General features: G+C 35.0%; 120 protein-coding genes, 1 other RNA gene and 2 pseudogenes (2 of these 123 running past the window's edge). 70 read left to right on the forward strand and 53 right to left on the reverse strand.

Annotated features, from left to right (window positions below; translation table 11 throughout):
* The 28 genes from A9178_RS00635 to A9178_RS00770 all read left to right on the forward strand — a co-directional run.
* Positions 1 to 105 carry the 3' portion of a capping complex subunit for YIEGIA gene (locus A9178_RS00635; protein WP_068671995.1) on the forward strand. It extends 81 nt beyond the left edge of the window, so the window shows 105 of its 186 coding nt (coding positions 82-186); its start codon lies off the left edge, out of view; it ends in the stop codon at positions 103 to 105.
* A gap of 122 nt (positions 106 to 227) precedes the next feature.
* Complete coding sequence (gene der / locus A9178_RS00640) at positions 228 to 1,538, forward strand: ribosome biogenesis GTPase Der (RefSeq protein ID WP_068671996.1); 1,311 nt, start codon at positions 228 to 230, stop codon at positions 1,536 to 1,538.
* Positions 1,539 to 1,548: 10 nt separating this feature from the next.
* On the forward strand, positions 1,549 to 2,586 hold the full coding sequence (locus tag A9178_RS00645; RefSeq protein ID WP_068671997.1) for an NAD(P)H-dependent glycerol-3-phosphate dehydrogenase: 1,038 nt from the start codon (positions 1,549 to 1,551) through the stop codon (positions 2,584 to 2,586).
* Between the two features lie 59 nt (positions 2,587 to 2,645).
* A complete protein-coding gene (locus A9178_RS00650) occupies positions 2,646 to 2,906 on the forward strand; it encodes a stage VI sporulation protein F (protein WP_068671998.1) in 261 nt (86 codons plus the stop codon).
* 232 nt (positions 2,907 to 3,138) lie between these two features.
* The gene (locus A9178_RS00655; protein WP_068671999.1) at positions 3,139 to 3,336 is read left to right on the forward strand and encodes a DUF2768 domain-containing protein; all 198 of its coding nucleotides are present in this window, start codon (positions 3,139 to 3,141) and stop codon (positions 3,334 to 3,336) included.
* Positions 3,337 to 3,359: 23 nt separating this feature from the next.
* Positions 3,360 to 4,082, forward strand: coding sequence for a hypothetical protein (locus A9178_RS00660; RefSeq protein WP_082918034.1), 723 nt, complete (start codon positions 3,360 to 3,362; stop codon positions 4,080 to 4,082).
* A gap of 306 nt (positions 4,083 to 4,388) precedes the next feature.
* Complete coding sequence (gene spoIVA / locus A9178_RS00665; protein ID WP_068672000.1) at positions 4,389 to 5,867, forward strand: stage IV sporulation protein A; 1,479 nt, start codon at positions 4,389 to 4,391, stop codon at positions 5,865 to 5,867.
* 423 nt (positions 5,868 to 6,290) lie between these two features.
* Positions 6,291 to 6,563, forward strand: coding sequence for an HU family DNA-binding protein (locus A9178_RS00670; RefSeq protein ID WP_047185013.1), 273 nt, complete (start codon positions 6,291 to 6,293; stop codon positions 6,561 to 6,563).
* Positions 6,564 to 6,819: 256 nt separating this feature from the next.
* Complete coding sequence (mtrB, locus tag A9178_RS00675; protein ID WP_068672001.1) at positions 6,820 to 7,047, forward strand: trp RNA-binding attenuation protein MtrB; 228 nt, start codon at positions 6,820 to 6,822, stop codon at positions 7,045 to 7,047.
* Positions 7,048 to 7,155: 108 nt separating this feature from the next.
* A complete protein-coding gene (locus tag A9178_RS00680) occupies positions 7,156 to 7,947 on the forward strand; it encodes a heptaprenyl diphosphate synthase component 1 (protein WP_068672002.1) in 792 nt (263 codons plus the stop codon).
* A 2-nt stretch (positions 7,948 to 7,949) separates the two neighbouring features.
* Positions 7,950 to 8,657 (forward strand): demethylmenaquinone methyltransferase, encoded by a 708-nt coding sequence (locus A9178_RS00685; RefSeq protein ID WP_068672003.1) that lies wholly within the window; start codon positions 7,950 to 7,952, stop codon positions 8,655 to 8,657.
* A 55-nt stretch (positions 8,658 to 8,712) separates the two neighbouring features.
* Positions 8,713 to 9,684: a heptaprenyl diphosphate synthase component II gene (gene hepT / locus A9178_RS00690; RefSeq protein ID WP_068672004.1), complete on the forward strand. Its 972-nt coding sequence runs from the start codon at positions 8,713 to 8,715 to the stop codon at positions 9,682 to 9,684.
* A gap of 78 nt (positions 9,685 to 9,762) precedes the next feature.
* Positions 9,763 to 10,209 (forward strand): nucleoside-diphosphate kinase, encoded by a 447-nt coding sequence (gene ndk, locus A9178_RS00695; RefSeq protein WP_068672005.1) that lies wholly within the window; start codon positions 9,763 to 9,765, stop codon positions 10,207 to 10,209.
* 131 nt (positions 10,210 to 10,340) lie between these two features.
* Positions 10,341 to 11,114: a CheR family methyltransferase gene (locus A9178_RS00700; protein ID WP_068672654.1), complete on the forward strand. Its 774-nt coding sequence runs from the start codon at positions 10,341 to 10,343 to the stop codon at positions 11,112 to 11,114.
* Positions 11,115 to 11,243: 129 nt separating this feature from the next.
* Positions 11,244 to 12,413 carry a chorismate synthase gene (aroC, locus tag A9178_RS00705; protein ID WP_068672006.1) on the forward strand — a complete coding sequence of 390 codons (1,170 nt, stop codon included), beginning with the start codon at positions 11,244 to 11,246 and terminating at the stop codon, positions 12,411 to 12,413.
* Positions 12,413 to 13,483 (forward strand): 3-dehydroquinate synthase, encoded by a 1,071-nt coding sequence (gene aroB, locus A9178_RS00710; RefSeq protein ID WP_068672007.1) that lies wholly within the window; start codon positions 12,413 to 12,415, stop codon positions 13,481 to 13,483. Before aroC ends, aroB begins: the two co-directional genes overlap by 1 nt.
* Positions 13,480 to 13,848 (forward strand): chorismate mutase, encoded by a 369-nt coding sequence (gene aroH, locus A9178_RS00715; protein WP_068672008.1) that lies wholly within the window; start codon positions 13,480 to 13,482, stop codon positions 13,846 to 13,848. Before aroB ends, aroH begins: the two co-directional genes overlap by 4 nt.
* Before the next feature lie 2 nt (positions 13,849 to 13,850).
* Positions 13,851 to 14,951, forward strand: coding sequence for a prephenate dehydrogenase (locus A9178_RS00720; RefSeq protein WP_068672009.1), 1,101 nt, complete (start codon positions 13,851 to 13,853; stop codon positions 14,949 to 14,951).
* 20 nt (positions 14,952 to 14,971) lie between these two features.
* The gene (gene aroA, locus A9178_RS00725) at positions 14,972 to 16,258 is read left to right on the forward strand and encodes a 3-phosphoshikimate 1-carboxyvinyltransferase (protein WP_068672010.1); all 1,287 of its coding nucleotides are present in this window, start codon (positions 14,972 to 14,974) and stop codon (positions 16,256 to 16,258) included.
* A 329-nt stretch (positions 16,259 to 16,587) separates the two neighbouring features.
* On the forward strand, positions 16,588 to 17,850 hold the full coding sequence (locus A9178_RS00730) for a tetratricopeptide repeat protein (protein ID WP_068672011.1): 1,263 nt from the start codon (positions 16,588 to 16,590) through the stop codon (positions 17,848 to 17,850).
* Between the two features lie 27 nt (positions 17,851 to 17,877).
* Positions 17,878 to 18,453 (forward strand): ReoY family proteolytic degradation factor, encoded by a 576-nt coding sequence (locus tag A9178_RS00735; protein ID WP_068672012.1) that lies wholly within the window; start codon positions 17,878 to 17,880, stop codon positions 18,451 to 18,453.
* Positions 18,454 to 18,550: 97 nt separating this feature from the next.
* A complete protein-coding gene (locus A9178_RS00740) occupies positions 18,551 to 19,009 on the forward strand; it encodes a DUF2487 family protein (RefSeq protein WP_068672013.1) in 459 nt (152 codons plus the stop codon).
* Positions 19,010 to 19,192: 183 nt separating this feature from the next.
* The gene (locus A9178_RS00745) at positions 19,193 to 19,705 is read left to right on the forward strand and encodes a QcrA and Rieske domain-containing protein (RefSeq protein WP_068672014.1); all 513 of its coding nucleotides are present in this window, start codon (positions 19,193 to 19,195) and stop codon (positions 19,703 to 19,705) included.
* A gap of 6 nt (positions 19,706 to 19,711) precedes the next feature.
* On the forward strand, positions 19,712 to 20,386 hold the full coding sequence (gene qcrB / locus A9178_RS00750) for a menaquinol-cytochrome c reductase cytochrome b subunit (protein ID WP_068672015.1): 675 nt from the start codon (positions 19,712 to 19,714) through the stop codon (positions 20,384 to 20,386).
* A 16-nt stretch (positions 20,387 to 20,402) separates the two neighbouring features.
* Positions 20,403 to 21,179: a menaquinol-cytochrome c reductase cytochrome b/c subunit gene (locus tag A9178_RS00755; protein ID WP_068672016.1), complete on the forward strand. Its 777-nt coding sequence runs from the start codon at positions 20,403 to 20,405 to the stop codon at positions 21,177 to 21,179.
* 67 nt (positions 21,180 to 21,246) lie between these two features.
* Positions 21,247 to 21,813 (forward strand): lipoprotein heptaprenylglyceryl N-acetyltransferase LhaT, encoded by a 567-nt coding sequence (gene lhaT, locus A9178_RS00760; protein ID WP_068672017.1) that lies wholly within the window; start codon positions 21,247 to 21,249, stop codon positions 21,811 to 21,813.
* Positions 21,814 to 21,979: 166 nt separating this feature from the next.
* Entirely contained in the window at positions 21,980 to 22,237 is a 258-nt protein-coding gene (locus A9178_RS00765) for a sporulation protein YpjB (RefSeq protein WP_068672018.1), read from the forward strand.
* A gap of 66 nt (positions 22,238 to 22,303) precedes the next feature.
* Positions 22,304 to 22,981, forward strand: a complete 678-nt coding sequence (locus tag A9178_RS00770; protein ID WP_369801926.1) for a zinc metallopeptidase — start codon at positions 22,304 to 22,306, stop codon at positions 22,979 to 22,981.
* A gap of 27 nt (positions 22,982 to 23,008) precedes the next feature.
* On the opposite strand, the gene A9178_RS00775 is transcribed toward A9178_RS00770, so the two are convergent.
* Positions 23,009 to 23,884, reverse strand: a complete 876-nt coding sequence (locus A9178_RS00775; protein ID WP_197482129.1) for a YitT family protein — start codon at positions 23,882 to 23,884, stop codon at positions 23,009 to 23,011.
* Positions 23,885 to 24,195: 311 nt separating this feature from the next.
* Between A9178_RS00775 and dapB the strand changes: the two genes are divergently transcribed.
* From dapB to A9178_RS00820, 9 genes are all read left to right on the forward strand, one after another.
* The gene (dapB, locus tag A9178_RS00780) at positions 24,196 to 24,987 is read left to right on the forward strand and encodes a 4-hydroxy-tetrahydrodipicolinate reductase (protein WP_068672020.1); all 792 of its coding nucleotides are present in this window, start codon (positions 24,196 to 24,198) and stop codon (positions 24,985 to 24,987) included.
* 32 nt (positions 24,988 to 25,019) lie between these two features.
* The gene (gene bshA, locus A9178_RS00785) at positions 25,020 to 26,150 is read left to right on the forward strand and encodes an N-acetyl-alpha-D-glucosaminyl L-malate synthase BshA (protein WP_068672021.1); all 1,131 of its coding nucleotides are present in this window, start codon (positions 25,020 to 25,022) and stop codon (positions 26,148 to 26,150) included.
* A 5-nt stretch (positions 26,151 to 26,155) separates the two neighbouring features.
* Positions 26,156 to 27,355 (forward strand): CCA tRNA nucleotidyltransferase, encoded by a 1,200-nt coding sequence (locus A9178_RS00790; RefSeq protein WP_082918036.1) that lies wholly within the window; start codon positions 26,156 to 26,158, stop codon positions 27,353 to 27,355.
* A complete protein-coding gene (locus A9178_RS00795; RefSeq protein WP_068672022.1) occupies positions 27,331 to 28,314 on the forward strand; it encodes a biotin--[acetyl-CoA-carboxylase] ligase in 984 nt (327 codons plus the stop codon). Before A9178_RS00790 ends, A9178_RS00795 begins: the two co-directional genes overlap by 25 nt.
* A gap of 108 nt (positions 28,315 to 28,422) precedes the next feature.
* Positions 28,423 to 31,230: an ATP-dependent DNA helicase DinG gene (dinG, locus tag A9178_RS00800; protein ID WP_068672023.1), complete on the forward strand. Its 2,808-nt coding sequence runs from the start codon at positions 28,423 to 28,425 to the stop codon at positions 31,228 to 31,230.
* Positions 31,231 to 31,457: 227 nt separating this feature from the next.
* Positions 31,458 to 31,631, forward strand: coding sequence for a YpmA family protein (locus tag A9178_RS00805; protein ID WP_068672024.1), 174 nt, complete (start codon positions 31,458 to 31,460; stop codon positions 31,629 to 31,631).
* Positions 31,594 to 32,127, forward strand: coding sequence for a cell wall elongation regulator TseB-like domain-containing protein (locus tag A9178_RS00810; protein WP_082918037.1), 534 nt, complete (start codon positions 31,594 to 31,596; stop codon positions 32,125 to 32,127). Before A9178_RS00805 ends, A9178_RS00810 begins: the two co-directional genes overlap by 38 nt.
* 18 nt (positions 32,128 to 32,145) lie before the next feature.
* On the forward strand, positions 32,146 to 33,327 hold the full coding sequence (locus tag A9178_RS00815) for a pyridoxal phosphate-dependent aminotransferase (RefSeq protein ID WP_068672657.1): 1,182 nt from the start codon (positions 32,146 to 32,148) through the stop codon (positions 33,325 to 33,327).
* Between the two features lie 286 nt (positions 33,328 to 33,613).
* Entirely contained in the window at positions 33,614 to 34,294 is a 681-nt protein-coding gene (locus A9178_RS00820; RefSeq protein WP_068672026.1) for a DnaD domain-containing protein, read from the forward strand.
* Between the two features lie 77 nt (positions 34,295 to 34,371).
* Here A9178_RS00820 and A9178_RS19595 read toward each other — a convergent pair whose 3' ends face one another.
* On the reverse strand, positions 34,372 to 34,629 hold the full coding sequence (locus tag A9178_RS19595; protein WP_369801938.1) for a tyrosine-type recombinase/integrase: 258 nt from the start codon (positions 34,627 to 34,629) through the stop codon (positions 34,372 to 34,374).
* Between the two features lie 294 nt (positions 34,630 to 34,923).
* Here A9178_RS19595 and A9178_RS19600 point away from each other — a divergent pair, with 294 nt between their 5' ends.
* The 4 genes from A9178_RS19600 to nth all read left to right on the forward strand — a co-directional run bounded on the left by A9178_RS19600 (position 34,924) and on the right by nth (position 37,883).
* Positions 34,924 to 35,034 (forward strand): BhlA/UviB family holin-like peptide, encoded by a 111-nt coding sequence (locus A9178_RS19600; RefSeq protein WP_369801939.1) that lies wholly within the window; start codon positions 34,924 to 34,926, stop codon positions 35,032 to 35,034.
* Positions 35,035 to 35,160: 126 nt separating this feature from the next.
* Positions 35,161 to 35,433, forward strand: coding sequence for a holin (locus A9178_RS18790; protein WP_068672028.1), 273 nt, complete (start codon positions 35,161 to 35,163; stop codon positions 35,431 to 35,433).
* A complete protein-coding gene (locus A9178_RS19080) occupies positions 35,415 to 36,635 on the forward strand; it encodes a peptidoglycan recognition protein family protein (RefSeq protein WP_197482130.1) in 1,221 nt (406 codons plus the stop codon). Before A9178_RS18790 ends, A9178_RS19080 begins: the two co-directional genes overlap by 19 nt.
* Positions 36,636 to 37,235: 600 nt before the next feature.
* Positions 37,236 to 37,883: an endonuclease III gene (nth, locus tag A9178_RS00840; protein ID WP_068672030.1), complete on the forward strand. Its 648-nt coding sequence runs from the start codon at positions 37,236 to 37,238 to the stop codon at positions 37,881 to 37,883.
* A gap of 49 nt (positions 37,884 to 37,932) precedes the next feature.
* On the opposite strand, the gene A9178_RS00845 is transcribed toward nth, so the two are convergent.
* The 3 genes from A9178_RS00845 to A9178_RS19085 all read right to left on the reverse strand — a co-directional run bounded on the left by A9178_RS00845 (position 37,933) and on the right by A9178_RS19085 (position 41,783).
* Positions 37,933 to 40,716, reverse strand: coding sequence for a PBP1A family penicillin-binding protein (locus A9178_RS00845; protein WP_068672031.1), 2,784 nt, complete (start codon positions 40,714 to 40,716; stop codon positions 37,933 to 37,935).
* A gap of 47 nt (positions 40,717 to 40,763) precedes the next feature.
* Positions 40,764 to 41,354: a Holliday junction resolvase RecU gene (gene recU / locus A9178_RS00850; protein WP_068672032.1), complete on the reverse strand. Its 591-nt coding sequence runs from the start codon at positions 41,352 to 41,354 to the stop codon at positions 40,764 to 40,766.
* A gap of 321 nt (positions 41,355 to 41,675) precedes the next feature.
* Positions 41,676 to 41,783, reverse strand: coding sequence for a spore protein (locus tag A9178_RS19085; RefSeq protein ID WP_197482131.1), 108 nt, complete (start codon positions 41,781 to 41,783; stop codon positions 41,676 to 41,678).
* Between the two features lie 163 nt (positions 41,784 to 41,946).
* Between A9178_RS19085 and A9178_RS00855 the strand changes: the two genes are divergently transcribed.
* From A9178_RS00855 to A9178_RS00890, 8 genes are all read left to right on the forward strand, one after another.
* A complete protein-coding gene (locus tag A9178_RS00855; protein ID WP_068672033.1) occupies positions 41,947 to 42,153 on the forward strand; it encodes a hypothetical protein in 207 nt (68 codons plus the stop codon).
* Between the two features lie 60 nt (positions 42,154 to 42,213).
* Entirely contained in the window at positions 42,214 to 42,564 is a 351-nt protein-coding gene (locus A9178_RS00860; RefSeq protein WP_068672034.1) for a DUF1798 family protein, read from the forward strand.
* A gap of 12 nt (positions 42,565 to 42,576) precedes the next feature.
* The gene (locus A9178_RS00865) at positions 42,577 to 42,978 is read left to right on the forward strand and encodes a cytidine deaminase (protein WP_068672035.1); all 402 of its coding nucleotides are present in this window, start codon (positions 42,577 to 42,579) and stop codon (positions 42,976 to 42,978) included.
* 192 nt (positions 42,979 to 43,170) lie between these two features.
* Positions 43,171 to 43,488 carry a cell division regulator GpsB gene (gpsB, locus tag A9178_RS00870; protein WP_068672036.1) on the forward strand — a complete coding sequence of 106 codons (318 nt, stop codon included), beginning with the start codon at positions 43,171 to 43,173 and terminating at the stop codon, positions 43,486 to 43,488.
* 70 nt (positions 43,489 to 43,558) lie between these two features.
* Positions 43,559 to 43,940: RNase P RNA component class B (gene rnpB, locus A9178_RS00875), an RNA gene on the forward strand.
* A 123-nt stretch (positions 43,941 to 44,063) separates the two neighbouring features.
* On the forward strand, positions 44,064 to 45,200 hold the full coding sequence (locus A9178_RS00880; protein ID WP_068672037.1) for a THUMP domain-containing class I SAM-dependent RNA methyltransferase: 1,137 nt from the start codon (positions 44,064 to 44,066) through the stop codon (positions 45,198 to 45,200).
* A 106-nt stretch (positions 45,201 to 45,306) separates the two neighbouring features.
* Complete coding sequence (locus A9178_RS00885) at positions 45,307 to 46,395, forward strand: type III polyketide synthase (RefSeq protein WP_068672038.1); 1,089 nt, start codon at positions 45,307 to 45,309, stop codon at positions 46,393 to 46,395.
* Positions 46,395 to 46,916, forward strand: a complete 522-nt coding sequence (locus tag A9178_RS00890) for an isoprenylcysteine carboxyl methyltransferase family protein (RefSeq protein WP_068672039.1) — start codon at positions 46,395 to 46,397, stop codon at positions 46,914 to 46,916. The genes A9178_RS00885 and A9178_RS00890 overlap by 1 nt, the downstream gene beginning before the upstream one ends.
* A gap of 46 nt (positions 46,917 to 46,962) precedes the next feature.
* Here A9178_RS00890 and A9178_RS00895 read toward each other — a convergent pair whose 3' ends face one another.
* From A9178_RS00895 to A9178_RS00915, 5 genes are all read right to left on the reverse strand, one after another.
* The gene (locus A9178_RS00895) at positions 46,963 to 48,654 is read right to left on the reverse strand and encodes a b(o/a)3-type cytochrome-c oxidase subunit 1 (RefSeq protein ID WP_068672040.1); all 1,692 of its coding nucleotides are present in this window, start codon (positions 48,652 to 48,654) and stop codon (positions 46,963 to 46,965) included.
* Positions 48,654 to 49,157 (reverse strand): cytochrome c oxidase subunit II, encoded by a 504-nt coding sequence (locus A9178_RS00900; protein WP_068672041.1) that lies wholly within the window; start codon positions 49,155 to 49,157, stop codon positions 48,654 to 48,656. The genes A9178_RS00895 and A9178_RS00900 overlap by 1 nt, the downstream gene beginning before the upstream one ends.
* Before the next feature lie 26 nt (positions 49,158 to 49,183).
* Positions 49,184 to 49,318 carry a cytochrome c oxidase subunit 2A gene (locus A9178_RS00905; protein WP_068672042.1) on the reverse strand — a complete coding sequence of 45 codons (135 nt, stop codon included), beginning with the start codon at positions 49,316 to 49,318 and terminating at the stop codon, positions 49,184 to 49,186.
* Between the two features lie 341 nt (positions 49,319 to 49,659).
* The gene (locus A9178_RS00910) at positions 49,660 to 50,091 is read right to left on the reverse strand and encodes a GNAT family N-acetyltransferase (protein WP_068672043.1); all 432 of its coding nucleotides are present in this window, start codon (positions 50,089 to 50,091) and stop codon (positions 49,660 to 49,662) included.
* A 250-nt stretch (positions 50,092 to 50,341) separates the two neighbouring features.
* Complete coding sequence (locus tag A9178_RS00915; protein ID WP_047185055.1) at positions 50,342 to 50,542, reverse strand: cold-shock protein; 201 nt, start codon at positions 50,540 to 50,542, stop codon at positions 50,342 to 50,344.
* 626 nt (positions 50,543 to 51,168) lie between these two features.
* Here A9178_RS00915 and A9178_RS00920 point away from each other — a divergent pair.
* The 10 genes from A9178_RS00920 to A9178_RS00965 all read left to right on the forward strand — a co-directional run bounded on the left by A9178_RS00920 (position 51,169) and on the right by A9178_RS00965 (position 57,159).
* Positions 51,169 to 51,759 carry an HD domain-containing protein gene (locus tag A9178_RS00920; RefSeq protein ID WP_082918038.1) on the forward strand — a complete coding sequence of 197 codons (591 nt, stop codon included), beginning with the start codon at positions 51,169 to 51,171 and terminating at the stop codon, positions 51,757 to 51,759.
* 57 nt (positions 51,760 to 51,816) lie between these two features.
* Positions 51,817 to 52,773, forward strand: coding sequence for a thymidylate synthase (locus tag A9178_RS00925; RefSeq protein ID WP_068672045.1), 957 nt, complete (start codon positions 51,817 to 51,819; stop codon positions 52,771 to 52,773).
* A gap of 26 nt (positions 52,774 to 52,799) precedes the next feature.
* A complete protein-coding gene (locus A9178_RS00930; protein WP_082918039.1) occupies positions 52,800 to 53,288 on the forward strand; it encodes a dihydrofolate reductase in 489 nt (162 codons plus the stop codon).
* Between the two features lie 94 nt (positions 53,289 to 53,382).
* Positions 53,383 to 53,589, forward strand: a complete 207-nt coding sequence (gene tatA, locus A9178_RS00935) for a twin-arginine translocase TatA/TatE family subunit (protein WP_068672046.1) — start codon at positions 53,383 to 53,385, stop codon at positions 53,587 to 53,589.
* A gap of 140 nt (positions 53,590 to 53,729) precedes the next feature.
* The gene (locus tag A9178_RS00940) at positions 53,730 to 53,885 is read left to right on the forward strand and encodes a twin-arginine translocase TatA/TatE family subunit (RefSeq protein ID WP_068672047.1); all 156 of its coding nucleotides are present in this window, start codon (positions 53,730 to 53,732) and stop codon (positions 53,883 to 53,885) included.
* A gap of 70 nt (positions 53,886 to 53,955) precedes the next feature.
* Entirely contained in the window at positions 53,956 to 54,720 is a 765-nt protein-coding gene (gene tatC, locus A9178_RS00945; protein WP_068672048.1) for a twin-arginine translocase subunit TatC, read from the forward strand.
* Positions 54,721 to 54,734: 14 nt separating this feature from the next.
* A complete protein-coding gene (locus A9178_RS00950; protein ID WP_068672049.1) occupies positions 54,735 to 54,947 on the forward strand; it encodes a YozE family protein in 213 nt (70 codons plus the stop codon).
* 387 nt (positions 54,948 to 55,334) lie between these two features.
* Positions 55,335 to 55,868: a VrrA/YqfQ family protein gene (gene vrrA, locus A9178_RS00955; RefSeq protein ID WP_068672050.1), complete on the forward strand. Its 534-nt coding sequence runs from the start codon at positions 55,335 to 55,337 to the stop codon at positions 55,866 to 55,868.
* 71 nt (positions 55,869 to 55,939) lie between these two features.
* Complete coding sequence (gene msrB, locus A9178_RS00960; protein WP_068672051.1) at positions 55,940 to 56,899, forward strand: peptide-methionine (R)-S-oxide reductase MsrB; 960 nt, start codon at positions 55,940 to 55,942, stop codon at positions 56,897 to 56,899.
* Between the two features lie 53 nt (positions 56,900 to 56,952).
* A complete protein-coding gene (locus A9178_RS00965; RefSeq protein ID WP_068672052.1) occupies positions 56,953 to 57,159 on the forward strand; it encodes a DUF6501 family protein in 207 nt (68 codons plus the stop codon).
* Positions 57,160 to 57,215: 56 nt separating this feature from the next.
* On the opposite strand, the pseudogene A9178_RS19250 reads toward A9178_RS00965, so the two are convergent.
* Positions 57,216 to 57,413 (reverse strand): annotated as a pseudogene (locus A9178_RS19250) (peptidase M14); the annotation flags it as partial.
* 182 nt (positions 57,414 to 57,595) lie between these two features.
* Here A9178_RS19250 and A9178_RS00970 point away from each other — a divergent pair.
* On the forward strand, positions 57,596 to 57,835 hold the full coding sequence (locus tag A9178_RS00970) for a ferredoxin family protein (protein ID WP_068672053.1): 240 nt from the start codon (positions 57,596 to 57,598) through the stop codon (positions 57,833 to 57,835).
* A gap of 341 nt (positions 57,836 to 58,176) precedes the next feature.
* On the opposite strand, the pseudogene A9178_RS18480 reads toward A9178_RS00970, so the two are convergent.
* A pseudogene (locus A9178_RS18480) lies at positions 58,177 to 58,763 on the reverse strand (hypothetical protein).
* 194 nt (positions 58,764 to 58,957) lie between these two features.
* The gene (locus A9178_RS00985) at positions 58,958 to 59,902 is read right to left on the reverse strand and encodes a helix-turn-helix domain-containing protein (RefSeq protein ID WP_068672056.1); all 945 of its coding nucleotides are present in this window, start codon (positions 59,900 to 59,902) and stop codon (positions 58,958 to 58,960) included.
* Between the two features lie 426 nt (positions 59,903 to 60,328).
* Between A9178_RS00985 and A9178_RS00990 the strand changes: the two genes are divergently transcribed.
* Positions 60,329 to 61,570: a tyrosine-type recombinase/integrase gene (locus A9178_RS00990; RefSeq protein ID WP_068672057.1), complete on the forward strand. Its 1,242-nt coding sequence runs from the start codon at positions 60,329 to 60,331 to the stop codon at positions 61,568 to 61,570.
* Between the two features lie 140 nt (positions 61,571 to 61,710).
* On the opposite strand, the gene A9178_RS00995 is transcribed toward A9178_RS00990, so the two are convergent.
* From A9178_RS00995 to A9178_RS01010, 4 genes are all read right to left on the reverse strand, one after another.
* Entirely contained in the window at positions 61,711 to 62,343 is a 633-nt protein-coding gene (locus tag A9178_RS00995) for a histidine phosphatase family protein (RefSeq protein ID WP_068672058.1), read from the reverse strand.
* A 54-nt stretch (positions 62,344 to 62,397) separates the two neighbouring features.
* Positions 62,398 to 63,195, reverse strand: a complete 798-nt coding sequence (gene fdhD / locus A9178_RS01000) for a formate dehydrogenase accessory sulfurtransferase FdhD (RefSeq protein WP_068672059.1) — start codon at positions 63,193 to 63,195, stop codon at positions 62,398 to 62,400.
* A 12-nt stretch (positions 63,196 to 63,207) separates the two neighbouring features.
* Positions 63,208 to 65,559 carry an FdhF/YdeP family oxidoreductase gene (locus A9178_RS01005; RefSeq protein ID WP_068672060.1) on the reverse strand — a complete coding sequence of 784 codons (2,352 nt, stop codon included), beginning with the start codon at positions 65,557 to 65,559 and terminating at the stop codon, positions 63,208 to 63,210.
* A 182-nt stretch (positions 65,560 to 65,741) separates the two neighbouring features.
* On the reverse strand, positions 65,742 to 67,676 hold the full coding sequence (locus A9178_RS01010; RefSeq protein WP_068672061.1) for a fructose-bisphosphatase class III: 1,935 nt from the start codon (positions 67,674 to 67,676) through the stop codon (positions 65,742 to 65,744).
* A 546-nt stretch (positions 67,677 to 68,222) separates the two neighbouring features.
* Between A9178_RS01010 and A9178_RS01015 the strand changes: the two genes are divergently transcribed.
* Positions 68,223 to 69,347, forward strand: coding sequence for a tetratricopeptide repeat protein (locus A9178_RS01015; RefSeq protein ID WP_197482132.1), 1,125 nt, complete (start codon positions 68,223 to 68,225; stop codon positions 69,345 to 69,347).
* 150 nt (positions 69,348 to 69,497) lie between these two features.
* Here the strand turns inward: A9178_RS01015 and cypC are convergent, their stop codons facing one another.
* The 3 genes from cypC to A9178_RS01030 form a co-directional block, all read right to left on the reverse strand.
* Entirely contained in the window at positions 69,498 to 70,772 is a 1,275-nt protein-coding gene (gene cypC / locus A9178_RS01020; protein ID WP_068672063.1) for a CYP152 family fatty-acid peroxygenase CypC, read from the reverse strand.
* Positions 70,773 to 70,917: 145 nt separating this feature from the next.
* On the reverse strand, positions 70,918 to 71,673 hold the full coding sequence (locus tag A9178_RS01025) for a FixH family protein (protein ID WP_068672064.1): 756 nt from the start codon (positions 71,671 to 71,673) through the stop codon (positions 70,918 to 70,920).
* A 270-nt stretch (positions 71,674 to 71,943) separates the two neighbouring features.
* Positions 71,944 to 74,058, reverse strand: a complete 2,115-nt coding sequence (locus A9178_RS01030) for a glycoside hydrolase family 3 protein (protein ID WP_231889768.1) — start codon at positions 74,056 to 74,058, stop codon at positions 71,944 to 71,946.
* A 252-nt stretch (positions 74,059 to 74,310) separates the two neighbouring features.
* On the opposite strand from A9178_RS01030, the gene A9178_RS01035 reads away from it, so the two are divergent.
* Entirely contained in the window at positions 74,311 to 75,222 is a 912-nt protein-coding gene (locus A9178_RS01035) for a helix-turn-helix domain-containing protein (protein ID WP_231889769.1), read from the forward strand.
* Between the two features lie 82 nt (positions 75,223 to 75,304).
* On the forward strand, positions 75,305 to 75,469 hold the full coding sequence (locus A9178_RS18795) for a hypothetical protein (RefSeq protein WP_156520667.1): 165 nt from the start codon (positions 75,305 to 75,307) through the stop codon (positions 75,467 to 75,469).
* Positions 75,470 to 75,622: 153 nt separating this feature from the next.
* On the opposite strand, the gene A9178_RS01040 is transcribed toward A9178_RS18795, so the two are convergent.
* Positions 75,623 to 76,837, reverse strand: coding sequence for an MFS transporter (locus A9178_RS01040; RefSeq protein ID WP_068672660.1), 1,215 nt, complete (start codon positions 76,835 to 76,837; stop codon positions 75,623 to 75,625).
* A 706-nt stretch (positions 76,838 to 77,543) separates the two neighbouring features.
* Positions 77,544 to 78,113, reverse strand: coding sequence for a DUF4256 domain-containing protein (locus A9178_RS01045; protein ID WP_068672066.1), 570 nt, complete (start codon positions 78,111 to 78,113; stop codon positions 77,544 to 77,546).
* A 272-nt stretch (positions 78,114 to 78,385) separates the two neighbouring features.
* Here A9178_RS01045 and A9178_RS19605 point away from each other — a divergent pair, with 272 nt between their 5' ends.
* Positions 78,386 to 78,517 (forward strand): putative holin-like toxin, encoded by a 132-nt coding sequence (locus tag A9178_RS19605; protein WP_369801927.1) that lies wholly within the window; start codon positions 78,386 to 78,388, stop codon positions 78,515 to 78,517.
* Positions 78,518 to 78,899: 382 nt separating this feature from the next.
* Here the strand turns inward: A9178_RS19605 and A9178_RS01050 are convergent, their stop codons facing one another.
* The 4 genes from A9178_RS01050 to A9178_RS01065 form a co-directional block, all read right to left on the reverse strand.
* Positions 78,900 to 79,853 (reverse strand): glycine betaine ABC transporter substrate-binding protein, encoded by a 954-nt coding sequence (locus tag A9178_RS01050; RefSeq protein WP_068672067.1) that lies wholly within the window; start codon positions 79,851 to 79,853, stop codon positions 78,900 to 78,902.
* 323 nt (positions 79,854 to 80,176) lie between these two features.
* Entirely contained in the window at positions 80,177 to 81,439 is a 1,263-nt protein-coding gene (locus A9178_RS01055; RefSeq protein WP_068672068.1) for a glycosyl hydrolase family 18 protein, read from the reverse strand.
* A gap of 174 nt (positions 81,440 to 81,613) precedes the next feature.
* Positions 81,614 to 82,339 (reverse strand): 3-ketoacyl-ACP reductase, encoded by a 726-nt coding sequence (locus A9178_RS01060; RefSeq protein WP_068672069.1) that lies wholly within the window; start codon positions 82,337 to 82,339, stop codon positions 81,614 to 81,616.
* A gap of 120 nt (positions 82,340 to 82,459) precedes the next feature.
* Positions 82,460 to 83,077 carry a TetR/AcrR family transcriptional regulator gene (locus tag A9178_RS01065; RefSeq protein WP_231889770.1) on the reverse strand — a complete coding sequence of 206 codons (618 nt, stop codon included), beginning with the start codon at positions 83,075 to 83,077 and terminating at the stop codon, positions 82,460 to 82,462.
* Between the two features lie 166 nt (positions 83,078 to 83,243).
* Here A9178_RS01065 and kynU point away from each other — a divergent pair, with 166 nt between their 5' ends.
* From kynU to kynB, 4 genes are read left to right on the forward strand one after another with little or no spacing between them, the layout of a single operon-like run.
* A complete protein-coding gene (gene kynU / locus A9178_RS01070) occupies positions 83,244 to 84,530 on the forward strand; it encodes a kynureninase (RefSeq protein ID WP_068672070.1) in 1,287 nt (428 codons plus the stop codon).
* Between the two features lie 57 nt (positions 84,531 to 84,587).
* On the forward strand, positions 84,588 to 85,421 hold the full coding sequence (gene kynA / locus A9178_RS01075; protein ID WP_068672071.1) for a tryptophan 2,3-dioxygenase: 834 nt from the start codon (positions 84,588 to 84,590) through the stop codon (positions 85,419 to 85,421).
* 33 nt (positions 85,422 to 85,454) lie between these two features.
* Positions 85,455 to 86,792 carry a sodium-dependent transporter gene (locus tag A9178_RS01080; protein WP_068672072.1) on the forward strand — a complete coding sequence of 446 codons (1,338 nt, stop codon included), beginning with the start codon at positions 85,455 to 85,457 and terminating at the stop codon, positions 86,790 to 86,792.
* A gap of 27 nt (positions 86,793 to 86,819) precedes the next feature.
* Complete coding sequence (kynB, locus tag A9178_RS01085) at positions 86,820 to 87,446, forward strand: arylformamidase (protein WP_068672073.1); 627 nt, start codon at positions 86,820 to 86,822, stop codon at positions 87,444 to 87,446.
* A 120-nt stretch (positions 87,447 to 87,566) separates the two neighbouring features.
* Here the strand turns inward: kynB and A9178_RS01090 are convergent, their stop codons facing one another.
* The 26 genes from A9178_RS01090 to A9178_RS01225 all read right to left on the reverse strand — a co-directional run bounded on the left by A9178_RS01090 (position 87,567) and on the right by A9178_RS01225 (position 113,819).
* Entirely contained in the window at positions 87,567 to 88,988 is a 1,422-nt protein-coding gene (locus A9178_RS01090; RefSeq protein WP_068672074.1) for an amino acid permease, read from the reverse strand.
* 129 nt (positions 88,989 to 89,117) lie between these two features.
* Positions 89,118 to 90,038: a VOC family protein gene (locus tag A9178_RS01095; RefSeq protein ID WP_068672075.1), complete on the reverse strand. Its 921-nt coding sequence runs from the start codon at positions 90,036 to 90,038 to the stop codon at positions 89,118 to 89,120.
* Between the two features lie 126 nt (positions 90,039 to 90,164).
* On the reverse strand, positions 90,165 to 90,953 hold the full coding sequence (locus A9178_RS01100; protein WP_068672076.1) for a 2-keto-4-pentenoate hydratase: 789 nt from the start codon (positions 90,951 to 90,953) through the stop codon (positions 90,165 to 90,167).
* A gap of 38 nt (positions 90,954 to 90,991) precedes the next feature.
* On the reverse strand, positions 90,992 to 91,771 hold the full coding sequence (locus A9178_RS01105) for a 2-keto-4-pentenoate hydratase (RefSeq protein WP_068672077.1): 780 nt from the start codon (positions 91,769 to 91,771) through the stop codon (positions 90,992 to 90,994).
* Between the two features lie 125 nt (positions 91,772 to 91,896).
* The gene (locus A9178_RS01110) at positions 91,897 to 93,366 is read right to left on the reverse strand and encodes an aldehyde dehydrogenase (RefSeq protein ID WP_068672078.1); all 1,470 of its coding nucleotides are present in this window, start codon (positions 93,364 to 93,366) and stop codon (positions 91,897 to 91,899) included.
* 11 nt (positions 93,367 to 93,377) lie between these two features.
* Positions 93,378 to 93,827: a RidA family protein gene (locus tag A9178_RS01115; RefSeq protein WP_068672079.1), complete on the reverse strand. Its 450-nt coding sequence runs from the start codon at positions 93,825 to 93,827 to the stop codon at positions 93,378 to 93,380.
* Positions 93,824 to 94,834 carry an amidohydrolase family protein gene (locus tag A9178_RS01120; RefSeq protein ID WP_068672080.1) on the reverse strand — a complete coding sequence of 337 codons (1,011 nt, stop codon included), beginning with the start codon at positions 94,832 to 94,834 and terminating at the stop codon, positions 93,824 to 93,826. Before A9178_RS01120 ends, A9178_RS01115 begins: the two co-directional genes overlap by 4 nt.
* On the reverse strand, positions 94,831 to 95,361 hold the full coding sequence (locus A9178_RS01125; RefSeq protein ID WP_068672081.1) for a 3-hydroxyanthranilate 3,4-dioxygenase: 531 nt from the start codon (positions 95,359 to 95,361) through the stop codon (positions 94,831 to 94,833). The genes A9178_RS01120 and A9178_RS01125 overlap by 4 nt, the downstream gene beginning before the upstream one ends.
* A 20-nt stretch (positions 95,362 to 95,381) precedes the next feature.
* The gene (locus A9178_RS01130; RefSeq protein WP_068672082.1) at positions 95,382 to 95,903 is read right to left on the reverse strand and encodes an adenylyltransferase/cytidyltransferase family protein; all 522 of its coding nucleotides are present in this window, start codon (positions 95,901 to 95,903) and stop codon (positions 95,382 to 95,384) included.
* 43 nt (positions 95,904 to 95,946) lie between these two features.
* The gene (locus A9178_RS01135) at positions 95,947 to 97,431 is read right to left on the reverse strand and encodes a 4-hydroxyphenylacetate 3-hydroxylase family protein (RefSeq protein ID WP_068672083.1); all 1,485 of its coding nucleotides are present in this window, start codon (positions 97,429 to 97,431) and stop codon (positions 95,947 to 95,949) included.
* A gap of 19 nt (positions 97,432 to 97,450) precedes the next feature.
* Positions 97,451 to 97,933: a flavin reductase family protein gene (locus A9178_RS01140; protein WP_068672084.1), complete on the reverse strand. Its 483-nt coding sequence runs from the start codon at positions 97,931 to 97,933 to the stop codon at positions 97,451 to 97,453.
* 253 nt (positions 97,934 to 98,186) lie between these two features.
* Positions 98,187 to 98,549: a RidA family protein gene (locus A9178_RS01145; RefSeq protein ID WP_068672085.1), complete on the reverse strand. Its 363-nt coding sequence runs from the start codon at positions 98,547 to 98,549 to the stop codon at positions 98,187 to 98,189.
* 42 nt (positions 98,550 to 98,591) lie between these two features.
* A complete protein-coding gene (locus A9178_RS01150; protein ID WP_068672086.1) occupies positions 98,592 to 99,383 on the reverse strand; it encodes a cyclase family protein in 792 nt (263 codons plus the stop codon).
* Between the two features lie 267 nt (positions 99,384 to 99,650).
* Positions 99,651 to 101,147 (reverse strand): aldehyde dehydrogenase family protein, encoded by a 1,497-nt coding sequence (locus A9178_RS01155; protein WP_068672087.1) that lies wholly within the window; start codon positions 101,145 to 101,147, stop codon positions 99,651 to 99,653.
* Between the two features lie 107 nt (positions 101,148 to 101,254).
* A complete protein-coding gene (locus tag A9178_RS01160; RefSeq protein WP_068672088.1) occupies positions 101,255 to 102,964 on the reverse strand; it encodes a thiamine pyrophosphate-requiring protein in 1,710 nt (569 codons plus the stop codon).
* 139 nt (positions 102,965 to 103,103) lie between these two features.
* On the reverse strand, positions 103,104 to 103,718 hold the full coding sequence (locus A9178_RS01165) for a Crp/Fnr family transcriptional regulator (protein ID WP_068672089.1): 615 nt from the start codon (positions 103,716 to 103,718) through the stop codon (positions 103,104 to 103,106).
* A 23-nt stretch (positions 103,719 to 103,741) separates the two neighbouring features.
* Complete coding sequence (locus tag A9178_RS01170; RefSeq protein WP_068672090.1) at positions 103,742 to 104,389, reverse strand: Crp/Fnr family transcriptional regulator; 648 nt, start codon at positions 104,387 to 104,389, stop codon at positions 103,742 to 103,744.
* Between the two features lie 227 nt (positions 104,390 to 104,616).
* A complete protein-coding gene (locus A9178_RS01175) occupies positions 104,617 to 105,903 on the reverse strand; it encodes a TRAP transporter large permease (protein ID WP_068672091.1) in 1,287 nt (428 codons plus the stop codon).
* Positions 105,900 to 106,385 (reverse strand): TRAP transporter small permease, encoded by a 486-nt coding sequence (locus A9178_RS01180; RefSeq protein WP_068672092.1) that lies wholly within the window; start codon positions 106,383 to 106,385, stop codon positions 105,900 to 105,902. Before A9178_RS01180 ends, A9178_RS01175 begins: the two co-directional genes overlap by 4 nt.
* A gap of 200 nt (positions 106,386 to 106,585) precedes the next feature.
* Positions 106,586 to 107,611 (reverse strand): TRAP transporter substrate-binding protein, encoded by a 1,026-nt coding sequence (locus A9178_RS01185; RefSeq protein WP_068672093.1) that lies wholly within the window; start codon positions 107,609 to 107,611, stop codon positions 106,586 to 106,588.
* Positions 107,612 to 107,673: 62 nt separating this feature from the next.
* A complete protein-coding gene (locus tag A9178_RS01190; protein WP_068672662.1) occupies positions 107,674 to 108,423 on the reverse strand; it encodes an IclR family transcriptional regulator in 750 nt (249 codons plus the stop codon).
* A 246-nt stretch (positions 108,424 to 108,669) separates the two neighbouring features.
* A complete protein-coding gene (locus tag A9178_RS01195) occupies positions 108,670 to 109,890 on the reverse strand; it encodes an MFS transporter (RefSeq protein ID WP_068672094.1) in 1,221 nt (406 codons plus the stop codon).
* A gap of 1,076 nt (positions 109,891 to 110,966) precedes the next feature.
* Positions 110,967 to 111,404 (reverse strand): STM3941 family protein, encoded by a 438-nt coding sequence (locus A9178_RS01210; protein WP_082918043.1) that lies wholly within the window; start codon positions 111,402 to 111,404, stop codon positions 110,967 to 110,969.
* Between the two features lie 298 nt (positions 111,405 to 111,702).
* A complete protein-coding gene (locus A9178_RS01215) occupies positions 111,703 to 112,374 on the reverse strand; it encodes an LrgB family protein (protein ID WP_068672097.1) in 672 nt (223 codons plus the stop codon).
* Positions 112,374 to 112,745, reverse strand: coding sequence for a CidA/LrgA family protein (locus A9178_RS01220; RefSeq protein ID WP_369801928.1), 372 nt, complete (start codon positions 112,743 to 112,745; stop codon positions 112,374 to 112,376). The genes A9178_RS01215 and A9178_RS01220 overlap by 1 nt, the downstream gene beginning before the upstream one ends.
* 192 nt (positions 112,746 to 112,937) lie before the next feature.
* Complete coding sequence (locus A9178_RS01225; RefSeq protein ID WP_068672664.1) at positions 112,938 to 113,819, reverse strand: LysR family transcriptional regulator; 882 nt, start codon at positions 113,817 to 113,819, stop codon at positions 112,938 to 112,940.
* A gap of 289 nt (positions 113,820 to 114,108) precedes the next feature.
* Between A9178_RS01225 and A9178_RS01230 the strand changes: the two genes are divergently transcribed.
* Positions 114,109 to 115,062 (forward strand): NADP-dependent oxidoreductase, encoded by a 954-nt coding sequence (locus tag A9178_RS01230; RefSeq protein ID WP_068672098.1) that lies wholly within the window; start codon positions 114,109 to 114,111, stop codon positions 115,060 to 115,062.
* Between the two features lie 71 nt (positions 115,063 to 115,133).
* On the opposite strand, the gene A9178_RS01235 is transcribed toward A9178_RS01230, so the two are convergent.
* Positions 115,134 to 115,343 carry the end of an ABC transporter permease gene (locus A9178_RS01235; RefSeq protein ID WP_068672099.1) on the reverse strand. It continues 1,686 nt past the right edge of the window, so the window shows 210 of its 1,896 coding nt (coding positions 1,687-1,896); its start codon lies off the right edge, out of view — the gene reads right to left on this strand; it ends in the stop codon at positions 115,134 to 115,136.

A 115,343-nucleotide genomic window follows, 5' to 3' on the forward strand; every position in this document is an offset into this window, starting at 1 on the left:
GAAACGAAAGAGGAGTTAGAGAAGGTGGCAGCTAATATTGAAGCAATTACAGATGGGATCGTTCACGGATTGAGTGACGAATTATTTATTGTTGTTAAACATTAATGAACAGATAAACCCATATTATAATTGTTAATAATTTCTATATTTGCTAGAATATATAGAGGCTTCGCAACAAGCGAGAGCCCTTTTATTTTAATATTGTAAAAGAGAAAGGAACTCTTTTTATGAGGAAATCTGTAGTAGCAATAGTAGGAAGACCAAACGTTGGGAAATCAACCATTTTTAATAGATTAGTGGGAGAAAGAATTTCTATCGTAGAGGATATACCTGGAGTTACAAGAGACCGTATATACTCTGAAGCGGAATGGCTTAATCAAGAATTTAATTTAATTGATACTGGTGGTATCGAAATTGGAGATGAACCACTACTTATTCAAATGCGACAACAAGCAGAAATTGCAATCGATGAAGCGGATGTTATTATTTTTATTGTTAATGGGAAAGAGGGGATAACAGCCGCTGATGAAGAAGTAGCGAAATTGTTGTTTAAATCTAATAAACCAGTTGTGTTAGGTGTCAACAAAATGGACAATCCGGAAATGAGAGCCATGGTGTATGAATATTATTCATTAGGTTTTGGTGAACCATATCCAATTTCTGGAGCGCACGGATTAGGTTTAGGCGATTTATTAGATGAGGTTGTTAGTCATTTCCCTAAGATGGAAGGGGAAGAAAAGGATGAAGATACGATATACTTTAGTTTGATTGGAAGACCAAATGTTGGTAAATCTTCTCTTGTTAATGCCATTTTAAATGAAAACCGAGTTATTGTAAGTGATATAGAAGGAACGACTAGGGATGCAGTAGATACACATTTACAAAGGGATGGTCAAAACTATGTTATCACGGATACAGCTGGGATGCGAAAACGTGGTAAAGTTTATGAATCAACAGAAAAGTATAGTGTATTAAGAGCTTTAAAGGCAATAGACCGTTCTGATGTCGTTTTAGTATTAATTGATGCAGAAACAGGAATAAGAGAACAAGATAAAAAGATTGCTGGTTATGCACATGAAGCTGGAAGAGCAATTGTAATTGTAGTGAATAAATGGGATACGATTGAATCAAATGAAAAGGCGATGAAAGAATTTGAAAAAAAGATAAGGGCACATTTTCAATTTTTAGACTATGCTCCAATCGTTTTTCTTTCCGCCAAAACAAAAAAACGATTGCATACTTTAATGCCTATGATTCAATTAGCTAGTGAGAATCATTCCAAACGGATTCCAACAAACGTGTTAAATGATGTTATTATGGATGCATTAGCTATGAATCCTACTCCGACAGTCAAAGGGAAAAGGCTAAAAGTTTTATATGCTACCCAAGTAGCTGTAAAACCACCAAGTTTTGTTATATTTGTAAATGATCCTGAATTAATGCATTTTTCATATCAAAGGTTTTTGGAAAATAAAATTAGAGATGCATTTGGGTTTGAAGGAACACCTATAAAGATATTTGCACGTAGGCGTGGTTAGGGGGATGACAATGGATAAAATTGCAGTTCTGGGTGCTGGTAGTTGGGGTACGGCTTTAAGTATTGTACTATCAGATAATAACTATCATGTGAATTTATGGAGCTATAAAAAAGAACAAATGGAAGAAATTAATAAGTTTCATAAAAATGAACGTTATCTTAATGTACCCCTTTCAGAAAATATTGTTGCGTTTTCAAGTATAGAAAAAGCTGTTGAGAATGTTAAAGCAATTGTAATGGTTGTTCCAACAAAAGCGATAAGAGAGGTTTCTAAAGAGCTTAATAAAATGATCAGCCCTTCTATACCAATAATTCATGCGTCTAAAGGGATTGAACCTGGCACTTTAAAAAGAGTAACACAGATTATTGATGAAGAGATTGAACATTATAAATACGATGATATTGTAGTATTATCAGGTCCTAGCCATGCGGAAGATGTAGCTTTAAGGCATCCCACAACCGTAACTGTTGCATCTTTGAATGAAGAGAATGCAAAAATTGCGCAAGATATTTTTACTAATGATGCCTTTAGAGTATACACAAGCAAAGACGTTTTAGGTGTCGAACTTGGAGGATCCTTAAAAAATATTATTGCATTAGGTGCAGGTATTTCGGATGGATTAGGTTATGGTGATAATGCTAAAGCTGCCCTAATTACAAGAGGTTTAGCTGAAATAGCAAGACTAGGAACGAAATTAGGTGCAAACCCATTAAGTTTTCTTGGTCTTTCTGGTGTAGGGGATTTAATTGTAACGTGTACAAGCGTTCATAGTAGAAATTGGCGTGCAGGTAATTTATTAGGTAAAGGACATCCTTTAGATGAAGTTCTTGAGCAAATGGGTATGGTTGTAGAAGGGGTTAGGACTGTAAAGGCTGCATATCAATTTGCTAAGGAAGAAAATGTTGAAATGCCAATTACAATGGGAATATACGATGTACTATATAACCACAAAAAACCTAAAGAAGTAGTGGAACAATTAATGACTCGTTCTAAACGAGAAGAAATGAATGATATTGCTCATTTATTATATGAACGATATTCAAAATAACACGTAATGAAACTCCTTGCATATACTATTTTGAACTAAAAATGCAAGGAGGAAGTAACGTGAATAAATTCCAAAAAGGAATGTTTGACAAAATACAACAAAACTCAAACATAAATCCTCAAGATATTTTGAAAGTGGCAGACTCTGTAAAAAATGCAAATTTCTCAGATGAGAAAACAGTACGTAATCTGGTACGTCATCTAGCGAAAATGGCTAATAAACCATTAACGAAGGAGAAAGAAGACTCTATTGTTCAGGCAATCACTAACAACAAGATACCTGGAGACGCACAATCTTTAAATGATTTATTTAAAAAGTAACAATTCTGGGCAAGTGAGTATACATTAATACGTTTACATGCATAAAATAAATCGCACAAGCATTCAAAGATAGAGCTTGCATGGAGTTATTTAGTCAACACCGAGGTGAAGATAGCCCCCTTCATCTCGGTTTTTATTTTGGCTGTTACGCTTTACGTGTCTTTTTAATACTTAGAAATAGACTTCGTATGGTATAATACGATTTGCGTATAAAATTTTAGGAGTGAAAAAAATGTCGATTTCGATGCTTAAAATGTACATATCCTTTGTCGGGATGCTTTTATTATTTTTGGCTATGGGACTTATTTTTCTCAGTCGATACAAATTAAAAGGTTGGATAGCTAGAATCGTTTCATTATTTGCCTATATCAGTCTAATTTTTGGAGCATTTATTATCATTTACATAGTTCTAAGTGGTCCAACCGCATAGTCATGTAGAAGGAGGAGGTTTAATTGAAATATACCTTTAAAATAACGTTTACATTATTATTGGTTATTGCTATTTTAAGTGGTTGTCTCTATCCAGAAAGTGAAAAGTCTAAAAATCAGGAAGCGCATGAGGACCAATTAGTACGTGTCCAACAAGCAGTAGATGATTATCGTGAAGCAACAAATGGTCTAGTACCAATACGAACGAAAGAGAATGATACGCCGATTTTTCAAAAATATTTGATTGATTTCAATCTATTAAAAGAGAAAGGATTAATTTCAGAAATTCCCGGTAATGCATTTGAAAATGGTGGGAAATATCTATATGCCCTAATTACACCGGATGATCAACCAAGGGTGAAATTAATTGATCTTAGAGTGACGGAAACAATCCGTTCCATTAATATCCGGGTAAATACATATCGTGATGAACATCTTTACCCTCCATTTGGGGAAGTAGTAGCTGATGATATCTATTCTATAGATTATAAAAAAATAGGTTTAGAATCCACACCAACAGTAGAAAGTCCATATTCAAAGGAATCACTGCCAATTGTAATGGATACAAATGGGAAGTTATATGTGGATTATCGTATAGATCTAAATCATGCATTGCATGAGTACGAGCATGATTTTACAGAAGGGGATGATATCCGATATATATTAGCGGAAAATACACCATTTCTCCCGGCGTATTCATTACCTTATACGATTAAGAATGGAGAACCTGTTTTTTTAATTAAATAAATTTTACATATTTTTTCCCTTGTAACATATATTGTTGCAAGGGTTTTTTTGGCAGGTAGGAAAGTATAAATATCTTTCCCGTCTGAGGATCCGATTATTCGTCCTACCGTAATGAACTGTAGAAGCTCAACGAAGGCATTTGCCTAAAAGTGAGACTAATGCCAAGTCTTCTTTATCATTTTCATATTATTTTTCTCTTTTATTAACACTTTAAGTCATATTTTGATAGGACAACATCATAGAATTGTAATGTTATCATTCGTAGTTTTTCTGAAATTTAAGCATACAAGATCGGGAGGGGATCTTTTGGAAAAGATTGATATTTTCAAAGATATTTCAAAACGGACTAATGGAGATATTTACTTAGGCATTGTTGGGGCAGTCCGAACTGGTAAATCAACTTTTATAAAGAGATTTATGGAATTAGTTGTACTACCGAATATTGAGGATCAGGGTGAGAGAGAAAGGGCGCACGATGAACTACCACAAAGTGCTGCAGGTAAAACCATTATGACAACGGAGCCAAAATTCGTTCCAAATCAGGCTGTTTCGGTCAATGTGGATGAAGGCTTGGACGTAAATATTCGTTTGGTAGACTGTGTTGGATATGCAGTGGAAAGCGCAAAAGGCTTTGAGGATGAAGATGGTCCCAGAATGATTAATACTCCATGGTATGAAGAACCAATTCCTTTTCACGATGCTGCTGAAATTGGAACACGAAAAGTAATTCAAGAACATTCTACCATTGGTGTGGTTGTAACAACAGATGGGACAATTGGGGAAATTCCTCGCGCTGATTATATAGATGCCGAAGCAAGAATTGTGGAAGAATTAAAAGAAGTGGGTAAACCATTTATTTTGGTTATTAATTCCGCAAGACCATCTAGCCAAGAAACCGAACTCCTTCGTAATCAATTAGCAGAGGAATATGATATTCCTGCTTTAGCGATAAACGTTGAATCTATGTCCGAGCATGATGTAAACAGTGTATTGCGTGAAGCATTGTTTGAATTTCCTGTATTGGAAGTTAACGTAAATTTACCTAGCTGGGTAATGGTGCTTAAAGAAAATCATTGGTTAAGAGAGAATTATCAAGAAGCAATACAAAATACAGTAAAAGATATAAAGAGATTACGAGATGTTGATCTAATCGTTGGAAACTTTGATGAGTATGAGTATATTGAGAAAGCTAGTTTGGCAGGTATGGAAATGGGAGAAGGGGTAGCTGAAATTGATCTTCATGCTCCAGATTACTTATACGATGAAGTACTGAAAGAAATTGTAGGAGAAGAGATTAGAGGAAAAGACCATTTATTAGAATTAATGCAGGATTTTGCACATGCTAAAAGGGAATATGATCAAGTAGCGGGTGCCTTGCAAATGGTGAAACAAACCGGTTATGGAATAGCCGCCCCGAGTCTAGAAGACATGATTTTAGATGAGCCTGAAATCATTAGGCAAGGATCCAGATTTGGGGTTCGATTAAAGGCGGTAGCCCCATCTATCCATATGATTAAAGTGGAAGTGGAGTCAGAATTTGCTCCAATAATTGGAACAGAGAAACAGAGTGAAGAACTGGTTAGATATTTAATGCAAGATTTTGAAGAAGATCCATTATCAATTTGGGAGTCAGATATCTTCGGAAGATCATTAAGTTCCATTGTAAGAGAAGGAATTCAAGGTAAGATATCATTAATGCCAGAAAACGCAAGATATAAATTAAAAGATACTTTGGAAAGAATCATTAACGAAGGAACAGGTAGTTTAATAGCAATTATTTTGTAGCAGCTTTTTTAAAGCTGCTTTTCATTTTGATAAAAATAATTTATTCGCGGAATAGTCACTTCTGGCCCGAGCACCTTTGTTCTAATTTTTTAACAAAAAATTTCAAATATTTGGAAGGGATTCCAGTAGAGATGTCGTATTTGTATCATTAGAAGAGTTTGCTTATAATAACAATTGAGAATAATAGTATAAGAATTCAAAAAGGTTAGGTCTATTATCGATAAATATCGAATTTCTTAAAAAAATATTTAAGGAATTAGATACTAATTGTTGAATTTTATGGTAATCTCAGTTATTATAAGCCTTGTCATCAATTCACTTTGATGGCAAGACGTATAAAAGTGGACAAAATAGTGAACAAATGATTTTAAATAGTTATTTTGTTCTGATTTTATTTGCGAGATTTGGGAGGAGGTGAATGTCATGAATAAAACAGACTTAATTAATGCAGTTGCTGAAAAAAGCGAGCTTTCTAAAAAAGATGCAACTAAAGCTGTAGATGCGGTTTTTGAAGCGGTCATGGATTCACTTAAAAATGGTGAAAAAGTTCAATTAATTGGATTTGGAAATTTTGAAGTACGTGAACGTTCTGCGCGTAAAGGTCGTAATCCACAAACTGGTGAAGAAATCGAAATCCCTGCAAGCAAGGTTCCGGCATTTAAACCAGGTAAAGCCCTAAAAGATGTAGTTAAATAAATACATAGGGGCAAGATAAGAAGGGTACGTTTTTAAACGTATCCTTTTTCTTTGGTAGTTAGAGAGTAAAAACTTATTTTTTTAAATGCAACTAAGGCACTCCCAATTTATATCGAAATAATGTGTTTTCTATTAAATAAATAAGTTATCTAATACATAAAAATATCTAATACATAAAAAGTTTTTTGAAAATCTTTAGATTTAAGGATGGATTCAGTATAAAATGGTAGAATAAAAAAGATTTGGGAGGATTCGTATGAATAATAATACAAAATATAATTCCGACTTCTTTGTCATAAAAGCACTGGAAGATGGCGTGAATGTAATTGGTTTAACTAGAGGTACAGATACCCGTTTCCACCATTCTGAAAAGTTAGATACAGGTGAAGTGATGATTGCTCAGTTTACGGAACATACATCAGCGGTAAAAGTTAGAGGAAAAGCTCTAATCCAGACTAGCAATGGGGAAATGGAATCTGAATAAGTTTGCGATTTCACATTATAGAAAAAACAACCATTTGGTTCACGTAAGAATTATGCTATAATGACTAGAGCAGTTAAAGAGGGGCTAGAAAGGCTTTAGGTGATTTTTTTGACTACATCTGGCATAGATATTGAATTTATAAAAAAACAATTAAAAGATAAATTAAATCATTCATACATAAAACAAATAATAGGGAATCCAACTATTGATGAAGATAAATTGATTTTTATTTCAGCACTTATAAATAGACAATCAAGCCTATCATTAATCGAAAAGACACAGTTTATTATAACTACTATGTTAGTTCAGATTGCGTTGGATACCCACGAACAAGTTCCAGTAGCTTTTCATAAAGATATGAGCCAAGAGGATAAAGAGGATAATCAATTACGTGTCCTAGCTGGTGATTTTTATAGTGGACAATATTATTATTTACTTGCACAAATAGACCAGTTTGATTTTATTCAAACCTTATCTATTGCCATTAAAGAAATTAATGAAAATAAGATGAACCTATATTATCTAGATGATAACCTTTTAGAAGAAAGTATTTCTATTGTAAAAAATATAGATACTCTACTGCTTTCGCACGTCGCTAAATATTTTAATGACTCAAGTTTAAATAACTTAGCTAGTGAATGGTTACTTATTAAAAGATTAATTCAAGAAAGAGATATACTTAACGCTAATGAATATTCTATCTTTATTAGTAAATTTGTAGATAGTAATCCATCATTCCTTTATCAACTCGAATTATTGATTGAACAAAAAATTGTAATTCTTAAGCAGTTATTAGAGACTCAAGAAAGTTATCAAGATAAGGATTTAGTAACTTATGTTGATAAACAAATAAACTTATCTATGTTAAACTATAAAACCTCCATTGTGGAAGAGGGATAAAAATGGAAGAACAATCTAAAGAGGAACGTGTTCATCACGTATTTGAAAAAATATATAAAAATTACGACTCGATGAACTCCATCATTTCTTTTCAACGACACAAAGCATGGAGAAAAGATGTAATGAAAAGAATGAAGGTTAAAAAAAAATCTAGCGCTCTAGATGTTTGTTGCGGTACTGGAGATTGGTCTATCTCTTTGGCTAAGGCAGTTGGCAAAAAAGGATCTGTTGTAGGATTAGATTTTAGTAAGAACATGTTATCTGTTGCAGAAAAGAAAAAAGAAGAGAAGAATATTAAGCATCTTGAGTTAATCCAAGGGAATGCAATGGAATTACCTTTTGAAGATAACTCATTTGATTATGTAACGATTGGGTTTGGTCTTAGAAACGTTCCTGATTATATGACGGTCTTAAAAGAAATGTATCGTGTAGTTAAACCTGGGGGAAAAGTGGTATGCTTAGAGACGTCACAACCTACTACAATTGGGTTTAAACAAATATACTTTTTTTATTTCCGATTTATTATGCCATTGTTTGGAAGGCTATTTGCCAAAAGTTATGATGAATACGCTTGGTTAAATGAATCAACAAGGTCATTTCCAAATAAAGAAAGATTAAAACAAATGTTTCTAGAAGCTGGATTTTCCAAAGTGAAAGTAAAAAGTTATACGTTTGGAGTCGCGGCGATGCATATGGGTTTTAAAAAATAGAAATAATCTGTACACATTAGGTGTGTAACTTCTGGTAAGTATAAAGGTGAAGCACATGAAACTTCCAAAGACATATGGATATTTAAAAAAAGATTTAGATTTTATTGAAAAATCATTACATCAAACAATTCAAGCTAATCATCCAATTTTACGTAATGCTTCAACAGAATTATTAAATGCTGGGGGGAAAAGAATTCGTCCAGTATTTGTACTTCTTTCGGGACAATTAGGTGAATTTGATATCGAAAAAATTAAAAAAGTTGCTGTATCGCTAGAATTAATACATATGGCAACCCTTGTTCATGATGACGTAATTGATGAAGCAGAATTAAGACGTGGAAAACCAACGATTAAAAAGCGATTTGGAAATCGAGTCGCTATGTATACTGGGGATTATATATTAGCGAGAGCATTAGAGGAAATTACCTCTCTTAAAAATCCTAATGTCCATCATATTTTATCTAAAACAATAGTAGAAGTATGTATTGGCGAGATAGAACAAATGAAAGATCGGTTCAATTGGGATCAGGATTTAAGAAATTATTTAAGAAGAATTAAAAGAAAAACTGCTTTATTAATAGCGACTAGCTGCCAACTAGGTGGTGTTGTTTCAGGACTTTCAGACAAAGAATCCAGGAAAATGTTCCAATACGGCTATTACATTGGAATGTCCTATCAAATTATTGATGATATTTTAGATTTTACATCTACTTCTAAAGTACTAGGAAAACCAGCCGGTAATGATTTATTACAAGGGAACATTACACTGCCAATTCTATATGGGATGCATGATAAGGAATTTAATCTGTTATTGAAAAGTACTTTTCATCATCCTGAAAACGTCTCAAAGAAAGAAATGAATGAAATCATAAATAAATTACATTCCATCGGTGCTATTGAAAAATCCTATAAATTAAGTGAACAGTACTTGAAAAAGGCACTTCATACATTGGAAAGTCTCCCTGATCGAAAGGCAAGGAAGACTTTAGAAGATATTGCAAAGTTTATCGGTAAGAGACGCTCGTAAATATGTTGTTATTTTCTAATAAATTTGATAAAATTTATTAGGTAAGTCTAGTATGATACATATAGGGGTGTAAGGATTATGGAGAAAACTTTTCTAATGGTAAAACCAGATGGGGTACAACGAAATTTAATTGGAGAAATCGTAAGTCGTTTTGAATCAAAGGGGTATAAGCTTGCGGGTGCTAAAATGATGTCAGTTTCCCAAGAACTAGCTGAACAGCATTATGGTGAGCATAAGGAAAAACCATTCTTTGGAGAATTGGTAGATTTCATCACTTCCGGACCTGTATTTGCAATGGTTTGGGAAGGTGAAAATGTAATATGTACAGCACGGAACATGATGGGGAAAACAAATCCTTCTGAAGCTTCCCCTGGAACAGTTAGAGGAGATTATGGGCTAACTGTTGGGAAAAATGTGATACATGGTTCTGATTCTAAAGACAGTGCAGAACGTGAAATTAATCTATTTTTCAATCAAGAAGAATTACTATCATATGAAAAACAAGATAGTTCTTGGATATATTAGTTTAGATACCTCCGTTTGATATAACGGAGGTTTTTTAGCAAATACGAAAAATTTGCATAAGTACAACTAAGGTATTCGCTATGAGAATAGCAATGCCATGTTTTCTAACTAGAGGGAGTGGTTGGTTGATGATGGACGAAGACTATAATCAATTTATTAAAAAAATACATAATAAATTAGGTATTAATCTTAACTTATACAAAGAAGCGCAAATGAGAAGGCGAATTACAACATTAAAAAACAAACGTGGTTTTACTAGTTTTAATAGCTATTATAATGCACTAATGACAAATGGAGATTTACTAAATGAATTCATAGATAGATTAACCATAAACGTTTCAGAATTCTATCGAAATCCAAAAAGATGGGAAGTATTGAAGAATACTATTTTTCCTCAATTATTAAAAAATAATCATTCAATATCTATTTGGAGTGCAGCTTGTTCCACAGGCGAAGAACCGTATAGCTTAGCTATTTTATTACGGGAGTATTTTCCTAATATACGAGTAAGAATCCTGGCAACGGATCTAGATGAGAATGTATTACAACGTGCAAAGGAAGGTATATATCCAAAACAGGCTTTAAAGGACCTTCCTCAACCACTAATTAATAAATATTTCACAGAAAAAAATCATCTTTTTCATATTGACCCTTCATTAAAAAAAGACATTACATATAAAAAACATAATCTATTAGCGGATCCTTATCCTAATAATATGGATTTAATTGTTTGTAGAAATGTCGTTATCTATTTTACGGATGAGGCTAAGGATATAATTTATAATAATTTTGGAAAAGCCCTTAAACAAAACGGGGTCCTTTTTGTTGGAAGTACAGAACAAATCTTTAACCCTAACCAATATAATTTTAAATTAATAGATACGTTTTTTTATCAGAAAAATTAATCTATGAGAGTGATTAAGATATTAAAGGTAATTTATTTATAAAATTTTTATCACAAATAATAGAATATATGCTATAGTAGTTAGAAAATATTTAGCATTCAAAAATATGTTGATAAAGGAGAATGTAATTTGCGTTACTTAACAGCAGGAGAATCTCATGGAAAACAATTAACAACTATAATAGAAGGTTTACCGGCACAAATGCCAATTACAAAAGAGGATATTAATGAATCATTACTAAGAAGACAAGGTGGTCATGGTAGGGGGAAAAGACAACAAATCGAAAAAGATTTAGTGAATATTACTGGCGGAATTCGTCATGGATATACATTAGGTTCTCCTATTTCGCTCGTTATTAGTAATGATGATTTTAAACATTGGACTGATATTATGGGGGAAGATCCTATTGCCGATGACGCAGAAGTAAGAAGGGTTGTATCTAAACCAAGACCTGGACATGCTGATTTAAATGGTGCATTAAAATATGGGCATCGCGACATGCGAAATGTATTAGAACGTTCTTCCGCTAGAGAAACAGCTGCACGTGTTGCTGCTGGAGCTGTTGCTAAAACATTTCTTAAACAACTTGGAATTGAAGTTGTAGGCTATGTTAAAGAAATAGCTGGTATACGAGCTAAAGATGTGGACTCTTTAACAAGTGAAGAAAGAAAATCTATATCTTCCGAGTCTCCCGTTATGGTGCTTGATAAAGATGTTGAAAAAGAAATGATGGATAAAATCGATGAAACTAAGAAAATTGGGGATTCAATCGGAGGTGTCTGTGAAGTTTATGTAGAAGGAATGCCTGCAGGGATTGGCTCCTATGTTCACTACGACCGTAAACTTGATGCAAGAATAGCTGGTTCTGTCATGAGTATTAATGCTTTTAAAGGTGTTGAATTTGGGATAGGCTTTGAAGCTGCAAGAAAAAATGGTAGTGAAGTTCATGATGAAATTGCTTGGAGCGAAGAAAAAGGTTACTACCGTACAACGAATAGATTAGGTGGTTTTGAGGGTGGTATGACTTCTGGTATGCCAATTGTAGTTCGTGGTGTGATGAAACCTATTCCAACTCTCATGTTAAAACCTCTACAAAGTGTTGATATTGAAACGAAAGAACCATTTAAAGCAACTGTTGAAAGATCCGATGCCTGTGCGGTCCCTGCTGCTTCAGTAGTGATGGAACATGTTGTGGCATTTGAACTTGCCAAAGCGATTACTGAGCAATTTCCTAATGATCAATTCTCAAAACTTAAAAAGGCTATGGATGAATATCGTGAAGAAATAAGGTGTTTTTAATGGAAGAGCTTGAGGTTAAATCCAGTACACATGAATATAAAATAATGATTGGTGAGGGTATCAGGTATACCCTTCATCAATATATACCTAAAAAATATTCATCTATCTTAATTATCACGGATGATAAAGTGGCTAAATTACACCTTGATGCGGTTAAAGAAAGTTTAGCAAATGAGAAAGTCTATGAATCCATTATTCCAGCAGGAGAACAATCAAAAAGTATAGATGTTTTCTATCGCTTACATACGGACGCTATTCAATATGGGTTAGATCGTAAATCTCTTGTAGTTGCTTTAGGTGGTGGAGTCGTAGGGGATTTAGCTGGATTTGTGGCTGCTACATATATGCGCGGAATAGATTTTATACAAGTTCCTACTACTATATTGGCACATGATAGTAGTGTGGGTGGGAAAGTAGCAATAAACCATGAATTCGGTAAGAACATGATTGGTAACTTTTATTCCCCCGTAGCTGTAATTTACGATGTGGAAACATTATCTACACTAAGTGACAGAGAAATACGTTCTGGATATGCTGAAATAATTAAAGAAGCTTTAATTTCCGATGAAACTACTTTTGAACAGTTAATGAACCTACGTTTAAATGAAATCTCAAACGATGAATTAAAAGAACAGTTATCATTTGGTATTAAAGTAAAAGCGAAAATTGTGGAAGAAGATGAAAAAGAGTCGGGTGTGAGAAAGTACTTAAACCTAGGTCATACTTTAGGCCATGCTATTGAAGCTGAATTGAGTTATGGAAGATTAACTCATGGGGAAGCAGTTGCAATAGGGTTGTTGTTTGCGTTATATGTAAGTAATAAAGAGTTCAAGGCTGATTTACCTCTAGAATCATTACTTACTTGGTTTAAATACAATGATTATCCGCTTAATATAAGTGATTGTAAAGTTGAAAAATTAGTCGAAACAATGAAATCGGATAAAAAGGCTACAAACAAAAAAATTCAAATGGTACTTTTAGAGGAAATTGGTAAACCAACTGTAAAAGATTTAGATGATGAAGTAATCGATTCATACTTACAATCGTTTATGGAAAAGGTGATTAAATGACAAGGGGTATACGTGGGGCAACTACAGCGGTTACAAATGATGAAAAAGAAATTTTAGATGTAACAAAAAAATTAGTAGAAGAAATGATAGAAAAAAATAGGGTACAAGCAACTGATGTATCACATGTTTTTATTTCTGTCACTAAAGATTTAACAGCCGCTTTTCCGGCTAAAGTATTAAGGAGCATTGAAGGTTGGAAATATGTACCCGTCATGTGTATGGCAGAAATTGATGTACCTAACAGTCTTGAAAAATGCATTCGGGTAATGATGGTAACCAATACAACCATACCACAGGAAGAAATCCATCATATTTATCATAATGAAGCGGTAAAACTAAGACCAGATTTAATTAAGGGTGAATAAGTTTGAATCAAACAATATTAATTGCGGGTTTAGGTCTAATTGGTGGATCACTTGCAATCAATCTATCAAAAACAAACGAAGATCATGTAATCGGCTTTGACATAAGAGAAGATAGTTTAAATTTTGCATTACATAATGGAATCATTCATGAAGCTAGTACAAATTTCACTGAAGCAGCTCAAAATGCAGATATTATTTTTCTGGCTGCCCCTATATCAGAAACTATTAGATTATTAAAGGAACTAGATACAATCTCTTTAACTAAAGAAGTAATAGTGACCGATACATCATCCGTAAAAGGAACAATTATCGAGACAGCTAAACAAATACAAAACGAGAAAGTTATTTTTATAGGTGGGCATCCTATGGCCGGCTCCCATAAAAAAGGAGTTGAAGCAGCAAAAGGACATTTATTTGAGAACGCAATTTATGTTCTTACTCCATCTGTACGTAGTAAAGAGGCAGACGTAAAAACTCTTAAGGATATTTTGAAACCTACGAAATGCAAATTTGTTGTTCTAAATTCGGACGAACATGATGAAATGACTGGAGTTGTATCTCATTTTCCACATTTAATTGCTTCATCTCTCGTTCATCAAGCAAGAAAGTGGCAAGAAACTCATTCTTTTTTACCAAATCTTGCAGCAGGGGGATTCCGAGATATTACTAGAATTGCTTCAAGCAATCCAGAGTTATGGCAGGATATCTTTTATCATAATCGTCAGAAACTTTTAACATTATTAGAAGGCTGGATACAAGAGATGAAAGATATACATTCACTTGTTGAAAATAATGAAAAGCAAGAAATGATTACATATTTAACGAATGCCAAAAATTATCGGGATGGATTGCCTGTTAAGAGTAAAGGGGCAATTCCAGGATTTTATGATATATATGTCGATATTGCTGATAAACCAGGTGCAATTGCATCCATTGTACTACTTTTAGCGAATATGAAAATAAGTATTAAAAACATTGAGATTTTAGAGATTAGGGAAGGTATTACAGGAGCGTTGCGCTTAAGCTTCTATACAAAAGAAACACAACAAAATAGCTTAGATATTTTAGCGAATCACGGATATGAAGCAACGATTCAAGAATAAGTAAGGGAAGTGAAATAAACATGGCAGAAGTAACACTAGCACCTTGTAACCACGCTTTATCTGGAGAGATAGAAGTACCTGGTGATAAGTCCATTTCACATCGTGCTATTATTTTAGGTTCCTTAGCAAATGGTGTTACAAACATTACCAACTTTTTAGATGGCGAAGATTGTATGCGTACGATTCATGCTTTTCAATCGATGGGTGTTTCTATTACGAAAGAAGGATCCACCGTTACAATTGATGGAAAAGGTATTTCGGCGTTAAAGGAACCAAAAGAGCCTTTATATTTTGGGAATTCAGGTACAACAACGCGGTTAATGCTTGGAATATTATCGGGATTAAACTTTTTTACTACAATTTATGGTGATGAGTCACTTGCAAAAAGACCGATGGATCGGGTTGTAAATCCACTTCGCGAAATGGATGCAACCATTGATGGAAGAAATACTGGTAATCTGTTACCACTTTCTATTCGTGGAAAACAATTAAAAGGAATGGAATATACATTACCTGTAAAAAGTGCACAAGTAAAATCCGCTGTATTATTAGCAGGTTTATTCGCAGACGGTAACACAACTGTCGTTGAGAAAACTCAAACAAGAGATCATACAGAAAACATGCTTGAAGCTTTTGGAGCTGATATTACAAGAAGTGGTTTATCTACAACGATAACAAGTAATCATAAACTAATAGCTTCTGATGTACATGTACCAGGTGATATTTCCTCTGCAGCTTTTTTCCTTGTGGCAGGTGCTATTGTTCAAGGTAGCGACATTACACTGAATAATGTTGGATTGAATGAAACAAGAACAGGGATAATTGATGTTTTAATAAAAATGGATGCGGATCTTGAAATTCAAAACAAACGGTTGGTAAGTGGTGAATGGATTGGAGATATTACGATTCGTCACTCAGAACTAAAAGGAATTACGATTGATGGAGAAATTATTCCACGATTAATCGATGAGATTCCGGTTATTGCCTTACTAGCTTCACAGGCAAATGGGGAGACCGTTATTAAAGATGCGGAAGAATTAAAAGTAAAAGAAACGGACAGAATTGCGGCTGTAGTTGACGTTTTATCCACTTTAGGTGCAAATATCCAAGGAACGGAAGATGGTATGATTATCAAAGGTAAAACCCCTTTAAAAGGTGGAAAAATCGCATCATACCATGACCATAGAATAGCAATGATGGGCGCAATCGCTTCCCTAGTTACAAACGACACTGTTACAATAGATGACGCATCATCCATATCTATTTCCTATCCAAGTTTCTTTGAACATTTGAATTCCTTAAAGTAGAATAAAAAAGAGCTTACCTTTATTATGTAAGCTCTTTTTCCTTTTAGAAATAAAATATTCATATTATGTTAGAATGTTGGGTAAGACAAAGCGTATTTTATGAAATATAATATTATACATATAAAGTGAAGCTTCAATCAGTGGGTGGTCCTTACCTCCCCCCACTGATTGTTAGTTTTAACGAATGGGGCTTTTACTGGCTGCCCGTCCCCTATTTACAATTCTTGGATTCTCCTCAAATTCTTGATGTGGGGGCCATACAGCCAGTTAACCTGCGATAAATTAGCTTTCTAAGATCTCACTTTAATAAATGAAAGGATGAGTGTACATTGGACACCATACTTGAAGCATATCAATTAATGGAAAATAATCAACCAGAAAAAGCTATACAATTGTTAAAACAATATGAGTCAAAAGCGAATGACGATGAAAAATTTACGATTGCACAAATGTATATGCAAATTGGTTTCTTGCAAGAAGCAAGTACTATTTTACATAGATTACTTCAAAAATACCCTACTGAAAGTGAAATATTAATTACACTTGCGGAGGTTTATATTGAAATAGAAGAAGACGAACAAGCTATGGAGTTACTGAATCAAATCAATGAGGAAGATACCGCTTATACACAAGCTTTAATACAATTAGCAGATTTATATCAAGCACAAGGATTATTTGAAGTAGCTGAACAGAAATTATTAAAAGCAAAACAAATAGAGCCTAATGAGGAAATTATTGACTTTGCTCTTGGGGAATTATATTTCTCAATCGGAGAGTATAAAAAAGCAATTTTATACTATGAAAAAGTAAAAATAGAGGAAGTGAGAAACATTTCTCTTAGAAGTCGATTAGGAGAAGCTAATGCTGCAATTGGTGAGTACGAAAAAGCCTTAACTTATTATCAGGATAATAACCAAAAAGATCCTGATTATCTTTATCGTTATGGAATTACGGCTTATCAAGCAGATAGGGTAGACATTGCTATTAAGGCTTGGGAAAAAGTTGTAGATCTTGATCCATATTATCATACCGTATACCAACATTTAGCCCAAGCTTATGAAGATGAGGGGAGACTAGAAGAAGCCTTTGAAACGGCTAAAAATGGTCTGCAATTTGATGAATTTAATAAAGAATTATTTTTTATAAGTGGAATGGTTGCAAATAAACTTAATAAAGTAAAAGAAATGGAAAAATATCTAAAAGAAGCTGTAGCATTAGATCCAGATTATAAACAGGCTGTATTATCCTTAGTGGATCATTATAAAAATATAGGTGAACATGAGAAAGTTATTGATTTGCTTAATGAAATAAAAAGAACTGGAGCAGAGGATTCTTTGTATGACTGGGAATTAGCCCGAGCAAATAATGAAATAGAATCCTTTGACAATGCATTAAAACACTATAATGATGCATATAATGGTTTAAATCAAGATAGTGACTTCTTAAAAGAATATGGTTATTTTCTAACGGAAGAAGGGAGGATAGAACAAGCAATACCAGTATTTAAATCATATCTTTCCATTGTACCAATAGATGCGGAAATTGAAGAATTTCTTCATCGGTTAAAGCAAACAAGTGAAGACGAAATATAAATACGTGTTCAAAAAGGAGGGAACTAAATGAATACTCCTATCTCTGCTCAAGACAAAAAAAGTTTTATTCAATGGTTTTTAAAAAATTATCAATTAAAGAAAAGAGAGAGCGTTTGGATTTTGAATTATATTCTTAATCATCAACAAGTCTTAAACAAAGTACATTTTGTAAGGGATGTAAAGTTTTGTCCTAGAGGTATAGTGATAACGAGTCAATGTTCTTCTGAGGTTCCTTTTCGATTTTATAAAGATCATTTAGTTACGACAGATGCTGAAAAAACGTTTCATGATATACGCATGAATCAAGACGAGAATTTATATATACAATTAAATTTTAGTAAGTCCCATCAGCATTCATACTACGCTTCTGTCACAGAGGAAAATCCATTCGTACCAGATGATTATTTTGTTACAAAAAAAGATAGATTGTTAGCAAAAAAATTATTAGATAAAACTGTTTTTGAATATAAAAAGAAAATACTTCAACAAAAAATTGATCATGCTTTAGATGAATTAGATCAAGAGAGATTTATTAAACTCTCGAATGAATTAAATAAATTGGAAGAAATGTTTAATGATCAGCCTAAATTGCAAAAGCAATAAGGTTGATTTTTTTTTGTTTTAAGTTAAGATTTATAAAAGATGACGCACTTATATTGAAATATCCAATTAGATGTGTGTTCTAAAAGGAGGATGTATTGTGAAATGGCGAAAGAATGATATGGAACAATACGTAAAGGCAAAAGAATACATAGATACGGTAATCATCCCATTAATTCCATTTCAAATGGCTAAGGATCAAGAACTATCAAAAGATTCATTTCAAAATGAGGCACTTGCTCTTTTTTTAACAGAAATGGAAAAAGAACTATCAGGTAGACTTTTATTAACACCAAATTATCACTATATAAAATCTACTAACTTGGAACAGGAAAAGGGTCGTTTGAATTTATGGATAGCGAACATCCAGGAACAACCTTTTAACCATATATTTTTTATTACATTCGATCCCAAATGGAAAAAGGTGGAGAGAGAGTTAGACGGGAGTTTAATTTGGTTACCAGGATTTCCTACAAAAGATTTATTATCAAACGATGTACTACAAATGGTCCGGGGACAGGTAACAGAGATTAGTGAGTTAATCCGTTCCTATTGGTAAAATTTTAATATTCTTGCATAGAGTTAAAATTCCCTGAATAAAGGTTCTTTTCAGTATAAATTAAGCAATAACTTTAGGTTATTTATTGACCGAATAATTAGATTGCGCTATCATTGGTATTGTCCTAGTAATCTGTTTATTAAATTTAGTCTGTGATAATGGAGAATAGAGGGGGGAAAATTCGTGAGTGACAAAAAACAACAAGTATCCCGAAGACAGTTTCTAAATTATACGCTTACAGGTGTAGGAGGTTTTATGGCTGCAGGCTTATTAGTATCTCCGATTCGAATGGCAATTGATCCTGTCCTGAAGGAGACTTCTAATGGGGAATTAGTCAACGTTGGGGTATCGGTTGACGACATCACTACTGAGCCACAACGTATAGATTGGACTGTTAATCAAGTAGATGGTTGGTATGAATCCGAACCAAGTCGATCTGCGTGGGTATTTAAAGATGATAATGGAGATGTGGTAGCTTTATCTCCAATTTGTACTCATCTAGGCTGTGTTGTTTCATGGGAAGGTAGTGATCAACATCCAAATCAGTTCTTTTGTCCATGTCATGATGGTCGATATGAAAAAGATGGGACAAACGTACCTGGTACACCACCACTTGCACCATTAGCTGTCTATGAGCAAGAGATAAAAGATGGGATTTTATTCTTAGGTAACCCAATATCAAGAAAGGGGGCGTAATGGTTTATGCTTCAAAAAATGTATGATTGGATTGATGAACGTATAGATGTTACGCCTATTTGGCGTGATATTGCTGACCACGAAGTACCAGAACATGTTAACCCGGCACATCATTTTTCAGCATTTGTTTATTGTTTTGGCGGATTGACGTTTTTTGTAGTCGTTATTCAAATCTTATCCGGAATGTTTTTAACAATGTATTATGTTCCGGACATTGAAAACGCTTGGAAATCTGTTTATTACTTACAAACAGAAGTCGCACATGGACAAATTGTGCGTGGAATGCACCATTGGGGCGCAAGTGTCGTTATCGTTATGTTACTTTTACATACTTTGCGAGTGTTTTTCCAAGGTGCGTATAAGAAACCTCGTGAATTAAACTGGATTGTTGGGGTTTTAATATTCTTTGTTATGTTAGGTCTAGGCTTTACTGGTTACTTATTGCCTTGGGATAACAAAGCTTATTTCGCAACACAAGTAGGTTTAGAAATTGCTGAACAGGTTCCATTTATTGGGACTCAATTAAAAACATTATTAGCAGGGGACGCATCCATTGTTGGTGCTCAGACATTAACTCGATTCTTTGCTATTCATGTGTTTTTCTTGCCAGCAGCATTATTCGGACTTCTAGCTGCACACTTTATCTTAATCCGTAAACAAGGTATTTCTGGACCACTATAAAAAGGAGGGGAAAGGCATGCATAGGGGTAAAGGTATGAAATTTGTTGGAGATTCACGTATCTCCGCGGAAAAAACATCACAAATACCAAAAGATTATTCTGAATATCCTGGTAGAACCGAAGCATTTTGGCCCAACTTTTTATTAAAAGAATGGTTAGTAGGTGCAGTATTCTTAGTTGGATTTCTTTGTTTGACATTAGCACATCCATCACCATTAGAAGGAATGGCAGATCCAACTGATGCTGCATATATACCACTACCAGATTGGTATTTCTTATTCTTATATGAACTTTTAAAATATGAATTTGCTAGTGGAGATTGGGTACTATTAGGTGTACTTGGAATGCCCGGTATTGTTTTCGGTGCATTATTACTTGCTCCATTTTTGGACAATGGTCCAGGACGCAGACCGCATCAACGTCCAATTGCTGTGGGAATGATGCTTCTAGCTTTAGTAGGAACCATTTGGTTAACATACACTTCTGCTGCTCACGTTGACTGGGAAGCAAGGGCTGAAGCAAATAAACCAATTCCTGAATCATCTGTAACAATTGATACAGAACATTCTGGTTATGCTGTTTATGAAAACAGCTGTATGAGCTGTCACGGTGGAGAATTAGAAGGTGGACCAGCAGCACCAACCCTAGTTGGTATTGAATATTCCGCTGAGGAAATCGCAGATATTGCGGTTAACGGTACGGGCGCTATGCCTGCAGGAATTTTTACTGGTTCAGATGAAGAATTAGAACAACTAGCTGATTTCATTGTTACTACGAATGAATCAGCTGAATAAAAAAGATATGAATAAAAAGCACCTTCATGGAAGGTGCTTTTTATTATCGATAAGGAATGATGAGAAAATGTTAAGATATATATTACTTGATAAACGTTTTCAAATAGCATTATTTTTCATAAATTTATTTGGAACCATATATGGGTACTATTGGTATAAAGAACAATTAGTAAATACTCCACCTATTTTCTTACCATTTGTTCCAGATAGTCCAACAGCTAGTTTATTTTTCACCATTTTTTTGCTCGCTTTTATTTTCCAGAAACATTTACCCTATATTGAGGCGTTGGCAATTACAACCCTATTTAAATATGGCCTTTGGGCAGTTTTCATGAACCTATTTACTTTAATGGTAGAAGGTTATTTACATTGGACTGGATACATGTTAATTGCTTCCCACTTAGGAATGGCCATACAAGGATTACTATATGCACCATTTTATAAACTAAAATTAAGACATATCGCAGTAGCTGCTTTATTTGTTTTACATAATGATATAATCGACTATGTATTTGAAATGATGCCAAACTATTCATCATTACATAATTATATGGATGGCATAGGTTATTTTACATTTTGGTTAAGTATTATTTCTATTGTAATTTCTTATACATTAACTGTAAAAAATAATTAGAAAACTCGGCATTCGCTATAGGTTGCGAATGCCAAGTTTCATTTACGAGTAATCGGGGTCCAAAATAAAAAAAGTATATACTTTTTTATTTTGCCTGGAGATAGGTTGGTTATATAAGAGTGCACCTTAACATAGAATTAAATAAGATGTATGTGGGGTGATCTCTATGGATAATAAAAAAGTGCAACATGTCGTAACATTTACATTGCTCATAGGGATAATAGTATTTCAACTAGGAAACCATACAGTAGAAGCAAGTTCCATTCATGAAAGTATCTTCTCTATAAATATATTTGAGTGGAGTCCAATTATTTGGGCAGTAGTTATTATTGCAGGTAGTATTGGGATTACACTATCTTATGTAAGTTGGAAAAAATATAAGGGTGAAAAAAAACATAGCAAAAATGAACGTCAAAATAATTGACTAATTTTATGAATTTGACTAAAATTGACCTTAAGAAAGATCGAAATTTTTAATGGAGGAATGAAGATGGCAGGGTATATCATTTATATCGCTCTTTTACTCATAATTCCCTTATGGGCACAGTCAAAGGTTAAAAGTGCTTACAGAAAATACTCAAAAAAACCGACGTCTTCTCATATGTCTGGTGCAGAAGTAGCAAGGAAAATATTAGATGACAATGGTTTGTATCATGTAGGTATTGAAGAGACACGAGGAGTTTTATCTGACCATTATGACCCTCGTAAAAAAGTAGTAAGACTTTCTACTGATAATTATCACGGTCGTTCCATGGCCGCATCAGCAGTTTCTGCACATGAAGTTGGTCATGCCATTCAAGATGAACAGGAATATGCTTTCTTGAAATTTAGAAGTGCCTTGGTACCTGTAGCGAATATTGGGTCAAATTTATCATTTTTCTTTATATTTGCTGGTTTAATTTTCGGTGCAATGAATTGGCTACTTTTAGGTATTATCTTTATGTCAGCCGCAGTACTCTTTCAACTTGTCACGTTACCTGTTGAATTTGATGCCTCAAATCGAGCGATGTCCCAACTCGTTTCTTCAGGGATTATTCGAAATAATGAAGAAAGAGAAACAAAAAAAGTTCTCAATGCTGCTGCAATGACGTATGTTGCTGCTGCTTTAACAGCTGTAGCAGAATTAGTAAGGTTCATATTAATATTTGTAGCTGCAAATGAAGATTAAAAAAAGGATGGTTTAACCATCCTTTTTTTAATCACTTAAAGGATTTTTATTTTCATCTAATGTAAATCCTTCTCCTAGAACATCATGTACAGTCGTAACAGCCACAAATGCGTGAGGATCTATATTATGAATAATATTTTTTAGTCGTACAATTTCGTTTCTTCCTACAATACAGTAGAGCACATCGCGTTTTATCCCTGAATAGCTACCCCGGCCATTCAAAATGGTAACTCCTCGATCCATTTTTTTCTTTATTAATTCCGCAATTTCATCACTGTGATCAGAGATAATTGTCGCCCCTTTTGCGGAATAAGCACCTTCCTGTAAAAAGTCAATTACTCTTGCGCCAACATATACTGCTACTAAAGTATACATTCCTTCACTCAATTCAAGTATTACAAATATAGAGGTTGTAATGACAATTAAGTCAAAAAGAAACATGGTTCGGCCCATCGACCATCCAACATATTTGTTGACGATACGAGCGATAATGTCTACACCACCAGTCGTACCACCATATCTAAAGATTATTCCTAACCCAATACCAATGAATACTCCGGCAAATAAGGCTACTAGGAACATGTCATGTTCTAAATGAATAATAAATGGTTTAATTTGAAACAAACGTAAAAACAAGGAAACAGCAAATGTACCTATAATAGTATAAAAAAATGTATTCCTACCTAAAAATTTCCATCCGATAAAAAATACAGGTATATTCAAAATGATATTTGTAATGGCTGGATCGATTCCCCATAAAAAATAAAGCAATAATGTAATACCGGTAAATCCACCTTCTCCTAAATTGTGTTGCATATTAAAATGAACGATACCAAACGAAAAAATTGCAGCACCTAAAAGAATAAAAAAAATATTTTTTATCTTTAAACCAAATATACTCATTAAAAATTCCTCCTGTTAATCCTTTGAGTCTTTTATACGGAAGAAAACTCGCAACCAAATATGTTTCATTTTATTAGTATAGACAATTTAGTATGTATGTAACATTCTTGAAGAAGTATATGATTTGTCAAAATGCCTTCAATTCGCTAACATTAAATAGATATATAAATTGCAAAGGGGTAAGTCAATAAAAAGCGAATTTATAATACAAAAGAGACATTAGAAAGTTTGCATTTACCAAGTATTAGGCAATTGTCTTCGTACCACATCGATGGACACCTAAAGACTAAAATAATTTGGAGGAGTTAACTATGATTAACATTATTATTGCAGGACCACGTGGGAAAATGGGATCTGAGGCAGTTAGGATGGTCACAAATGAAGAAAATTTCCGTCTTGTTGCTTGCCTAGATCATAAGAATAATGGAAAAAAATTAATGGACTTACCGGAATTCCCTAATCTAGATGTACCAATATTTGAAGATATTGACCAATGCTTTGATACAGTAGAAGCTGATGTATTAATAGATCTCACTATTCCTGAAGTAGGATACGTACATACTAAAAAGGCTGTTGAACACAATGTTAGGCCGGTTATTGGCACAACTGGATTTACTCAAGAGCAAATAACGGAATTAAAAGAAATTACTAGAAATAAAAACTTAGGAGGAATTATTGCGCCTAACTTCGCTATTGGTGCTGTATTAATGATGAAGTTTTCACAAATGGCAGCGAAATATATGCCAAATGTAGAAATTATTGAAAAACATCATGATAATAAACTAGATGCACCGTCTGGAACAGCTGTGAAAACGGCAGAGATGATAAGAGAAACGAGAGAGTTTAAATCTCAAGGTCATCCGAATGAAAAAGAAACATTGAATGGTGCGCGTGGTGCGGAAATGGACGGTATGAGGATTCATAGCGTAAGACTACCTGGGCTCGTTGCACACCAAGAAGTTATTTTTGGTGGGGATGGACAATTACTATCAATTAAACATGACTCTTTCAACCGTGCTTCTTTTATGGATGGAGTTAAATTTTCTGTAGAAAAAGTTTTTGAACTAAATGAGCTAGTTTATGGATTAGAAAATATTATTTAATTTGAATTTAATATAAAGGAAGAGAGAATAATATGAAAATAGGAATTACATGCTACCCCACAGTCGGTGGTTCAGGTGTAATCGCTACTGAACTTGGAAAAATGCTCGCAGAAAAAGGCAATGAAATTCACTTTATCACATCAAGTCTTCCTTTTCGTTTAGATAAAGTTTATCCCAATATTTTTTATCATGAAGTGGAAATGGGGCATTATCCTGTTTTTCAATATCCACCGTATGACTTAGCTTTGGCAACTAAAATGGCAGAGGTCATTGATCAAGAAAAGTTAGATGTTTTACATGTACACTATGCTGTCCCACATGCTATTTGTGCAATTTTGGCAAGAGAAATAGCAGAGCATGATGTAAAAATAGTAACAACACTTCACGGAACTGACATTACGGTATTAGGAGTAGATAATACCTTTAAGAAAATGATTAAATATGGGATTGAGCAATCCGATGCTGTAACAGCTGTTTCTAATAATCTGGTGGAACAAACCAAAGATATGCTAAAAACAAGTAAAGATATATCGGTTATTTATAATTTTATAAATGAACAAGAATATTATCGTAAAGACAACGGTACGCTAAGAGGGGAATTTGGAATATTACCTGATGAAAAAGTCGTTATTCATATATCTAATTTCCGAAAAGTAAAACGAGTAGACCTAATTGTTGAGACATTTAATCAAATTAAAAGCAAGGTTAGTAGTAAGTTACTTTTAGTTGGAGATGGTCCAGAGTATTCAGATACCGTTCAACTGGTACATAAATTGGGGTTGGAAGATTATGTTTTATTCTTAGGGAAGCAAAATAACATTAGTGATTTATTATCGATATCAGATTTAATGCTCCTACTCTCTGAAAAAGAAAGCTTTGGCCTAGTATTATTAGAAGCAATGGCATGTAAAGTTCCTTGTATAGGAACTAAAGTTGGAGGAATTCCTGAAGTTATTAAACATGAAGAAACTGGTTTTATCGTTGACTCGGGAAATGTCGAACAAGCTTCGAATTACGCGATTAAATTGCTTGAGGATGACAAAAAATTAGAACAGTTTTCTGAAAACGCCTATGAACACGTCAAAACAATCTTTAAATCTGAACAGATCGTTAATCAATATACTAAAGTTTATAATGATGTAATCAAAAACAAGAAATGGTGAGTTTAATGATTAGTGAACCATTTATAAAAGCAAGGCCGGTAATAGAGAATATTGAAAATCATCATCACCAAGCTTACTACGTTGGTGGCTGTGTTCGTGACTTTTTATTAAAAAGACCAATTGGGGATGTGGATATCACGACTTCCGCAACTCCAAATATTATTCAAAAAATTTTCGCAAAGGTTATTCCTGTTGGGATTGAACATGGTACCGTGATTGTTCTCCATGACGATGTACCTTATGAAGTGACGACTTTCCGTGTGGAAGGTAGTTACTCAGATCAACGTCACCCTGATTCAGTAACTTTTATAAATCAAATAGATAAGGATTTAGAAAGGCGAGATTTTACGATAAACGCATTAGCGATGGATCTCTCTGGTAATATTATCGATCTCTTTGGTGGGAAACAAGATATAAAAAAGAAGGTTATTAGAACGGTAGGAAATGGCTATGACCGTTTTAAGGAAGATTCTCTACGAATAATTAGAGCGATAAGATTTGCAAGTCAACTCGGGTTTACCATCGATCCACAGACACTAAATGAGATGAAAGAAGTAAGTAAAGATATATCTAATTTAGCTATCGAAAGAATTACAAAAGAATTTGGTAAAATGTTCGCTGGTCAATATCTAAAAAATGGAATTTATTACTTGAAGGAATCTGAAAGTTATATGTATCTGCCTATTTTTAAAGATATACCAGATCTAATCCATAAAATACCAGATTCCTTACAACCTTTACATTCGTTTGGAGAATTTATAGCATTTTTCCATTTATTGAATACTAGAGTTAGTGTAATAGATTGGGTAAAGAATTGGAAATGTTCCAATCAAGTTAAACAGGAAGCCGTAGCTATTGTAAAGGCCTATTCGTTATTTGAAAAGGCCGGAATTGATAATTGGCTCGTATACACGCTAGATTGTCAGTATTATGAAGGGTTTACCAATATCATGAACATTTTTCACCCTGAATTATTGGATGAAAATGAATTGGATAAGCTTTACAACTCACTACCTATTCATTCTCGTCAAGAACTATGTATGAACGGTAATGATTTATTATCTTGGTATCCTAATATAAAAGGAGGACCGTGGATTCAAAAATTATTAACGTCAATTGAAAAAGAAATTGTTTTCGGTAACTTAGAAAATAGAAAAAAAGATATAAAGGATTGGATAAAATGGAATCCACCCGAAATAAATTAATTAATTTATTATCAAAGAATAATGATCAATATATTTCTGGGCAAATGTTATCAGATGAATTAGAAATTTCTAGAAGCGCAATATGGAAACATATAAATGAATTAAAAAAAGATGGTTATGTGATTGAAGGTAAGTCTAATAAAGGTTATCGAATCATTGAATTCCCAGATAAAATGAGTGAAAATACCATTAAATGGGGATTAAAAACAAAATGGCTTGGTAAAAATATTAAGCATTTTGATTCGGTAACATCTACACAAACGGTAGCTCATGAAGAGGCTCGAAATGATGCAGTGAATGGAACAGTTATAGTTGCGGACGAACAAACAAATGGAAGGGGTAGAATTACCCGTAGCTGGCAATCTACAAGTGGAAAAGGGGTATGGCTAAGTTTGATTTTAAGACCAGAAATCTCCCCACAAGAAGCTCCACAATTAACATTATTAACTGCAACTGTATTGGCTGATGTCCTACGTAACCATGTACACATCGATCCAAAAATTAAATGGCCAAATGATATTTTAATCAACGGGAAGAAAACAGCGGGAATATTAACAGAAATGCAGGCTGAACAGGATCGTATATGGTATGTTATTATAGGGTTTGGACTAAATGTTAACCATTCTATCGAAGAACTACCAGAAAATCCGAACTATAAAGCGACGTCACTAAAAGTGGAAACAGATACGGAGTGGGAACTAAATGATTTAATTCAGGAAATTTTAGTTTCATTTGAAAAAACATATGATTATTATTTAGAACATGGCTTTGCTGACATTAAAGAAAAATGGAAAAGTTATGGTTTTAAAATTGGAAAAGAGATTTCGATAAAAACGATGAAAAAGAATTGGAAAGCTCCTTTTCTTGGAATAACGAATGATGGAGCACTTATTACAAAAGATATGGATGGGAATGAAACTATTCTTTATTCAGCTGAGATTGATTGGTTTAAAGATTAAGAAAAAAAGCGTAAGCGCCCTTACAGGCTAAGAACGCGAATGAATTAACAACATGAATCTTTTTATATTTTCTTAAACCGCGGATTTAGAAAGGTAGGTGGACTGAAAATGGAAAATAGATATGTTGTCATTGATTTAGAAACAACTGGCCATTCACCAATAAATAGCGATAAGATTATTGAAGCGGGTATTGTAGTCATTGAAAACGACCAAATAATAGAAACGAAGTCTAGTTTCTTTAATCCAAATAAATCTATCCCACCTTTCATTACTAATCTTACCGGAATAAATGATGAGGACGTAAAAGATGCACCATATTTTCATGATAAAGCCGATGAGATTATTTCTTTATTTAAAGATAGTTACCTTGTTGCACATAACGTACCTTTCGATTTAGGTTTTTTAAATGCCGAATTGAAGAATAGTGGAAATTGTGTTCTAACCAATCCAATAATTGACACAGTCGAATTATCGCGCATCTTGTTCCCACAATCACCTAGTTACAAACTGAGTCAGTTGGCTGAGTTTTTAGACATTCACCATGACGATCCACACCGGGCACTATCAGATGCTTATGTTACAGCAAAAATACTTTTACGATTAAAAGAAAAGTTATTTTCTCTTCCATACGAAACACTGGATACCTTATTTAAATTGGAAACCATGTTTAAGTCTGATTTAGGGATGTTATTATCCAGCAGGTTAAAGGAATTGGAGTTTTCGCTGGAAGAGAGTTCAAGTGTGGAAGTTTTTCAAGGATTGGCGTTTAAAAAGACGGAAAGTATTCCGCGAATTAGCAGTTTTGATATCCAGTCGTTTGGAGACTTTTTGGATGATATTTATGAAGAAAAAGGTTCGTTACAGCAACATATGAAAAATTATGAAAAAAGAACGGGACAAAGGGAAATGTCTGAAGCCATCTTTGATTCTTTTCAAAGCAAAAAACATGCTTTAATTGAGGCAGAAACGGGTACAGGCAAATCCTTAGCATATTTGATACCGGCTATACACGATTCTGTTAAATCAAAACAGAGAATTATTATTAGTACTCATACGACTCAACTTCAATCTCAATTACTCGATGAAGATATTCCATTACTTGAAAAACTCGTGCCTTTTCCTTTCCAGGTTGCCTTATTAAAGGGAAAAAGCCATTATATAAGCTTGGAAAAATTTGCTCATGAATTGCAGAATGGTACTAAAGATAATTATGATATTATTTTAACTAAGGCAATGATATTAGTATGGCTAACAGAAACAGAGACAGGAGATATAGATGAAATAAATTTACCTGCTAGTGGCTATTTATTTTATAAAAATGTTTCAACAGAGGCAGAAGGAAAAATTTTAGATCCCTATTCTCCGTGGTTTTCCAAATCATATTACCAAAAGGCAAAAAAAAGAGCGCATCAAGCTAATATTATTATTACGAACCATGCCTTATTATGTACGGATATATTTAATGATAACCAATTTTTACCCTCCTATAAAAAGGTAATTATTGATGAAGCACACCATTTTGAAGAAACGGCAGCACATCATTATGGGTTAAAGTTAGACTATATCAATGTACAATATACTCTGAATCAAATTGGACATTCTCATGAAAATAATAAATTACTTGGGAAAGTGATAGCCCCATATGCTTTTCAAGTTGAAAATCTAATGAAGCAGTGGGATGATATTCTTGATTCTACTAAATATGAAGTAGAAGATTTATTTCGAACTTTGTATCATTATGTTCTCGGTATGAAAAGGAATGATATGGCTGTAAGTGATATAGGTAGAGTTCAATATCGATATGAAAAGGAAAAAGAGGACTCTAAAACATGGAATGTTATTACGGAGATGGCAACTAGATTAACGTTTAATTTTCGAGATTTAATTCATGTTATTTCGCTTTTAGAGCAAAGATTTGACCATGAACAGTGGCTGGATAAATACGATAAGGAAGATTTAAATGGGCTAAAAGTACTTTTGCAAAATTTTATTGATAGTCTTGAAATTTTGATTATCTCGGATATAGATATTCCACAGGCGAAGTGGATTGAAATTGATACAAAAGGAAAAAATAATGCCGTTTACTTATATTGTGAACCGACAGATATGTCTTCACTTCTTGAAGAACAATTTTTCGATGAAAAGGAAAGTGTTATTTTAACTAGTGCTACGTTAACGATGGCTAATTCCTTCTCGTTTATGGTTGAAAGGTTAGGGTTATCAAATAAACCGTACATTACTCAAAAAATAAGTTCACCATTTTCTTATCGTGATCAGGTTCAATTATTGATACCTAACGATTTCCCTGAAATTAATTACAGAAACATGGATGATTTTATTTTTGCTACGAGTGAAGCAATATTAGATTTGGCTAATATTACGGATGGAAGGATGTTAGTACTTTTCACCTCTTATGAAATGTTGAAAAAATCGTATAAAATACTTAAGGAAAAAATGGACATTGGCCAATATATGCTTATCGCACAGGGAATAACAAGTGGAAGTAGATCAAGATTGAAGAAAAATTTCCAATCCTTTAATCAATCTATACTTCTAGGAACAAGTTCTTTCTGGGAAGGAGTAGATATCCCAGGTGATGACCTTTCCTGTTTAATGATTGTTAGGCTACCATTTCAACCACCTAATCATCCTGTTTATGAAGCAAAAGCAAATTATTTAAAAGCACAACATAAAAATCCTTTCATGGAATACTCTCTACCAAATGCTGTTATTCGTTTTAAACAAGGTTTTGGTCGACTAATTCGATCTTCCAATGACCGTGGAATTGTATTTGTTTGTGATGCTCGGGTAAAGAAAGCCAGATATGGAAAATATTTTATAAATTCTATTCCAGAAGTCCCTTTAACATATGATTCCACTAATGAACTTATGAAAAAGGCTAAAAAATGGTTCTAAAAAAATACTGATGCAACAAGTGCATCAGTAAAAAATGTTTTGTAATGGTAGGGGTGTAGAAATTTTTTTGTTGAATTTAAAAAATAAAGCAAATTATATTCAAAATTGGTATACTAAAGATGCTTCATCTTAATAATATCAACGTAATATTATTGTTTACTGTTTTATAAGATCTATAATTAGCAAATTTTGATAATAAATGAGGTATTTTTAATTGGAGGTAAACGATGGATCGACATAAAATCGAAACACTTGCCACTGTCAAATTAGAGTATTCATCAGAAATTTATAAAATCGTCGACATATTAAATCGAACTCTAAAAGATAAAGATTTAATGTTCGGATTAGCATTGGATGAGGAAAATGAAAAACAAGCAGTTTTCACAATCTACAGGACTTAATTGGATACAAAAAACTTTCATAATTATTATTGCAATCATTGTTATTGTCACCATTTTTGGTGTATATTTATATCAAGATATTATGAAAAATAAATCAGCAAATTTTGAACAAACAAGAGAAGTAATTTTGGAACAAACACCAATTACCAAGGTAAATAAAATCGAATTATATCATGGTGATGAAGCGTACCATTTAGTTTATGGAAGTGATGAAAAAGGGGAAGAACAAATTATCTTTTATCCTTTAAAAGGTAAGGAGAAGGATATCACAACAATTGGCTATTCAGAAATCATCCCTAAAGACCAAATTTTACAAACTTGGCAACAAAATTGTGCTAATTGTGAACTAAATAAAATTTCTCCTGCTTTGATAGAAGATAAATTGTTATGGGAGATTACATATTATGACGAGAATGATCGATATGTTTTAGATTACCTATCTATTCACGATGGTTCGTCATATGAGCAGTATCGATTTAAACGGATGTTTGACTAAAGAGGGGAGACTTAAATGATGCAATTATCCAAAAGAGTAGAAACATTAACACCATCTTCTACTTTAGCTATAACTGCTAAAGCAAAAGAGTTAAAAAAACAGGGTCATGATGTGATTGGATTAGGTGCGGGGGAACCCGATTTTAATACGCCAGATTATATTTTGGAAGCTGCTAAAGAGGCGATGGACAGCGGGATGACTAAATATACTCCAGCAGGCGGAATAATAGAATTAAAAGAAGCGATTGTCCAGAAGTTTAAAAAGGATAATCAGCTTTCTTATTCCACTAATGAAGTTATAGTAACCTCAGGTGCTAAACATGCATTATACACATTATTCCAAGTGTTGCTAAATGATGAAGATGAAGTAATTATACCTGCCCCTTACTGGGTTAGCTATCCTGAACAGGTTAAATTAGCTGGAGGTAAACCGGTATTTGTTTCTGCATTAGAGGAAAATGAATTTAAATTAACTCCAGCTGAATTAGAGAAGGCAGTTACGGACAAAACAAAGGCCGTTATTATCAACTCACCAAGCAATCCTACTGGTATGATGTACAGTAAAGAAGAATTAGAGGCTTTAGGAAAAGTTTGTTTAGAACATAATGTTTTAATTGTTTCAGATGAGATATATGAAAAACTAATCTATACTTCCGATGAACATGTTTCCATTGCTTCTATTTCACCCGAACTAAAAGAAAGTACGATTGTAATCAATGGTGTTTCTAAGTCGCATTCGATGACTGGATGGAGAATTGGATATGCTGCAGGACCAGTAGAAATCATTAAAGCCATGACGAATTTAGCATCCCATTCTACTTCTAATCCGACTTCTATTGCGCAATATGGAGCACTTGCTGCATATCAAGCAGATGAAAGTACATTAAATGAAATGAAAAAAGCATTTGCAGAAAGATTAGATACAATCCATCGTTTAATTACTGAGATTCCTGGAATTACATGCAAAAAACCTAAAGGTGCTTTTTATGTATTCCCTAACGTTAAAGAAGCGGTGAAAATGAATGGCTTTACTAATACTGATGATTGGGTAAAAGCGATTTTAGAAGAGGAAAAAGTAGCACTTGTTCCTGGGTCTGGATTCGGTTTTGATGACAATGTACGTTTATCTTATGCATTAGCAATGGATGATTTAGTTGAAGCAGCAAACCGAATTAAACGATTTGTTTTTAATCATCAGTAATATTTATTGTTGACCGTGTTCGTGTAAAATAATATTCATTTCCAAGGCTATTAAATTAATTTATATCAAAACAATCTCGAAAATCCCTTGCTTTTGCGAGGGATTTTCGAATTTTCGCAGGTTAACTGGCTGTAAGACCCCCATTTCAGGAATATGAGGAGAATCCAAGAATTTTAAGTGGGGATCAACAGCCTTTTTCAACTAACAATCAGTGGGGGGGAGGTAAGGAAATCCCCACTGATTGAAGTTTCACTTTATATGATATACTGTTAACGAGGTGCTTTATATGTCAAAATCTATATCAATACAACAAATTATTTTTGATCAAATACCCATTCCTATCGCATTACTCAAACAATATAAATTTTTAGGATTAACTGAAGTTGAAACAATGGTCATCCTTCAATTACTTAATTTCTTAAAGGAAAATAATGACTTTCCCACACCAAATGAAATTGTTAATCTTATGACGATTGATGAGAAACAATGTGCACAAATCCTTCGAAAATTAATTCAAAAAAATATACTTTCTATTGAACAAAAGGAAAATGAACAGCACATTTTAAGTGAGTCGTATTCATTACAACCATTATTTGACCAATTGTATAGTCAGGAAGTAGAAGAAAAGGAAAGTTTGGATGGAACCATTTTTATATTATTTGAACAGGAATTTGGTAGACCTTTATCGCCTTTCGAAATAGAAATGATTAATGGGTGGCTAGATGAAGATCAAATTGAACCGGCTTTAATTAAAGCTGGGTTACGCGAATCTGTACTTATGGGTAAATTAAATTTTAAATATATTGATCGTATTCTTAGAGAGTGGAAAAAGAAGGGAATTCATACGGTTGACCAAGCAAGAAAACAAAGTAGAAATTATCATGGTCAACAAACAATCAAACAAGAGAATATGCCTAAAAAAAGGGATACATCTATTTATTATAATTGGCTAGAAGGGGAAGATTAGTAAATTCCTCAAACCCAATAGGGGCAAGGGGTAAGGTATGTTATTTTAAAACTTCCCCAAAAGTACCCCCAATCCCCTCACATATTTATGATTGAATCAAATACATTCACTGCTTGTCTGTCGGCTTCATCATCCGAATTGCCATAAGTTTTATGAATTTCTTCGGCCGTATTCCCAAAGCGTTTTGAAACAGCAACTACGGATGTTTTTTGATTTATTAAGATTATAGCGTGGGTATGCCGGAGTCCATGAACAGTTATACGTTTAATTTTCGCTTCTTTAATCATGCGATCTAAAGCCCAATTAAAAGTATGAATTCGATTTAAGGGTAAAATTTTTTAATCAGGATTTGTTTGGGTGCACCATATTCTTCGGTTGCTTCTTGAATGGTTAAAGAATTTTCATTGTGAGAAAATAATAACTCAATCGCAAATGTATTTGCTTCAATCTTCAATGCAATCTGTAGAAAAATATGTATTTTATTTTAAAAAAGAAGTATATTGCCTATTTTTGTCGAATAAAGTAGACAGGAGGGGATGGTTTTTGGGAAGAATATTTATTTCCGTAATACTATGAATGATTCCGACTTTGGCTTTCGGTTATCTTGACAAGCCAGTACCGAAACATTAATTCAATACTTTCTAACACAAGGACCGTTTGCGGTTCTTTTTATTTGGCTTTTTTATTCATCTAGAAAAGAGATTTTAGAACGCGAGAAAGAAAGTCTAGAAAGAGAGTAAAAACTATTTAAAACAATTGATGATCAGAACGATATCATGAAAGGTTTTAGCAGTAAGTACGAAATCGTTATCTCGAAATTAGATGATATCGAGGATAGATTGCCACAATAGTAAGGAGGAATGTCAATGTTTGAAATTGGAATTATCATAGCCGTTGTAATGGCAGTTACACAATTAATTAAAGAATTAAAGGTCATCCCTAAAAAATATCTACCACTTATATCCCTGCTGCTTGGTTTAGCAGCAGGGATATTTTTTATGAATGGAGTTTTAAAAGAACAAATTATGTACGGGCTAATGATTGGATTGTCCGCAAGTGGTTTATTTGACCAATCAAAAATTGTTACTAAAAATAAATATATACCAAAGGAGAGGTTTACATGCCTTATAAAATTGTGAAAAATATCATCCCTGGACTGAATCAAAGGAATCTAACAGCGCCTAGGTTTATAGTCGCTCACGAGTCAGGAAACAAGAATAACACAGGGTCAAATTCATTAGAAAATGAAGTTAATTTCATGACTAGGAATTGGAGAAATGCTTTCGTTTCCCATTGGGTAGGTGGTGGAGGAAGAATCGTCCAACTTGCCGAAGTAGGTAAACTCCAGTATGGGGCTGGGCCTAAAGCTAACCCCTATTCATACGCTCAAGTAGAATTAGCTAGAACTAATAACGTCGAAACTTTTAAAAAGGATTATGCTGCATATGTATGGTTATTGCGTAAACTTGCAAAAGATGCAGGGATTCCTATCAAATTAGATACTGGTTCAAAACTAACGGATAAAGGTATCAAATCACACGACTGGATTAGAAAGCATTTAGGAGGCACCACACACACAGACCCATACGCTTATCTTGCTTCTTTTGGTATTACTAAAGCACAGTTTAAGAAAGATATCGAAAAAGGAACGGTATCCAGTCCTAGTGATGTATCTGTTAAACCAGCACCTAAGCCGCAGGAAAAAGGAACATCTACAACTAAAAAGACATGGACTAAAGTTACTGGAGACTGGACGGGTCAAACATTAGGAAATGGTGAATACGGTGAGCCAGTAAGACAGTTACAAACCAAATTAGCAAATAATAACCCTCCATTTTACCCGAATAAAGATGCAAAAAACAACGGTGTAGACAGTTATTATGGAGATGATACAGAAGATGCAGTAAGACGTTTCCAGTCTTATTACGGTTTAACAGTTGATGGTTTAGCTGGCAAGCAAGTATACAATGAATTAAAAGGTAATCCATCGGCTAGTAAAACATTAAATAAATCTAATCTGACAGTTGATGGAAAGTGGGGTCAATCTACTACTCGTGCACTTCAAAAAGCATTAGGGACGCCAGTTGATGGTATTATCAGCAATCAACCACGTAATAGTGTGACCAATGCTCTATATGGTGGAGTTACATTTGGATCTGAAGGAAGTAATGTAATCGTAGCTTTGCAGAAAAAAGTTGGAACTATAGCAGATGGAAAACTTGGCCCTGGAACAATCCGGGCATTACAAAAGTATTTAGGTACCGTTGTTGATGGTAAATTAAGTAGACCTTCATTAGTTGTGAAAGAAATGCAACGTAGGTTAAATATAGGTACGTTTTAAGTAATAAATTGGTAGTTTTTTATATTCGGTTGCAAACCAAGGGCTAGGTGCGGAAAACCTAGCCTTTAATTTATCTTATTTACTAATTTCGGAGTCATATCTGAAAATATTTGTGTAAGATGAGTTATTAATTCTGTGTTAATATAAAATGAAGGGGGTAAGAGCTGACATAATTATTGAAAGAAATTTGACACCATCAGAAATTCAAAAAGGTTATAGGGATTTTAGGAATTTTATGAGGTCAAGTACCTTTGATTGAAGATAGTGATATGGAAACACTTCTTCAGGATTATTACGCAACCAATAGAAGGGACGTTACTCATGATGTTAGATCAGCGGAGAATGAAGATACTAACAACCTTATCCAGTTTAGAGATAATGACTAGAAGCCAAATTCAAATACTACACAATACCAAAAGTATTCGTAATACTAACGAAAACGCCCCCAAAAGTACCCCCAAATACATTCGATTCGTTGCATTATCCTGCGTAGTACTTATTATCTTGAGCGCTCTAAAACCTTGATACTATTGACTTCGCGCTTTTTAAATACTATACTTTGTTAAGCGTAATTATTAAGAAGGGGAAGATTAGTAAAATATGCTAAACAAAAAGCAAATTAGATTTTGTCTGGATCAAATGGCAGAAATGTTTCCTGAAGCGAAAGGAGAGTTAAATCACTCTAATCCTTTTGAACTAGTTATAGCTGTGTTACTTTCTGCACAATGTACGGACAAATTAGTTAATAAAGTTACAGAAAACTTATTCAAAAAATATAAAACACCTGAAGATTATTTAGCGGTGTCGCTGGAAGAATTACAAGATGATATTAAATCTATAGGGTTATATCGGAATAAGGCTAAAAATATTCGTAAGCTTTGCCAAGTATTAATAGATAAATACGAGGGGGAAGTACCGAGAACGAAAGAAGAATTAATGACACTTGCTGGTGTTGGGAGAAAGACTGCAAATGTTGTAGCGTCTATAGCCTTTAACGAACCGGCTATTGCGGTAGACACTCATGTTGAACGAGTTTCAAAGAGGTTAGGTATTTGTAGATGGAAAGATTCGGTTATTGAAGTAGAAGAGACACTAATGAAAAAAGTTCCAAGAGAAGAATGGAGTATTACTCATCATCGTATGATCTTTTTCGGTAGATATCATTGTAAAGCAAGAAATCCGAATTGTCCCGAATGTCCACTTTTAGAAATATGCAGAGAGGGACAAAAGAGAATGAAAAAAAGGTAGTTAAAATAGAAAAGGATAACCCCGTTATGGAGGTTATCCTTTTCTATTTTTATGCTTCACTATTATCTTGTTCTTCTTCTTCATTTGGTTCAGCCTCAACAGGTTCCTCTTCGTTTTCTGCTGGTTCGTTTTCATCTACTTCAGATTCTTCTGGAGCTTCCTGTTGTGGTTCTTCCTCTTCCTCTTCCACTGGTGGCTGTTCTGGTTGTTCTTCTACTTGTTTTGGAACTGTAAATGACATGGAACGGGATTCGCCTCGATCTCCGCTATTCGCGCCATTTTGGCCAATAGGGGTTACTTGTATATTGTATGTTTCCCCAGGTGTCGAATTACCAATTTCAATTCCATTTGCTTCAACTTGGTTAGAATGTATCTGACCGTTAACTGATACTTCAAATAAAGCTGGAGGTCCATTGTAATTCCATGAAACCCTAATGATGGAACGATCCTCTATATAATCTGCTGAGAGATTTTCAACTGGTTTAATATTTCCTTCCTCTTCTTCACCGGTGTCAATCGTAACTTTCGCCGTAACAGGATCACTTACACTTCCATCTGTTTTACTAATAGCAACAACTTGTATTTGATAATCACCTGGTTCCACCTCGTTAATAACTAACGATTTTTCTTCTGTTGTTGATAATTCTTTCATTTCTTCTCCATTTTCACTAACGCTAACAGAGAAGGATACATCATCGTTATCATTATAGTCCCAAGTTACATCGATAGATTTTGCTTCTTCGTTGTACTTAGCATTTAAGTTTGAAACAGGATTTAATTTATCATATGTCTTTGATACATTGGTTGGTTCTGTGCCTTTAACAAATAGTTCTGTAACAATTTTCGATGATGGTGTATTTGAACTAGGCTTCCTAGCAGGATTAGATCCTTTTTCTACTTTTGCCTCAACTACAGAGTTTGGTTTATTAAAGTCCGGTGTATCAAGACCTTCTGAGATTTTACTCATGGTTTGTTTAAATAATTTTTGGGATATTTTTGTATCCGGTAGCGCGGCACGCTTAAGTTTATCTTCATTATCTACTATATATCCACCCGTCCAGGCAGCAATTGTATAATATGGAGTGTATCCAGCAAACCACGCATCAGGTGAGCCGCCTTCCTCTAAGTTTGTTGTTCCTGTTTTCCCTGCGACAGGTAGTCCTGGAACATTTGCCTGTTTACCCGTACCGTTTGTTACGACGCTTTTTAACATATCTGTTACCATGTAGGCTGTATAATCAGCCATTACTGCTTCAGGTTCTGGTGCCAAATCAACTACTTCACCATCCGGAAATTCTACCTTACTTACAGCGTAAGGTTCATTGTAAATTCCTTCATTTCCGAAAGCACGGTAAGCTCCGGCTAATTGTAAAGGTGTCACTTTCGTTGATGTACCACCAATTGCATCGCGGACATTAATTTGATTGTCAGCAAATTCAATACCTAAGCTCTCTGCAAACTTTTGCGCATTGCTTGCCCCTACTTCATCATATAGCTTTACAGTTGGAACGTTTAAAGATTGTTCCAATGCATATCTAGCACTAATCCAGCCAGCATAACTACGATTCCAATTTCGAATTGGTTTAGAACCGGCTGCTTCATAAGGTTTATCATCATTAATTTGATGGTATGTTGAAATTTTATTATATTCAATTGCTGGACCGTATGCCATAATAGGTTTCGCTGTAGAACCAAGTTGGCTTCCACCATTTATTGCGTAATTGTATTCCCCATATTGCTCAGGATTTAGTCTACCACCGATTGCTTGTATTCCACCAGTTTTTGTATCGAGTACTACCATCCCTGCTTGCATATTTGGCATCTGTTCAAGTGGATAGCTTATTGGATTTTCCGCGCTATCCTCCAGTAGAAATTCTACATACTCTTGTGCACCAGTATCTAGAGTAGTATGGATTACTAAACCGTCTGTATTAATATCAGCACCGTCTAGTTTTTCTTTTACTTCCGCTTCGACTTGTTGGATAAATGCTGCATATTTGAATGAATCTGGCTGTTTATCTGATAAAAGTGATGCAATTTCTACTTGTCTAGCCTCATTTGCTTCAGCCTCTGAGATTTTGTTATGCCGTACCATTAGCGTTAATACAGTATCCATTCTTTCCTTCGTTAATTCAGGACTTTGAAATGGGTTATATGCGGTTGGCCGCTGTGGCAAGCCCGCTAAAATAGCAGCTTCAGGTAAAGTTAATTCATGTAAATCTGTTTTACCGAAATATGTTTCAGCAGCTTGAGCTACCCCGTAAGCATTAGCACCGTAAAAGATTTTATTTAAATACATTTCCATAATTTCTTCTTTTGAGTACTGTCTTTCAAGTTTTAATGCTAACCATTGTTCTTGAACTTTTAATTTAATTTCTTTTTCAGGAGTTAAAAATGATTTCTCTACAACTTGTTGTGTAATGGTACTTGCTCCTTGTGAACCAAACCCATGTACAACGTTGGCGACTATAGCTCCACCAATTCTTCTAAGGTCAATACCATGGTGCTCAAAGAATCTAGCATCTTCCGTAGCGGTAACTGCATCGATTAAAATCTGTGGAAGGTCCTCATACTCCACTTTTTTACGATTTGCACCTAGCTCTGCAAACTTTTCTCCATCTTTATCTAATAGAATTGAAGCATATGGATCTTTTAACATTGCTTCATCAATATCGGGAGCGGTAAAAATCCAGTAAGCACCAACAGCACCGCCACCAATACCTAATACCAATATAAAAATAACAATTCCTAATAATATTTTTTTCCATATAGGTTTTTTTGCTGATTTTTTTTGTTTTCTTCTAGCTGAACGAGTTTGGCCATTTTCTGCCATAGCTCTAACCTCCACTCTTTAAAATAACAATTATGTAATATTAAAAATTAATAATATAATTGATCAATAATTGCTAAATAGTCTACACGTGCTTGGTATTTAAAAGGTATTTCAAAAGCATTTACTTTAAAATGTGAATAGGGAATCGATTTCTTTCCACCATTCATTTTTTCTTTCCAGAATTCCAGGAGTTTTGTTCCTTGTAACAGATATGTTTCATCAAATGTAGAAAATCGAATAATAGTAAAGCAGATACCACCATGATCAATAATAGATTCCATGTGTTTTATTTGATGGTCATGGATATTGGCTAGTGGAAAATAAGTTTTATTTTTTGTTTCTTTTGCTTCAAAATCTACATATTTTCCACGATATAAGCCATTATAATCTGTAGTAGAAGCTTGCTTAAAGTATGCTTCTGTAATGACAGCTGCACTTCGATTGGGATAATTCACTTTAACTATCTGTACTGGTGTTGGTTTTTTATGAATAACTGCCCTATCAGTCTCTAAATAGTACTGATTCGTAATATTAATATCTTCTTCTAGTGACATACCTCTATTACTGAAGCTACGATTAGCGTTTGGTCTACTTTTATTATTTATCATGTTTGTTTTTTTGCCATTTGGATAATTCATCCATATCCCCCTAATCTACAGTATCATACCAAAAAAATAGATGATTGATAACTTTAAACTGCATAATATCCAGTCTAAAAAGGAAATGGGTTTACCTCTATTATATATCATCGGTATAAAAAGCATAGACTTTAAACACAGCAGTTCCTTAAAAAATATAATACGAAATTCTTATTTAAATTATAGGGGTTCATATTGTTAAGGAATATAATGCTATTATGGACATTTATAAAAACGTTTAACACATATAAGACAATATGAGGAAACCAATGGCCATTCAAATACGAACGGCCATTGGTTTTTCAATTACCATATTATATTTTAAGTCGAAGGTCGGTTCGGCCCATTTAATTTCTTATCACCTTTAATTTCTGATTTAGATCTACGTTGTTGTTTTTCCTGTTTTAATATTTGTTTGCTTTTATCCATTTATAAAACCCTCCTTCAATTATATTGTGTCTAAATTCATAAAAAACATTTAGGATTTTCACTTCTTTTGTACGTTTTTTTCTAGTTTTGTCGAAGGGGAAGGAGTTTAGTGGCATTTGCAGAATATGTTGAATACTAACAAAATGGGAAATGGGGTGAGGGTATGTCAGTTGCAGCACGAAAATTGGATCAATACGCGAATGGTGTTTGCATTGATAAATTTGAAACATCCTTACAAGAAATTTCAGACCAAATTCGTATCATGGATCAAAAATTAATCATGAAAACAGAAAATGAAATAACCTATCGTTATGAAAATCAACGTTTTGAAATTTCTAAACTTGAAGATTCTATTAAAAAGTATATTTAATGTCCGCTTTAAAAGAAATATGTTAAAGTTAAAGGGAATATAAATTGAAGGCGGAAGAATATGGATTTAATTAAAAACACCGAGCTACTTTTGAATCATTTGAAGCATCTTCAAGAATTATTTGAGGAAGGTAAGCCTCCGGAGAATATTCGAGATAAAGCTTTCTTCCTCCAAGTAAAAGAGGAAGTAACCCCAATCTATAACTTAGTAGAAGAGTGGGAGGAGCAAGCTTTACGGGCGGTTAAAAATCGTGAGGTTAACATACACCCTCAGCAAATTAATTCTACTAAAGAAAATATGGATTTACTTATTATGCACAGTTATTATAAAGATATACGAAAAAGAAGGTATATGGAGTATTACAAATCGATTCGATATATTTTTGAACAAATAATTCATGAACTACAATAAAGGTGAGTGCTGATGTCTAAAATAAATTTAATGGAAGAAGCAATTAAAATACGAAAAAGTGCCTATGTTCCTTATTCAAAATTTCCTGTTGGTGCTGCTTTAAAAACTAAATCTGGAAAAATATATACTGGTTGTAATATTGAAAATGCTGCTTATACTGTAGGGTGTTGTGCAGAACGAGTTGCTATTTTTAAGGCGTTATCTGAAGGTGAGAATGAATTTATTGAAATGGCAGTTGCTGCGGATACTGAAAGACCTGTTTCACCTTGTGGAGCCTGTCGACAAGTGATGAGTGAATTTTTTAATAAAAATATGAAAATTTATCTAACCAATTTAAATCAAGAAACAAAAGTGGTTAAAATGGAAGAATTATTACCATATTCCTTTGGACAACGTGATTTATTTAGTAGTTGAATGTGATTGATTTAAAAAACAGGGAACTGGGCACTGCATTAGTTTCCTGTTTTAAATGTAATATAGAATTATTTCACTTTTTCAGAAGCATTTGGAGAAAATAGGAAATGGACATGATATAATGTATTTACATATATACGATTTATATTAAAAAAATATATTTAACTAGTGAAGAATTATGAGGTGATACGGATGAGTGTTAAAGGTGTTCGTTTAAGTGGCAAGGCTATTCTTGAAAAAGATTTTAAAACTGGAATGCGAGGATATAATCAAGAAGAGGTAGATGAATTTCTAGATATTATTATTCAAGATTATGATATACTTCAACAGGAAATTAACAGATTACAACAAGAAATCGATAAATTGAAGAAAAACAATAATCATGAACAAACAACAAGGGTAAGAGCACCTCAGCAGCCTACACAAGTAAATTATGATATTTTGAAACGATTATCTAATTTAGAAAAAGCTGTTTTCGGGAAAAAATTTGTTGACTCAGCCGAAAATTAAAACGTTATACCACAATCTACCATTGAATAGTTTGTCTATGCATGTTATGATAAAAACATAATTTTATTAAATACTCAAGTAATCGCTGTATGATTAATCATGCAGAGGAAAGTCCATGCTCACACAGACTGAGATGTTTGTAGTGTTCGTGCTTGACGAATTCATAAGTCAAGGTAACTCATGTAGTTAACGGCAGGATGCATTCCTAAGTCTTTTAGATATGGAATCATATCCTTGAAAGTGCCACAGTGACGTAGCTGAAATGGAAACATTCCAGGTGGAACGAGGTAAACCCCACGAGTGAGCAACCCAAATAATGGTAGGGGCATCCTTTACTAGGGAATTCAACCGAACGAGGGACAAGTATTTTACTTGTAGATAGATGATTACGCCCGGAGTACGAGGTTAGACCGCCGTTTGCAGTACAAAGGTACAGAACATGGCTTATCGAGTATTTAATTGGTCTTAAGTACGTTTAATAAACCTTTTTTATAGCGAATGCTATAGAAAAGGTTTTTTTGCCTTTAAGTGTGGTAAACTATAGTAATAAATTTTTATGTGAAAGGAATTATACGATGCGAACTGTAACATTAATAGCTACTGCGGCAATGGGATTAGAATCCGTTGTGGCAAACGAAGTAAAAAATCTAGGTTATGAGGTACAAGTTGATAATGGTAAAGTAATTTTTGATGCACCAATCTCTGCAATACCGAGATGTAATTTATGGCTTAGAACTGCTGATAGGGTAAAAATCCTAGTAGGGGAGTTTCAAGCTACTTCCTTTGATGAACTATTTGAAGGTACAAAGAAATTACCTTGGGAGGAATACATTCCAGAGGATGGACAATTCCCAGTTTCGGGTAAATCTGTCAAATCCGAATTACATAGTGTACCTGATTGCCAAAAAATAGTAAAAAAATCGATTGCTGAAAAATTAAAATTAAAACATGGTGTGGTTTATAAAATGCCAGAAACTGGCGCGATGTATAAAATTGAGGTATCCATTCTTAAAGATGTTGCAACCTTAACCATAGATACTTCTGGAACCGGCCTTCATAAAAGAGGATATCGGGTAGGACAAGGGGAAGCACCACTAAAAGAAACGATGGCCGCTGCTCTTATCCTGCTAACAAACTGGAAACCTGATGATCCATTTATTGATCCGTTTTGTGGTTCAGGTACGATTCCTATTGAAGCGGCATTAATTGGGCAAAATATCGCACCAGGATTTAATCGGGATTTCGTTTCTGAAGAATGGCCATTCATAAAGAAAAAACACTGGGAAAAGGCATTTGAAGAAGCGGAAGATCAAGCAAACTATGATCAAAAATTATTTATTACAGGTTCTGACATAGACCATAAAATGATTAAAATTTCCGAAGATAATGCGATTGAGGCTGGGTTAGGTGATTTAGTTACTTGGAAGCAAATGCAGGTAAATGACTTATCCATAAAGGCTAATAACGGATATATTGTTGGGAATCCTCCTTATGGTCAGCGCCTAAGTGATAAAGAGTCCGTTGAAGAATTATACCGTGGTTTAGGTATAGTTATGGAAAACCATCCTTCTTGGAGTGTTTATATCTTGACAGCTTATGAAGAATTTGAAAAAGCCTATGGTAAAAATGCGACAAAGAAACGTAAATTATTTAATGGTTTTATTGAGACCAATTATTATCAATATTTCGGTGAGAAAATTAAAGGGGAATAGAGAATTATAATCCTAACTTAGGTAAATAATGATTAGTAGAGATTCAGATAAAATGATCAAATTGTTCATCAATGGGGAAAATAAGATAAAAGGGTGATATTTATCCATGCCTTATATCTGTTCCACAGGCACTGCTACACCACGATATAATATGAGTCAAGAGGAAATTAAACGATTAGTAAAAGATATATTTAGTTATACAACAAGACAAGTGGAAAGATTGCTCCCGGTTTTTGATCATGCATGTGTCCATGATCGCCAATTTGTAGTTGAAAAATCATGGTTTACAAAAGAGCACAGTTTTGAAGAAAAAAATAATTTATTTCAAAAACTAGCAAAGGAATATTCGGTTCAAGCGATTGATCAATGCTTACAGAACCATGATTTTCTTACTGAGTCTATTCCATACGAAGCAATCGATATGATTATATTTGTTTCTAGTTCAGGAATATCAGCTCCTTCGATGGACGTTCATATTATTAATGAACGTCCATTTCGTAAAGATATTAGACGTTTACCTCTATGGGGATTAGGTTGTGCAGGAGGGGCGATGGGTTTATCTACCGCTTTTGATTGGATTTCTTCCAATCCAGATAAAACGGCTCTAGTCGTATGTTGTGAATTATGTAGCCTTACTTTCCAAAAGGGAGATGTGAAGAAGAGTAATATTGTTGGGACTGCCTTATTTGGTGATGGAATAAGTTCCGCTTTAATTATTGGGGAAAAATCTCCATATATAAACCATAGAAAAATAGCATCTCCAAAAATCGTTTCAACGAGTTCCTTTTTAAAACCAGACAGTATCGATGTGATGGGGTGGGATGTTACTAATAGTGGTTTAGAAGTCATCTTTTCAAAGAGTATTCCTTCTCTTGTAGAATCTTTTTGGAAAGAGCACATCGAATCATTTTTACGAGATCAGCACATATCAGAAAGCGATGTTCACTCCTACATTGCTCATCCAGGTGGTAAAAAGGTACTTGAGGCTATGGAAAATGTTTTACAAACCTCTAAGGATAAACTAAAACACTCTTATAATGTGCTATTAGAACATGGAAATATGTCTTCTTCCACTGTTTTCTATGTTTTAGAAGAATGGATGAAGGAAAAAGTGGGCAATAATAATAGAAGTATCCTATCTGCATTAGGACCTGGTTTCAGCTCAGAATTACTATTATTGGAGTGGGATGAATAATGCATAGCTTGTTCTTGTGGTTACTATTTATATTTATTATTGTCCAAAGATCAGCGGAGTTAATAATTGCGAAAAGAAATGAACAATGGATGAAGGCCAACGGTGGGATTGAAAAAGGAAAAGAGCATTATAAATGGTTTGTCGTTGTACATAGTCTGTTTTTTATATCTATTTTCGCTGAAGTTGTAATACGTGGTATAGATGGGTATGTGTTTAATAACTATTTATTTGCCCTTTTTTTGCTTATACAATTAGCAAGGGTTTGGTGTATTCAATCATTGGGAAGATTTTGGAATACAAAAATAATCGTTTTACCGAATGTTGCATTAGTGAAACGGGGGCCATATAAATATATCAAACACCCTAACTATGTTATCGTTGGATTAGAGTTACTAGTTATACCGCTTCTTTTTGGAGCCTTTTATACTGCTATAATGTTCCCTATCTTTCATTTAATGTTAATGAAAATAAGAATCCCTTTAGAGGAAAAGGCTTTAGGAAGGGTAAAAACTAACAAATAAAGAGTTTTATAAAGGACATCTTGAGTGATGTCCTTTTTCTAATTGTTTAATTATTACCAATAGGCCAAGCGAATGGTGCTGACCCTGGTGGTGCGTGTTGAATGATATCGATAATTGGAATAGTGTAAGCAAATAGAATTAATGCAATGGTTATGGTCACCCATAACTTCCATCTCTCCAACCACATTGGCGTTGGCTCTGCATCCATTTCTTCTTTGGCAATTGGAAATTCTTCATTCCCTTTTGGTGAAAAGAAAGCTAATTTTATGAAGATATAGACCATCAGTACTATGCCAATAAATAATATGGTTCCGCCAACCGCTTGGGCTACTTGATATGCTCCCCATTCAGCAACCTGCTCGGAACCACCGTATTCAGAGTAAGCCGATCTTCTTGGGCCTCCTAGTAATCCTTGTATATGCATTGCTGTAGACATAATGGTCATACCTACTGCCCAAAATATAGTCTGGATGATACCAAGTCGATTAATGGTTGGTGTTAGTTTACGACCAGTAAGATGGGGGACTAGCCAATACGTTATTCCGAAAAATGTAAGAATAACAGTTGTAGCTACTGTTAAATGAAAATGTCCTGTAACCCATATTGTATTATGAATAACGGAATTTAACTGATAGGAGGCGTTAATTAGACCACCAGCGCCACCTGGTATGAAGGCAAGCATCCCAATAAATGGAGCTAAGAATCGTACATCCTTCCATGGTAAGTGAACGAACCATCCAAATAGTCCACCGAAGCCTTTTCTTCTACCAGTAATTTCAAATGTAGCAAACATGGAGAATGCTGTCATTAAACTTGGAACAATAACCATAAATGTCAAAATAATTTGTACAAATTTCCACGTTGTTTGAACTCCTGGTTCTGTTAATTGATGATGGAGTCCAACTGGTATGGAGAAAAATAAGAATAACACAAATGATAATCTTGCAAGTGAATCACTAAAGATTTTCCCACCAATAATTTTAGGAATAATTGCATACCACGCCATGTATGCAGGTAGTAACCAAAAATATACGAGTGGGTGTCCGAAGTACCAGAATAAAGTTCTACTTAATAAAACATCTATTGTGGCGGCATATCCTAATGACCAAGGAATGAATTGTAAAAGAACGGATGCTGCTACTCCTAAGGTGGCGATAAACCACATAATCATATTGATTACTACCATGAAAGCAAGTAATGGAGATTTTTCACCTGGATGTTTTTTCTTCCATACATAAAGTTGTCGCCAATTAACAAAACATGCAATCCAACTTCCGATAATTACAAGAGCTAAACCTATATAAAAAGCAGGATGAGCTTGTAACGGAGCGTAAAAGGTATAAAGTACACTTGCTTTTCCATATAAAATCGTAATTGCAGACATTATTGTACCGAGTGTCATTATCCAGAATCCAAGCCAAGCTACACGAAACTGGGTTTCAGAAATTCCAACCGTTTTTCCCATTAATGCATACTGGAAACCGATAATAAAATAAGTAGTTAAAACAAGACCTAATATAACTCCATGCACAGTTAATACTTGATAATAGTCGATTCCTGCTGGTAACGTATAGTAGCCAGAGCGAACAAGAACTTGTAATAACCCCATAAGCCCACCAACAAAAAGTGCGATAAATGCAAAACCGATAAATGACATATAAAGGCGGGATTCTGATTTAGATATCGTTAATGAAAACTTATTATCGTGTTCATATTTTAATAATTTTTCGATAGCCATTATTCAGTCACCTCCACAGTGGCAAACATCATATGATGACCACTACCACAATATTCGTTACATAATAGCGTATATTCGCCCGGTTTGTTTAACGTAACTTCCATACTGCTAATAAATCCAGGTTCAACCATCATGTTTGCATTTGTGCCAGCAATGTTAAATCCGTGAATAACGTCAGGGGTAACTGCTTGAATTAAAACAGTAGATCCTTTTGGTATTTGAATATGTTTAACAGGTTTTCCTTCTTCATCTGTACCTAAATCATAATTAAAAGCGGAAGCAACCACATTCAATACATATTTTCCTTCATCCAATTTTGTTAATCCTAAATTCTCAGGCTTAAAAGTTTCTTCAGCCCCAATGTTTTCTGGATCGATTGTAACCCCATGACTTTGAGGGTGTGTTCCTAAATAGAATGCACCATAAGCAAGAATCAACAAGAAAGCAATTAAGGTACCTACACCAAAAATTAACCACCATTTTTCATATTTGTGTAAATGCATCTTCTTTCCTCCCTATAAAGAAATAGCTAACGAGACAAAAATAATCCAAAGACTCCAAACCATGATGCTACAATAATTAAACCAATAATAGATACAGAGATAATGGTTCCTTTTAGATTTGGTTCTTGTGAAGAAGATTTGGGTAGCGTTTTCTTTTTCATGTTTTCACCCCTTTTAATGATCTATCTGTTTTTATCATACACAATATAAATATAGAATTTAGCTAGGTTTCCAACAATTCACACTTTGTTCAAGAACCCTTATATAACAAGTATTATCGATTTTTCTAACCTTTTGGTTTAATAAGTTTGTGAACATTATGTGATAAAAACGAAGCGTATGTTCTTATGTCGGGATATTCCGTAAAAAATAGCGGTAGGGATACGGAGTGTAAGAAAGGAGAATTTATGAAACACAAGAAAACCCCGCCATTCACTAGTCCTTCAGCAAATGCGAGGTATTCTTATACATAGAACTATATATATATTAAGCTTTCACTACTTCAGATAACAGAATATAATTTTCTAAAGCCTATTACAGAGTCTGTAAACCCTGCTTTCTCATAAAATTGATGTGCGCCTTCTCGGAAAGCGGATGATACGAGAATGGCATAAGCACAATTCTTATCTGTTGCAAATTTATCAAGAGATTCCATTAACTGACGTCCAATTCCTTTTCCTCTGTTTCCATCTTTAACAATGACATCTTCAATGACTAAAAATGGAACTGTTAAACTAATACAACATATTCCAAGTGCAGACCCGACCACTTCATCATTATCCTTCGCAACGAACAAAAAGTAGTTTTCATCAAGTAGTATGTTAGTATATATTTCCAGTGATTGTTCCAAAGAAGTTTCTAGTGGAATAAGTTCTTTATAAAGCTCTAAGAGTTCTGGAATATCTTCTTTTTTTGCCTTTTCTACCTTTACCATAATAAAAACCCATCCTCCTATGTTTTGTTATGTGACTATGTAGCATAAATACATTTGCAATTTCTACAGTCATATATGGAAATCAACACAAGGAATAATATATCATGTTAACTTTTGATCCAGCAATATTAAATCCAGAGTACCACCGGGATAATCATTCAAAATTAGGCAGAAAGGGGATAAATAGAGCACGAAAAAAGCGGAACCTCTTTTGAGAATTCCGCTTTATTATATAGGTCAACCATTTTTTTTATTTTTTTACAACGTTTGCAGCTTGTGGGCCACGTTCGCCTTCTACAATTTCAAAAGATACTTCTTGTCCTTCTTCTAAAGATTTGAAACCTTCTTCTTGAATTGCAGAATAATGTACGAATACATCATTTCCGTCTTCTAATTGAATGAATCCATAGCCTTTTTCAGCGTTAAACCATTTTACTACACCATTTTGCATTTACAATCCTCCTAAAAACTTTCACGTAATAAAGGTTGTTCAAAAAAGTTCGGCGAAAATGACACTTCGGTTCAAGGACCTTCGACTAAGTTCCGTCACGTCCTGTGACGAACGTCGAAACTCACCACATCCGGTGGAAGCTCGTTGGCAAGACTCACCGGTACTCACGTATTAATTGCATACGTTCCGGTTCTTAGAAAACTTGGCGTTCGCCATGCCCTTCAGCGAAAGCCTTAGTTGCACTTATGCAGAAATGTCTTCTTTTCTGCCTCAAAGCTACGCCTCCTCGAACTGCTTGGTCCTTTTCATCCTCCTTTTTGAACACGCACTAATACGTGTTAATACAAAGTAGAGAAACAAAAACATTAAATAAAAAAAGGCAATCTTCTTCTAGAAGTGTAGGATCATTATTACATCCGCTTCTATAGGAAGTTGCCTGTTTATTAATGAATCCGTACATCTTCTTTGCTTATGCCTAATATAGCTTATTTGAAAGCGTTAGTCAAGAAATTGCTACCATAATTTACTAAATCATATATGAATGTTTTTCTCTACATTTATAACGTTTACAAAATCAGAAATTTTATACATAATAATATAGTTAGAATGAAAATGGAGTGTGTATGATGAAAAAAGATGAACAATTGAATGCAATACAACAATATGTTAAAGGGCTTTTTAGGATGGATGTTACTGGTCATGACTTTTATCATATGAAAAGGGTTGCGAATACGGCCAAATTCCTAGCCGAATATGAGAATGCGGATAGTTTCCTTTGCGAAGCGGCAGCATGGTTGCATGATGTCGGGGACCATAAGCTCTTTCAACAACCGAATCAAGTAAGAGAAGAAATGAATCTATTTCTAAAAACTATTTCGATGAGCGATAAGGAAGTAGAGACGATTAATGCCATTATACAAAACATATCTTTTAGTAAAGGGAACATACCAGAAACGTTAGAAGGTAGGATTGTTCAGGATGCTGATCGATTAGATGCTATCGGAGCGGTTGGTATAGCCCGGACATTTGCATACGGGGGAGCAAATAGTCAGTTTATTTACAATGAAAATCCTCAAAAAACATCTATACAACATTTTTATGATAAACTTCTACATTTAAAGGATAAAATGAATACGGAAAAAGCAAAACAGATGGCTACTGATCGCCATCAATTTATGGAACAATTTTTAGACCAATTTCATAAAGAATGGTCGTAAATTGTTGAATTGTGTTAATATAGTATATTGAATAGTTTTTAAGATGGAGGTTATTCCGTGATAAAAGGCGAGCAAGCTTATTTAGATTTATGTCAACATATATTAGAAAATGGTAATAAACGTGATGACCGAACAAATACTGGAACTTATTCGATTTTTGGACATCAAATGAGATTTGATTTAAAAGAAGGATTTCCTTTACTAACTACGAAAAGAATTCCATTTAAATTAATTGTTTCCGAACTCCTTTGGTTTATTAAAGGAGACACTAATATTCGTTACTTACTACAACATAATAATAATATTTGGAATGAATGGGCATTTGAAAAATGGGTGAAGAGTGATGAATATACTGGCCCTGACATGACGAACTTCGGAATTAGATGCCAACAGGATCCCGAATTTAATAAGCTTTACCGAGAACAAATGTCTTTATTTAAGGAAAAGATTTTAACAGATGATGCATTTTCTGAAAAGTATGGTCACCTTGGTTCTGTTTATGGAAAACAGTGGAGAAATTGGAAAACATCTCAAAACGAAACGATTGATCAATTAAAGGATTTAATCGAAGGAATTAAACATAATCCAAATTCAAGGAGACATATTGTTTCAGCATGGAATCCAGAAGATATTCCCAATATGGCACTACCACCATGTCATACACTATTCCAATTCTATGTAGCTGATGGAAAATTATCTTGTCAACTATACCAAAGAAGTGGAGATGTCTTCCTAGGTGTACCATTTAATATTGCGAGTTATGCATTACTAACTCATCTAATAGCACACGAGTGCAACCTAGAGGTCGGTGAGTTTGTTCACACATTAGGAGATGCTCATATTTATTCCAATCATGTCGAACAGGTCCAAATTCAACTTAAACGTGATTTAAGAGCCTTTCCAATTTTAAAACTTAATCAGGAAAAACAATCTATTTTTGAATATGAAGCGGATGATATTGAAGTGGTTGATTATAATCCACACCCAACCATTAAAGCGCCAATTGCTGTATAGAATATAGACTAGCAGGAGTGATAGAAGTGATTTCACTATTAGTAGCTATGGATAAAAATCGAGTTATTGGTGCCAATAATGATTTACCTTGGCATCTTCCTAAGGATTTAAAATTTTTTAAAGAAAAAACCACTGGGAATACAATTATTATGGGTAGAAAGACATTTGAATCCATTGGCAAGGCTTTACCAAATCGTAGAAATGTAGTTTTAACAAAGAAGAGTTCTCATTTTCCCGAGAATATTGAGATCATAGCGGATTTGGAAACCGTAGTAGAATGGAATAAAACAGACCCAGATGAAGAGTTGTTTGTTATTGGTGGGGGAAATATATTCAATCAAGTTTTGCCTCTTGCAGATCGTATGTATATTACTTGGATTGAAGACGAATTTGATGGTGATACTTATTTTCCGTCGTTCTCTGATTCGGACTGGGTTTTAACTACTAAAGTAAAAGGGGATAAGGATGAAAAAAATCCTTTTGACTATTATTTTTTACAATATGATAGAAGATAATGAGTTATACTTGTCTACCCGAAGGCTAACGTGGTAATATAAAATTAAAATAGTAAAAGGTTTACATAAGTATATTAACAAAAGAGGTGTCCATATGAGCTTAGGAGCTATTGGAGTTCCCGGTTTAATATTAATTTTAATTATTGCTTTAGTTGTTTTTGGACCAAAAAAATTACCGGAAATTGGAAAAGCTGCCGGTGAAACATTAAGAGAATTTAAGAAGTCTGCAAAAGATATAACTGGTGATGCTAAAGAAGAAATTGATGAAGCAAAAGCTGCTGTAACTGATAAAAATCAATAGAAGCTTGGTTCCCGTCAAGCTTTTCAGCGGTAGCCTTAGTTGACTTATACAAACCTTTATGGTGGGGCGAGTAATCGAAGCCCTAGGAAGAAAGTTTTATACTTTCCTACCTGCTAAATAATCTTTTTGGAGTGTTTAGAATGAGTATTGGGTTTCCGGGACTAATATTAATTTTAATTGTTGCTTTAGTTATTTTTGGTCCTTCCAAATTGCCTGAAATTGGAAAGGCTTTTGGCTCATCTTTAAAAGAGTTTAAAAAAGCAGTTCAAGGTGTGAGCGAAGAAACGAAAAAGTAGCATATTCTTAGTCGAAGGTGTAAGGCTCTAAGCTTACATCTTCTTTTGTTCTTATGGAAGGAGTGTTAATATGGGGAAAAACCGTAAAAATAAAAAAGAAAAAGATATGGACGTTGTTAGCCATTTATCCGAACTGAGAAATAGGATTATTGTAACAGGAGTATTCTTTATTCTGATTTTTATTGCAGGTTTTATTTATATTGAAGATATTTATTGGTTTTTCGCTAAAGAACTTGATTTTAAGTTAACAGCTATAAGTCCTGGAGAAATTATATGGATTTATTTTTCTCTTGCTGGTGTAATTGCTCTTGCGGGAACATTGCCGATTATTGCTTATCAAATTTGGGCTTTTGTAAAACCGGGATTGACACCTCATGAAAGGAAGGTTACACTCCCTTACATACCTGCTGTTTTTATTTTATTTTTAGCAGGAATGGTTTTTGGTTATTTTCTATTCACGCAATTTATTATCCCGTTTCTGCTAAATTTAAATAATGGGATGTTTGATATCATGTTTACGGTTGATGGATATTTTAAATTTTTAATGCGTGTAACACTTCCGCTAGCAGCTTTATTTGAATTACCAATTATTGTCATGTTCTTAACTAACTTAGGAATATTGAGTCCTGATCTCATGAAAAAAACAAGAAGATATGCTTATTTTCTACTGATTGTTATTAGCACGATGATTACTCCACCGGATTTCTTTTTACCATTATTAGTTTCGGTGCCACTCATAATAATTTATGAAATTAGCATTACCTTATGTAGTCGAGTATTTCGTAACAAGCAAAAAAAGCATGAAGAATATATGAAATCGGAAAGTGTATATTAGGAAGGGGGAAAGATATGCGTTCTTTTTACCAATTTTTAATGACCTATAGAGGAAAGAAAACCCCTGATGACCAAAGCAATTTAGCAGACTGGGCTTTTCGTGAACATAATTTCCCTAAACACTCTTCTAATTACCACGAAATTAGCAACTATCTAGAATGGAATAGTCCTTTTCCGAATGCGCTTGTTGTATTTGATGAACTTTGGGATACTTATACCGAGAGTTAATAAAAAATATTCAGTAGTAATAATAATGCTACTGAATGTTTTTTTTATATGGAACCTATATAAGACACCTTTATAGGAATCTTACAGATGATTAAATTTCCTTATGCAACATAGGACAAATTCCGTTGATTCTAAAAAATAACGACTCAATAATTCAAAAGACAACATTACATTACAAAAATGAATGAAGAGATATAAATTTCTTGTAACTTATTGCGCTTACCCAGGAAATAATAGAATATTTCATCAGTTTATAAGTGATTTAAGCCCATTTTAGCCTACACACTTTATAGTTGTTTAACGTAAAATAGGTTAGATATAAGAATTAAATTTTACCGGTTTCACCTCCGAAAAGTTAGTTATCATGTAATGTGGAAGGGGATCAATATGTTATTACCAACTCAAAGACAACAAAACAACAGGTACCCAATGCCACCACCTCGGAATCAATTAGGTTTCGGCAGACCACAACCTCCAAATAGAGGCTTCGCACCTCGTTCAAGGTCACTTCCGACTAACACTGGTAAAGGAAATTTATTAAAGAAACTTTTAGGATCTCAACAACAAATCGGAACTGGAGGAATATCAGGGGGAGGGGGGCTTTCTAATACTCTAGCAAATATTCAACAAGTATTAAATGTTGTTCAGTCTACAGCCCCAATCGTTCAAGAATATGGACCAATGATTAAAAACCTCCCAGCGATGTACCGAATGATGAAGGCATTTAAAGACTTAGATCAAATAGAAGATAAATCTGAAAACAATAGCGAAAAAGAGGAGAATAATATAGAATTAAATTCCGATGAATTAGCAGATGATTCTTTAAGTACTGAAGAGAAAATATCAGAAAGTCCTAAAAAGGAAACATCACAAAATTCGAACGAAGCAAAAGGCCTTTCGACTCCAAAATTATTTATTTAAGCAGGGTACTTGCATTTTTCAATAAAAAAAGGAAGAATAGAAATAAATATCGTAATAATGGAGGTACGAAAATGGCTTCAAATTTAGAAAAGGCGACTTTTGCTGGCGGCTGCTTCTGGTGTATGGTTGAACCATTTGACACTAGACCCGGTGTAGAAAGTGTAATCTCTGGATATACTGGTGGGGATATAGAAGATCCTACGTATGAACAAGTCTGTTCGAATACAACAGGGCATGTAGAAGCTGTTCAAATAACATTTGACTCAGCCATCATGCCATATGAACGGCTTGTTGATACGTTTTGGCAACAAATTGATCCAACAGATGCAGGTGGACAATTTCATGATCGTGGAGAGTCATATCAAACTGCAATTTTCTATCACAATGATGAACAAAAAGAAATTGCTGAACGTTCAAAGAGAGCGCTAGAGGAAAGCGGAAGATTTTCTAAACCAATTGCAACAAAAATTTTGGCAGCTAAACCATTTTATCCCGCAGAAGAGAATCATCAGGATTATTATAAAAAGCAATCTTTCCATTATCGATTATACAAAAAAGGATCCGGAAGAGAAGATTATATTAAGTCAACATGGGGGATGAACGTAGATAAGTCTAAGTTAAAAGAGCAGCTTTCTCCCATTCAATATCATGTAACTCAGGAAAATGGAACGGAAAGACCTTTTCAAAATGAATATTGGAATAACATGCAAGAAGGAGTATATGTTGACATCATCTCTGGTGAAGTTTTATTTTCTTCCAAGGATCAATATGATGCGGGCTGTGGTTGGCCAAGCTTTACAAAACCAGTTGATCGTTATCAAGTAACGGAACATCTAGATCAATCACATAGCATGATACGTACAGAAGTTCGTAGTCGGAAAGCCGATTCACATCTAGGTCATGTATTTGAAGATGGTCCAAGGGAGACCGGGGGCTTGCGGTATTGCATGAATTCGGCTGCGATGAAGTTTATCCCTAAAGAAGAGATGAAAGAAAAAGGATATGCAAATTATTTATATTTATTTGAGTAGAAATAAGTTAACCATAACTTTATTATGTTAACTAGTAAACGGAGTGATAAAAAATGATGCATTTAAAATGGGAAAATAACGAGACAATGAAACAAATTGAGTGTGTGCACGCGAATGCAAAGAAATTTATGGTAGATAATAAATTGACACCTGGAAAAATCTACGATGTGAAAAATGAGACGGAAGAATTTTATTTTATAAAAGATAATAGCAATCGAATTGGCGGTTATTTAAAAGATTATTTTAAAGAAGTGAAATAGCAAGGGAAAGTTCTACACCCAAAAGTTAGAATGGAGTCTAACTTTTGGGGTGTTACTTATAAATACAGATTTGCTAACATTATTCCTAAAGTTTCTTCATAAATCTTAGGGAATTGTGATATTGGTAATGGATTGACACCACTTCCAAGTTCTACTGTAAAGCCTGGTCGTCTGAATTCCTGAATAAACCAATCTTTATAACCAGCATAACTGTCTACAAATTGAATTGGCGTATATCCACTGACACGACTATAGGAATGTCTTGGTGGAACATATGCAAATTATTATAGCGGCACGGTAATTAGATGCTAGCCGGGATAGATTTTAATACTTTTTCCTACCTGCTAAAAAAGGTGAATCTTTTATTTTTTTGTAGAAATAAGTTATACTTACTAATGGATCATAGTATTTGCAATTAAGGTAGGAGGAGATCGTATTGGCTTTTATCATAACATCACCATGTAAAACAGAAAAAGCTGGAGAATGTGTAGAAGTTTGTCCTGTAGACTGCATTGAAGAAGGAGAAGATATGTTCTATATCGATCCTGATATATGTATAGATTGCGGTGCATGTGAAGCTGTATGTCCTGTAGAAGCTATTTTTATGGAAGACGAAGTTCCGGAAGCAGAAACGGAATATATCGAATTAAACCGTAAATTCTTTGAGGATAGATAGATAATCTGTGGAAAGTCACTACTATAGTAGTATGTGGCTTTTTTTATGCTTTTAATTATGTAAACTAACCGTTAAGGTTTATAAAAATTCACGTGAGGATTTGAGAAAAAATAAAAATTTAAAACGATAAAACTTTAGAATTATTAAAGTAAATTATTTGTAAACGTACATAATGGAATGTGTTAATTGCTCAGAACATAATTCTTTTAAAAAAATAATTTTATCTCACTATCTTAAGTATACTTTGATTTTGAGATGGATTTTAAGTTTTACTAATGACTTCTTATAATAAATATTATGTAAACCCGGATGTGAGTAAAAAAATATAGTGGTCTAAACCACTAAAGACCTATTCTCTCTTTTATTTTATTAAATTTATTTTTAAATACATTATCATTTTTTATCCATCGTTTAAATGTTGCAGGCTTTATATTTATACGCTCACATGTATGATAAATAGATTCGGTTTGTGTATAGATATTAAGAAAGTTTATTTTTCTCTCTTCAACGGCTGCAATTGAATTGTTGTGAGTGGAATCCTGTAATTCTTCCAAATTAAGTGTTTCCTTATTAAACGTTTCGTACTTTCTCCTTAAGTAAATATTTTTATCTCTTCCAAGATGTATTTTTCTTTTTGCGAAATGCTAACTGTTTGTAAATCACGGGTAATTGTTCCATCAGCAATGAAGAATCCCAGAATGTAAGCCATATTATTCGACCATTTTTTAAAGTAATCTTCTTTTAGTGTGTATTTTCGTTTCCAGCTCCCCCTTGGCCTTTTCTCTACATTATGTTTACTTAATAGGTCACGGATATACCTTGCTGAAACATTTGCGCGTTCTGCAATTTTAGTAGTACTCTCCCCTTTTTTGTACATTAGAATGATTTCTTCTGTACTTAAAGTCCGTTTTCGCAATTTCTCACTCATGAAATTTCCCCTTTCAAATATTAATAAAAATTCGAATATACGTTCTGTATCTATTTTAACATATTTAAAGGAAAGTACATAATTATGAGAGTAATGGTTGATAAGGGGTTACTATTAAAAATGGATAAATTGAAGGATTTATATTTCCCCAATTTATCTATTTTCTCCCTATGTATCAGTTAATATGAAAACAATTATTTGTTTAGATAATCGTCTAAGATATCCAAGATTAATTCATTCATCGATATCCCTTGCTTATCTGCTAATCCCTTCATTTTTTTCTTTTGCTCAGTTGTTGGATAAATAGTAACCCGCTCTACACCACTATCTAACAAAATACCATTATGGCGACGGGTTATTTTTCCAGATTTTATATGTTCTTCTATAAGGGCAAAGTGTTCATCGTTTTGTTTTAATAGAAATGGCTTTACGTATACATCAATATGACCATCCCCTTCATGTATCTTCATATTTCTATGACCAACAGAACGATAAAAAGATTCTATTACTTCATATATAAAGGAGTGTAGGGAAGATGGTTGTTCGAACCGGAAATGTACATAACCCGGCTTATTAATGATCTTCTTATCTTGAAAGCGCTCTAATGGAATAAAACCATTTTGCTTCATGTTTTTTAAATCTATTTTTTCTCCACTATCTGATAGAAGAATGCCATCCTCTTTAGTAAACTCTATTATCCTAGCCTTTTCTTTTGTCTGTTCATTTAAAAAGGATTGGAATAAGTAATACTGCCATTTGGGATGATAAAAATCAGTATACCTATTATGAGAAGAATATGTTTCCTTAAGTTCCCTTAATATATCTTCTTGTACAAAATAGGTCATACGTCCACGATAGCGAACTTTCTCGGCGGGTATTTTCCCTTCTTTAATTTGTTTAGAAATCGTCGTTTGGTGCACCCCAAGTATTTTTGCAACTTGAGAAGTGGTATAGCCGTTAGGTCTTTCATTCTCTATTTTTTCTACATCTGTTTCATAAAATAACATCGTTTCATCAACAGACCAATCCTCATAAACTGGGGTTAACTTTTTATTTTTTACATATTGATAGATTGTTGTAACAGTTACATCCAATCTCTTAGCAACTTCTTTAGTACTTAATAAAGGTATTTGTTCCACGTTGCTCCCCTCCTATTTTAAAAAACAAATCAATTTAATACAGGACATATTTATGCTTCCTTAACCAAAGAATATATGTATAAATCTATATATCTATTAAAGTTTGATTCTAAATAAATATATTATTTATATTGTTAATATAGTTTACCATTACTATTCTCGCCTATTTAAGTTTAATCATAATTGTTTTAGTTGTCTACTTATTTGAAATAAATATGAAAGAACTAAATAATAATTTACTTCTATTATACTTTTATGTATTGGACAAATAAAAGTATTTTTCCATTACTTATTAAAACAGCAATAAAGTAGAAGAATAATATGCTATGATAGTAATAAAAGAGTCCTATATAACTATAAAAGTATTAAATAAGAATATACTAATCTACTAATAAATATGTTACATGACAAAGGAGATTATATATAATGTCTTCATTAAATAAAAATGGGAAGTTTATTATGCACATAGAAAATTCATCAACGAAACTTCAATCTAGTGATTTAAATAAAAAGAATGAGATAGTGAAATCTTTGCTCGATAAAACCTACTTGAATGATTTTTATTTACAAATATTTGAGAACGATTATGCCGACTATACAAAATTTAATGATATAGAAATGATTTATTTATATGTTCATGAAGAAAAAGATCAAGATGATGATAAAAATACGCAGGAAAATACAAAGAGAGAGTATGTTAGGGATTTATTACAAGCTTACTTAACTTTTCGTAATTATAAGGAACTATTTAATCTACCTTACATAGGAGGAGATTCTCTCTTTCGTTTAATTAAGGAAAAACAAATAAGACAATACCAAAATTGGTTGAAAACTGCTCCACTTGGAAAAGGGAACAAACCTTATTCGATAGCAACTATATCTAAAAAAACGACTGTATTAAAATCCTTTCTACATTATTTATATAGGAAGAAATACATCAAGGAACCCATACATGAAGCATTTATATCCGCCAAGGTTGGTAAAAAAGACAGACCAAACCGGGATATAACAAAAGAAGAAGTAATTCAACTGCTTGACCATTATAAAAATCAACCAATTATCCATGGGTTATTGGCAGTACTAATAACAACTGGTGCAAGAATAGAAGAAATTTGTACAGTGAATATAAGCGACATAACATTAGAAAAGAATGAAAGAACTGAGGAATATCATTATTGGATGGAAGTTACTGGAAAGGGAAACAAAAAGCGGACTCTCTTAATTCACGATAATGTATTTGAAGCTATTGTAAGGTTTCGCAAAAGAAGGAGATTGGATACCGTTTTATCTCCAACGGATCACTCACCTTTATTCACAACACCTAAAGGAATAGCATATCGGCCTAAAAATTTATCTATGTTTATTAATAAACATATAAATAATGCGGATGTTCCGTTTGTACAAGTAAATAATATGTTAAAAGAACAGGATGCTGCAGGTATACTGAAAGGAAAAGATAAAAACAAAATAAGGTCCCTAACTCCTCATACTTTAAGACATGGATTTGCAATTATTAGTGCTGAAAATGATAGTGACGTCTATCGCATTATGCAAACTCTAGGACATGAAAATTTAGAAACAACCATGATCTACCTAGAAAATAAACAATCCAAAACCCATAATGTTGGCCATGCATGGAAAAATAATGATGTGTTACTTCATATTTAATAAATACGACTCCTGGTGATTTTAGATTCACAGACTACCTTGTCTCTACGGATTACTATAATAATCTGTGTACTTGGAATTAAAAATAAAAAGACTGAAGTTCTTCAAAGTAAGAATTTCAGTCTTTTAAATAATGAATATTAATTAGTCACACTAATCTTAGGTGCAAAAATTTGTTTATATTGATAATCTCCATCCACTTCATCTATGGCAATCACACACGCATTATCGAAAGGTTCACGCTTCACATTATTATCAATCGGCCATTGCATCATAAAGGTTAAGAACGCATGCATGAAAGCAGAATGACTTACCATGATCACATCTTCATAACGATTTTGTTCCTCGATTCGTTGTAGAAATGCATTATAAAACATGGTAGCACGAAGATAAACATCTGCCATCGATTCTCCGTTTGGATAGCGATAATAAAATGATCCGGAGGCTTTAAACTCTTTCTTTAGCTGTGGTGTACGATTATTAATGTTAAGTAAGTTTCCTAATTCCCATTCTCGAATTAATGGATTTTGAAGAAAAGGAACCTCACCTGGTAGCTCGGCATGTATTGCTTCTGCTGTTTGCATTGTACGTTTATATGGCGAGCTATATAAAATAGCCTTCTCACTTACTACGTCCTTCAAAAATTCAGCGGTCGCTTTCGCCTGCTTCTGCCCAAGTTCCGTTAAATGGTGCTCCGAATCATGAATATGCTCCATTATTGTATAATCGACATTATGTTCGGATTCTCCATGTCTAATAAGATAAATTGTCAAACTCTTTCCCCCCTAAAAAATTTCTTCCTTAACAACTTTCCTACAATAATTCTATTAGTCTACAACTTCTATAATACGTTGTGGATGTGTATATATATTTAATTTCTGATTTCTTGCAAATCCTATAACCGTAATACCTAAGTCTTGCGCAAGATTTAGTGCTAAATCAGTTGGTGCAGATTTTGATAAGAGTATACCTACTCCAATTTTAGATATCTTCAATAGTACTTCGGAAGATACACGACCACTAAACACAATTAGTTTGTTGGTAAGATTTGTTTTTTCTTGTAAAGTATATCCATACAATTTATCCAATGTATTATGTCTTCCGATATCCGTGCGAATGATTTGGAGTTCACTTTTACTAGCTAATGCAGCATTATGAAGACCACCAGTACGAATAAATGCTTGCGATTGCTCTTGTAATTGCCCCATTAATGAATAACAATCATTCACGGATAAAGTCATCCTATTAAAAATAGTTTTTGCTGTTCTCATGTCATTCCTAAAGTAAAATTGTCTACTTTTACCACAACAAGAACTAATTATACGTTTGGAGTGATCCACGTCAGATAAACGGAGGGTTTTATTTAAATCAACATAAGCAAACCCCATCGATACATCAATTGATATTTTCTTTATCTCATTATAAAAACGAATGATACCTTCAGAGGCTAAAAAACCTATCACTAAATCTTCTAAATTAGTAGGAGAACAAATCATCGTTGCGAACTCTTTTCCATTTAGAACGATTGTCAACGGAAATTCAGTTGCAATTTCTTCATCTAAAACAGTAGGTTCCATACCATTGAAACGTATAATTTCCTGTCCATACTGTTTGGTATCGTACATCTTCTACACCCTCTAACTTGGTTCCATTTCTAATTCCTCTACTCTTTTTTCTACATATTTCGTATCTTTATGAGCAAAATACATTTCTGCTTTTTCAACTACTACTGCTACATTATATTCTGGAATACCTGCAAATTGTTCATATACTCCTTTTGGAATAAGATCATTTCCTTCTGTCCAATGCACTTCAATATTCCCCTCTTTTAACGGTACAAATTTAGCACGGCCGTTAAACGTTCCATACTGATTATAAACGACAATAGCATCGCCTTCTTGGATATTTAGTTCCCTTCCATCATTCTCATTTATTAAAACATCATAACGATCAGCGTCATTAAATGGATCTTTTTCATCATATATCATAGAATTAAACTGTTTTCCCCTACGTGTCGTCACATAAAAATGACCTTCTGGTTTACGAAGTTCTGGTAACTCTACCGATATTAAGTTACCTTTTCCATCAGAAGTTGGACAAATACCGCCTTCGCACAACCATGCTCCTCCCCATTGAAATACATCTCCTCTATTTTTTAAGTACTGAATTCCATCATAATTCGGAGCTGCTTGAGCAATTTCCCCTCGAATCTCTTCAGCATTTTTAAAATCAATTAGATGTTTAGATTCTGGTTTTACACGTTTGGCTAATTCTACATAGATTTCCCATTCCGATCTTGCTTCTTCTATCCTTGGACCTTTTATTTCCGGTGAGAAGTACACCATTCTCTCTGTGGAGGTAGAGGTGCCTCCACCTGGCTGTTCATATCTTGTCATTGCTGGTAGAACAAGTACTGCCTCGTTAGCATCTAAAAGTGTTGATGTATTTAAAATAATATCCTGATGTACCCGTATATCTATATTTTCTAAACAGTCCTTTACAAAATCAGGATTGGGCATGGTTTCTAGAAAATTTCCACCAGACATGTAATAGAGTTTGAGTTTTCTATCATGGCTTTCAGGAAGCATCGCATTTTCTAAGGTAACTCCCACAATGTCACCTTGCCATTCAGGAATATCAAAACCCCAAATATTTTCCAACCTTTTTTTATTATTCTCATCAAAACTACCACCTGGTAAAGAGAATGGATCAGCACCCATTTCTCCAGATCCTTGTACCCCTGAGTGACCACGGATTGGCATTAATCCACAATGTTCCCTCCCTAAAAACCCTTGTAATAATGCTAGATTAGCAACTTGTGAGATATTATCCGTTCCAAATCGATGCTGTGTAAGACCCATAGACCAAACAAATACGGCAGAATTAGATTTAGCTAGAAGTTCCGCAAGTTCTAACATCCGTTGTCTAGAGATTCCCGAGGATTTCTCCAGTTGCTCCCAGTTATAGGATGTAACCTTTTCTCGTAATTCATTGAAATCGTTAACATGTTTCTTTATAAATTCATGGTTAAGGGCAGAACCCGGAACTTGTTCTTCCATTTCGAACCAATGCTTCATAATTCCGTGCATGAATGCGATATCTCCACCAATATTTACTTGGTATGCATCATCTGCAATCTTTGTACCAAAAAGTGCCGATTCTGGGATGGATGGTACCCAATAATTGTCCATCGATGGTTCATGATACGGATTTATGATGATAATCTTTGTTCCCTTACGTTTTGCAGCATACATGTACTTAGTGGAAACTGGCTGATTATTTGCTGCAACTGAACCCCAGAATACTAATACGTCTGTACCAATCCAGTCCTTATAATTACAAGTGGAAGCACCTACTCCGATAGAACGGCTTAAAGCTGTTTTAGAGGGAGAATGACAAATACGCGATGCATTATCAATATTATTTGTTCCTAAATAGCGGGCTACCTTTCCAAGTGTATAATACACTTCATTCGTAATACCTCGTGAGGTTGTGTAAAAGGAATATTGTTTCGGATTAAGCATTTTCATTTTCGAGGAAATATAATCCAACGCATCCTCCCATGAAATCCGTCTAAATTTATCTTCTCCAGAATTTCGAATCACAGGATATGGAATTCGACCAAGTTGTCTTAATTCACTACTATTCATTTTCCGTAAATCATGAATGTCTTTATGTAAGACTTCTGGTTTCATTGCAGGCATCGTATTCAATCGAAGTACATTCAAGCGAGTGGTACACACATGTGGACCTTTTAATGTTTGATCCTTTAGGCCTGACACACCCAATGCACAGCCATCACAAACGCCCTGTGTTAATATACGACTAGCATAAGGTAGATTTTCTTTATTCTCCCAAATCACTTTCATTGTATCTCTTAAATGGTGTGGTTTAATTTTACCAAGACCAAACGGAACCTTACTCACCCATAAACTTGGATCCGGCCTTTTAGGTAAATTAATCGGACCTGAATGTTTGGTATTTCCCAACTCTATTCCTCCCGTAAGAAGTAATGGATAATCATGTATTTAATAAATTTTCTAAATATTATTACTAAAATTATTTTAACATGGAAAAACTCAATCTTCAATTTTTCCCCTTGTAGATTTACTCGTTTATGATATACAAAAAGACAACTCACCTCCTCGGTAAATTGTCTTCTACATACATTTTATTTCATATATCGATACTCCAACAAACTCTTCAGTGCAGCTACTTCTTCCAACAGTTCAGCTCCGACATTCGTTTCTCGAACCATCTTCCTCTCCACTTCTTCGTCCACTACTCGTTTCATCGATAAAACATCCGTTCCATTTTCTAGTAAGTTTTCTTTGGAATTAAAATGTTTATGTGCAACTAGTTTCATACCGTATGAATTATATAGTAACGTATATCCAGCAATTCCTGTCGTCGATTGATAAGCCTTAGAAAATCCTCCATCAATTACAATCATTTTCCCGTTTGCTTTAATTGGGTTTTCTCCTTCTATTTCTTTTACAGGTGTATGGCCATTAATAATGTGACTGTGATCTGGATCAAGATCAAAGTCTGTTAAAATTTTACGGCAAATTTCTTCGTTCTCACGTAGGTAGTAGTAAGGATTCTTCGTTTCTTTATGAGTTTCTTTCTCCTTTATAAAATATCTTTCAAAAGTTGTCATCGCTCTTTTACCGAATAGGGACGAATATTCACCTGTCCATAAATACCAGACCATATCTGTTGAAAGATCTTCTGTTTCTTGTGGATGAGCAAAAGCATGTCTTAAATGATATTCAAAAATATCAAGTAAATCACGGCCCTCATAGGTTGTATTTTCAATGACCATTTTTTCCATATTTCCCTTTTCATCTAGAGGAACGCATCCATGAATTAATAGATTTCCATTATATTTCAAATATAGACTACCTTTTTTCATAAGAAAATTCATATGTCTAGTTAGTTTTTCCGAATGCTGAACAGAGAATAATAGTTTATCGATTACTTCCTGTTCTTCTTCTAAGAGTTGTTCCGGATTGTCAGGATTAACGGTTGCAAAACAAGTATTTTCAAGTTTGTACGTTTTCCCCTGAATCGTTATTTCATTTTTATCATAATCAATTTTCTCAAGCAAAAGCCTTTCTGACATATTAAAGAAAGAGCGTCGTTTTATAATAGGCATTTCCAGCTTGAACTGAATTATCGCAATCGCCTGATGCATTTTTGTGATTTGTAGACGTTCTTGATCTGTTATTTTTACATCAGGCTGTACCTTAGGTCTAAAAGCCGAATTATCATGATAATATTTCTCTGCAAGATTAAGGAGCGGTCTTAGATTGATTCCATACACGTCTTCAATAATGTCCAAATTATCATATCTAGCACTAATACGCAGAATATTAGCTAGACATACTTTTGAACCTGAGAAGGCACCTATCCACAGTACATCATGATTCCCCCATTGAATATCAACCGAATGATAATCGATTAATGTATCCATAATTTTATCAGGTTGCGGTCCGCGATCATAAATATCCCCAACTACATGAAGATGGTCCACTACTAATCGCTGCATACAATAAGCAAGCCCGATAATAAGTTTATCAGCCTGACCAAGAGAAATTACCCGCTCCACAATAATGTTATAATAAGGTTCTTTATTTAATAATTCATCTTCCGTCTTATAAAGTAACTCTTCAATGATGTAAACAAACTGGTTTGGTAACGCTCTCCTTAATTTAGAACGTGTATATTTGGAAGAAGCAAAAGATATGAGCTTGACTAAATTCTTAATCGTTTCTGCATACCATTCATGTAATTCTTCATTATTACTAAAATTATTTTTTATTAATTGTAGCTTATCTTCAGGATAATAAACCAGTGTCGTTAGTTCATTAATTTTTTCTTCTGATAAAACGCTAAAGAAAAGCTCCACAATTTTTTCTCTCACTCTACCAGAACCATTTCTTAAAACATGTTGGAAAGATTGAAATTCCCCGTGTAAATCACTTACAAAATGTTCTGTCCCCTTTGGTAAATTAAGAATAGCTTCTAAATTTATTAATTCATTTACTACTTTCTCTTCACTATCGTATTTCTCTGCAAGTAAATCCAAATATTTCTTATTCATGATGCATCCCCCCTATAGCCTCATCATTGCTCAATAGCATATCATTATTAATAGGAAAATTAAATATTTTTTAGAGTAAGAGTATAGTATTCCTATATTTTAACATAATGGGTAATTTTTTATATATTATTGTGAGTTTTAGGTTTTGTTTTGTAGATGATTTATAATTAAGAAGGGAAAAGTGAAAGGAAAAATTTAAGAAATCGTGCTGAATATTAAGCCCCTAGCCAAGTTCTTGACCAAGCGGGCCTATGTCCATTATCGCTATATTTTAGTACTATTTTTAACTATACATGAAAACGACCACTTTTTCAGAATTTTTTTACCCCCAAAGTTTTTGGTGAAATTTATCCCCTCTCAAGCCACTCTTCCGGAAAAATTTCCTAGATAAGTAATTTAGAGTGGACGAATAACTGGCTAAGTAATAAAGGATTTCACACATATGACACATCAGCACAAGGAAAGTTTTACCAACTATGTTTACATTTATGGATGAACAGGTAAAATAAGATTAAAAAGTTAAAGATTGGAGTAATGATGTCTTCGATGGATATTTTCAATTTAGATGAAAGTATAAAAGATTTTATAAATGAAACGAACAAAGATGACTTAGGTTCAATCGTGGAAGAATTCAAACGCGGTCTCTTTTCCATAGTCTTATCAAAAACAAAGCAATTTCGAGAAGAACATGAAATGGATCCCGGTTTAGAGAGAATCTTATCACTGGTTGACGCTACTTGTTATTCCCAAATTGGTGAAGGTAAGCATGCAGCAGAAATTATTAGGATTATGTATGAGAACTCCCATGATAAGTCGATTGATGACTTGATTTTGTATGGTAATTTAGCGTTCATGTGTGACTATAAGCTTACTAGAAGAATTATGTCTGATGCTGTTAAACAATTAGAAAATGAAGAAGGGTTCGACCGACTAAAAACGGCTCACGCCTATCTTGCACTAGGGGAGGCAGAAGAAAACTTAGAAAAGTATGTTCGGGCAATCAAATATTATAAAAAAGGCTTAAGCTTTTTCCCCGAAGAAGATAAACAAATGATTCTTTTCCTACATTATAAGCTTGGTGCACTTCATTCCTTGATTAATGAAACGGGTGAAGCAATCGAGTATTTGCAAAAGACGATAGAACTTACTGGTGAAAATAATAAAGAAATAAAAATAAATAGTCTAGTTAGTATTGCAAAAATGTATGGAAGTAAAGATGAGTATGAAAAAGCTTTTACTTATTTAAATGAAGCAATCCCAATGTTCGAGGGATCTTCATTAGTTAATAAATTGGTACACGCAGAAGCTTATACAGAGATGGCCTTTAACTATTTTGACCAATCCCAACTTGATGAAGCAATTCCGTACTATAAAAAGGCAATAGCCATTCATCGACAACTTCCTCAATATTCTGCGAGAGAACTTGGAATGATTTACATGCAATATGCCTATTGTAATGAGCATAAAGAGCAACCTGATAAATCACTTGCAGCAAAAAATTATGAAAAAGCAATCGAACAACTAGAAAAAGCAAATGATATGGCACTATTAGAAAATGCGCTTGCGGATATTATTGCGTTTTTTGGAAGTATTGGCAATAACAAGAAAAAGCGTTTCTATGAAAACAAATTTGTGAAATTAACGAATGAAAAAGCTCATAGTGGGGCTTAGGACTAGGATTTGTGGTTATATAGTTTCTAAAACCATCATTAATGCAATAGTATATTTAAAAAGCACCTCGTAAAGATTGTAAACGACTTTTTACGAGGTGCTTTTTATTTTGAGAAGATACGGTTTAGCATTAACAATCGAAAGGTAAGATTAATCGCCATTTCCCCTAAGATTTTTCACTTGATTCATGACAAATCCACTTTTCGGTAAACTTGGCATTCGCATCATGCTATAACTTAGGTTTTGCTCAGGTACATTGTAATCCATATGATTGATGAGCAAGCTTAAGCTTGCTTTCATTATTTCAATAGTCAAAGCTTCGCCAGGGCAACGATGACCTTTATTAGGATCTCCGCCACCTTGAGGAATGAGATCATATGGATTCTCTACTCTTTCTTTAAAACGTCCAGGGATAAATTGATTCGGATTTTCCCATAGATCTGGATGGCGGTTTGTCCCATAAATATCTAATAGAACAAGGTTTCCCTTTTTAAAATCATGCCCTTTCCAAAGAAAATCTTCACGTACTCTAGCTACTGCAAATGGGAAAAACGGATAATACCGGCGTACTTCCTGTACAAACATCTCATAAAGATCTTCGTTAGCATGGATTAATTTTTCTTTTTCTTTTGGATTTTCCACTAAGGCTAATGCAAGCCAAACAATATAGACAGTTATCGCAACAATTGGACGTATGATATTAAGGATCTCCACAGCAACTATCTCAGCATTTAGAAGTTCCCCATTTGTATCGCGATACCAGGCCATACGATGGAGCGCTGTTTCTTCTTGTACATCTAGGTTTCCATTTCGAACATCTTTTATTAATTTTTGTAACCACATCTCTAGAGCATTCCGAGCTTGTCTCCCCTTCCAATGTCTGGGACCAACTGCCCCTGCGGAATCAAATAAAGCTTCCAATTGACTTGCTCTAAGAGATATATCACTTTTGGGTAATGGAACCCCTGCCCATTTACAAGCCGTTATAGCTAATATTTTCGTTACTTCATCATATAAAACAACCTTTTCCTTACTTACCCATACATCAAGCGTTGATTCCCATTCTTCCCTAAATATCTTCACAACATCTTGTAGGCGTTCTTCTGTCATTAGCGACATAAATAATTGTTTGCGATGTTTATGACTGGAATCATCTATGGTTTGTATCGCTTTTTCACCGAATAAAGTTTGTCGTAATCTTTTGGGAGCTGCTCCATTTCTTTTGAATTTTGATTCGTCATAAAAAATTTTAACAGCCTCTTCCCCAGCAATACAAATAGCTTTCTGTCCACCTAGCAACCTGGTTTCAAATATATCTCTACCAAACCGTTTTCTTCGATTGGATATGTATAAATAACCATCTTTCATCATGGCAAATGTATTATCGAAACCTTTATCAATTGGAATTTGTTCTCTGTATGGCATTTTGACTCACTCCATCTAATAATTTTGTTATTGGTTTATATTATTAGTATGTCTTTTATTTCATTTTTCTATGAAGTGCCTAAAAAAACAGAATTCGTTTTAAAATTTGGCAAAATAAAAGAGAGGATAATCCCTCCCTAGTTGTCTATTTATTCACTTCTAAAACTTGCTCCGTATGCTCATGAAGTCCTTCATCATCTTCCACATGAATGACTATTGTGTAGTTGCCTTCTTTAGCAAATAAGTAGGAATTGGTGTATTCACCTGAAACCGTTTCTTCCGTTTCAACCCATTCATGTACATCTAAACTGTCATTAACAATTTCATATTGTACACGAGCATCTTTCAGTGGTTTATTGTCCATTTGCAAATTTACAGTAAGGTTTATTTCTTCATTCACTTTTACATTTTCCGGATCCATAAAGTGCATATCAAGACCTTTCTGATGACCAGAATGTTCACCTTCAACATTATGATTTTCATCCTCATGATCAGCACTTGTACCCTCACCAATGGTAATTGACTTTTTAGGCATCGTGTGTAAATCTCTTGCTGTTGTATGTGCATACATTTCATAAACACCGTCTGAATCAAAGGATACTTGTGCAGTGTAGGTTCCATCTTCATTGTTTTTAGCTTCAATCATCGTACTATTCTCTTTGTTTCCTTGTTCCCAATATTCAAATGTAACCTCATCTGCATCTTTTACTTTCTCATCGCCATATGTAACGATTGCGCTCAATTCTACTGTTTCATCTACATCAGCTTTCTCAGCTACTTCAAAATCAACTTCAAGCATTTTTAGTTCTTCTGATTCTTGGGATGTATCTGTACCGTTATTACACCCGGCTAAAACACCCAATATTAAGGCAAAAATTAACATTAAATTCTTTCTTTTCATTTAGAATAGCCTCCATTTATATGTCTATTGATGTTACTATAGCAGTATAACAACCTCCCACAACAATGTAACAGTACCATGATAGCTAATCAATAGATAATATGTGAAACATTTGTGAAAGCGTTAGTAAACAAACTATTATTCCAAAATGTTTTACTTAGAATTAAAAACACTCACAAACATTCTTTTACCACATTTGTGAGTGTTTTTAATAATTTCAACTTCAAATCTTATAATATTTCAGTATCCTAGAAGGCAAGGGGGCCATACTTAATAGCTTAATCCATGACCGAGTTTATAAATATTACCATCGCTATCCTTATAAGCATAGCTCATTCCCTCCGGCATATATTTATCCTTGTCGTAACCTGGTACGTCGTTTGGTGATACACAATCGCCATTATGGTGAACCGCAATAACATCGTCACTTGCTGGTAATGTTAATGGTAAAACACCTGTTGGCTTGTGATTTCCTGCGATTACCTCTAACTGTGCATTAAAGAAGGTATCATATCCAGCGATTAAAGCATCTGCTAATGGTTCAACATTCCCTAGAATCCATGGTAGGATGATGTTTACACTCATAATGACTTTTCCTCCACGGCTATGAATGTTGTCTGCCACTTCTTTTAGATGATCCATCGCACTTATAGTAGTCTCTTGATACAATTTACCATCCATAGCTGATAATACTTTATTTTCACATATTTCCAGTTCTAATAGTCCGGGTGTTGCGTCAAAATATGCTCCGGATTTTGGTTGTAAGAAGAGAATCGCTGTATCTGCCTCTTCATAGTTATCTGTCATTGTAAATAGACCGAGTTCTTCTGCTTCTTTTCTTGCTTTTTCTGTATAAGCAGTAGCTCTTTCTGGTTCTTTATGAAAAACTTCCACATACACTTTCATGCCGTCTAGCTTACCTTGAGTTAATGGTAAAGTTTGATTTGTGTTTTTTAATACGGTAACAGATTTTTTATGTGCTTCATATGCAGCATCCCAATGTTCTTTCGTTTTCACAACTTCTGTAGCCTTTTCCGGTTCATTGTACGTACGGTCATCAAATAGACCAAGAGCGAACATTTCAGTTAGAAGACGAACGTTTGCTTCATCAATACGTTTTTCACTAATCCATCCCTTACTAATTGCTAATTTCAGATTTTCAATATCATTCGTATCTGCAACGATATCTGTACCAGCATTCACTGCTTTAGCAAAACGTTCTCCTTCACTACTATCTTCCATTCCCCAGCTCATGTTGTTGATAATCCCACTATCACTGTTAACATAACCTTTGAATCCTAGTTCTTTACGAAGAATCTCATTTAAGAAGTAATGGTTAAACGCAAATCCTACTTCTTCAAACGGAATGTCTTCTCCTTCAAATTCTTGAACGACACTCTTCTTAATACTTGGGATAGAGTAATATGGCATGATAGAAGATGTTCCATGTTCTACTGCTGCTCTAAATGGAGGTAGATGATATTTTTCTAAGCTACCTGGAGTTGGGTAAAGGTTCCATTTTCCTTCTGCATAATGCGGATCAAAACCATTTTCCCTTGCTCCACCACCTGGGAAGTGTTTTGTTGTCATGGCAATACTATTTTTTCCAAGTTCTTCACCTTGGAATTCGTCAATAATACGACCAATTGCATCTGCAATAAATTCTGGGTCTTCTCCCAACGTACCATATGTACGCTGCCATCTTGGATCTGTCACCACATCGGCCATATACATATAACCTTTTCTTAAGCCGATTGCATCCCATTCTTTACGAGCGATACTGGCAAATTGGCTAATAAGGGACGCATCTCCGCCATTTTTAATATCTCCTTGTGCCGCTGCAGCTAGTCCTAAAGTTCCTGGCCATGTAGAAAGGATTCCAATGGCATCATTCATCCCAAATACTGCTTCCCCATTTTCATTTCTGGAGTTAGATGCAACGATGACGGGAATACCTAGACGCGTTTCCTCTGCTACCTCATTCATCTTATTAATCCATTCCGCTGTTTCAGCTGGACTAAAGTTATCTCTTAAAATGAAATGTCTAAGTTTTCTCTCTGCAATCGTATGCGTCGTTCCGAATACTTTACTAGTAGCGAAAATGGTCTCGCCCTTTTCTATAATGGCTTCATCTAGTACCCCATCATGACTGGTCTTGCTTTTATCTTCTTGAGCTAGTCCCATTTTTCGGGAGTTAATAAGCATCATCCCGATTTTTTCATCCATATTCATTAAAGAAACCAGGTTCTCTGCACGTTCTTTCGGGCTTAAACGCCAATCTTCATAAGGATCAAGTTTCCCGTTATTATTTAAATCTTTGAATTTTAAACCTTCTGCTTCTATCAGTTTCTTCGTTCTTACTTGTAATTCTGGTTGCTTATCCACTTGAACTCCTCCTAGTACATTTATCATCCATTAAACGTAGTATTTCTACCGTTTATTATGTATCAAATTTAATTAATTCATTAGTTTATGAATGTCAATTTTGATGGGCTCATTCTTTATAGTTAGGGCTTTCATAATTAAGTAAATCATTTATTAAAACAATACGATAATGTTATGATAACAAAGATAAACCTAAAATAAATTGTATTTTTTGCTAAAATTATTGTATATATTGCTGTAAGGAAGTGGTGCATGATGAAAGAATCTACCTTTATGCCAATCATCAATCAAGATTTTGAGCTTTATTACTGGAGTAAAAATTATCAATCACACGATTATGGCTTGAACCCTCTTGAATCTGCTGAAAATTATTCCGAAATTGAGCCTTTATTCCGTTTGCATAGTCATGACGCGATGGAGTTTCTTATATTTCTTGGTGGAAATTGTGATTTTTTTTGTGAAGGAAGATCATATTCTCTAACTAAAGGGGATGTAGTAGTGATCCCCCCCTATGCTGTTCATAGAGCGAAAGTAAAGGATTTTAATAACTATGAACGAGTCGTATCGAATATAAGCAAAAAGTTATTAGCAGAGTATTTGTCTATTTCAGCTTCTATGAAAGAAAGCATTGTCTATCATAAAACACAGGGTACTTATGTAATTCACTTAAACTCCGAAAAATTAGAGGAACTTACTTTTCTACTTCGGGATGTGAGTGACCGACAAAAAAATGGAGAGGAAAATCAATCCTTTGCCTTGCATTATTTATTATTTCAAGCACTTCAAATCATCCTGAACCCTGCTAGCAGTACAAAACAAATCAGTAAAGGGAATAAACAGGATCAACGATTAGTGTCAATTATTGAATACATTGAATCCCATTTAACCGATCCAGATCTAAGTTTGGACAATGTTTCGAATCAATTTCATTTAAACAAATATTATTTCTCTCATTACTTTAAAAACAATATGAACGTGCCGTTTTATCGTTACGTATTATTAAAGCGGCTTGCAACTGCGGTTACTATGATTAAACAAAACGAGCTTTCCATAGAGGAAATTGCTATGACATGCGGCTTTCAGGACTATTCTAGTTTTTATCGACTTTTTAAAAAAGAATATAATCTTTCTCCTAAAAACTTACAGAAGGCGTATAAGAAGTAGGGATTTGCTTGGCAAGCTTATAAACACAAGACATAGCTTATGTATTTCTTGGACAGATTAAAGATAAGGAGGGATTATCAAGATGAAGAAAAATCAAGGAAAAACAGTACAAGCAAATCTTGAATTAAATAAGGGTTTTTATGGAGAAAATCTTAATGAGACCTATGTGGACCTCTTAGGAAAAAATAATGTCGAGTTAGATCTTAATAGTTCTAAGTATAATGATAAAGATAATGAGGATATGTAACTTTTGAAATAAGCTGTTCAAAAACCACTCATAAATATTGATATTTCTACATTTATGAGTGGTTTTTTATATAAAAGTATTGAATACTGGAAGGGCATCCAGCTTTATTGGCTGAAATTAAAATAGTATGTTATTTCTACCGTTATGATCTTGTTAATGTGAATGCCTTGAACGCGTAGGAAACGACTGTTCCTGTTCGGCTAAGTATTCAAATTTATACCATGTAACAAGCATGAGCACTCCGCTTAAAATAAGAAGTAAACTTGTTACAAAGAATACTGTTGAGAACCCGTTGATTGCAACTAAGAATCCGCCTAGTGCTGGTCCGATGATGTTCCCTAAAAACCGTAAACTAGTATTGTAGCCTATAACTTCTCCTTGCATGGAAAGTGGTGCTGCCGTTCGTATGTAAGCCATTCGAACTGGGACAATTCCACCTATGGATACACCTAATAAGAAGCGTAAAACTATAAGTTGCCATATATTCGTTACAAATGCACCTGGCAGGTAAACAATTCCTGCAACAAATAATAAAATGATAAGAATCTTAGTATGGCCAAACTTATCTCCATATTTTCCCCAGCGTCTTGACATTAATAAGTTTCCAAGACCTGCAGCTGAAAAGGCTAATCCCGCAAAAAAAGCTAAACTTTCAGGGCCGTGAATCTCGGCAACGAATAAAGAAAGGATGGGTTGAATACTAAAATGTGCGATTTGAACGAGTGTGGATAAGAGTAAAACAACGAGTAGTACAGGACTGCGTAATATATATAGGAGCACTTCTTTACTAGAGTAAGATTTGTAATCTCTTGCATCGTTTGAGAGTTTAACTTTAATTTCTTTTATTCCAAAGGCTACGAGGATGGCGGAAATAAAGACAGTTAATGCAACCCACTTGAATGTCCCTGCGAAACCAAATGTGTCAGCAAGAATTCCACCTAGCATCGGTCCCATTAGAGCTCCCGTAATATTTCCGGTTTGTAATGTTCCAAGTACTTTTCCAGCAACTTCCTTAGAGGTTTGTGTTGAAATGAATGCTTGAGACATTGGGATAAACCCAGTTACAATCCCCATAAATAGCCGTAATAAAAAAAGTTGCCAAACTGTTGTGGCAAACCCCATTAGAAAAACAGAAATCCCAATTCCTATAGCAGATACAATGAGAATCGGCTTTCTTCCGTGTTTATCACCAAATCTCCCCCAGATTGGTGAAAAAATAAATGCTGTGACAAAGGTGATAGCGAAAGTTAAACCTGACCATGTTTGAACATAAGAATCTGAGAAGTTCCCCATTGATTCAATGTACAAGGAGAGGAATGGAATAACCATTGTCATACTTCCGGCAATAAAAAAATTAGCAAACCACATGATTGCTAAGTTACGTTTGACCGTTAATTCTGAATCAACGATTGTATTACCTTCCTTCAACAAATAATTATTTCGATATATTAACTATACCCTAATAAAGAAGGTAATTAAAGAAAACAGCTCATTTGTAAGTGAATGGTAATAATGTACAAGTTCAATAGAACCCCTGCTCCCTTTAACCTGTTACAAACCGATATAAAAGCCACTGACAAATAAAAACAACATATACGAAATATCACTCAATCTGCTTCTCAATGAATTTCATTATTTAGATGGGTAAAACACTTTGTAAGCATTCAATGAATAATTACTGTCATTCCGGTAAATGTAATAATGGTTATATTCGGTTATGTGTTAATGGTGTTTGGAAGAAAGATATAATAACCAACTTCGTATGCGTATTCCTAATAACCGAAAAACCTCATTATATTTTTTATTGGAGGATTGAGCATGGTTAAAGACGGAAAAACAGATAAGGTAAAAAGAAATAAACCTAAGCTAGATGATGAGCAAAGACGAGCAAAAGGCAGATCAAATGCAAGAAATACCCGTAGTTAATTTCAAAACCACAATAAACCTAATAGGCCAGATTAAAACTCTGGTCTATTAGGTATTTAAACAGTTTTTAAGAACTTTCAATACTTGTCAAATTCAAAATTTTTACTTGTGTTATTACATTTAGGATTCTGTTGAAATTAACTAAAAGCTAGACCCTTAGCGAACCACGAAAATCTCTAGAAGCATAGTAAGATTCCGCACCATTATGATACACAAACACTTTACCGTAGCGATAATCGCAAAAAAGAGCACCACCACGATCTCTAATATCAGATGGTGTTAGCACCCAACTCGATGTTTTCATATCGAAATTACCAAGATTCTGCAACGTTCGATATTGTTCTTCCGTTAAAAGTTCAATGCCCATTTCAGTTGCTATATCAATAGCATTATTTTCCGGCTTATGTTTTTTCCTTGACTCCAGTGCTTTACGGTCGTAACAAACACTTCTGCGACCTTTAGGACTTTCCACTGAACAATCATAGAAAATATATTCGTCCGTTACCTTATCATTACTAACAACATCCGGTTCACCGCCAGTTCTTTCCATTTCATGGAGAGACCATAGTTTTTCAGTATTAGCATCCAGCTTTGCTTGTACATTAGACCATTCAAGACCCTCATGGCGGTTCATATTTTCTTCAAAACGGTTTTTCAATACTTGGAGTAACTCTTCACGTTGTTCTAGGGATAACTCCTTTATATTTTCCTTTGTCATGTTAGTTTCCTCCTTATTGTATTTATTGTAATGATTCAAGTATATATAAATTACATGAGTGACACAAAATTAATTCTTGCGCACATTGTTTAGTAGGGTTAACTCAACTCAAAAAGTGTAAACATATTAGCATTAGGGAGCTATAGGTGAATCGCCTCTAGCTCTTTGTGCATGATATAAGTAAGCCACCTGTGATATAATGTGAATAGTGTAAGTAGGGTTTTCATGAGTGGTGGCTCACTCCCTTTATTCTTTGTAAAAAGGGTGATAGGATGACAGTTTTTCAGACGCTTATCTTAATGATTTCGTTTGCTAGTCTGATTGTGGCTATTCTGTCATTTACGGAACAAAAGCGCAAGCGCTCGTTTAGCGACGTACGGACTGGACTGAGCCGTAGGAGATAAAGGAAACACGACGAACGGAGTGAGTCGATGTTGACTTATTGTACGAAGGTGAAGGAAGTCTCGCTAGTCGCTGGGAGCTGGAGCTGGACGTGGCCCTTCTGATGATAAGATTTAATAAGTTAACTTTTTATACGTTCTTATCTTGCAAAAAAAATAACCACCCTATGAGCCTGACGAGCATGTTAGGGTAGTTATTTCTCTAATTATCGTGAGTCGCCCCCTTGAAGGGCTATTACACTATTTAGACTGAATGGTGTTACAGCACCATTCAGTCTTTATTATTTTATTACTTTATACTTATAGTATACCTTATTTTACTGATTTGTTAAACAATAAGTATTGGATTAGAATAAAACATAGACTACATTTAGTGTAATCCTGTTTATTCATTTGCCTCTAGGTCTTCAATAGAATCAATGTCCATATAAGCAGGAACAACAAGTCCTATCTTCGCACCATTAAGATTTTCACCTAAGTCATCGATTTGATCCTTATATTTCTCGTAAAAGTCATTATGTGTTAATGGTAACCAGGCTGCTAGTGTTGCATCACCATCTCCATTGGCAACCGATTCGAACATAATAGCAATATCAACTGGCGTTACTGTTACATCATAACCAAGTTGCTCCATCACAGCTTTAATTACTCCGGATGATGCACGCTCAGAATCCCATGGTGTTGAAACCAATTCGATGGATTCACCATCTACTTCTTCTACACCTTCTGTCCATTCATCCACTTTGTCTTGGTTTTCTTCCACCCATTTTTCGGCAATCGTTTCTATTTCTTCTCCGCTCTCCTGTGCGTCATTCATAATGCCTTCCATGTCTTCTACTTCCCAATGAAATTGATCCAGTAGTTTGTAGGCATTTGGCATTTCATCTTTAAGACCCTTTCTTGCAAGCGTCTTAATCATTTCTGTCTCACCATACACACCTTTAGGATCTTCTAGATATTTCATGTCTGGATACTTCGCAAACATCCAATGTGGATTCCACCCGGTTATGATAATCGGTTCTTCATTTTCCATTGCTGTGTCCAGTTCTGAAATCAAACCTGCTGTTGATGAAAACATCGCAGTCCAGCCTTTTAATGAATCATATTCTTCTAACGCCTTTTCCGTTGTTACACTAATACCGGCACCTGGTTCAATACCTGTAATCGTGTAATCAACTGCTTTACTATAATTCATATCTTCCGTAGCATTCGATTCACTCTCATTAGCATCTGATTCATCGTTACTACCTGTATCATTTTCTGAACCGCACCCTGCAGCTATCAATAGCGTTAACAGACCGAAAACTAAAAATATTACTTTCCATTTTACTTTACTCACTTTTTCCACTCCTCTTTGCTTTTTCCTCAATCTATATTGAGTAGACAACCTTTTTGTATTCCTACTTATAATAAACCTTTAACAAAAAATTACCAAACCGTTCAATTTACTAATTCTGTTTAAATTATGTATACAGTTTGTATTGTATGAAAAAATACACCCTTATACTTAAAATTCCTTAAGATTATTTGAAATTACTTCCATTCCTAATTTATTTAAGCCTAACATCCTTGCATATCTTTCCCTAAAAAAAAAAGTGAAATCTGGGCCCTAACTCCAGATTTCACTTTGTTCTTTATAATAACAGGACAGTTGTTCAAGGGTTACGTAACCCTTCTAATATTAAAAAACTTTCTTAGGAGCCAAACACCTTCTGGAAACTGTAGGCCAATTTGCCATGCTCCAATTCCGAGAAGTCCATATTCGGTAACTAATTCCATCTTACTAGCCATACTGCGAGAATCCTCAAACCACACAACATGACTTTGACCAAGTTGATCAATGTAATAAAAATAAGGGGACTGATCGCTTTCAGAATACTGAATAGGAGTACCTTGGGTTGTGGCAATTTGAATGGCGCTTTGATTAGAAACTGCTCTAGCAAGCGTTCCCGGCTTATACGGCAAAATCCAGTCGTACCCATAAAGTGGGACGCCGAGAATAATTTTTCTACTGTTCATTTTTTCTAAAGCATATTCTATTGTTCTCCTCACATCGTTAATTGGTGCAACTGGTCCAGGTTCGCTACCTCTGTGATGCCAATCATAAGCCATAATAAAAATGATGTCTACCACAGAGCCAATACCTCCATAGTCATACCCTCTTAACCATGGAATGTTATCGTTTGTTTTCGGAGGAACAGCAACTGTAAGTAAGAAGCCCTCGGAACCTAAGCGATTTTTAAGCTCACTTAAAAAAGTAGAAAACATGTCACGGTCTTGAGCCATAATTCCTTCAAAGTCGATATTTACACCCGCATAGCCCTTCATTGAAACGAGATTATAAATGTTGTTAATTAAATTTTGTCTTACAGTAGGATTATTTAATACTTGACTAGCTAATATAGGGCTAAAGCCGGCCGATGTTAAATTGGTAATCGTTGCTAACGGAGCTGTATGACGAACCCATGCCGTTTCTATTGCTTTAAGATCATCTATTTGACTAAGAGATCCGTCAATAGAAATATGATATTCAAAAAATGAATAGTACGTGGAATATGGAGCAAAATCATGAATGATTGCTTCGTCATGATTCGTACCTGTGATGTAGTTATAACTAAAAGTAGAAGCTGTATATGTTGGATGATCAGGAATGACCACTTCCATTCCTGGTCGCAATTGATTTGGATCTACCCCCGGATTTGACTCTTTTAACCTATCTAAAGGAACATAAGCCATCTTGGCAATACTGTATAAACTATCTCCTGGTTGAACAGTGTAAATAGTTTTATTGATTAATAAAGCTTGACCCGGTACAATATTCGGTGAAATCAAACCATTAACAAGCCTAAGCATATCCACGGATACATGATATTTTTGACTAATTCTATATAAAGAATCCCCAGGTTTTACTGAATAAACAAACATTCTTATACCTCTCTTTCATCGCTGAGAAGTTTTGTATAGCCTAAAGATTATTGAACCCATTAATCACTATATGGGAATTCACTAGATACGTGAAAAAAGAAAACTACCTTAACTAAAAAACAGAAGTACCTGATTTTACTGGTACCCCTGTCGTTTGAATGAGTTTATATTCAATTAAAACGGATTGGTTGCTATTAAGCTTGCTGTCTTCACATAAATACGTGGATGTAATTTTAATTGAGAAACGATGAATTCTGCTATGTCTTCTGGCTGCATATATTTTTCATCATTATTATCTTTTATCAGATTCAAATTCTCCGCAAGTTCTGTTGCAACTGTACTTGGAGTTAAGGCAGTCACACGAATATTATTTCTTCGTACCTCTTGTGCCAATGATTCCGTTAATCCAATTAATCCAAATTTAGAAGCACTATATGCACTTGCCGTAGCTGCCCCACCTAACCCATTTGTAGATGAGATATTGATAATGTCTCCACTGTTTTTTTCTATTAATTGAGGAAGTACTGCTCTTGTTACATAATAGGTTCCCATTAAATTAACATCAATCGTTCTCTTCCACTCTTCTGGATCCATTTCTAAAAGTGTTTCAAATTTCCCAATTCCCGCATTATTAATCAAAATATCAGCATTTCCTAATTCGGAAGTAACGTTCTGAACTGCTTGCTCTACTTCCTTTTGTGATGAAACATCAACCGCTGCATAAGCCGCTTTTGATCCTATGCTTTCGATTTCACTTGCCACTTTCTTTAAGTTAGCCTCTGTTCGTGCAAGTAAACCTATATGTACCCCTTCATTTGCTAGGGCTAGTGCAGCTGCCTTGCCAATTCCTTTACCAGCACCGGTTATAAATGCAACTTTACCATTCAATGATTGTACCAATATAAACAACTCCAATTCCTATAGTTTCTATCTTATTATGGAAAATACACCTAATATTATGCGCTTCTATCCTTAATTTTCAAACCACTCTCGTGCAATTCCAATTATAAGGTCCTATTATTAATTCATATATAATCCACCAGTATATAATTTTGTTAAGGCATTCGCAATATTCTCGACTGAATCATTTATTCGATTGGTGACAAGGTCCCACATGAGCTGCTCATTCATATAAAACCAACCTTTTGCTATGAGTGAAGCGTCCATTTCTCTTTTGGCCAACCCCTTCTGTTGGACGGTGGTAATGTCCCGAGTTATTCCTGCGACAAACCGGTTACGGATTATGTTCCATTTTTCTCTAACAGTAGATGAAATTCCTATTGCTTCTTCTATAACAGCCATGATTTGTTTTTCTTCTACCGCTGCAATTAAAAATTTCTCCACCTGGTTATGAATTAATGAGTAAGCCTCCTCCCTCGTTTCTGGAGAAAACGGAAGATTAGCAACCTCATACATTTTTTCCATCACATGGTCTATTAAATGAATAAAAAGTTCATCCTTATTTTTAAAATACACATATGCTGTGCCGTAACCGGTACGGGCTTGTTTATTAATCTGAGTCATTGTTGTTTTCTGAAATCCATTTCTTATAAATAAACATTTTCCAGAGGTTAGTAATCTCTCTCTTGTTTCCATTGCTTGCCGCTGACGCTTGGTTAAGTTATTCAATTGATCCAATTTGCTTTGCCCTCCAGTTTAATTAGAAAATTCAGATGAATTTATTATAACAAAGAAGTGCTCTACCTACATTCCGATTTTTATTCGTTGACATTATGTCATTGACAATGTATCAGAAGTGGATTATTATAAGATTATTCAGAATATATTATAGGCGGTGGTCTGTTTGGGTAAAACAAATGTAGATACATCAATTGAGTTTGCACGTCAGCTTGATAAAGAAGATGAGTTAAGCGTTTATCAACATGAATTCTATCGTCAATCAGATACGATTTATATGGATGGCAATTCCTTGGGTCTTTTGTCAAGACGGGCTGAAAATTCCTTGTTTTATATGTTAGACAGTTGGAAAACTCAGGGGATTGATGGATGGACAAATGGGAAACATCCTTGGTTTTATTTATCAGAAAAGTTAGGAGAACAGAGTACCTATCTTGTTGGAGCTAAAAAAGAAGAAGTAATCATAACCGGATCAACAACAATAAATCTCCATCAACTCCTGGCAACATTTTATAAACCAAATGGAAAACGGACAAAAATCTTAGCAGATGAATTGAATTTCCCTTCCGATATTTATGCAATTAAAAGTCATCTAAAATTACGGGGCTTCAATCCTGAGGAACATCTTATTCTCGTAAAATCAAGAGATGGACATACGTTAGTTGAAGAAGATATTATCGATTCGATGACAGATGAAGTCGCATTGGCTGTTTTCCCAAGTGTGATCTATCGAAGCGGACAATTGCTTGATATGAAGCGTATTACGGAAAAAGCACATCAGTTTGGAATTTTAGTAGGCTTTGATTTATGTCATTCGATTGGAGCAATTCCGCATTCATTGGATAAATGGGATGTTGATTTTGCGTTTTGGTGTACGTATAAATATGTAAATGGTGGCCCTGGTTCCCCTGCAGGAATCTATGTTAATGAAAAACATTTGCCAAAAGCTCCTGGTCTTGGTGGCTGGTTTGGCTCTGATAAAACAAAGCAGTTTGATATGGATTTAACGATGAATCCTTCTGAGACCGCTGGAGCACTCCAAATTGGAACACCCCATGTTTTAAGTGCTGCGCCATTACTTGGTTCATTGGAAATGTTTCAAGAAATAGGAATCGGAAAAATACGTTCCAAATCTCTTAAACTAACGGAATATATGATGGCATTAATCGATAAAACTTTAATTGAATATGGATTCACTATAGCAAATCCAAAAGAAGACTATAGAAGAGGTGGACATATCTATTTGGAACATCCTGAAGCAGCCCGAATTTGTAAGACATTGAAACAAGAAAATATTATCCCAGATTTCCGTCCACCGTCTGGAATACGCTTAGCCCCTGCTGCACTTTATAATACGTTTGAAGATGTATGGCACGTTGTTCAAGTTTTAAATAAAATTATGAAGGAAGAAAGCTATAAGAAATTTGAAAACAAGCGTGAAGTTGTGTCTTAAGGGTTAACAATAGGTTACATTGTATGCGCATACATTTAGAGGAGGGATTAGAATATAATGACTAACTATACGAGGGAAGAAAAAGGCATTCATACGGATTTCCGAAATAATATGACGTATGCCGATTATTTGCAGTTGGATGGCTTACTATCCAGTCAAAAACCCATTTCCAGCCATCATGATGAGCCGTTATTTATCATAATTCACCAAGTTCAAGAACTATGGATGAAACTAACTTTACACGAATTGAGAGCAGCTACAGTTGCTATTGATAATGGAGACATTCAACCCGCGTTTAAAATGCTTGCACGTGTTACCCGAATACAGTATCAGTTAATTCAAGCATGGGAAGTACTATCCACGCTAACACCAGCAGAATATCTAGAGTTTCGCGATATACTTGGAAATGCATCAGGGTTTCAGTCCTATCAATATCGATTGTTAGAATTTGCTCTTGGTTATAAGAAAGATGCTATTTTAAAAATTTATAAGAAGGATCAGAAAATATACGATATGTTACAAAAAGCTTTTTATCAACCAAGTATTTATGATGTCGCCATTAGAGCCTTAGACAGAGCGGGATTCGATATTCATTCTCAAGTTTTAAATCGAGATTACTCTAAGACATATGAAGCAGAAGCTAGTGTAAAGAATGCATGGAAAAAAGTATATGAAAATGCTTCAGATAACTGGGAACTATATCAATTGGCGGAAAAACTTGTTGACTTAGAAGATGCATTGTCACAGTGGCGGTTTCGTCATATGAAGACTGTGGAAAGAATTATTGGCCATAAAGTTGGTACTGGCGGATCATCAGGTGTAGGCTATCTGAAAAACGTACTAGATCATCGGTTCTTCCCAGAGTTATGGGATGTTCGAACAGAATTTTAGTGCCTCTATCATCTATTTAAAAGGAGGATATAGATGAACAATAATCAGTGGTCATCTAAATTTGGGTTCATTATGTCGTCTGCAGGAGCAGCAATTGGCTTAGGTGCGATTTGGAAATTCCCGTATGTGACTGGCACAAGTGGTGGTGGTGCCTTCTTCCTTATTTTTGTTATTTTTACGGTATTAATTGGCTTTCCACTATTAATCTCTGAATATATTATTGGGCGTGGATCTGGAAAGGAAGCCATTAGTGCCTATAAAAAACTTGCTCCAGACGGTTTTTGGGTATGGATTGGAAGATTTGGTGTTTTAGGCTGTTTTTTGCTGCTCTCTTTTTATAGCGTTGTCGGTGGTTGGGTGTTGATTTACAGTGGGCTATCCATTTTTGGAGCGATAATTGGGGATGGAGTAAATTACCCAGAGTTATTCGGGATGGTAACTGGCACACCATGGATTACGTTTCTAGGCCTTGCTATTTTCACTCTAATTAATATTGCGGTTATTGCGTTAGGAGTCCAAAAAGGAATTGAGAAGGTAAATAAATATTTAATGCCTCTATTATTTATCTTTTTCATTATTCTAGTTGTTCGAGCAGTAACTTTAGAAGGTGCGATGAAGGGAATCCGTTTTTTCTTAGCGCCTGATTTTACCAATATTACTTCCGAGTCCATCCTTTATGCCCTTGGTCAGTCGTTTTTCGCCTTAGCAGTTGGGTTTTCGTGTATGGTGACCTATAGTTCTTATTTGAAAAAGGATATTAGCCTTTCCTTCTCTGCAGGATGGGTTGTTACAATGAATATCATCGTTTCTTTCTTGGCGGGGATTGCCATCTTTCCTGTTGTGTTTGCATTTGGATATGAACCAGCAGAGGGACCGGGGCTTTTGTTTATGGTACTCCCTCAAGCATTTGCTCAAATGCCATTTGGAGAAGTGTTTCTTAGTCTATTTCTTCTATTATTTCTCTTTGCTACTTTAACATCATCATTTAGTTTATATGAAATTATTGTCGCTGCATTTACAGCAGATGGAAAAAGAGAAAGAAAAAGTGTTACAAGTTTAAGTGGACTGATTATTTTTATTGCCGCAATCCCTGCTGCCTTATCATCAAGTTTATTCCAAAATGTGCTGATTTTTGATAAAACAGTGTTTGATGCTACCGATTTCTTAGTTAGTAATCTTATGCTGCCACTTGGAAATTTATTGATCTCCATCTTTATCATTCATAGAATGGATCAAGCACTAGTCAAAGAAGAATTTCTACTCAGCAGCACCGTGAAACCAGAAATATACACGATATGGAGAAAATTAATGACATGGATTGTACCAGTCACCATTGTTATCGTGCTAATTAATACTTTAGGATTTATTTAAAATAGAAGTTAAAGCAGGTGATTAATAATGAAGAAGAAACAATGGATGGATATTTCGATGACGTTAACAAATGATATCGGAACATGGCCTGGAGATACCCCCTTTACCTATCAGCTAAGCTTTACAAAAGAACAGACAAAATCAGTAAATATTGGAGAAATCTCTACTAGTGTTCATACGGGTACCCATGTTGACGCTCCGTTTCATTATGATAATGCGGGGAAAAAGGTGCATGAGCTAGATATCTCCTTATTTGTTGGCACGACGACAGTTGTTGATGTTCGAGGTCATACGATGATCGGTCGAAAAGAGCTTGAAGGATTTGATCTGGATGGAGTCAGTCGCCTCTTACTTCGCTCATTGGACAGAAAAGATCAGCAGTTTCCAGAAAGTTTTCCTGTCTTACGAGAAGATATCGGTCCGTTTTTAAAGGAAAAAGGAATCCATTTAATTGGTACGGATTGCCCTTCCGTTGATCCTGTTGAAAGCAAGAGCTTAAGTGCCCATCATTCATTGCATCAGAACGGGGTATATATTTTAGAAAACTTAGTACTAAAACATGTGAATCCAGGTAAATATGAGTTAATTGCATTACCTCTATCCATTTATGGAGGAGATGCAAGTCCGGTTCGGGCAGTTATTAGAGAGCTTTAAATATTAAAAAACCTAACACATTCGCCCATTATATAGCAAATGTATTAGGTTTTTTATATTCTACTATTTTTATAACCTATGGTTGCCCATGGATAGTCCGTTCTCTCTTATTTGTTATTATTACATATCTTGGACTTCATTTTGGTCATCTATGTCTAAGTCTCGTTTTTGATTTATATTTTTCCAAATAAAATAAGCAATTGTTATAAATATGAGCCAAGGCACACCGACAATCAAAGTTGCTTTAAACTCTACAGAGAACCATGTGGAGACAACAACAGCCACTAGTAAAATAGCTCCCAAAATGGTTAAATATGGATAGCCAATCATTCGTACAGGCAACTTTTTATTTCCGGATTGTTTCCATTTTTTCCTGAAAAATAAATGGGTAATAAAAATCATAAACCAAGTAAACATTGCTCCAAAACTTGATATGGATACCATTGTGCCAAAAGCTGTTTCTGGAGCAATAATGGTAATAACTGTAGCAATAGCAATTCCAATAACAGATATAGCTAACGCTGTTGCTGGTACAGAATTTTTATTTAATTTCCCTAAGGCTTTTGGTGCAAATCCAGCACGAGATAACGAAAACATCATCCGTGTAGAAATATACAGTTGACTGTTCATGGCGGACAACGCGGCGACTAAAATAACAAAGTTCATCACACCTGCAGCTCCAGGGATACTTAGAATCTCCATTACTTTTACAAACGGACTCGTCTCTACACCAGCTGACCCCCAAGGTACGATTACTAGCATTAATGAAAGTGTTAAAATATAAAATAGAACAAGTCTTACAACTGCTGATTTTAAAGCAATTGGAACAGCTTTTTGAGGCTCTTTTGCTTCACCAGCGCTAACCGCTATCATTTCAATACTTAAATAACTAAACAAGGAAACGAAAATAGCAATCCACATTCCCCAAAACCCATTTGGAAAAAAACCTCCATCATTTGTATAGTTTTGAAAAGTAATTGCAGAAGAACTATCCGCACCAATGATTACATAAACAGCCAAAAGGATAAATCCTACAATTGCGATAATTTTTATTAATGACAACCAGTATTCAACGGTCCCAAACACATTGACGCTTGTAACATTGACGTATAATAATGCTGCTGAAAAAACAATAATCCAAACGAATCCAGGAACTGTCGGAAACCAATAACTCATATAAATCGCCACCGCTGTTACCTCTGTACCAATTGCCAGCACTAAACAGAACCAATAAGAATACCGAACTGCAAACCCTGCCCAAGGATTAATATAACTTTCTGCATAAGCCCCAAATGATCCCGATGTCGGGTGTGCAACAGTCATTTCCGCAAGACACCCCATTAACATTAATGCGATAAGAGCCCCTATTGCATAACTTAAAATAACGCTCGGTCCGGCTAATCCAATTGCTAATCCACTTCCTAAAAATAGACCTGTCCCTATTGCTCCACCTATGGCAATCATCGTTAACTGTCTCGTAGTTAAGCCCTGTTGCAATCCTTTTTCTCTTTCAATGATTTGTTGCACTTTGTTTTTTTCCAATTTTCGCCCCCCCAAACTGAATTGGATTTTAATTTGCTTGCTGCAAGTATTTGATAATTACTATCACCTCCTATAAACAACTTAAGTGTAAGCGATATTTTTAATCTAAATAATTATTAAATTACCATCTTAGTTCGTGATGTTCTGAAATTTTTTTAAGGCATGTTCAAATAAGGTTTTTTCATAAGCTGTCCCCCATGCCACATTATCAGCCCAATATCTAGGTTTCAAAGGGAATTCCTCATGCCATGGTCGCGGATTGAAATAGCCGAGTCCAGGAATTAACTGATCCATGTCTATAAATAATTCAACTAAATTACCATCTGGATCATGATGATAAGCTGCGATATTATGACCAGCTGTGTGTCTAGTCGGTCCCCAAACAACGGGGATGTTGTTTTTGGCTAGGATATCCAAGCTTCTGTATTGATGGCTGGCATCTCTAAGTTCAAAGGCCAGGTGATATAAATTAGGGGATCCAATGTATTTCCCGAGGCTTGAAATATTAAGTACATGATGATCGGTATTACATGTTAAGAAATTGGCCCTCTCGCCAATTTTATCCGTGTAATCAAACTTAAGAATATTTTGATAAAACTTTGCTGACTTTATAGAATCCATCGACCCTAATGCTAAATGTCCCAATTTATTTGGGGCAATTCCATGTTCTTTAAAACGCGGTGCAGGCATTTCCATATTTGTATATAGATGTATAATAAAACCATCGGGATCTTTTAACTCTAGCAATTCCGAAATACCTGGCCTGGCATCGGATTTAAGTTCAACCGAAATACCTTGTTTTTGTAATTCTTTTTTAGCATCTTGAAGCAATACATCGCTATCTAATTGAAAACCGATGCATCGTAAATTACTTTCATTAGAAGGGATTAAAACCATATTATGATGGTCAAGCCCTGTACTTAAATATCTTTTACCATCATCCCCTTCCTCTACTAATGAAAGCCCCATCACCTCGGTGTAATAATGTTCCATTGCCTCGATATCCTTTGCAGCAAAATCAGCATAGCCCAGTTTACTAGGTTTTATCATAATAAAAGTCCCCTTTTTATCATTTTTCTAGAAAGCAAGGCATTCGCTATTAGGCTTTAGCGAATGCCTTGCGCGACTGTTGTTTTTCTTAAGTCCAAAAACGAGGCCGCCTAAAACAGATTGGATTCAATCAGTGCATGATATGGAAACTGTGCCAAGATTATCAAAGTCAACCACCACTTTATCTCCAGCTTCAAGAGAAATTGCTTCGGAAATCGCACCACTTAAAACAATATCCCCTTTTTTGAACCCTTTATCTCTTTTTCCAAGAAGATTCGCAGCCCATGCCATTGCTTTTAATGGGTGCCCTAATACCGCTGCACTTGAACCAGTCTGTTCCACTTTTCCATTTTTGGACATGACCATTCCGATGTTACCTACATCAATAGAATGTGGAGACTGGAGATTACTACCTACTACAAATTTAGCTGAGGAGCAATTGTCAGCTACAACATCGACGAGAGTAAAACGAAAGTCTTTATATCGACTGTCGATAATTTCCAAGGCTGGAGCAACATATTTAGTTGCTTGTGAAATGTCCTCTTCCGTAATATTTTCTCCTTGGATATCTTCACTAATAAAAAATGCAATTTCAGGTTCAATTTTCGGATGAATCAATTCCGAGCAAGATAATGGCTCCCATTCATAAGCAAGCATATCTTTATGCAAATACCCATAGATGGGTTGCTTTACACCCATCATTTCCTGTTTTGCAGTACTAGTCAGCCCTAATTTCATGCCTATTGTTTTTGTATTGTTTTCTTTCAATCGCCTTTGTAATAAACCATCTTGCAATACGTATGCTTCCTCGATGGTAATTTCAGGGTATTCGTTTGTTATTTTACTGACTTCATGCGCATCCCTTTCAGCATAAAGTAGATATTCGATAATATCTTTGTTGTCGATTGTTTTCAATGTAACTGGCACACCTCCATTTTCTAATCTAATTAGTCCTATTTGAATAAAACACTTACTTTTCCAAGTACACCAAAATCAGCTACAATCTTGTCTCCTTTTGAAACAGGGACAGCAAAGGATAAAGCCCCGGGTAAAATTAACTCCCCCTTTTTTAAAACAATATCGAATTCAGAAAGCTTATTTGCAAGCCAAGCTATTGCTTCAGCCGGATGACCTAAAGCGGCTGATCCTGAACCTGTTGTAACAATTTCTTTATTTTTCATCAAAATCATTCCATTTGTACGTAAATTAATTTCATCTAAACTTTTCCTGTTTTGACCTATTACAACCTTGGCAGACGACCCGTTATCGGCAACAGTATCTACTAGCTCGATTTTCCAATCAGCTATCCTGCTATCAATAATTTCGATAGTAGGAACAACGTAATCAGTCGCCATAATAACATCTAAAAATGTAATATCCGGACCCCGCAAGTCCTCCTTTAGCACAAAGCCTATCTCGGCTTCTACTCTTGGTGCTATCATAGAATCCACGTTCACGGTATCACCGTTATTTACCTTCATATCCTCAAACAGATGACCATAATCTGGTTCATCGATATTTAACATTTGTTGCATTGCTTTATTCGTTAGACCAACTTTTTTTCCTATGACTCTTTTCCCTTGTTCTGTTTTTAATTTAACGCTCTCTAACTGAATTTGATAAGCATCCTGGACCGTGAGATTTTTATTACGGTCTGTAAGGGCTTTAATTTCTACTGCCATTTCTTCAGCTTGTATTAGTTCCCTTGCGTAATTAAAGAATTTTAACGTCATTTCAATATCTCACCTCCCTAGGAATTTACACACCAGTATGCGAACAATCTAGACACTTAAGAAAAATGTTTACTTATTTTAAATAAACGAAAAGGTGAACTGAGTCCACCTTTCCGAAACGTCCTTTACTTTTTGAATGTAATTGTTTTCGCCTCTGTATAAAAATCAAAACTATGTCTACCGCCTTCTCGACCAATTCCACTAGCCTTGGAGCCTCCAAAAGGGGTACGTAGATCACGGACATACCAGCAATTTACCCATAACAAGCCTGAATCAATCAAGGAAGTGACGCGATGCGCTCTTCTTAAATCGTTTGTCCAAACCACTCCAGCAAGGCCGTAAATCGAATCATTTGCTATTTCAATGGCTTCTTCTTCTGTTTTAAAAGGTATAATTACTGGAACAGGGCCGAAAATTTCTTCTTGAGCTACTCTCATTTTATTATCTACATCGTATAATACAGTTGGCATATAGAAATTTCCTTTTTCCAATCCTTTCACTTTTTCACCACCATACGCCAACTTAGCCCCATCTTCTATTCCAATCTGAACGTAGTTATCAACAGTTTCAAGATGACTCTTCGATACGAGTGCACCCATATCGGTATTCTCATCTGTCGGGTCTCCAACTTTAATTTTTTTAACAGATTCTACAAATTTATCTAAAAACGTATCATAGATACTCTCTTGAACTAGTATTCGAGATCCAGCTAAGCAAATCTCCCCTTGATTTCTAAAAACGGCATCGATGGATCCTTCCACAGCCTCATCTAAATCAGCATCTTCGAAAACGATATTTGCGGACTTTCCACCGAGTTCAAGTGAAACAGGGATAAGACTTTTAGCAGCATTTTGCATAACCGTCTTTCCTGTTGAAGATTCCCCAACGAATGACAAGCGACGAACAAGAGGATTCGTTGATAATTCAGTTCCAACTATGCTCCCAGGACCAGTAATGATATTCAAGACGCCAGGAGGCAATCCAGCTTCATTTGCGATTTCTCCTAATTTTATAGCGCTAAGCGGTGTATACGAGGCTGGCTTAACTACAACCGTATTTCCTGCAGCAAGTGCTGCTGAGGCCTTCCAAGTCAATTGCATAAAAGGAAGATTCCACGGTATGATAAGAGTCGTCACCCCAGCCGGAGCATATTGACTATAGGACATGAATTTACTCATGTCATAATGTTCTTGTACTACGTATTTAGCCATTTCTGCAAAAAAACGAAAATTAGATGCTGCTCTAGGAATATCAAATCCCCTACTCTCCTTGATTGGCTTTCCAACATCCAACGTTTCAATAAAACTTAGTTCTTCAACATTCTCTAAAATTAGGTCCGACATTTTACAAAGAATCTCCGACCTTTGTTCAACTGGCATATTACTCCAAACACCACTTTGAAATGCACGATGTGCAACTTCAATTGCTAACTTTGTATCCTTTTCATCCGCTTGGGCGATAGATGCTAGTTTCTCATTGGTTGCCGGATTGATAGAGTCGAATGTTTCGTTGGTATAAGAATCAATATATTCTCCATCTATAAATAATCTCGCATCCTTGATGTCAATTTTGTTCGTTACGACTTCTTTTGCCATCTATGTTCCTCCTAATCTTCTACTTCGATGATCATCTCTATTTCAATTGCTGTATTATTCGGTAATTGAGCCATGCCTACTGCTGAACGACCGTGCTTCCCTTTTTCATCAAACACTTTTCCAAGTAAATCAGACGCACCATTCGCTACCTTGGGCTGTTCTGTAAATTCTTGTGTAGAATTTACCATGACCAGGAGTTTGACAAACTGTTTAATCTTACTTAAATCACCTATTTCATTCTTTACAACTGAAAGGAGATTAAGCATCGACTGTTGCGCTGCTGCATACCCTTCTTCAGTTGTCAGTTCTTGGCCAAGCTTTCCGTGAAATTGATCCACTCCTTGCCCAGCTGTAAAAAGTAAGTTACCTGTGCGAATGCAACTGACATAATTACCTACAGTCGGTCTTAGGGAAGGCAATTCTAATCCAAGCTCCTGTAATTTTTCTTCAGGTGTCATCATTTTTGAACCACTTCCTTTATATCAACATTCAAGAACTCTAATGCATTCTTGCCTAATATGGCTTTTCTTTCTTCTTCCGTAAGTTCTGTCGTTTCATCTATCACTTTGCCAGGTACAATTTCCCTTAATAGGAAGGGATAGTCCGAACCCATGACTACTCTTTCGTGGCCAAAACGTTCAATTAAATACTTCAGGTTTTGCGGGTCGTAATTCAATGAATCAAAATAAAAGTTTTTTGTATAGTGGCTAGGTGGTTTACTTATTATTCGAAGATCCCGCCATACATTCCACCCCTGATCCAACCTTGGCAAGATGTATGGAAAAGAACCACCACCGTGAGCGAAACAAACTTTTAAGTTAGGAAATTTCTCTATGACAGCCCCATTAATCAAACTTGCTGCTGCAAGAGCAGTTTCACTTGGCATTCCTACCGTATACATAAAATTATGGCGTGGAAAACGCTCTCTTCCAAGAGTTTCCCAAGGATGGATAAACAATGGAACTTGCCATTCCTCTGCTTTCCTAAAGAAGTTTGTGAACTCTGGATCATCTAGATTTTTTCCATTTACATTCGTTCCGATTTCAATCCCTTTTAAACCTAGTTCCTTTACGCATCTTTCCATTTCACGTATGGACACATCTATATCTTGGAGTGGAACTGTTCCTAGTCCAATAAATCGATTCGGGTATTTTTTAACCGTCTCGGCGATGAAATCATTTTGAATTTTTGCCATTTCTTCTGCTTCTTTAGGATTCGCCCAATAAGAAAATGTTACTGGGATAGGTGACAACACTTGAATGTCGACACCTTCTCTATCCATATCTTCAATTCGTTTTTCAGGGCTCCATACTTGATTGGTCACTTCACGGAAGACTTTTCCTTCGACCATTATATTTGCTCCGCAAGAACACGTTTTTTCTAAAGTAGGCCAACGACCGCCACCAAACTTCTCTACGAAATTTGGAATATCTTCGGGTATGATGTGTGTATGAAAGTCTACTCTCATTTCCACAACCCTACTTCTTCTGGCATGACATTTCCGCACTGATCGCAAGACCTTAAATCTTCACTAGAATTGAATTCATTTATAGCTGCCTTCAACTGTGTTCCGATATCCGTTAGTTGTAACGTTACGCGATGCATTTCGTGATTACATTTATCGCAGAACCAAACCATATGCTCTTCCTCTCCATTACGAGGCTCTTCTATGACCATTCCAATTGTATCGGCAACTCGATGTGGAGAATGAGGTACATTAGCTGGTAATAGGAAGACTTCCCCTTCTTTAACAGTGATAACTTCTCTTTCACCAGCATCGTTAATGATTTCTACGTAACAATCGCCCTTAATTTGATAGAAAAACTCTTCTGCAGGACTAATATGGAAATCGCGTCGTCTATTCGGTCCTCCAACCATCATGACAATCATATTTGAACCAGGAAACATTTCCTTATTATTAACCGGCGGCTGTAGTTGATCTTTATTCTCCTCAATCCAACTTAGTAAACTATTTGCTTTAAATTCTCTTCCCATTATCCATACCTCCATTTATTTTATTTAAGGAGAGGAATAGCCTGCTCCAGCTTCCCGTTAGAAATCAATTCCCGTATGCGGGTTGACGAAATTCTTTGTCCTTTTGAACAACATACTGGGTTTAACGTTTCAACTTGAAAATGCTCTCTAAGCAGCTTAATATCCCCTGTTCTCTTATGCCCAAACCTAAAATCTTCCCCAACAATAATGTTAAACGGTTTCAACAGAGCTAATTCATCGATAAAGGAATCAGCTGTCCTGTTTATATATTCAGAATTAAAGGTCGCAATAACCACATGATCAATTCCAAGTTTACTTAGTTTAATCATTTTATCTTCATAGGTTGATAATATTTGTACCTGTTGAAAATAAGCTCTAGGTGGTGGGTCAAATGTGTACACAACACTTGGCACACCAAATATTTCAGCCTGTTCAACCAACCGTTCTATTACTTTTTGATGGCCTTTATGGACACCATCAAAAGCACCGATTGTAATGACTGAACCATTTAAATTGAGTGTTTGGGAACAATGCGTTTTCACTATTCCTACTCCTTTATCACGAATTTTTAACTATATTAATCTGTTAAGCTTTCGATTTACTTCCCTTTGCCATTTCAAGCCCTTCTTTTAGTGCCCTATCTACTCGAGGATAAGAAGGGTTCTTACGCTTATGCGCTTTGTAGAACATTCCCATCTTTCTAACCGGGTCTCCTGAGTAATAACGTTCATACTGAACAAGCCTTTGCCCAAAAGCTTCACCACAGAGGTCCCAAGCTAGTTTAAACAAGCGTACTCTTCTTTCCGAAGACACATCTGTTCTTCCTACATAATATCGATTCATTTCCTCTGAAATAGCAGGATTATTGAAGTCTGCCTCAGTTGGAGACATTAATAAACCACCGGCTCCAATTGTCTGCAATATTTGAATTGCTCTAGGATATGCATGTGGCAGTATTCCACGAATCGTCTCAAGCGGAACCAAATTCGGCCTCAATTCACCAGTTTTCGTAACTTCATACTCTTTTTCTGCTATTCTTACTAATGCCCGAATCGTTTCGGCAGATTGGATTACTTCAGATAACTGATTCTGCACATTCAAGAATCCATCCACACCTATAGCATCAGCAATGGAGCAAGCAACATCTGATACAAAAGAGATTTTCGCAAGACCTCTTACCGCTGACTGGTGGGACGGCTGCTGGTTAATTCCGGTGCTCGGATAAAGCATGTTTCCAGCCTCTACATTTTGATTGATGAAAACCCGATCCCATGGAACAATTACATCATTAAATACTATGAGTGCATCTGATTCTTCAAATCGGGAAGCTAATGGATGATCCCACGTAGAACGTTCTCCTGACTGTGCTTGTTCACGACAATATAAACGAAGTCCTGGTGTATCAATCGGTAAAGCAAATGAAATCGCATATTTTTCATCTCCGGGACTGAAACCAGGATACGAATAAATAATAACTTCTTCGGTAATTGGCGCAAGTGTCGCCAACATTTTAGCCCCACGTACAACCAATCCTTCAGGTGTTTCTTTAACAACTCCCAAATGAGTAAATTCTTCTTGTTGACCATGAGATGATTGGCTACGGTCATTTTGTGGATTAACAATCGCGTGCGTCAAAAATAAATCATTATCTCTCACATATTTGTAATAATTGATGATGTTGTCTCCGTATTGTTCACCATATTTTCTAAAGAACCAATCATTCGCAGCCATTCCCGTAATTACTGTATTTAAAAAGTCTGGTGTTCTTCCCATCAATCCAAATGTTGACTCGGCCCAGATTTCAAACACGTTCCTTCTCATTTGTAAATGTTCTGGTTCTGTTGGATTTAAGAATGAATTGTTTACCCGTGTACCGTCCTCACTAATATGCGTGATTTTATCTTGGTATTCTGCATCATGCTGCATATCATATAGTTTCGCAATTTCTTTTACAGACTGCGCAAAATACGGGTGATCAACAACATTGTTGACTCTTTCTCCACCTAACCACACTTCCGGATTTTTACTTTTTATCGATTGGATATACTGATTTCCTGTTCTGATACTCATTAATAAGTCCCCCCTCTAATTAATTATTAACAACTGAATCATCTTGAGTATTTAAAAATTGCCCTTTAAAAAACAACAAACTATCTTTCTCGTCATAGGAGAAATCCTTTACTTTTCCTAAAAATAATACATGATCGCCGCCATCATATTGCTTCCAAGGGAAGCATTCAATTGTCCCAACTGTATGATCAAGTCTTGGACCAAGCTTGGAATCCTCTTTCCATTCAACTGCTAATCCCTCTTGTGGCTTGCCAGCAAACTGAAGGGCAAGTAATCTTTGTTTGCTTGATAAAATATTAATAATAAAAGGTCTGCCTTTCAGGTCATGGTACGCTTTCGTTTGTTTATCTATGGATATAAGCACAAGTGGAGGATCTAATGAAACAGATGTAAATGAATTGATGGTTATCCCTCTTCGATTGCCAGTATCATCATTCCACGTCACAACAGTAACGCCTGTGGCAAAATGACCTAAACAGTTCCTTAATTCTTTTGGATCCATTTTCCTAACTACCTCCATTCCTTTTCTTGTTATCTTCACTATATTGAAAACGCATTCAACACTCAATCTCGTAATCTCATAATGTGAAATGTCCAAAACTTTTTAATAATTAGTTTGTCTAATTTTAAAAAACACCACATTCTTTAAATCACAATGAAAAAGAAACAGTTTCCAATTTATTTCGGAAACTGTTTCTATCCTAGAATTTTCACAAGACTACATAACAACAATTGCTTCAATTTCAATCAAGAATTCAGGCAAGGCTAGACCAGTAACCCCAACAATTGTCTGAGCAGGTGGGGGATGCTTCCCCAAAGTATTTCGCTGTTGTCGCTCCGATGATTTCATATTCAGTAGGCCTTGTTGTGTAGACGGTTGTTTTTACGATATGATCCCAAGTTGCGCCCACTTCTTCTAAAGCATAGGAAAGGTTTTGATACACCATATCTGTCTGTTTAGCAAAATCACCGACATTCACGACGTTCATATTTTTATCCCAAGCTACTTGCCCTGATAAAAAGACTAACTTATTACCTTTAGGAATCGTAACATGGGAATACCCGATTGGATCATGTATTTCTTCAGGATTTATTATATCCCTATATTTACTCGTCATTTTCTACCTCCAAAGGTTTTTATTTAGAGTCAAAACTACATCTTATTTTTCAACTAAAGCTAGAACACGTACGGGACTTCCACTACCATTTTCTATTTTTAAAGGAGTAGCTATCAATATGGAACCTCTAGGTGGAAGCTTATCTAAGTTCGACAGGGAAGCAAGCCCATATCTATTAGCTTCATGCATAAAATGATGATTTGGAAAAGGCGTCTCAAATGAAGCAGCCATACCTGCATCGGTCCCCACTGTTTCAACCCCGACTCCTAAAATATCCCGTTCATAAGCTAAGAACTTTGCAGCTTCTACTGTTGTTCCTGGTGTATGCGGCTGTCCATCTTCCCCTACATTGAAAAATTTCTCATGGTCATCGCCATATTTAGCCCACCCACTATAAATGAGCACCCAGGAATGGCTTGGGATTTTTCCGTGTTTTTTTTCAAACGCTTCGATGTCTGCAATCGTCAAACAATAATCAGGATCTATTTCACACTTTTCTGTTATGTCAATGACGATTGCTTCCCCAATCAGTCTTTTAACTGGAATTTGATCGACAGGCTGATGATTTTTTCCTGTGACCCAGTGAACTGGCGCATCAAAATGCGTCCCACAATGCTCCCCCATCGTAAAATTATTCCAATAAAAGAAAGGACCATTCTCATCATATTTTGAGATTTGCTCGATTGAAAACCCCTTCGTATCAACAAACGGATCTGGTAAAGAAATTACTGGTGTTTCCTCATTAAGTACTTGCGTTAAGTCCACTACTTCAATAGAGTTATCAAGTATTTTCCCCATTAATTCTGTCAATGTTTTAGATTTTATCGTATCCATCGTTTTCCTCTCCTCAACCTTTTTTTAACCTTGTTGCAATGTTTATATACTGTTTAAATATTAATAATAATTAGATAATTATAGTTACAGAAACTTTCTGTATATCTAACATCGATCCACTAAGGCGTTACAACTTACATTATGAATACCTCTCAACTAATTGATAGTGTGATTTGTCCTATTTCTATTACGACTAGGAATAAAAGCTAGTACAACTAAACGATTGTACTAGCAATATTAAATTGTTTTTCACATTGTTCTGTACTTTTACAGAAAAGTTCCCAATGGTGGCCTCTTATACGCAGCCACAATTGTTTTCAACTGGCTATATTCATTTAGAGCTTGTTTACTGTATTCTCTACCAACTCCACTGTTCTTATATCCACCAAATGGAGCACCAGTTTGGAAGTTGAAGTAAGAGTTAATCCAAACACTTCCTGCCTCTAGTTTATTAGCAACAACAAATGCATTCTCCATGTTCTCTGTCATAATTCCTGCTGCTAAACCGTATTCTACATCGTTTGCCATTTTAATAACTTCTTCCACATTATTCCAACGGGTAATGGTAGCCGCTGGTCCAAAAATCTCTTCTTGAGCAATTCTCATATTAGGTTCCGCTTCGATAATCGTTGGTTCTATAAAGTATCCATGTTCGTGCCCTGGTACTGTTACCCGATTACCTCCGTAAAGAATTTTCGCTCCCTCTTCCCTAGCGATATCAAAGTAATTCAATACTTTTTCCCCTTGTTTCTCATTGATTAGAGAAGCTAACCTTGTTGAACGGTCAGTTGGTGGTCCAATTTTAATTTGCTTCGCACGTTCGATTAACTTTTCTGTGAATTCATCGTAAATATCATCATGAACTAGTAATCTAGTACCAAGAATACAACTTTCTCCATTAAAGAATGTATATCCAAGTGTTGCATTTTCCACCGCCGTATCGATATCTACATCAGGAAATACGATATGTGGTGCTTTACCACCTAATTCTAATGTGACAGGAAGGAGTCGTTCCCCTGCTGTTTTACCAACAAGGCGACCTACTGGTACACTACCGGTAAATGCAAGCTTATCAATATCAGGATGATCAATAAGTGCCTGACCCGCTTCATCACCTATACCTGGAACCATGTTTACAACGCCATTTGGTAAAATTTCAGAAATGATTTTTCCAAATTCCAATACAGAAATACATGCATCCTCAGCAGGTTTCAACACAAGTGTGTTGCCAGCTGCCAGTGCTGGTGCCAGCTTAAAGGAAGCCATAATCATTGGTACGTTCCAAGGAATAATTTGAGCACAAACACCAAGTGGTTCTTTCTTTGTGATAAGATAACCATTATCGACTGGACGGGATTCCCCTTCATAATGGGTAAGAATCGCTCCTGCAAAATAACGAAACTGGTTAATTGCCAATTTATAATCTAAATCAAACTCATGAATTGCTCTTCCAGTATCCATCGATTCAATTAATTTTAAGCGTTCTTGATTTTCGTCCAAAGCATCAGCAATCTTATTTAACAACATGGATCGTTCTTCAATAGGGGTTTCTGCCCACGCTGGAAAAGCTGCTCTCGCCGCTCCTACAGCTTTATCAATATCTTCTTTTCCACCTCGACCAATTTGAGCAAGTACTTCACCTGTAGAAGCATTCACTGCATTGATATAGCCATTAACTGGTTCTACCATTTCTCCATTGATCTGTGGACCATATTTCTTATCTAAATTTACTTCTGCTGTATTCCATTGACGAGTTGTTTCCATTACCTATCTCCTCCATTTTCATTAGATTTATAGATCGATGAACAAGATTTCTTTAACAAATGCTATTTTCGCGAAAAAAATCTCCCCTTTCAAGGTTAGGATAATACCTATACTTTTGGAATTCTTACATCTAATACAGCAGAACGACCATTCTTTACGTGTTCCATTGCTGTTCTTAGCGCATCTTTTACATTATTTGGGTCTTCTACTGTTACAGCATGGGCATTTCCAGTAGCTTCAGCAACTTTTGCAAGTTCGCTATTGGGGCTGAAGTTCACCCAAAATTGATTGGCATTTTTGGCAATACCCTCAGGATGAACACCTAAGGTTGAATGTTTCGGAGCGTTCCAGCCACGATTATTGTAGATGACCGTCAGAAATGGTGCATCATATTGTTCTGCCATCGTATGTACGACAGAAGGAACGCTAAATAAATAAGAACCATCTCCGGTCAGACTGATTACCGTTTTATCTGGATGGGCAAGTTTCATTCCAAGTGCTGCTCCTCCGTTCCATCCTAAAGAGCCAGCCCCACTGCTGAAGTAAGATCCAGTTTCACTTGCACGAATATGATTCGTTACCACACCATAATTTGTAATTGCTTCATTCAAGACTATTGTATTTTCATCTACAAATTCCCTTACACATGCGGTGAGGTATTCTGGTGTAATAATATTTTCTTGGGGCTTTTCTGCTTCTCGTATCACTTTTTTCATTTTTTCATGATACAAACTAATTTTATATCGTCTAGTGGAAACAGCAGAGTTATCGATGCTTGATTGATCTACTAATTTATTAATCTGATTTAATACAATTTCTGAATCTGCACGAAAAAAACGTTTTGAAGGAATATACCATAACGGCATATCTTCTTTTAGCGGATCTGCATCAACATAATAAATCGTTGCATCTTTAGGTGGTTTATTTTTTGTTGGAATAAAAGGAACATCACTATCAATAGCTAGAACCAAATCAGCCTCTTCTAAAATAGGATGTTGTTTATCTTCATTCCATTGAAAACCACAATGCATCGGATTATTTGCAGGGAAATTCATCATTTGTGGCACAGATTCCAGCACTGGTATAGCTAATTTTTCACATAACTTAATTAATTCCTTTACTGCTGCTTCCTTTTTTCCTAAATAAGAAGTGACTACGATTGGATTCTTTGCTCCTAATAAGTCGGATACTAGAGAATGTACCTCTTCTTCCGGCAACGCACTCCCTATAATCGGCTCCCACAGGCTCGTATCAATTTCTACTCGTTCCGTTTCCTCCTCCATTACTTCACGTGGTCCCATTAAATATACCGGTCCTTGTGGTTCGCTTTTTGCAATCTGAAATGAACGATGAACTAGTTGTTTCACATTTTTACCTGTACGGATTTCATTATCATATTTAGAGTATCCTCTCATGATACCGCGCTGATCATTAACGTCTTGATACCAATGGATAAATTCATTCCTACTCCCTAACAATTCCCCCTCCTGCGTGTACGGAGATGCACCTGCAAAGACAAGCATTGGAATTTTTGCTTTAAATGCATTATGTATAGCTCCTCCTAAATTTTGTGTCCCGCATTCCACATGAACAATAACCGCCTGTGGTTCCCCTGTCACTTGCGCATATCCATGTGCTGCACTCATTGCTACAAATTCATGTGGGCTGATAATAACTTTTGGTAAATCTTTGTTCTTTAGTGATGCATCGGTCAAACTTTCAATAATTGCAGGATGGTCGCTTCCGAAGTTCGCAAAAATATAAGAAACACCAGCTTCTTGAAGCGCTTCCAGAAATGCTGTACTTGTGGTATACATTTAAATTTCTCCTTTCAGGTCTACTATTTACTCCATTTTAGTACACGGCAAGAAGGAGGTTTGTTAAGCAATAAACATTTCCCATTTTTTATTGTAATTTCCCAACATTTCTTAATAGATCAAAGTGGAATGATAAAAGTCAAGAAGGGATTGATTGAATTTTCTCCCTCATCTTTTCCGCATTTTTTAAAATGAATGTTTGATTTGTAATCTCGATAATTCCTTCTTTTTTCCACTCTTTTAACACAGACCATATGGATACTCGAGATTTTCCTATATAGTTTGCAACAGACTTTTGCGTCAAATGAATGGTATTGTCTCCTTTTTTTTCTCTTAGATTTAATAAGAAGTGCGCTAACTGTACATCAACTGGAGAGTTTAAAATCATATTGATATCTACGAGCATCCGCATCTTTTTAATGATGGAATGTACAAATTGTTCAGAGACTTCAGGGTGTTCATATGTCATCCGTTCAAAGTGATCTTTAGAGAAAAAATATAATGTGGAATCCGTTACTAATGCGGCTGTTGTAAAAGAGGCGTTCCCATCAAGCGTTTGTTCACCTATAAGGAAACCCGGGAAGACAAAATCGATAATGCGTTCATACCCATCATCTCGTAACAAACTAATCATCGCTTTCCCATGTAGTAAGTAATAAAAACCATTTGTGATATCTCCTTGTCTGAACAATACTGCATTTTTCTTTAACTTCTTCACTTGTGCATATTGAGAGTAATCAGACCAATCGAACAAATTGCTATTCACCTCACAACTACTTAAATTTCATGTGCATCGAACTTTATAGCAGCAATTTCTTTTAATGCCCCTATGTTGTGAATAATGATGCTTCTTTTATCCAGTGATGCAACACGACCATTCCACTTTTTGAAAATATGATAGATTGTGTTTCGATTTAAATTTGTATAATAACAAAGTTCTTGTTGTGTAAATGGAAACTGGTCACTGATGAATTTTTCTTTTAAGATTATTAGAGTTCGAGCCAATAAGATTTCAGAAGGTAATGAATCGGATAAAACATTATTTGATAATATTTTTAGTTTTTCTATTAGACTTTGATAAAACAATTTTCTAAAGTTTTCATCCTCTTTCAAGACTGACTGTATACGTTCTATAGAAAAAACATAAACGATGCTATCAGTTATAGCGGTTGCAGTTGAAAAATAGGATCCTCCGTCTACCACTTGTTCACCAAAAGGATTTTCACTACAAACGATATCAATAATCTGTTGTTTTCCTGTATAAATAGTAGATGAAATTTTAATGAGACCACTTCTTATATAATAAAAACCTTGGAAACCATCCTGTTTTTCCTCATAAATGATAGATTTCCGTCTATAAAAACGTCTTTCCCCGTATTTGAGATAAGGTGTCCATTTACTATTCTCTATAATAACCCCGGTCATAAATGATCCTCCCTCATATAGGTTCACTTTACTATTAAATACGAGAATTCCCTTCGATTTTCCTCTACTTAATGAAATTTTAATTACTTATTTTCGAAAACGAAGAGCCGTCATGTAGATGAGCCAAGCCACCCATCTCTCCACACGGCTTTATACTCTATTGAAGAGGACCAAAATGAAATTACATAAAAGCTAGTTCTAGTAGTATATAATGAACTCCACATTTTTTAATCGGAGTAAAGACTTGGTATCCATAAAACGACATCCTCCCAATAAGTCAGTATCATTAGCATAATAATGGTTACTACCAAAAATGGCATAATAGCTCTTACTAAATTTTCCATACTCACCTTTGCTACCGAAGAAACAATGAACAACCCAGTACCCACTGGAGGTGTAAGTAATCCAATAGTCAAGTTAATCGTAATGATCACTCCAAAATGAACGGGATCAATTTGATAGGTTGCTAGAAGTGGCATGAGAACAGGAACTAATATAATTAATGCAGCAATCCCATCCAACACCGTACCTAACAAAAGTAATAAAATATTCACTAATAAAAGAAATACTATCGGACTTTCCGATAAGCCTAACATTGCATTAGCAAGGGCTTGAGGAATTTGTTCGTATGCAATGATAAATCCAAAGACGTTTGCTGTTACAATTAGGAACGTAATTGTTGCTGTATTTACCACCGTACTTATGAAAATTTGTGGTAGGTTGTTCACCTTCAATTGTTTATATGAAAAACCGATAATTACCGCAATAATACATGCAACTGCTGCTGACTCCGTTGGCGTGAAGATTCCACTTAAAATACCAAAAATTATGGCAAAAGGTATTAACAGCGCTGGAACGACCGCTACAAAATTCTTAATGACTTCATTCAAAGTAGCCCGTTCACTCTTAGGAAAATTATGTTTTTTGCTCATATAGCCGATAAGAATGATGAATCCTATTCCTATCATTATCCCCGGAATAATCCCGGCCATAAACAAATCACCAATGGATGCACCAGTAAGCGTTCCGTAAATAATGAAAAGCATACTCGGCGGAATAACTGGAGCTACAACGGAAGATGCCAATGTCAATGCGGAGGAAAAATTACGATCATATCCTTCTCTTTCCATCTCCGGTACCATTACCTTACTCATCATGGCAGCTTGAGCATTAGCAGATCCCAATATAGATGCGAGAAACATATTAGCAACAATAGAAACATATGCTAGACCACCTCGATAATGGCCAATCAGCACTTTAGCAAACGAAACTAATCGGGTTGTAATCCCACCGGAATTCATCAATTCCCCTGCTAACATAAAAAGTGGTATCGCAAGTAAGCCAGAGTTGTCCATTCCAGAAAACATTTTTTGAGGAACGGACGCCATCAAAGTAATGTCACCAGTTATCAATAAATAGGAAATCCCCGTAATTGCCAAAACAAGCGCTATCGGAATCCCCACTAGTAATTGGACAATAAATATGATGAGTGTTAAAACGATTCCTAACGTCATACGGATCCCCCACCTTGTCTATCAGCTTTAAAATAGTCAATTAATTGGTCTAATAAGTGGATAAAAGCAAAAGTCAACCCAACTGGGACAGATAAATATGGAATCCACATTGGAATACGCATGGAACTTGACTTTATATCGGATAAAGAGAATACCCATTCATAACTGAGGTAGAGGAGAATTCCTAAAAATACCAAAATGATGATATGCGTTACAATGCTCATTATTCTTTTATTCTTTTCAGACAAGCGATTAACTAAAAACGTAATAGAAGCTTGAGAACGGTATTTTAAACCCAAACTTCCTCCTAAAAACGTTAACCATGCTAACATAAAAATGCTCGCTTCATTTGCCCAAAATATAGGATCTTTTAGAAAATATCTATAGATGACAGCAAAAAATAAAATCAAAGTGATTGCCGCAATCAGTACGACAGAAATAGCTTTTTCTATAGACTCAATAAAATCACTCACTTTTTTCATAAAAAGACCTCCTTTGCAAGGATAAATCAGGAGAGGCAATTACAATAATTGCCTCTCAAATTTTAACTTTTACATGTTTTATCTACGCGGCGTTACTAAAACTCCCACCTCTACAGGCGGGAGATAAGTGCCGCCAAGCTTCGAAATAAGGGCGACTAAGTTTCGGATGGAGTTAACACTCCACCTGAAACAAGTCTTCTTTATTCGCTGAAAGTGTTTATAAATTCTTCAATAAGAGGGTCTTTTCCTTTATACTTCTCATTAAACTCTTCCACATAGGAATCAAACAATGCTGCGTCGATATCGTATAGTTCCATTCCACGTTCTGTTAGAGTATCCATAAATTCCTCTTCCTGTGAAGCTCGTTTCATCGTAGCAAATTCTGAAGCAGCAGCCATTGATTCTTCTACAATTTTCTGATCTTCTTCTGACATTCCATCATAAAGATCCTTGTTAATAATCATGACAGAAGGCCATACCATATGGTTTGTCATAGCGCCATATCCAGTTACTTCATTAAAGTTAGATGTTACAGCAGCATCTAAGTCCATTTCCATCCCATCGATGACTCCAGTTTGTGCTGATTGGTAAACATCTGGAAGAGAAATAGATTCAGGGTTTACACCTAGTAAACGATACCAATCCTCTAAAGCAGGACTTGGTGTTACCCTTAATGTCAATCCTTCCATATCCTCAGGCGTTTCAATTTTCTCACGGAACATCATGGTTCGATGTCCAGAGAAAAAGTAATCCATCGCCTTTAATCCTTGATCATCAAGTGTTGCCAAGATTTTTTTTGCTACTTCTGTGTCACTTGCTTCTAATGCATCTTCATAGGAAGCAAATAGAAATGGAGTAAACCATGCACTAAAGGCATCTGATCTTGAAGTTAAGTAAGCATTCGTAATAAATCCAAAATCTAATGAACCCGTCTCCAATTGTTGAACCATGTCGGCGTCACTTCCCAATTGGCCGCCTGGGTAAATTTCCATTGTCATCCGCCCATCAGAACGTTCTTCTAACTCCTCAGATAATTTTACTGCAGCATCATTCCAAATATGGTCAGGTGGGGCAATATGACCTAACTTGAATTCATACGTTTCTCCACCTGCTGAATCATTTTTCGAATCAGTAGCTTCCCCCCCTGTTTCTGTCCCTCCGCAAGCAGCAAGAAGTAAACTGCCGAGCAAAAGAACAAACATCAATAGAATTCCATTTTTTTTCATTGTTTTGTCCCCCTTCAATAAAGTTTTTTCTATTTTAACTATGACAATAGTTAAAAATATCGTTACATTACTTCGATATATCCTAATTCACGAGAAACAGCTTTACCTGTATTTACAATGCTCGTAACCATTTGTTTAATATTCACGCTCTTCATATAACTAATTGGTCCTACCAAATTTACTGATGCTATTGTTTCGCCAGAATAGGATTGAATTGGCGCCGCTATTGCATAAGTGCTCGTGTCGTTTTCATTATCACTAATAGAGTATCCTTGCTTTCTAACAGTTGCCAATTCTCTTTTCAGTTCATTTACTTCAGTAATGGTATTCGGCCCCTGTTTGGAAAGCCCACTAGAAATGGTTTCTTGTAAATATTTTCGGTTAAATGCTAAAAGAACTTTTCCAGTACTTGTACTATATGCTGGTTTTCTATCTCCTAAAAACGTCGGCACAAAATCAGCTTCCATTGAGGAAACTCTTAGTACAAAGACGACATCACCTTTATCATACATTCCAATATGTGCTGTTCCTCTGAATTGCTCTGTCAACCCTTTTACTAGCGGCAATGCCTTGTTGTAAATGTCATGTTGAAACATTACCCCATTATTCCAGTCAATGATTTTCCAACCAAGTCTATATCTCCGAGCCCCATCTCGTATCAAGACACCTTCATTACATAACGTTTTTATGATATGATGTGTTGTGCTTCTACTCAAATTCAGTTTTTCAGCTATCTCAGCATTTCCAAGAACAGGTTCATCAATAGTGAAACAACTTAAAATATCAATAGCTCTTTTGACCGATCCAATCAACATAAATTCCCTCCCCCTTTAGTTGGTTCATTAACATTTTGTTAAGGTAACTAGGCCTATGTGACGACAATCACCTCCAGAGAGCAACATATATCAAACGCTTACATTTCATAATTATCTAAATATTCTTCAATTAATATACCCTAGATACTATGTCTTGGCAAACATCAAATTTAAAATAGTGAAACTTCATAATAATAAAATAGGAAATCAAGACTATCATACTGGTAAAACTGTTTCATTAAGTTAAGATTGTTCAGGTTCTTTAGTTAGTTTTTTAACGAAAGAGAGGGAAATAATCGACATAATCATCAAAAACATGACAAATATCCAGCCGAATGAAAAGGAATCAGTCCAATCGACAATGGATCCAAAAATAGGTGGGAAAAGGATAGCACCCCATGAGCCAAAAGTAATGCTAACACCAGTTGCTATTCCTGACGATGATTTTTGAACCATTTCGGTTGTAGCATTCATCCAGACACCATTAAACCCCGAAGTACCTAAACCAAAGATAAACACAACAATAGCTACAACATAGAAAGAAGTGCCCACAGGTAATAAGGAAGTGATAACTGATTGGATAGCTACTAAAATCGAAATGAGTAATAATACTACCACTCTTTTCCCTGCAAAAAACCTATCGCTAATGATCCCCCAGCACAGTCTACCTAATGAGCCCCCAACCTCCGCTACGCCTAACAATACTCCGGATAAAACGAGGCTTATCTCCAAACGTTCGTGAGCGAACAAAACGATAAACGTATTGAGTATCATTTGCGATCCACTTAAAAGCATGGCACTAAATGTCACAAGCATGAGTCCCTTATTGCGTAGTAGACTTAGTATGTTTGCTGATTTTCCTTTTCCAGAAGATGGATAGGTGTGTTGTTCTGGTTCATGATATACCAAATAAATAATTAGCCCGATAATTAACAAACTTAATGAAGCTACTAACACAGCGATTTGCCAACCTAGATGACTAGCTAAAGGTAATAGAAGGAGTGCAGCAGATGCAGAGCCTAACGTTACCCCCATTTGCTTGAAACCCATTGCAGTTCCTCTTTCATTCGCTTTAAACCAATAGACTATACCTCGATTAGTCGTTGGATGGGACGCTCCATAGGCAATGCCAGAAATGACAATCATCATCATAATGAGTACAAAAGAAGACGCAAAAGACATTACAAAGAAGCTACCACTTAAAATCAACGTGATATACAATATCATTCTACGTGAACCAACTTTGTCTGTCAGCATACCGGCCGGCATCGACACTAACGATTGCCCTAAAAATAATGCCGCTGGAAACATTCCAATTTCAGCCATCGTCAATTGCAAATCTTCCCCTATTACTATCCCTAAAGGTGCAATACTTCTAGCCACAAATGCGATAAAAAGTTGAATTAAAAATAAATAGACTAGCATTTTCCAAGGCTTATGCTTTTTATTCGAATATTTAACCATTTAATCATCACTTTCTCTTAATGACTAGTATTTAAAAATCACCTTATAACATAACATTTTATTTTTGAATCTGAATCTATTAGATTTCACATAGTGAATCAATTTGAATTTCCTTAAAATTATTTTTGGATAACATACCGTCCATAAGAGATGGACAGAAGGATACAGAAAAAAGCCAAGATACGACTTAAATCGTATCTTGACTATAATATCATTACTGCTAATTTCATTAATATCACAACAGCAACAGGGATAGTATTGATACATGGCTTTTGTTATTAGGCGAATTCGTCTCTACTATTGAAATAAACTCGCCAATCAAACTGAAACATCTAATTTTATCGCAGCGTCCTTCATCTGTTCAATCAGACGCTTGCGTAACTCCTCCTCAATGGGGGCGTTGCGACTTTTTAGGAAACGGACCATAAAGAACCCGTCTTTGGCAAGCATGCTCAAGATCAATTCATGCTGCAATCCTGAATTTCCCTCGGATTTTATCTCAATAAGGGAAAAATGCTCCTCAAGCAACAGGATATCACTATATATCCTTAGCTTCTACCTTAATATTTACATAGTAGCTTGATATATTATTCGGATTAGTGCCGTTTTCACCTTGTTCATTTACACAGATATACATATGCTTTCGGGTATAGGTAAACGTTGCCTCCTCCTCATTCATATTCAATATTTCAAGGTGGAGAATTTCCGATGTAATATTGTAAATTTGAAAATTCATCATCAAGGTAAAGTGATTTATAAAAGAAATATCGCGATGGTTCGGATGAAACATATTCGTCAATTCTTCTATATACTTATCCTTATACATCGTTTCCAATTTGTGCACTAGTTCTGTAATGGTTTGCTCATTGATTTTCGGTTTTCTTTAAAAAAACATCTGATCCGTTATACCTCCAGTCAATATTAAAAGATTAGCCCATCTATAGACAGGCTAGTTCTTTTTTGAAATTTAGGAATAAATTTCTAGAAAAAGTTTAGCGCATTAAGTCAAAATTCCTCCTTCATCGCAGTTTGCCAACGTTCATCAATGGCATTTACAAGTTCATCCACAGAACAAGCTAAATTATTAACGGGGATGTTGACTTGTGTTGGAAGTTTAATCGATTAAACCATTTCTTCACTCCGCTTGACCGTTTAATGATCAATTCACGATCATAAGTAAAAATGCCAAGATACACTTGACCTGAAAAATTTAGAAAGTCAATCGCTTCTATTTCCTCCCATCTGATAAGACCCGCTTTGATATAGCTCGACTGATCTATAATCCCTTCTTGCGTAACAATTACAGCCGGCTCCCAATTGATGAGTAATTTAACATAATAAAGAAAACAAAGTCCGAACACCACAATAATAAGAATCCCTATCACTGTGGGCCATGTTGGTTCATTAAACGGAACGACTAAAATCAACATGCCTAACGCAACAAAAACGAGACAAAAAACAGCCAGCATGACCATCCTGCCTTTTTTTGCCATTACAATAAAATCATCATTCATTTCATTACCTCCCAAGCCCTTAAGACTTACATCATTTAATTTACCAGCTTTTGGATTAAAATAAATCCTCTAAAAAACCCAAGAAGGAGTGGCTGTTTTTATTTCTAACACGTAATAAAATATTCACATTTCACTCAAATATGACCAAACGGTAACTTTTATGAAAAAAAGATCAGCCCCTCCACCCTGCTTAAATGTTAGCACGGTAGAGAACTGATCCCGAGTATAGATCGTTGATATTTATTTTGTTTACTCAATTGAAGTTAGCAATTATTCTAAAATACCATAAGCTAACTTCCTAGATAAAGAGAATGAACAAGGTGCCCCAACCCAGCGTAATCATAGCTGCAAAAATCATCGCAATAGAAGAAAATACTTCTTCCTGTTTTCCATATTCCATCGCTTTATTAGTACCGACACCATGTGCCCCCATTCCTAATGCTAAACCCTTTGCAATCGGTGTTTTAATAGATAGCCATCTAAGAACACTTGGACCTACAACTCCACCCATAACACCTGTTATAATAACAAAAACCGTCGTTAACGTCGGTAAACCGCCAATTTCCTTTGATACCTCTATGGCTATAGGAGTGGTAATTGATCTGGGAAGAATCGAAATTAAAAAATCAGAATTCAAATGAAATAATTTTGATAATAAATAGGTTGAAAAAATCGCTACAAGCGTTCCGGTCGTAATGCTAATTAGAATGGTACCTATATATTTTTTAATAATCGAGAAGTGTTTATATATAGGTACAGCAAAAGCAATTGTAGCAGGACCGAGCAGGTGTGTTAGCCATTTCGTATCCTCTAAATACTGATTGGCAGATACATGCATGATGCTAGTCAACACGATTAATAATATTGGGGCTAGTAATAACGGGTGAAAAACAGGAACTGCTATTTTGCCATAAACCTTTTTAGAAAATAAATAAAGAAAATACGTTAAAATAGTAAATACAATCATCATCAATGCCGTTCACTTCGTTTCCTTACCGATATTCTTTCTGCAGTTATAGCAGTCATCCCCATAACAATCATTGTGCTAATGGCGATTAAGATGACAATTTCAAATCCTTGTATACTTATAATTTGTTCATAATTGACAATCCCTACAGCAGAAGGGATAAAGAATAATAACAGCTCCGCCATTAACCACTTGGCACCTTGTTCCACCCACTCTAGTTTAATTATGTTACAGTAGAGAGCTAAAAACAATAAGAACAGTCCAAACATAGAAGCGGGGATTGGCAATGGGAAAATATGTTTAAGTGCCATTCCTAAAAAAAGAAAAACATGTAAAAAACACACTTGTAAAATAACGATTCCTAATTTCAACATGGATGACAGCCTTCCTTTCGCAGGTAGGAAAGCATAAAAATCTTTCCCGTCTGCATAAGTACAACTATGGCATTCGCCCAACCTAAAGCGAACCCCAAGTTTTCTAATAAGTTCATGTAAACTAAGAATCATATTACTCCCATATATCCCATTTGTGAAATACATATCTAGAATATCTTTCATAACTTTTAGTTATAATGGTTCCTTCAAAATAAAATCAATGAATGCTCTTCCTGCATTGGAAATATAGCGGCCCTTCTTGGTAATAACAGCCAATTTCCACATGATAGTTGGTTTAAGACTAATTATTTTAATATCCTTAGCGTATAGGCGATTACAAATCGACTGAGGCAAAATAGTCACCCCTAGATTGGCCTCAACCATCTCAGACATTAAGTCCCACTGAGTACTTTTAAAGAGAATTTTGGGTTCGTAACCAGCCTTTATCAAGAAGTGGTTGCGAATAATTTCATTTAAAGCAAATTCCTCATGATAAAAAATAAATTCTTCATTCCTTAAATCCTTTATGTGCACTTCCTTTTTTAATGCAAGTGGATGATCCTTATGGACGACCAACTTCATTTCCTCTTTCACTATTGGGTAAACATGGAACACTTGTTCATCTAAAGGCTGTACCGCTACCCCAAGCTCTATTTCCCCTTCTTCAACACTTTTGACCACTCTAGCACCGCCATATTCAGTGATATCTAGTTTGATATTAGGATAAGTATGATGAAATTTGGCCAATACCTTTGGAAAAAATAAACTTCCGATAAAGGGTGGAAGCCCAATGTTAATCTGTCCTCTAGAAAGATTTGTTAAATCACTTATCGACTGATACATTTCATCCAATACGTTCGTCATTTTCATGGCGTATTTTAATAAAACTTCTCCTGCATCTGTTAATTCAATGGCTTTATTCGTACGGATCATTAATGGTGTACCTAGCTCATCTTCTAAAGCAATCATAGACTTGCTTAAAGCAGGCTGGGAAATATGCATTTCTTCTGAAGCTTTCGTTATATTTTTGTGCTTGGCTACCTCAATAAAATATACTAATTGTCTTAATTCCAACATAAACACCTCTCAAAAATACTAAAACAAATTCGGGCATAGCCATCACATTACACCTTTATAGTATTTAGACGGCTTATCGTACGTCTATTTTACAACAAATGGCAATGCTTCACTATAAATGATGCGGCACAGTGTGTTAATTTAGGGAGAAAGCAACACAATAACCTTAAGTCAAAATAAAAGCAATTAAGCAAATGGCATATTATAATAGCATTTAGGAAATAATAACTTCTTGCTAGAGATTAAAAATAGAAAAAAGTATTTTAATGAAATAAGGGTGATAAACATGAAAGCAATTGTCATTGACCAGTATGGTGGGAAAGAACAATTAAAGGAAAGAGAATTAGAAAAGCCATCCCCTGGAGATAATCAGGTTGTTGTTAAATTACATGCTACATCGATTAACCCAATCGACTGGAAACTTCGAGAAGGTTATTTAAAATCAAGTCTTCCTTTTGACTTTCCCATTATCTTAGGTTGGGATGCCGCAGGAGTGGTAGACGAAGTAGGGAAAAATATAACGGAGTTCAAAGTAGGAGATAGAGTATTTGCTCGACCGGAAACAACAAACAGAGGAACGTATGCTGAATACACCGTTGTCGATTCTCATCTGCTTGCTAGGATTCCCGATAATGTAAGTTTTGAAGATGCAGCCTGCGTACCACTTGCAGGATTAACTGCATGGCAATGTTTATTCGACTTTGGCCAAGTAAAAAGTGGAGATAAAGTGCTTATTCATGCTGGTGCGGGCGGTGTAGGTTCATTTGCTATTCAATTTGCCAAAAATGTTGGTGCCTATGTTGTAACAACAGCAGGTACACATAATGTTGAATTTTTAAAATCCCTTGGTGCAGATGAAGTAATTGATTACAAAAAAGAAGATTTTGAAACGGTCTTAAGGGACTTTGACTTTGTTCTAGATTCCCTTGGCGGAGAGAATCAAGTGAAAAGTTTTACCGTCCTAAAAAATGGTGGAAAATTAGCATCTATTGTTTCCGAACCTAGTAAAGAAAAGGCTAATCAGAAAAACATTAAATCTGGTCTAGTTTGGCTCAATCCAAATGGTAAACAATTAGCAGAGATTGCTGAACTTTTAGAGCAAGGCAAAGTAAAAGTTATCATAGGACACCAGTTTCCTTTTTCTGCTAAGGGCATAACGGAAGCACATGTTCTAAGTGAAACTCATCATGCTAAAGGAAAAATTGTTATTCAAATTGAAAATGGAGATAAAGATAGTTAAATTAAAAGCACCTACAAACATTGTTATATCAATGTTTTGCAGGTGCTTTTTAAATTTCTAAACTCACTTTATTAGTAGATCGCCTTATTCACTTGTTTTACATAGAAAAATCGGACAATGAAGAAATAAATAAGTTGAATAAAGGCAAAACCACCTAATACGATTGATGCTTCTATCGTTAAATTGTAATTAAATAAATGGGATAGAGCTGTAAGTGCAACAGCACCATGAACTAATGCAACAACAATTGGTGAGAAAAACAACAGGGCAATTTGTCGGTT

Origin of the sequence: Oceanobacillus sp. Castelsardo, from assembly GCF_001659985.1 — a bacterium.
GTDB lineage: Bacteria > Bacillota > Bacilli > Bacillales > Amphibacillaceae > Oceanobacillus.

Excerpts from the sequence above, each read along its gene's own strand:
- A9178_RS00645 (WP_068671997.1), top strand. The coding sequence starts at position 1,549 with ATGGATAAAATTGCAGTTCTGGGTGCTGGTAGTTGGGGTACGGCTTTA.
- A9178_RS01175 (WP_068672091.1), bottom strand. The coding sequence starts at position 105,903 with ATGACGTTAGGAATCGTTTTAACACTCATCATATTTATTGTCCAATTA.
- A9178_RS01145 (WP_068672085.1), bottom strand. The coding sequence starts at position 98,549 with ATGACGAGTAAATATAGGGATATAATAAATCCTGAAGAAATACATGAT.
- A9178_RS00990 (WP_068672057.1), top strand. The coding sequence starts at position 60,329 with ATGTCTTCATTAAATAAAAATGGGAAGTTTATTATGCACATAGAAAAT.
- A9178_RS01135 (WP_068672083.1), bottom strand. The coding sequence starts at position 97,431 with ATGAGTATCAGAACAGGAAATCAGTATATCCAATCGATAAAAAGTAAA.
- aroB (WP_068672007.1), top strand. The coding sequence starts at position 12,413 with ATGGAAGAGCTTGAGGTTAAATCCAGTACACATGAATATAAAATAATG.
- A9178_RS01125 (WP_068672081.1), bottom strand. The coding sequence starts at position 95,361 with ATGGGAAGAGAATTTAAAGCAAATAGTTTACTAAGTTGGATTGAGGAG.
- A9178_RS00685 (WP_068672003.1), top strand. The coding sequence starts at position 7,950 with ATGGAAGAACAATCTAAAGAGGAACGTGTTCATCACGTATTTGAAAAA.
- A9178_RS01185 (WP_068672093.1), bottom strand. The coding sequence starts at position 107,611 with ATGAAAAAAAATGGAATTCTATTGATGTTTGTTCTTTTGCTCGGCAGT.
- A9178_RS00655 (WP_068671999.1), top strand. The coding sequence starts at position 3,139 with ATGTCGATTTCGATGCTTAAAATGTACATATCCTTTGTCGGGATGCTT.
- A9178_RS00845 (WP_068672031.1), bottom strand. The coding sequence starts at position 40,716 with ATGGCAGAAAATGGCCAAACTCGTTCAGCTAGAAGAAAACAAAAAAAA.
- A9178_RS01015 (WP_197482132.1), top strand. The coding sequence starts at position 68,223 with ATGGATATTTTCAATTTAGATGAAAGTATAAAAGATTTTATAAATGAA.
- nth (WP_068672030.1), top strand. The coding sequence starts at position 37,236 with ATGCTAAACAAAAAGCAAATTAGATTTTGTCTGGATCAAATGGCAGAA.
- A9178_RS00855 (WP_068672033.1), top strand. The coding sequence starts at position 41,947 with ATGTCAGTTGCAGCACGAAAATTGGATCAATACGCGAATGGTGTTTGC.
- tatA (WP_068672046.1), top strand. The coding sequence starts at position 53,383 with ATGAGCTTAGGAGCTATTGGAGTTCCCGGTTTAATATTAATTTTAATT.
- tatC (WP_068672048.1), top strand. The coding sequence starts at position 53,956 with ATGGGGAAAAACCGTAAAAATAAAAAAGAAAAAGATATGGACGTTGTT.
- A9178_RS00885 (WP_068672038.1), top strand. The coding sequence starts at position 45,307 with ATGCCTTATATCTGTTCCACAGGCACTGCTACACCACGATATAATATG.
- A9178_RS01160 (WP_068672088.1), bottom strand. The coding sequence starts at position 102,964 with ATGTATACCACAAGTACAGCATTTCTGGAAGCGCTTCAAGAAGCTGGT.
- kynA (WP_068672071.1), top strand. The coding sequence starts at position 84,588 with ATGACTAACTATACGAGGGAAGAAAAAGGCATTCATACGGATTTCCGA.
- A9178_RS00900 (WP_068672041.1), bottom strand. The coding sequence starts at position 49,157 with ATGCATTTACACAAATATGAAAAATGGTGGTTAATTTTTGGTGTAGGT.
- A9178_RS01155 (WP_068672087.1), bottom strand. The coding sequence starts at position 101,147 with ATGGAAACAACTCGTCAATGGAATACAGCAGAAGTAAATTTAGATAAG.
- A9178_RS01025 (WP_068672064.1), bottom strand. The coding sequence starts at position 71,673 with ATGAAAAGAAAGAATTTAATGTTAATTTTTGCCTTAATATTGGGTGTT.
- A9178_RS00815 (WP_068672657.1), top strand. The coding sequence starts at position 32,146 with ATGCAATTATCCAAAAGAGTAGAAACATTAACACCATCTTCTACTTTA.
- A9178_RS01115 (WP_068672079.1), bottom strand. The coding sequence starts at position 93,827 with ATGATGACACCTGAAGAAAAATTACAGGAGCTTGGATTAGAATTGCCT.
- A9178_RS01095 (WP_068672075.1), bottom strand. The coding sequence starts at position 90,038 with ATGATAAAACCTAGTAAACTGGGCTATGCTGATTTTGCTGCAAAGGAT.
- A9178_RS00770 (WP_369801926.1), top strand. The coding sequence starts at position 22,304 with ATGGCAGGGTATATCATTTATATCGCTCTTTTACTCATAATTCCCTTA.
- A9178_RS00805 (WP_068672024.1), top strand. The coding sequence starts at position 31,458 with ATGGATCGACATAAAATCGAAACACTTGCCACTGTCAAATTAGAGTAT.
- A9178_RS01080 (WP_068672072.1), top strand. The coding sequence starts at position 85,455 with ATGAACAATAATCAGTGGTCATCTAAATTTGGGTTCATTATGTCGTCT.
- A9178_RS18790 (WP_068672028.1), top strand. The coding sequence starts at position 35,161 with ATGTTTGAAATTGGAATTATCATAGCCGTTGTAATGGCAGTTACACAA.
- A9178_RS01170 (WP_068672090.1), bottom strand. The coding sequence starts at position 104,389 with ATGACCGGGGTTATTATAGAGAATAGTAAATGGACACCTTATCTCAAA.
- kynB (WP_068672073.1), top strand. The coding sequence starts at position 86,820 with ATGAAGAAGAAACAATGGATGGATATTTCGATGACGTTAACAAATGAT.
- A9178_RS01220 (WP_369801928.1), bottom strand. The coding sequence starts at position 112,745 with ATGTTGAAATTAGGAATCGTTATTTTACAAGTGTGTTTTTTACATGTT.
- A9178_RS00755 (WP_068672016.1), top strand. The coding sequence starts at position 20,403 with ATGCATAGGGGTAAAGGTATGAAATTTGTTGGAGATTCACGTATCTCC.
- A9178_RS19085 (WP_197482131.1), bottom strand. The coding sequence starts at position 41,783 with ATGGATAAAAGCAAACAAATATTAAAACAGGAAAAACAACAACGTAGA.
- A9178_RS19605 (WP_369801927.1), top strand. The coding sequence starts at position 78,386 with ATGACAGTTTTTCAGACGCTTATCTTAATGATTTCGTTTGCTAGTCTG.
- msrB (WP_068672051.1), top strand. The coding sequence starts at position 55,940 with ATGGCTTCAAATTTAGAAAAGGCGACTTTTGCTGGCGGCTGCTTCTGG.
- A9178_RS00795 (WP_068672022.1), top strand. The coding sequence starts at position 27,331 with ATGGAATCCACCCGAAATAAATTAATTAATTTATTATCAAAGAATAAT.
- A9178_RS00810 (WP_082918037.1), top strand. The coding sequence starts at position 31,594 with ATGAAAAACAAGCAGTTTTCACAATCTACAGGACTTAATTGGATACAA.
- A9178_RS18795 (WP_156520667.1), top strand. The coding sequence starts at position 75,305 with ATGAAGAAAAATCAAGGAAAAACAGTACAAGCAAATCTTGAATTAAAT.
- A9178_RS00700 (WP_068672654.1), top strand. The coding sequence starts at position 10,341 with ATGGACGAAGACTATAATCAATTTATTAAAAAAATACATAATAAATTA.
- hepT (WP_068672004.1), top strand. The coding sequence starts at position 8,713 with ATGAAACTTCCAAAGACATATGGATATTTAAAAAAAGATTTAGATTTT.
- A9178_RS01035 (WP_231889769.1), top strand. The coding sequence starts at position 74,311 with ATGATGAAAGAATCTACCTTTATGCCAATCATCAATCAAGATTTTGAG.
- A9178_RS00735 (WP_068672012.1), top strand. The coding sequence starts at position 17,878 with ATGAATACTCCTATCTCTGCTCAAGACAAAAAAAGTTTTATTCAATGG.
- A9178_RS00790 (WP_082918036.1), top strand. The coding sequence starts at position 26,156 with ATGATTAGTGAACCATTTATAAAAGCAAGGCCGGTAATAGAGAATATT.
- gpsB (WP_068672036.1), top strand. The coding sequence starts at position 43,171 with ATGAGTGTTAAAGGTGTTCGTTTAAGTGGCAAGGCTATTCTTGAAAAA.
- A9178_RS01045 (WP_068672066.1), bottom strand. The coding sequence starts at position 78,113 with ATGACAAAGGAAAATATAAAGGAGTTATCCCTAGAACAACGTGAAGAG.
- A9178_RS00965 (WP_068672052.1), top strand. The coding sequence starts at position 56,953 with ATGATGCATTTAAAATGGGAAAATAACGAGACAATGAAACAAATTGAG.
- aroA (WP_068672010.1), top strand. The coding sequence starts at position 14,972 with ATGGCAGAAGTAACACTAGCACCTTGTAACCACGCTTTATCTGGAGAG.
- A9178_RS01150 (WP_068672086.1), bottom strand. The coding sequence starts at position 99,383 with ATGGATACGATAAAATCTAAAACATTGACAGAATTAATGGGGAAAATA.
- A9178_RS01110 (WP_068672078.1), bottom strand. The coding sequence starts at position 93,366 with ATGGCAAAAGAAGTCGTAACGAACAAAATTGACATCAAGGATGCGAGA.
- A9178_RS01010 (WP_068672061.1), bottom strand. The coding sequence starts at position 67,676 with ATGAATAAGAAATATTTGGATTTACTTGCAGAGAAATACGATAGTGAA.
- der (WP_068671996.1), top strand. The coding sequence starts at position 228 with ATGAGGAAATCTGTAGTAGCAATAGTAGGAAGACCAAACGTTGGGAAA.
- A9178_RS00915 (WP_047185055.1), bottom strand. The coding sequence starts at position 50,542 with ATGCAAAATGGTGTAGTAAAATGGTTTAACGCTGAAAAAGGCTATGGA.
- A9178_RS00905 (WP_068672042.1), bottom strand. The coding sequence starts at position 49,318 with ATGAAAAAGAAAACGCTACCCAAATCTTCTTCACAAGAACCAAATCTA.
- A9178_RS19080 (WP_197482130.1), top strand. The coding sequence starts at position 35,415 with ATGCCTTATAAAATTGTGAAAAATATCATCCCTGGACTGAATCAAAGG.
- mtrB (WP_068672001.1), top strand. The coding sequence starts at position 6,820 with ATGAATAATAATACAAAATATAATTCCGACTTCTTTGTCATAAAAGCA.
- ndk (WP_068672005.1), top strand. The coding sequence starts at position 9,763 with ATGGAGAAAACTTTTCTAATGGTAAAACCAGATGGGGTACAACGAAAT.
- dapB (WP_068672020.1), top strand. The coding sequence starts at position 24,196 with ATGATTAACATTATTATTGCAGGACCACGTGGGAAAATGGGATCTGAG.
- A9178_RS00910 (WP_068672043.1), bottom strand. The coding sequence starts at position 50,091 with ATGGTAAAGGTAGAAAAGGCAAAAAAAGAAGATATTCCAGAACTCTTA.
- A9178_RS01120 (WP_068672080.1), bottom strand. The coding sequence starts at position 94,834 with ATGAGAGTAGACTTTCATACACACATCATACCCGAAGATATTCCAAAT.
- A9178_RS00775 (WP_197482129.1), bottom strand. The coding sequence starts at position 23,884 with ATGAGTATATTTGGTTTAAAGATAAAAAATATTTTTTTTATTCTTTTA.
- aroH (WP_068672008.1), top strand. The coding sequence starts at position 13,480 with ATGACAAGGGGTATACGTGGGGCAACTACAGCGGTTACAAATGATGAA.
- A9178_RS01215 (WP_068672097.1), bottom strand. The coding sequence starts at position 112,374 with ATGATGATTGTATTTACTATTTTAACGTATTTTCTTTATTTATTTTCT.
- vrrA (WP_068672050.1), top strand. The coding sequence starts at position 55,335 with ATGTTATTACCAACTCAAAGACAACAAAACAACAGGTACCCAATGCCA.
- A9178_RS01040 (WP_068672660.1), bottom strand. The coding sequence starts at position 76,837 with ATGTGGTTTGCTAATTTTTTTATTGCCGGAAGTATGACAATGGTTATT.
- A9178_RS01230 (WP_068672098.1), top strand. The coding sequence starts at position 114,109 with ATGAAAGCAATTGTCATTGACCAGTATGGTGGGAAAGAACAATTAAAG.
- A9178_RS00670 (WP_047185013.1), top strand. The coding sequence starts at position 6,291 with ATGAATAAAACAGACTTAATTAATGCAGTTGCTGAAAAAAGCGAGCTT.
- A9178_RS01105 (WP_068672077.1), bottom strand. The coding sequence starts at position 91,771 with ATGACGTTAAAATTCTTTAATTACGCAAGGGAACTAATACAAGCTGAA.
- A9178_RS01140 (WP_068672084.1), bottom strand. The coding sequence starts at position 97,933 with ATGGATCCAAAAGAATTAAGGAACTGTTTAGGTCATTTTGCCACAGGC.
- lhaT (WP_068672017.1), top strand. The coding sequence starts at position 21,247 with ATGTTAAGATATATATTACTTGATAAACGTTTTCAAATAGCATTATTT.
- A9178_RS01180 (WP_068672092.1), bottom strand. The coding sequence starts at position 106,385 with ATGAAAAAAGTGAGTGATTTTATTGAGTCTATAGAAAAAGCTATTTCT.
- fdhD (WP_068672059.1), bottom strand. The coding sequence starts at position 63,195 with ATGTACGATACCAAACAGTATGGACAGGAAATTATACGTTTCAATGGT.
- A9178_RS00920 (WP_082918038.1), top strand. The coding sequence starts at position 51,169 with ATGAAAAAAGATGAACAATTGAATGCAATACAACAATATGTTAAAGGG.
- cypC (WP_068672063.1), bottom strand. The coding sequence starts at position 70,772 with ATGCCATACAGAGAACAAATTCCAATTGATAAAGGTTTCGATAATACA.
- bshA (WP_068672021.1), top strand. The coding sequence starts at position 25,020 with ATGAAAATAGGAATTACATGCTACCCCACAGTCGGTGGTTCAGGTGTA.
- A9178_RS00880 (WP_068672037.1), top strand. The coding sequence starts at position 44,064 with ATGCGAACTGTAACATTAATAGCTACTGCGGCAATGGGATTAGAATCC.
- A9178_RS01210 (WP_082918043.1), bottom strand. The coding sequence starts at position 111,404 with ATGAATGATGATTTTATTGTAATGGCAAAAAAAGGCAGGATGGTCATG.
- dinG (WP_068672023.1), top strand. The coding sequence starts at position 28,423 with ATGGAAAATAGATATGTTGTCATTGATTTAGAAACAACTGGCCATTCA.
- A9178_RS00860 (WP_068672034.1), top strand. The coding sequence starts at position 42,214 with ATGGATTTAATTAAAAACACCGAGCTACTTTTGAATCATTTGAAGCAT.
- A9178_RS00765 (WP_068672018.1), top strand. The coding sequence starts at position 21,980 with ATGGATAATAAAAAAGTGCAACATGTCGTAACATTTACATTGCTCATA.
- recU (WP_068672032.1), bottom strand. The coding sequence starts at position 41,354 with ATGAATTATCCAAATGGCAAAAAAACAAACATGATAAATAATAAAAGT.
- A9178_RS01055 (WP_068672068.1), bottom strand. The coding sequence starts at position 81,439 with ATGTTTGTTTATTCAGTAAAACCTGGGGATTCTTTATATAGAATTAGT.
- A9178_RS00895 (WP_068672040.1), bottom strand. The coding sequence starts at position 48,654 with ATGGCTATCGAAAAATTATTAAAATATGAACACGATAATAAGTTTTCA.
- qcrB (WP_068672015.1), top strand. The coding sequence starts at position 19,712 with ATGCTTCAAAAAATGTATGATTGGATTGATGAACGTATAGATGTTACG.
- A9178_RS00950 (WP_068672049.1), top strand. The coding sequence starts at position 54,735 with ATGCGTTCTTTTTACCAATTTTTAATGACCTATAGAGGAAAGAAAACC.
- A9178_RS00820 (WP_068672026.1), top strand. The coding sequence starts at position 33,614 with ATGTCAAAATCTATATCAATACAACAAATTATTTTTGATCAAATACCC.
- A9178_RS00940 (WP_068672047.1), top strand. The coding sequence starts at position 53,730 with ATGAGTATTGGGTTTCCGGGACTAATATTAATTTTAATTGTTGCTTTA.
- A9178_RS01195 (WP_068672094.1), bottom strand. The coding sequence starts at position 109,890 with ATGGTTAAATATTCGAATAAAAAGCATAAGCCTTGGAAAATGCTAGTC.
- A9178_RS00865 (WP_068672035.1), top strand. The coding sequence starts at position 42,577 with ATGTCTAAAATAAATTTAATGGAAGAAGCAATTAAAATACGAAAAAGT.
- A9178_RS00890 (WP_068672039.1), top strand. The coding sequence starts at position 46,395 with ATGCATAGCTTGTTCTTGTGGTTACTATTTATATTTATTATTGTCCAA.